The sequence below is a fragment of the Leptospira noumeaensis genome (assembly GCF_004770765.1).
In the GTDB taxonomy this organism is placed as follows: domain Bacteria; phylum Spirochaetota; class Leptospiria; order Leptospirales; family Leptospiraceae; genus Leptospira_A; species Leptospira_A noumeaensis.
In genome coordinates this window covers 1-115,343 of sequence record NZ_RQFK01000023.1, presented here as the reverse complement: position 1 = coordinate 115,343, position 115,343 = coordinate 1, and the positions used below count along the sequence as shown (strand labels likewise).

General features: G+C 38.6%; 111 protein-coding genes. 66 read left to right on the top strand and 45 right to left on the bottom strand.

Going from position 1 to position 115,343, the window contains the following annotated elements:
• Nucleotides 1-39 precede the first annotated feature (39 nt).
• From EHQ24_RS07310 to EHQ24_RS07300, 3 genes are all read right to left on the bottom strand, one after another.
• Nucleotides 40-486 carry a four-helix bundle copper-binding protein gene (locus tag EHQ24_RS07310; protein ID WP_135601020.1) on the bottom strand — a complete coding sequence of 149 codons (447 nt, stop codon included), beginning with the start codon at nt 484-486 and terminating at the stop codon, nt 40-42.
• A gap of 78 nt (nt 487-564) precedes the next feature.
• Nucleotides 565-936 carry a hypothetical protein gene (locus tag EHQ24_RS07305; RefSeq protein ID WP_135601019.1) on the bottom strand — a complete coding sequence of 124 codons (372 nt, stop codon included), beginning with the start codon at nt 934-936 and terminating at the stop codon, nt 565-567.
• 40 nt (nt 937-976) lie between these two features.
• Nucleotides 977-2,200 carry a TraB/GumN family protein gene (locus EHQ24_RS07300; RefSeq protein ID WP_135601018.1) on the bottom strand — a complete coding sequence of 408 codons (1,224 nt, stop codon included), beginning with the start codon at nt 2,198-2,200 and terminating at the stop codon, nt 977-979.
• A gap of 60 nt (nt 2,201-2,260) precedes the next feature.
• Here EHQ24_RS07300 and EHQ24_RS07295 point away from each other — a divergent pair, with 60 nt between their 5' ends.
• Genes EHQ24_RS07295 through EHQ24_RS07285 form a run of 3 tightly spaced genes read left to right on the top strand, consistent with a single transcriptional unit; the run spans nt 2,261 to nt 4,202 of the window.
• Nucleotides 2,261-2,764, top strand: a complete 504-nt coding sequence (locus EHQ24_RS07295; protein ID WP_135601017.1) for a chemotaxis protein CheD — start codon at nt 2,261-2,263, stop codon at nt 2,762-2,764.
• A gap of 6 nt (nt 2,765-2,770) precedes the next feature.
• Complete coding sequence (locus EHQ24_RS07290) at nt 2,771-3,625, top strand: HDOD domain-containing protein (protein ID WP_135601016.1); 855 nt, start codon at nt 2,771-2,773, stop codon at nt 3,623-3,625.
• A gap of 40 nt (nt 3,626-3,665) precedes the next feature.
• Nucleotides 3,666-4,202, top strand: coding sequence for a shikimate kinase (locus EHQ24_RS07285; RefSeq protein WP_135601015.1), 537 nt, complete (start codon nt 3,666-3,668; stop codon nt 4,200-4,202).
• Between the two features lie 66 nt (nt 4,203-4,268).
• Here EHQ24_RS07285 and EHQ24_RS07280 read toward each other — a convergent pair whose 3' ends face one another.
• Entirely contained in the window at nt 4,269-5,213 is a 945-nt protein-coding gene (locus EHQ24_RS07280) for a TPM domain-containing protein (protein WP_244310329.1), read from the bottom strand.
• A gap of 50 nt (nt 5,214-5,263) precedes the next feature.
• On the opposite strand from EHQ24_RS07280, the gene EHQ24_RS07275 reads away from it, so the two are divergent.
• From EHQ24_RS07275 to EHQ24_RS07215, 13 genes are all read left to right on the top strand, one after another.
• On the top strand, nt 5,264-6,436 hold the full coding sequence (locus EHQ24_RS07275; protein WP_135601013.1) for a hypothetical protein: 1,173 nt from the start codon (nt 5,264-5,266) through the stop codon (nt 6,434-6,436).
• A gap of 196 nt (nt 6,437-6,632) precedes the next feature.
• Entirely contained in the window at nt 6,633-11,210 is a 4,578-nt protein-coding gene (gltB, locus tag EHQ24_RS07270; protein ID WP_135601012.1) for a glutamate synthase large subunit, read from the top strand.
• Entirely contained in the window at nt 11,203-12,645 is a 1,443-nt protein-coding gene (locus EHQ24_RS07265; protein WP_135601011.1) for a glutamate synthase subunit beta, read from the top strand. The genes gltB and EHQ24_RS07265 overlap by 8 nt, the downstream gene beginning before the upstream one ends.
• A gap of 211 nt (nt 12,646-12,856) precedes the next feature.
• Nucleotides 12,857-13,828, top strand: coding sequence for an LA_0442/LA_0875 N-terminal domain-containing protein (locus EHQ24_RS07260; protein ID WP_135601010.1), 972 nt, complete (start codon nt 12,857-12,859; stop codon nt 13,826-13,828).
• Nucleotides 13,829-14,018: 190 nt separating this feature from the next.
• Nucleotides 14,019-15,449, top strand: a complete 1,431-nt coding sequence (gene ccoN / locus EHQ24_RS07255; RefSeq protein ID WP_135601009.1) for a cytochrome-c oxidase, cbb3-type subunit I — start codon at nt 14,019-14,021, stop codon at nt 15,447-15,449.
• Entirely contained in the window at nt 15,449-16,144 is a 696-nt protein-coding gene (gene ccoO / locus EHQ24_RS07250) for a cytochrome-c oxidase, cbb3-type subunit II (RefSeq protein WP_135601008.1), read from the top strand. The genes ccoN and ccoO overlap by 1 nt, the downstream gene beginning before the upstream one ends.
• Nucleotides 16,145-16,148: 4 nt before the next feature.
• Entirely contained in the window at nt 16,149-16,298 is a 150-nt protein-coding gene (locus EHQ24_RS07245; protein ID WP_002991638.1) for a hypothetical protein, read from the top strand.
• A gap of 5 nt (nt 16,299-16,303) precedes the next feature.
• On the top strand, nt 16,304-16,834 hold the full coding sequence (locus EHQ24_RS07240; protein WP_135601007.1) for a c-type cytochrome: 531 nt from the start codon (nt 16,304-16,306) through the stop codon (nt 16,832-16,834).
• Nucleotides 16,835-16,836: 2 nt separating this feature from the next.
• Nucleotides 16,837-18,156: a cytochrome c oxidase accessory protein CcoG gene (gene ccoG, locus EHQ24_RS07235; protein WP_135601006.1), complete on the top strand. Its 1,320-nt coding sequence runs from the start codon at nt 16,837-16,839 to the stop codon at nt 18,154-18,156.
• A 2-nt stretch (nt 18,157-18,158) separates the two neighbouring features.
• Nucleotides 18,159-18,653, top strand: a complete 495-nt coding sequence (locus EHQ24_RS07230) for a FixH family protein (RefSeq protein WP_135601005.1) — start codon at nt 18,159-18,161, stop codon at nt 18,651-18,653.
• Nucleotides 18,650-21,112 carry a heavy metal translocating P-type ATPase gene (locus EHQ24_RS07225; RefSeq protein WP_135601004.1) on the top strand — a complete coding sequence of 821 codons (2,463 nt, stop codon included), beginning with the start codon at nt 18,650-18,652 and terminating at the stop codon, nt 21,110-21,112. The genes EHQ24_RS07230 and EHQ24_RS07225 overlap by 4 nt, the downstream gene beginning before the upstream one ends.
• Nucleotides 21,094-21,294, top strand: a complete 201-nt coding sequence (locus EHQ24_RS07220; protein ID WP_135601003.1) for a cbb3-type cytochrome oxidase assembly protein — start codon at nt 21,094-21,096, stop codon at nt 21,292-21,294. Before EHQ24_RS07225 ends, EHQ24_RS07220 begins: the two co-directional genes overlap by 19 nt.
• The gene (locus EHQ24_RS07215) at nt 21,272-21,958 is read left to right on the top strand and encodes a sulfite exporter TauE/SafE family protein (RefSeq protein ID WP_135601002.1); all 687 of its coding nucleotides are present in this window, start codon (nt 21,272-21,274) and stop codon (nt 21,956-21,958) included. Before EHQ24_RS07220 ends, EHQ24_RS07215 begins: the two co-directional genes overlap by 23 nt.
• A 71-nt stretch (nt 21,959-22,029) precedes the next feature.
• Here EHQ24_RS07215 and EHQ24_RS07210 read toward each other — a convergent pair whose 3' ends face one another.
• The 7 genes from EHQ24_RS07210 to EHQ24_RS07180 all read right to left on the bottom strand — a co-directional run bounded on the left by EHQ24_RS07210 (nt 22,030) and on the right by EHQ24_RS07180 (nt 25,324).
• Nucleotides 22,030-22,317: a hypothetical protein gene (locus EHQ24_RS07210; RefSeq protein WP_135601157.1), complete on the bottom strand. Its 288-nt coding sequence runs from the start codon at nt 22,315-22,317 to the stop codon at nt 22,030-22,032.
• Between the two features lie 145 nt (nt 22,318-22,462).
• Nucleotides 22,463-22,726 (bottom strand): hypothetical protein, encoded by a 264-nt coding sequence (locus EHQ24_RS07205; protein ID WP_135601001.1) that lies wholly within the window; start codon nt 22,724-22,726, stop codon nt 22,463-22,465.
• Complete coding sequence (locus tag EHQ24_RS07200) at nt 22,707-23,231, bottom strand: RNA polymerase sigma factor (protein WP_135601000.1); 525 nt, start codon at nt 23,229-23,231, stop codon at nt 22,707-22,709. Before EHQ24_RS07200 ends, EHQ24_RS07205 begins: the two co-directional genes overlap by 20 nt.
• Nucleotides 23,232-23,234: 3 nt before the next feature.
• Nucleotides 23,235-23,687 carry a Spy/CpxP family protein refolding chaperone gene (locus EHQ24_RS07195; protein WP_135600999.1) on the bottom strand — a complete coding sequence of 151 codons (453 nt, stop codon included), beginning with the start codon at nt 23,685-23,687 and terminating at the stop codon, nt 23,235-23,237.
• 88 nt (nt 23,688-23,775) lie between these two features.
• Entirely contained in the window at nt 23,776-24,156 is a 381-nt protein-coding gene (locus EHQ24_RS07190; protein ID WP_135600998.1) for a TIGR04452 family lipoprotein, read from the bottom strand.
• A gap of 93 nt (nt 24,157-24,249) precedes the next feature.
• Nucleotides 24,250-24,930: an SH3 domain-containing protein gene (locus EHQ24_RS07185; RefSeq protein ID WP_135600997.1), complete on the bottom strand. Its 681-nt coding sequence runs from the start codon at nt 24,928-24,930 to the stop codon at nt 24,250-24,252.
• A 37-nt stretch (nt 24,931-24,967) separates the two neighbouring features.
• Complete coding sequence (locus EHQ24_RS07180; RefSeq protein WP_208725729.1) at nt 24,968-25,324, bottom strand: hypothetical protein; 357 nt, start codon at nt 25,322-25,324, stop codon at nt 24,968-24,970.
• Nucleotides 25,325-25,389: 65 nt separating this feature from the next.
• Here EHQ24_RS07180 and EHQ24_RS07175 point away from each other — a divergent pair, with 65 nt between their 5' ends.
• From EHQ24_RS07175 to EHQ24_RS07165, 3 genes are all read left to right on the top strand, one after another.
• Nucleotides 25,390-26,793 carry an aspartate ammonia-lyase gene (locus EHQ24_RS07175; RefSeq protein WP_135600995.1) on the top strand — a complete coding sequence of 468 codons (1,404 nt, stop codon included), beginning with the start codon at nt 25,390-25,392 and terminating at the stop codon, nt 26,791-26,793.
• Between the two features lie 80 nt (nt 26,794-26,873).
• The gene (locus EHQ24_RS07170; protein ID WP_244310328.1) at nt 26,874-27,242 is read left to right on the top strand and encodes a response regulator; all 369 of its coding nucleotides are present in this window, start codon (nt 26,874-26,876) and stop codon (nt 27,240-27,242) included.
• Between the two features lie 51 nt (nt 27,243-27,293).
• Nucleotides 27,294-27,929, top strand: a complete 636-nt coding sequence (locus EHQ24_RS07165) for a lytic transglycosylase domain-containing protein (protein WP_135600993.1) — start codon at nt 27,294-27,296, stop codon at nt 27,927-27,929.
• Nucleotides 27,930-27,935: 6 nt separating this feature from the next.
• Here the strand turns inward: EHQ24_RS07165 and EHQ24_RS07160 are convergent, their stop codons facing one another.
• Complete coding sequence (locus EHQ24_RS07160; RefSeq protein ID WP_135600992.1) at nt 27,936-29,267, bottom strand: hypothetical protein; 1,332 nt, start codon at nt 29,265-29,267, stop codon at nt 27,936-27,938.
• 101 nt (nt 29,268-29,368) lie between these two features.
• On the opposite strand from EHQ24_RS07160, the gene EHQ24_RS07155 reads away from it, so the two are divergent.
• Both EHQ24_RS07155 and EHQ24_RS07150 read left to right on the top strand, forming a co-directional pair.
• Nucleotides 29,369-31,387, top strand: coding sequence for a protein meaA (locus tag EHQ24_RS07155; RefSeq protein WP_135600991.1), 2,019 nt, complete (start codon nt 29,369-29,371; stop codon nt 31,385-31,387).
• 102 nt (nt 31,388-31,489) lie between these two features.
• Nucleotides 31,490-32,479 carry a P-loop NTPase family protein gene (locus EHQ24_RS07150; RefSeq protein ID WP_135600990.1) on the top strand — a complete coding sequence of 330 codons (990 nt, stop codon included), beginning with the start codon at nt 31,490-31,492 and terminating at the stop codon, nt 32,477-32,479.
• Here the strand turns inward: EHQ24_RS07150 and EHQ24_RS07145 are convergent.
• From EHQ24_RS07145 to EHQ24_RS07115, 7 genes are all read right to left on the bottom strand, one after another.
• Nucleotides 32,472-32,894: an acyl-CoA thioesterase gene (locus tag EHQ24_RS07145; RefSeq protein WP_135600989.1), complete on the bottom strand. Its 423-nt coding sequence runs from the start codon at nt 32,892-32,894 to the stop codon at nt 32,472-32,474. The genes EHQ24_RS07150 and EHQ24_RS07145 overlap by 8 nt on opposite strands.
• Nucleotides 32,894-34,534: a glycerol-3-phosphate dehydrogenase/oxidase gene (locus EHQ24_RS07140; protein ID WP_135600988.1), complete on the bottom strand. Its 1,641-nt coding sequence runs from the start codon at nt 34,532-34,534 to the stop codon at nt 32,894-32,896. The genes EHQ24_RS07145 and EHQ24_RS07140 overlap by 1 nt, the downstream gene beginning before the upstream one ends.
• Before the next feature lie 4 nt (nt 34,535-34,538).
• On the bottom strand, nt 34,539-35,465 hold the full coding sequence (locus tag EHQ24_RS07135) for a diacylglycerol/lipid kinase family protein (protein ID WP_135600987.1): 927 nt from the start codon (nt 35,463-35,465) through the stop codon (nt 34,539-34,541).
• Nucleotides 35,465-36,103: a TetR/AcrR family transcriptional regulator gene (locus tag EHQ24_RS07130; protein ID WP_135600986.1), complete on the bottom strand. Its 639-nt coding sequence runs from the start codon at nt 36,101-36,103 to the stop codon at nt 35,465-35,467. Before EHQ24_RS07130 ends, EHQ24_RS07135 begins: the two co-directional genes overlap by 1 nt.
• On the bottom strand, nt 36,103-37,719 hold the full coding sequence (locus EHQ24_RS07125) for an FAD-binding oxidoreductase (protein ID WP_135600985.1): 1,617 nt from the start codon (nt 37,717-37,719) through the stop codon (nt 36,103-36,105). The genes EHQ24_RS07130 and EHQ24_RS07125 overlap by 1 nt, the downstream gene beginning before the upstream one ends.
• 88 nt (nt 37,720-37,807) lie before the next feature.
• Nucleotides 37,808-38,260, bottom strand: a complete 453-nt coding sequence (locus EHQ24_RS07120; protein ID WP_135600984.1) for a VanZ family protein — start codon at nt 38,258-38,260, stop codon at nt 37,808-37,810.
• A gap of 41 nt (nt 38,261-38,301) precedes the next feature.
• Nucleotides 38,302-38,607, bottom strand: coding sequence for an HU family DNA-binding protein (locus EHQ24_RS07115; protein ID WP_002975595.1), 306 nt, complete (start codon nt 38,605-38,607; stop codon nt 38,302-38,304).
• A 177-nt stretch (nt 38,608-38,784) separates the two neighbouring features.
• Between EHQ24_RS07115 and EHQ24_RS07110 the strand changes: the two genes are divergently transcribed.
• Nucleotides 38,785-40,062 carry an STAS domain-containing protein gene (locus tag EHQ24_RS07110; protein ID WP_135600983.1) on the top strand — a complete coding sequence of 426 codons (1,278 nt, stop codon included), beginning with the start codon at nt 38,785-38,787 and terminating at the stop codon, nt 40,060-40,062.
• A complete protein-coding gene (locus EHQ24_RS07105; protein WP_135600982.1) occupies nt 40,063-40,611 on the top strand; it encodes a hypothetical protein in 549 nt (182 codons plus the stop codon).
• Here the strand turns inward: EHQ24_RS07105 and EHQ24_RS07100 are convergent.
• Nucleotides 40,520-41,047 carry a hypothetical protein gene (locus EHQ24_RS07100; RefSeq protein WP_135600981.1) on the bottom strand — a complete coding sequence of 176 codons (528 nt, stop codon included), beginning with the start codon at nt 41,045-41,047 and terminating at the stop codon, nt 40,520-40,522. The genes EHQ24_RS07105 and EHQ24_RS07100 overlap by 92 nt on opposite strands.
• 87 nt (nt 41,048-41,134) lie before the next feature.
• Between EHQ24_RS07100 and EHQ24_RS07095 the strand changes: the two genes are divergently transcribed.
• Both EHQ24_RS07095 and EHQ24_RS07090 read left to right on the top strand, forming a co-directional pair.
• Nucleotides 41,135-42,637, top strand: a complete 1,503-nt coding sequence (locus EHQ24_RS07095; RefSeq protein ID WP_135600980.1) for an HDOD domain-containing protein — start codon at nt 41,135-41,137, stop codon at nt 42,635-42,637.
• Between the two features lie 2 nt (nt 42,638-42,639).
• A complete protein-coding gene (locus tag EHQ24_RS07090; RefSeq protein WP_135600979.1) occupies nt 42,640-42,891 on the top strand; it encodes a hypothetical protein in 252 nt (83 codons plus the stop codon).
• Here EHQ24_RS07090 and EHQ24_RS07085 read toward each other — a convergent pair whose 3' ends face one another.
• On the bottom strand, nt 42,892-43,332 hold the full coding sequence (locus EHQ24_RS07085; RefSeq protein WP_004787909.1) for a Crp/Fnr family transcriptional regulator: 441 nt from the start codon (nt 43,330-43,332) through the stop codon (nt 42,892-42,894). It lies immediately after the preceding gene.
• A 94-nt stretch (nt 43,333-43,426) separates the two neighbouring features.
• Here EHQ24_RS07085 and EHQ24_RS07080 point away from each other — a divergent pair, with 94 nt between their 5' ends.
• A complete protein-coding gene (locus tag EHQ24_RS07080) occupies nt 43,427-44,521 on the top strand; it encodes an acyltransferase (protein WP_244310327.1) in 1,095 nt (364 codons plus the stop codon).
• Here EHQ24_RS07080 and EHQ24_RS07075 read toward each other — a convergent pair.
• From EHQ24_RS07075 to EHQ24_RS07060, 4 genes are read right to left on the bottom strand one after another with little or no spacing between them, the layout of a single operon-like run.
• The gene (locus EHQ24_RS07075) at nt 44,463-45,065 is read right to left on the bottom strand and encodes an NADPH-dependent FMN reductase (RefSeq protein ID WP_135600978.1); all 603 of its coding nucleotides are present in this window, start codon (nt 45,063-45,065) and stop codon (nt 44,463-44,465) included. The two genes, EHQ24_RS07080 and EHQ24_RS07075, sit on opposite strands and share 59 nt — an antisense overlap.
• The gene (locus EHQ24_RS07070) at nt 45,062-45,706 is read right to left on the bottom strand and encodes a DUF1569 domain-containing protein (protein WP_135600977.1); all 645 of its coding nucleotides are present in this window, start codon (nt 45,704-45,706) and stop codon (nt 45,062-45,064) included. The genes EHQ24_RS07075 and EHQ24_RS07070 overlap by 4 nt, the downstream gene beginning before the upstream one ends.
• A 7-nt stretch (nt 45,707-45,713) precedes the next feature.
• Entirely contained in the window at nt 45,714-46,424 is a 711-nt protein-coding gene (locus tag EHQ24_RS07065; protein ID WP_135600976.1) for a ParB/RepB/Spo0J family partition protein, read from the bottom strand.
• Nucleotides 46,408-47,334 (bottom strand): ParA family protein, encoded by a 927-nt coding sequence (locus tag EHQ24_RS07060; protein WP_135600975.1) that lies wholly within the window; start codon nt 47,332-47,334, stop codon nt 46,408-46,410. Before EHQ24_RS07060 ends, EHQ24_RS07065 begins: the two co-directional genes overlap by 17 nt.
• 181 nt (nt 47,335-47,515) lie before the next feature.
• Here EHQ24_RS07060 and EHQ24_RS07055 point away from each other — a divergent pair, with 181 nt between their 5' ends.
• Genes EHQ24_RS07055 through EHQ24_RS07040 form a run of 4 tightly spaced genes read left to right on the top strand, consistent with a single transcriptional unit; the run spans nt 47,516 to nt 51,010 of the window.
• A complete protein-coding gene (locus tag EHQ24_RS07055) occupies nt 47,516-48,565 on the top strand; it encodes a putative porin (protein ID WP_135600974.1) in 1,050 nt (349 codons plus the stop codon).
• 19 nt (nt 48,566-48,584) lie between these two features.
• Nucleotides 48,585-49,259 (top strand): M48 family metallopeptidase, encoded by a 675-nt coding sequence (locus EHQ24_RS07050; RefSeq protein WP_135600973.1) that lies wholly within the window; start codon nt 48,585-48,587, stop codon nt 49,257-49,259.
• Nucleotides 49,260-49,733, top strand: a complete 474-nt coding sequence (locus EHQ24_RS07045) for a low molecular weight protein-tyrosine-phosphatase (RefSeq protein ID WP_135600972.1) — start codon at nt 49,260-49,262, stop codon at nt 49,731-49,733.
• 5 nt (nt 49,734-49,738) lie between these two features.
• Entirely contained in the window at nt 49,739-51,010 is a 1,272-nt protein-coding gene (locus EHQ24_RS07040) for an NAD(P)/FAD-dependent oxidoreductase (RefSeq protein ID WP_135600971.1), read from the top strand.
• A 236-nt stretch (nt 51,011-51,246) separates the two neighbouring features.
• Here the strand turns inward: EHQ24_RS07040 and EHQ24_RS07030 are convergent, their stop codons facing one another.
• A complete protein-coding gene (locus tag EHQ24_RS07030) occupies nt 51,247-51,606 on the bottom strand; it encodes a hypothetical protein (protein ID WP_244310326.1) in 360 nt (119 codons plus the stop codon).
• A gap of 160 nt (nt 51,607-51,766) precedes the next feature.
• Here EHQ24_RS07030 and EHQ24_RS07025 point away from each other — a divergent pair, with 160 nt between their 5' ends.
• From EHQ24_RS07025 to EHQ24_RS06975, 11 genes are read left to right on the top strand one after another with little or no spacing between them, the layout of a single operon-like run.
• Nucleotides 51,767-52,606, top strand: a complete 840-nt coding sequence (locus tag EHQ24_RS07025; RefSeq protein ID WP_135600968.1) for an alpha/beta fold hydrolase — start codon at nt 51,767-51,769, stop codon at nt 52,604-52,606.
• A gap of 16 nt (nt 52,607-52,622) precedes the next feature.
• On the top strand, nt 52,623-53,165 hold the full coding sequence (locus EHQ24_RS07020; RefSeq protein WP_135600967.1) for a PaaI family thioesterase: 543 nt from the start codon (nt 52,623-52,625) through the stop codon (nt 53,163-53,165).
• On the top strand, nt 53,162-54,481 hold the full coding sequence (locus EHQ24_RS07015; protein WP_135600966.1) for an LIC20035 family adhesin: 1,320 nt from the start codon (nt 53,162-53,164) through the stop codon (nt 54,479-54,481). Before EHQ24_RS07020 ends, EHQ24_RS07015 begins: the two co-directional genes overlap by 4 nt.
• Entirely contained in the window at nt 54,472-55,452 is a 981-nt protein-coding gene (locus tag EHQ24_RS07010) for an AAA family ATPase (protein ID WP_135600965.1), read from the top strand. Before EHQ24_RS07015 ends, EHQ24_RS07010 begins: the two co-directional genes overlap by 10 nt.
• Nucleotides 55,453-56,271, top strand: coding sequence for a DUF58 domain-containing protein (locus EHQ24_RS07005; protein WP_135600964.1), 819 nt, complete (start codon nt 55,453-55,455; stop codon nt 56,269-56,271). It begins immediately after the preceding gene.
• On the top strand, nt 56,264-57,103 hold the full coding sequence (locus EHQ24_RS07000) for an LB_053 family protein (protein ID WP_135600963.1): 840 nt from the start codon (nt 56,264-56,266) through the stop codon (nt 57,101-57,103). Before EHQ24_RS07005 ends, EHQ24_RS07000 begins: the two co-directional genes overlap by 8 nt.
• A gap of 2 nt (nt 57,104-57,105) precedes the next feature.
• Nucleotides 57,106-58,059 (top strand): VWA domain-containing protein BatA, encoded by a 954-nt coding sequence (gene batA / locus EHQ24_RS06995; RefSeq protein WP_135600962.1) that lies wholly within the window; start codon nt 57,106-57,108, stop codon nt 58,057-58,059.
• Entirely contained in the window at nt 58,056-59,687 is a 1,632-nt protein-coding gene (gene batB / locus EHQ24_RS06990; protein ID WP_135600961.1) for a VWA domain-containing protein BatB, read from the top strand. Before batA ends, batB begins: the two co-directional genes overlap by 4 nt.
• Nucleotides 59,671-61,242 (top strand): BatD family protein, encoded by a 1,572-nt coding sequence (locus tag EHQ24_RS06985; protein ID WP_135600960.1) that lies wholly within the window; start codon nt 59,671-59,673, stop codon nt 61,240-61,242. The genes batB and EHQ24_RS06985 overlap by 17 nt, the downstream gene beginning before the upstream one ends.
• Before the next feature lie 3 nt (nt 61,243-61,245).
• The gene (htpG, locus tag EHQ24_RS06980) at nt 61,246-63,078 is read left to right on the top strand and encodes a molecular chaperone HtpG (RefSeq protein WP_135600959.1); all 1,833 of its coding nucleotides are present in this window, start codon (nt 61,246-61,248) and stop codon (nt 63,076-63,078) included.
• A 57-nt stretch (nt 63,079-63,135) separates the two neighbouring features.
• A complete protein-coding gene (locus tag EHQ24_RS06975; protein ID WP_135600958.1) occupies nt 63,136-65,460 on the top strand; it encodes a sensor histidine kinase in 2,325 nt (774 codons plus the stop codon).
• Here EHQ24_RS06975 and EHQ24_RS06970 read toward each other — a convergent pair.
• On the bottom strand, nt 65,450-66,253 hold the full coding sequence (locus EHQ24_RS06970) for a magnesium transporter (RefSeq protein ID WP_244310325.1): 804 nt from the start codon (nt 66,251-66,253) through the stop codon (nt 65,450-65,452). The genes EHQ24_RS06975 and EHQ24_RS06970 overlap by 11 nt on opposite strands.
• Nucleotides 66,254-66,329: 76 nt before the next feature.
• On the opposite strand from EHQ24_RS06970, the gene EHQ24_RS06965 reads away from it, so the two are divergent.
• Entirely contained in the window at nt 66,330-67,508 is a 1,179-nt protein-coding gene (locus EHQ24_RS06965; RefSeq protein WP_135600956.1) for an AZOBR_p60025 family cell surface glycopolymer formation protein, read from the top strand.
• Nucleotides 67,505-68,329 carry a 1,4-dihydroxy-6-naphtoate synthase gene (locus tag EHQ24_RS06960; RefSeq protein WP_135600955.1) on the top strand — a complete coding sequence of 275 codons (825 nt, stop codon included), beginning with the start codon at nt 67,505-67,507 and terminating at the stop codon, nt 68,327-68,329. Before EHQ24_RS06965 ends, EHQ24_RS06960 begins: the two co-directional genes overlap by 4 nt.
• Here the strand turns inward: EHQ24_RS06960 and EHQ24_RS06955 are convergent.
• The 4 genes from EHQ24_RS06955 to EHQ24_RS06940 form a co-directional block, all read right to left on the bottom strand.
• Entirely contained in the window at nt 68,315-70,825 is a 2,511-nt protein-coding gene (locus EHQ24_RS06955) for a discoidin domain-containing protein (protein WP_135600954.1), read from the bottom strand. The two genes, EHQ24_RS06960 and EHQ24_RS06955, sit on opposite strands and share 15 nt — an antisense overlap.
• Nucleotides 70,826-70,875: 50 nt before the next feature.
• Complete coding sequence (locus EHQ24_RS06950; protein WP_135601155.1) at nt 70,876-71,763, bottom strand: helix-turn-helix domain-containing protein; 888 nt, start codon at nt 71,761-71,763, stop codon at nt 70,876-70,878.
• A gap of 375 nt (nt 71,764-72,138) precedes the next feature.
• A complete protein-coding gene (locus tag EHQ24_RS06945) occupies nt 72,139-72,960 on the bottom strand; it encodes a ParB/RepB/Spo0J family partition protein (RefSeq protein ID WP_135600953.1) in 822 nt (273 codons plus the stop codon).
• The gene (locus tag EHQ24_RS06940; protein WP_135600952.1) at nt 72,944-73,696 is read right to left on the bottom strand and encodes a ParA family protein; all 753 of its coding nucleotides are present in this window, start codon (nt 73,694-73,696) and stop codon (nt 72,944-72,946) included. Before EHQ24_RS06940 ends, EHQ24_RS06945 begins: the two co-directional genes overlap by 17 nt.
• A 202-nt stretch (nt 73,697-73,898) precedes the next feature.
• Between EHQ24_RS06940 and EHQ24_RS06935 the strand changes: the two genes are divergently transcribed.
• The 10 genes from EHQ24_RS06935 (at nt 73,899) to omp85 (ending at nt 87,288) form a co-directional block, all read left to right on the top strand.
• Nucleotides 73,899-75,242 carry a helix-turn-helix domain-containing protein gene (locus tag EHQ24_RS06935; RefSeq protein ID WP_244310323.1) on the top strand — a complete coding sequence of 448 codons (1,344 nt, stop codon included), beginning with the start codon at nt 73,899-73,901 and terminating at the stop codon, nt 75,240-75,242.
• Nucleotides 75,243-75,244: 2 nt separating this feature from the next.
• Nucleotides 75,245-76,243, top strand: a complete 999-nt coding sequence (locus EHQ24_RS06930) for a hypothetical protein (protein WP_135600951.1) — start codon at nt 75,245-75,247, stop codon at nt 76,241-76,243.
• A 529-nt stretch (nt 76,244-76,772) separates the two neighbouring features.
• Nucleotides 76,773-77,195: a phosphatidylinositol phospholipase gene (locus EHQ24_RS19345; protein WP_135600950.1), complete on the top strand. Its 423-nt coding sequence runs from the start codon at nt 76,773-76,775 to the stop codon at nt 77,193-77,195.
• A gap of 879 nt (nt 77,196-78,074) precedes the next feature.
• Nucleotides 78,075-78,290, top strand: a complete 216-nt coding sequence (locus EHQ24_RS06920; protein WP_135600949.1) for a hypothetical protein — start codon at nt 78,075-78,077, stop codon at nt 78,288-78,290.
• A 286-nt stretch (nt 78,291-78,576) separates the two neighbouring features.
• Nucleotides 78,577-79,791: an MBOAT family O-acyltransferase gene (locus EHQ24_RS06915; protein ID WP_279633552.1), complete on the top strand. Its 1,215-nt coding sequence runs from the start codon at nt 78,577-78,579 to the stop codon at nt 79,789-79,791.
• Between the two features lie 8 nt (nt 79,792-79,799).
• Nucleotides 79,800-81,320: a hypothetical protein gene (locus tag EHQ24_RS06910; protein WP_135600947.1), complete on the top strand. Its 1,521-nt coding sequence runs from the start codon at nt 79,800-79,802 to the stop codon at nt 81,318-81,320.
• Between the two features lie 36 nt (nt 81,321-81,356).
• Nucleotides 81,357-82,406 carry an aspartate-semialdehyde dehydrogenase gene (gene asd / locus EHQ24_RS06905; RefSeq protein WP_135600946.1) on the top strand — a complete coding sequence of 350 codons (1,050 nt, stop codon included), beginning with the start codon at nt 81,357-81,359 and terminating at the stop codon, nt 82,404-82,406.
• A gap of 16 nt (nt 82,407-82,422) precedes the next feature.
• The gene (locus EHQ24_RS06900; protein WP_135600945.1) at nt 82,423-84,423 is read left to right on the top strand and encodes a hypothetical protein; all 2,001 of its coding nucleotides are present in this window, start codon (nt 82,423-82,425) and stop codon (nt 84,421-84,423) included.
• Between the two features lie 4 nt (nt 84,424-84,427).
• A complete protein-coding gene (gene pyk, locus EHQ24_RS06895; protein ID WP_135600944.1) occupies nt 84,428-85,861 on the top strand; it encodes a pyruvate kinase in 1,434 nt (477 codons plus the stop codon).
• Nucleotides 85,862-85,866: 5 nt separating this feature from the next.
• Nucleotides 85,867-87,288 carry an Omp85 family outer membrane protein gene (gene omp85 / locus EHQ24_RS06890; protein WP_135600943.1) on the top strand — a complete coding sequence of 474 codons (1,422 nt, stop codon included), beginning with the start codon at nt 85,867-85,869 and terminating at the stop codon, nt 87,286-87,288.
• A 16-nt stretch (nt 87,289-87,304) separates the two neighbouring features.
• Here omp85 and EHQ24_RS06885 read toward each other — a convergent pair whose 3' ends face one another.
• The 4 genes from EHQ24_RS06885 to EHQ24_RS06870 all read right to left on the bottom strand — a co-directional run bounded on the left by EHQ24_RS06885 (nt 87,305) and on the right by EHQ24_RS06870 (nt 90,209).
• Entirely contained in the window at nt 87,305-87,607 is a 303-nt protein-coding gene (locus EHQ24_RS06885; protein WP_135600942.1) for a P-II family nitrogen regulator, read from the bottom strand.
• Nucleotide 87,608: 1 nt separating this feature from the next.
• Nucleotides 87,609-88,586 carry a sodium-dependent bicarbonate transport family permease gene (locus tag EHQ24_RS06880; RefSeq protein WP_135600941.1) on the bottom strand — a complete coding sequence of 326 codons (978 nt, stop codon included), beginning with the start codon at nt 88,584-88,586 and terminating at the stop codon, nt 87,609-87,611.
• A gap of 8 nt (nt 88,587-88,594) precedes the next feature.
• Nucleotides 88,595-89,275, bottom strand: a complete 681-nt coding sequence (locus EHQ24_RS06875) for a carbonic anhydrase (RefSeq protein ID WP_135600940.1) — start codon at nt 89,273-89,275, stop codon at nt 88,595-88,597.
• Between the two features lie 196 nt (nt 89,276-89,471).
• Nucleotides 89,472-90,209, bottom strand: a complete 738-nt coding sequence (locus tag EHQ24_RS06870; RefSeq protein WP_135600939.1) for a pirin family protein — start codon at nt 90,207-90,209, stop codon at nt 89,472-89,474.
• Between the two features lie 107 nt (nt 90,210-90,316).
• Between EHQ24_RS06870 and EHQ24_RS06865 the strand changes: the two genes are divergently transcribed.
• From EHQ24_RS06865 to EHQ24_RS06840, 6 genes are read left to right on the top strand one after another with little or no spacing between them, the layout of a single operon-like run.
• The gene (locus EHQ24_RS06865; RefSeq protein WP_135600938.1) at nt 90,317-91,897 is read left to right on the top strand and encodes a methyl-accepting chemotaxis protein; all 1,581 of its coding nucleotides are present in this window, start codon (nt 90,317-90,319) and stop codon (nt 91,895-91,897) included.
• A gap of 7 nt (nt 91,898-91,904) precedes the next feature.
• Nucleotides 91,905-93,206, top strand: coding sequence for a caspase family protein (locus EHQ24_RS06860; protein WP_135600937.1), 1,302 nt, complete (start codon nt 91,905-91,907; stop codon nt 93,204-93,206).
• Nucleotides 93,190-94,710: a Kelch repeat-containing protein gene (locus tag EHQ24_RS06855; RefSeq protein ID WP_135600936.1), complete on the top strand. Its 1,521-nt coding sequence runs from the start codon at nt 93,190-93,192 to the stop codon at nt 94,708-94,710. Before EHQ24_RS06860 ends, EHQ24_RS06855 begins: the two co-directional genes overlap by 17 nt.
• Nucleotides 94,697-96,547 (top strand): Kelch repeat-containing protein, encoded by a 1,851-nt coding sequence (locus EHQ24_RS06850; RefSeq protein ID WP_135600935.1) that lies wholly within the window; start codon nt 94,697-94,699, stop codon nt 96,545-96,547. The genes EHQ24_RS06855 and EHQ24_RS06850 overlap by 14 nt, the downstream gene beginning before the upstream one ends.
• Nucleotides 96,548-96,584: 37 nt before the next feature.
• Entirely contained in the window at nt 96,585-98,294 is a 1,710-nt protein-coding gene (locus tag EHQ24_RS06845; protein WP_135601153.1) for a Kelch repeat-containing protein, read from the top strand.
• Between the two features lie 5 nt (nt 98,295-98,299).
• Nucleotides 98,300-99,022 (top strand): hypothetical protein, encoded by a 723-nt coding sequence (locus tag EHQ24_RS06840; protein ID WP_135600934.1) that lies wholly within the window; start codon nt 98,300-98,302, stop codon nt 99,020-99,022.
• Here EHQ24_RS06840 and EHQ24_RS06835 read toward each other — a convergent pair.
• From EHQ24_RS06835 to EHQ24_RS06805, 7 genes are read right to left on the bottom strand one after another with little or no spacing between them, the layout of a single operon-like run.
• A complete protein-coding gene (locus EHQ24_RS06835; RefSeq protein WP_135600933.1) occupies nt 99,012-99,350 on the bottom strand; it encodes a nucleotide pyrophosphohydrolase in 339 nt (112 codons plus the stop codon). The genes EHQ24_RS06840 and EHQ24_RS06835 overlap by 11 nt on opposite strands.
• Nucleotides 99,337-100,482 (bottom strand): hypothetical protein, encoded by a 1,146-nt coding sequence (locus EHQ24_RS06830; RefSeq protein ID WP_135600932.1) that lies wholly within the window; start codon nt 100,480-100,482, stop codon nt 99,337-99,339. Before EHQ24_RS06830 ends, EHQ24_RS06835 begins: the two co-directional genes overlap by 14 nt.
• A 2-nt stretch (nt 100,483-100,484) precedes the next feature.
• A complete protein-coding gene (locus EHQ24_RS06825) occupies nt 100,485-101,981 on the bottom strand; it encodes an MBOAT family O-acyltransferase (RefSeq protein WP_135600931.1) in 1,497 nt (498 codons plus the stop codon).
• Between the two features lie 11 nt (nt 101,982-101,992).
• Nucleotides 101,993-103,279: a hypothetical protein gene (locus EHQ24_RS06820; protein ID WP_135600930.1), complete on the bottom strand. Its 1,287-nt coding sequence runs from the start codon at nt 103,277-103,279 to the stop codon at nt 101,993-101,995.
• Between the two features lie 15 nt (nt 103,280-103,294).
• Entirely contained in the window at nt 103,295-103,882 is a 588-nt protein-coding gene (locus tag EHQ24_RS06815) for an LIMLP_18675 family protein (protein WP_135600929.1), read from the bottom strand.
• Nucleotides 103,879-104,922, bottom strand: a complete 1,044-nt coding sequence (locus EHQ24_RS06810; RefSeq protein ID WP_135601152.1) for a glycosyltransferase family 4 protein — start codon at nt 104,920-104,922, stop codon at nt 103,879-103,881. Before EHQ24_RS06810 ends, EHQ24_RS06815 begins: the two co-directional genes overlap by 4 nt.
• Before the next feature lie 22 nt (nt 104,923-104,944).
• Nucleotides 104,945-106,237: a glycosyltransferase family 87 protein gene (locus EHQ24_RS06805; RefSeq protein ID WP_135600928.1), complete on the bottom strand. Its 1,293-nt coding sequence runs from the start codon at nt 106,235-106,237 to the stop codon at nt 104,945-104,947.
• Nucleotides 106,238-106,300: 63 nt separating this feature from the next.
• On the opposite strand from EHQ24_RS06805, the gene queA reads away from it, so the two are divergent.
• The 7 genes from queA (at nt 106,301) to pnuC (ending at nt 113,838) form a co-directional block, all read left to right on the top strand.
• On the top strand, nt 106,301-107,341 hold the full coding sequence (gene queA / locus EHQ24_RS06800) for a tRNA preQ1(34) S-adenosylmethionine ribosyltransferase-isomerase QueA (RefSeq protein WP_135600927.1): 1,041 nt from the start codon (nt 106,301-106,303) through the stop codon (nt 107,339-107,341).
• 130 nt (nt 107,342-107,471) lie between these two features.
• Nucleotides 107,472-108,413: a hypothetical protein gene (locus EHQ24_RS06795; protein WP_244310321.1), complete on the top strand. Its 942-nt coding sequence runs from the start codon at nt 107,472-107,474 to the stop codon at nt 108,411-108,413.
• Nucleotides 108,373-108,903 (top strand): FlgO family outer membrane protein, encoded by a 531-nt coding sequence (locus EHQ24_RS06790; RefSeq protein ID WP_135600925.1) that lies wholly within the window; start codon nt 108,373-108,375, stop codon nt 108,901-108,903. The genes EHQ24_RS06795 and EHQ24_RS06790 overlap by 41 nt, the downstream gene beginning before the upstream one ends.
• Before the next feature lie 111 nt (nt 108,904-109,014).
• The gene (locus EHQ24_RS06785) at nt 109,015-111,270 is read left to right on the top strand and encodes an aconitate hydratase (protein WP_135600924.1); all 2,256 of its coding nucleotides are present in this window, start codon (nt 109,015-109,017) and stop codon (nt 111,268-111,270) included.
• A gap of 61 nt (nt 111,271-111,331) precedes the next feature.
• Entirely contained in the window at nt 111,332-112,486 is a 1,155-nt protein-coding gene (locus tag EHQ24_RS06780; RefSeq protein ID WP_135600923.1) for a hypothetical protein, read from the top strand.
• Nucleotides 112,486-113,163: a class I SAM-dependent methyltransferase gene (locus EHQ24_RS06775; protein WP_135600922.1), complete on the top strand. Its 678-nt coding sequence runs from the start codon at nt 112,486-112,488 to the stop codon at nt 113,161-113,163. The genes EHQ24_RS06780 and EHQ24_RS06775 overlap by 1 nt, the downstream gene beginning before the upstream one ends.
• A gap of 6 nt (nt 113,164-113,169) precedes the next feature.
• On the top strand, nt 113,170-113,838 hold the full coding sequence (gene pnuC / locus EHQ24_RS06770; RefSeq protein ID WP_135600921.1) for a nicotinamide riboside transporter PnuC: 669 nt from the start codon (nt 113,170-113,172) through the stop codon (nt 113,836-113,838).
• Between the two features lies 1 nt (nt 113,839).
• On the opposite strand, the gene EHQ24_RS06765 is transcribed toward pnuC, so the two are convergent.
• From EHQ24_RS06765 to EHQ24_RS06755, 3 genes are all read right to left on the bottom strand, one after another.
• Nucleotides 113,840-114,217: a DoxX family protein gene (locus tag EHQ24_RS06765; protein WP_135600920.1), complete on the bottom strand. Its 378-nt coding sequence runs from the start codon at nt 114,215-114,217 to the stop codon at nt 113,840-113,842.
• A 91-nt stretch (nt 114,218-114,308) separates the two neighbouring features.
• Nucleotides 114,309-114,776 (bottom strand): SRPBCC family protein, encoded by a 468-nt coding sequence (locus EHQ24_RS06760; RefSeq protein WP_135600919.1) that lies wholly within the window; start codon nt 114,774-114,776, stop codon nt 114,309-114,311.
• A gap of 23 nt (nt 114,777-114,799) precedes the next feature.
• Complete coding sequence (locus EHQ24_RS06755) at nt 114,800-115,129, bottom strand: ArsR/SmtB family transcription factor (protein ID WP_135600918.1); 330 nt, start codon at nt 115,127-115,129, stop codon at nt 114,800-114,802.
• Nucleotides 115,130-115,343: the final 214 nt, after the last annotated feature.

Here is a 115,343-nt window from a genome sequence, read left to right as displayed (position 1 = left end):
GACTTCAACTTTTCGAAAGTTTGTAGTGGGATTGGATCCTTAAATCTTCTTTAATTCTTTCACACAAGCAAGGCAACTATCGCGACACTCTTTACAAACAGTGTGGTGAGCTGCATGTTTTTCACATTCCTTCGCACAAGCCTCACAAACCTCAATACAAAGATTTGCTAACTTTTTAGTATAAGCCGAAGACTGGCTTGCGAGTTTTACAAAGGACTCACACAAACTAATGACTTCTCTCGTGCTTGTGGCACAAGCGGCGAGGGACTTATCCCCTTTCCCAAGTTCTGTGAGGCAATGGCTAAGGCAAACTTCAGCCGAAAGTTGGCAGTGCATAGCAGCCATCATCGCTTTGGAATACTTTGATTTTCCTGTCGTAGGCATTGTCATTGTGGAATGGTCATGGTCTTCTGCGGAAAGTGTAGATAAAATTCCGGAAACGGCAACTGCCATCCCTGCTTTTTGCAATAATTCTTTGCGATTCATATTGTATAACCTCTGTTAAATTTTAAAAATAAATTGAAATGGAAACGTGTTCACCTAAAACAAATAGGTGTGGCCATCTCAAATCAGAAGTCGGACCGTTTGGGTAGGAAAGTAGGGGGGAGAATGACGAAGTCCGGCAACCAGCCAATTGGTTGAAACACCAGAAAGAACCTTTGGTTTTAGAACGAAAAATCCATTCCAAACAGGAAGTTTGATCTGTTTCCAAACTGGGAAATCAGGGCCATTTGCCGATTGGAGTTCTTCATGGGTGATGGGGCATTCACAAGACTCGGCGGAGTTTTCTTTCGATTCAGAAGTTTGGTGGCAAGGCGGAACAGAAGACCGTTCCACAAATTTTTCTGCAGAAGTACAGAACCCAAATACAGATGATTTACACCCGAGATAGGTTAGAAAAATTAGAATGAATCCAATTGTGAACTTTCGTTTCATATACTTCTTGTGTAATGGTTAGACGAATCTATCCTACTTCTTAAAATAAATTCTTCAAGCCTTTTCCTGCAACAATAAAGGTTCCAATGGTAGATCCAAATTGAGGAAGGAAAAAAACAAGAAAGATATGAAGCACACGGTTTTTCCAAAATCCACCAAAGGATTCGGAATCATCTGCGATATGTTCGAAGTCTTCCACAAGGGGTTTCCGAAGATAAGATTCGGAAAGAGCACTCACCCAACCCGCTTTAAAGATAGGAACAAATGTTCCAATCGGAGCCGTGATAAAAGCAAGTAAAATCGAAATGGGATGGGCCCAAGCAATGAGAGCACCGAGGGCAGCAAGTCCACCTTTGATATAAATCAGTTTGGAAAACAAATCCATACCGGCTTCCCCACCTTGGCTCCAAGTAGTATAACCAATTAGACCCGCAAAAAATGTTGGATATAGAATGATACTAATATTGTCCCACCATTTGCGTTTGGGGACTTCGTCTAACACTGCCAAGTCGTTTACTTTTTGGATATTTTTTTCGATTCCTGCCAAGTGACCGGCACCCACAACAGCCAAAACAGTTTTGGCAGACTTCCCTTCGGCAGCCTGGCGGATTTTTTCTGCCAGATACACATCTCTTTCATCAATGATGACATGTTTGACAGATTCATATTTTTTTGGAATTTGCGAGAATAGATCTTTCAAAACATCATCCGACTTCATCTCTTCGATTTTATCATCGGATACATCTTCGCGAACAAGAAGTGATGCAAGTAAGGCACTGAAAAGATACATCTTTGAAAAAAAACCAACATTCCCCCAAGACCTTTTGAGGGTGGTTTGGATTTCTCGATCGACGGGCACCACTGGTTTTTTTAAGGATCGACCCATAGTGATTGCTTTACGCATTTCATCCCCAGGTTTGATCTCTTTATTACCGATTTTTTTCTGAAAAGAAGAAAGGATAAGGCTCGATAATAACAACCACATCTTTCTTTCTTTAAAAACTTTGAATATATCTAATTTTTTTAAATAGTCAGGATCTTCTACCGACTTCATTCGTGATTCACATAACTCAACACAAATGACATCTGGTTTTAATTTTTGGATCATTTTTTCAACTTCATCTACACTTTGTTTGGAAACATGTGCTGTTCCAAGTATGTGGACTTCCGTTTTTCCGATGGTTTGGAAGAGATAAGGTTCCGTTGTTTTGAAACCTTTTTTGGTAGATTTTCTGGCAGGAGCTGTTTTTTTGATTGAACGCATAAGGAAAGGTTACTATCTATAATACCTAAGTAACGGTTCCACTCTCTAGAAACAAGTAGAATGTCTATAAAATCCAAAATCATCAATGTGGGAATAGCCGACATCAAGGTCGGAAAAGATACGGACGTGCTCCGAACTACATTGGGTTCGTGCATAGGAATCGTTTTGTATGATCCGGATCAAAAAGTGGGTGCCATTTCCCACATCATGCTTGCCAAAGATCCAACAGGCAAGGATGCCTCCAAGTTCCCACATAAATATGGGGAAACAGCCCTACCCATCCTCATCGAGATGATGAAACAACAAGGTTCCAATATTGGCCAATATTCTTGTCGCATGTTTGGAGGAGCTTCCATGTTTAAGGGAATCAACTCCCATTTTTTGCAAAACATTGGGGAACAGAACATTGTCATTGTTAAAAAATTTATGGAAGAGAAGAAAATTCCCGTCATAGTAGAAGATGTGGCGGGAAATGAGGGACGAACCATCAGTCTTTATTGTGACGACGGGCGCGTGTTGTTAAAAAAAGCTGGTATGGAAAAATACCTTTATAAGGTGCGTTAGGCGAATATGCTAAAGTCAAAGGTTGATGAAGTATTACAAGACGTAAATAAACTGCCTGCCATTTCGTCGGTTGTGTCCAAGGTATTGGAGAAACTCCAAAAACCGGATGTCAATATTGCTGACCTTGCTCAGGAAATTTCGAAAGACCCTGCCATCACGGCAAATGTAATTAAACTTTCTAATTCTGCATACTATAGAGCTTCCAAACCCATTCGCACTGTCCAAGAAGCTCTGATGACTCTTGGAATCAAAACAGTCAAAGAAATTGTCCTTCTGACAGCAGCCAAAGGAATCCTTTCCCAAGATCTCAACAGTTACCAACTGGAAGCTGCTCAACTTTGGAGTTCTTCTTTGCTTGTGGCCGAACTTTCTAGTAAAATTGTTCAACACAAAAAACTAAAGATCGATAAGGATCTAGCCTTCACTTCTGGATTGTTATGCAGTGTGGGTAAAATCGTCCTCGCCCAGTTCTTTAGTCCGGTGATGATGCAAATTAAAACCGATCTCAAAGACAACCAAGAACCTTTCCCAATACTCGAGAAAAAATATTTCGGATACACCCATATGGAAGTGTCTGAGAATCTTTTGAAACGTTGGAATTTCCCCGAGGAACTTACTGACGTTGTGGCCAATTATTTAACACCTGAGAATTCTAAAACTAATCCCCTCTTAACTTCTGTTGTCCATATTGCCAGTATCCTAATTGTGGTGTCTGGAATTGGAATCGATATTGGTGGGGAATCTGTTCCTATTTCTCCATTTGCACTCAGCCAAACAGGTGTTACGGAAGCTGATATAGAAACCTATTTTGTTCATATCCCTGACTTACAAGCCGGTCTTGCCGATTTATTGAACGTATAGTTTCTAACTTTTTAATCTAAAGCCGTTACAGACAAATTTTATGAATATTATCTTTATTGGAGCAAGAGGTGCTGGAAAATCTAAAGTCTCTCGTTCCCTTTCAAAACAAACAAACTTCCCTGTAGTTTCTACAGATTCCATAGCTGTTTATGAAGCCGGTGGGGTTCCTATCCCTAATTTTGTGGAGACCTATGACTGGAAAAAATTCCGTGAATTAGAATTTTCCATTTTGCAAAAATTAGTCAATGCGGACGGGATCATCCTCGACTGTGGCGGTGGAATTTTATTTGATTTGGATGAATCGGGAAACGAAATTCCAAGCCAACGAAAATTAGACCTACTCCGAAAGATCGGAAGGATCGTTTATTTGGAACGAGGAATCGAAGAACTCATCGAAAAGGTAAAGGGGGATTCCACAAGACCCGATCTTTCCAAGGTGGCCTCATACCGTTCCATTTTAGAAAAAAGATTACCCGTTTACCAAGAGGCCGCTCACTTTAAGTTAAACCTATCCAAACTTTCCAAAGAAGAAGCCGCCGAACGGATCATAGACTGGTTAGGAATCAAATCCAATTAAAAAAATGTAATCCAAAATCTTAGACACAGTTTAGTATAACAAACATCAGGCTGTCACAAAAACAGTTTACCAACTTCCACTGGAGCCGCCCCCTCCAAAACTCCCTCCGCCACCGCTAAACCCACCAGAGGATCCGCCTCCTGAACTAAAACCTCCCCCCGAAGAACTGCCAGACGAATAAGAAACAGAATCGGAAATTTTGTCAGACAAAGCCTTTACCCAAGAAATCCGCTCTCTTGTAAGTCGAACAAAGATAAATCCAAATACATAAATGAAATTACAAAAGGCCCAACCATAGAACCCGTAAAAAATTGAAGGAACCCACTGAAAAAAAACGAGTAAAAAGAAAAATACCCATATACTGTTATCCTCTCTATGGAAGGCCAAGATGGTTGCAAAAAGAAAGATGATGCCTACAAAAATAATCCCGATCAAATAGAGATGCCAACCTTGCTCCGCACCGATCCCACGAAAGGATCGGAACTTTTGCCAAAGACTTGGTTCTTCGGGAGTCACTCCTGAATCTAATGTGGAAAGAATTTCTTTTAGGCCGGCGGAGATCCCTTCCACGTATTCCCCCGATTTAAAATAAGGAATCATTGTGTTTCGAATGACACGATTGCAATAGGCATCGGTGAGAATTCCTTCGAGGCCATAACCCACTTCAATTCTCACCTTTCTGTCTTCTATAGAAAGTAAAATGAGAACACCGTTGTCTTTATTTTTCTGACCTAACCTCCAGTGTTCAGCTACTTTCAAACTGTATTCTTCTAAAATCTCACCTTCTAACGAACGTACGACGAGAATGGCCACTTGGTTCGAAGTTTGTTTCTCATGTTCTTCTAAGATTTTTTCCCAAATTTCTGCTTCTTTTTCGGGAATGGTTCCCGCATCCCAAGTGACTCGTCTTTCTAAAACGGGAATCTCTTTGGCAAAAATTTCGACGGAGTTGATCCCTAATAAAAAAAGAAAGAAAATCCCGGTGCGGAAACTTGAAAATATAAATTTCATCGCCACAGGGTAGTTGACAAATGAGAAAAATCAAAGATTTTTTTTAAGCCGTGGAAACAACTTTTTTATCAGATTCTGTTTTGGTGGAAGTAGGAATCTATAACAATTATGTTATGATGTTTGGGATTGTTTTTTGGACTCTCTTGGCATTATCCGGAATATGGATTTGGAAACAAACCCATATTGGGAAATTAGGTTTTCTCTTTACTTTGGTGGCTTTTCTTCCTTTTAGTTATTTATGTTATCAGTCTTATGAAGAAAAAGATGGATTTCATTATCAGTTAACGATAGATAAAACCAAAGATCAAATTCGTTTCGGTGATTCAAAGGAACCTGATATTGAGTTCCCTATTGTTGAATTTATTTCCTACCAAGTCAAATCGGAATCTGAGTCAAAAAAAGATGGAACTCGGTATAAAGACACCATCTACTTACATCACAAATCCGGGTTGTTACTTCCCGTGGCAGTAGTTTCCGTAAAAAAATATAAAGATAACAAAGAAAGATTTAGTCGTTATTCCATGCTTTCCAGAGAATTTAAAAAATTCTTTCGAATCCTTCCTCTCCCCGTAGAAACAGAAACGGGAAAACCATTCAAAGAACTTCTCGTCAAACCAGAGTTACCGAATGAAAAAGAAAAAACACAAATTCACTCACCTAACGAAAACACTGTGCCTAAGTTTCCCATCGAATGGAAACACCAAATCATGAATGCAAATTGGTATTTTTCATTTTCTCTTTTGGCAATTGGGCATTTGGGTATGATGATGTTTTTTGCCAACATCCGAGAAGATAGGAATTACAATTGGTTTTGGGGAGTTTTCATCCTTCTATTTGGTTACCTTTCCTTTGGTGCGCAATATTACTTTTGGATTTTGCCAAAATCAAATACTAGTTACAAAATTGAATCCATAGGGAACGGATTTCGATTTTACTCAATCCACGGACAAGGAAATGAGCAGGCCATTGGATTGGAAGGCGAATGGATTCCCAACTCCGGAAAAATCGTATTTTTGGATTTACCGGAAAAAACCTTACACATCCAAACCAAACTAGCTTATGAAAAAACAATAGCCTTAGCAGAAACCTTTGAAAGTGGATCACCGGACTTTAGTGATGCTCTAAAACTAACAAAAGAGTTGTACAATGCCTCTGATTGGGTGCGTTGGGATTTAAGCGATCTTCCTATGGAAGTTGCAGTTCGCTTGTTTCTTGTACTCTAGCATTTTTTAGATAAAATATAGGTTTGTTCGCATTATGAACTAAACGATTATTTAATATGCCGATTGTACCCAATTTGAACATTTTTTGATGTTTGATTTTGCCTAAAAATAAATCATTTTGCTGAAAACAAAATAATTGGACAGTACACCCAAATTCAAAAACAAGGTACAGTAATTGCTTTAGAGTAGGGTACGTATGTCAAAATCTAACCAACCACCCATCCTTCCGCCGCTCGGCCCACAGGCCCAAGGTATGTATGATCCTGCCATGGACAAAGACTCCTGTGGTGTTGGTTTTATCGCAAATTTTAAAGGCAAACGTTCCCGTGACATCGTCGACAAAGGGATCCGCCTCATGTGTAACCTAGAACACAGGGGTGCCGAAGGGGCCGATCCAAAAACCGGTGACGGTGCAGGGATCATGATCAATATCCCCGATGCATTTTTTAGAAAGGTGCTCCCCTTCACGTTGCCAAAAGAGGGCGACTATGCAGTGGGATTTTTGTTCCTTCCACAAAACACTGAAGTTAGAACTGCCGTTGAAAACGTAATCGAAAAAATCATTGTAGATGAAGGGGAAGAGTTTCTCGGATTCCGCGATGTTCCCATTAACAAAGAATATGCGGGTGTAGTTGCATCCAAAACGATTCCTGTTTTCAAACAAGTATTCATTGGTAAAAAATCCAAAAAAAATAAAACTTCTGACGACTTCGAAAGAAAACTATTTCTCATCCGTCGCCTCATCGACAGACGAATCCGTGCAGAGATGAAACTGGATCGTTCCCAGTACTACGTACCAAGTTTTTCATCCCGTACGATTGTTTACAAAGGGATGTTACTTGGTGACCAAGTTAAAAAATTCTATGAAGATTTAAAGTCACCTGACTTAACTTCTGCGTTTTGTTTGACTCATACAAGATTTTCGACGAACACCTTCCCTACTTGGGATTTGGCTCACCCGTATCGTCAAATTGCACATAACGGAGAGATCAACACTCTGCGTGGAAACATGAACTGGATGGCGGCTCGCCAAATGGTAATGCAGTCTCCACTTTATGGTGATGAACTGCGCCGTATGCTTCCCATCGTGATGGAAGGCCAGTCTGATACTGCTACTTTTGATACAGTTCTTGAGTTACTTGTGATGGGAGGAAGGTCTCTTCCCCATTCCGTGATGATGATGATTCCCGAAGCATGGTCAAAAAACAAAGCTATGGATGCCGACAAACGCGCGTTCTACGAATACCATGCAACCTTTATGGAACCTTGGGATGGGCCTGCTGCCATTGCGTTTACTGATGGTAGAATCATTGGAGCAACTCTTGACCGTAACGGACTTCGTCCGGCTCGTTATATCGTCACAAAAGATGATGAAGTCATTATGTCATCGGAAGCTGGAGTTCTCAACCTTCCACCAGAAGAAGTTTTAATCCAAGACAGACTTCGTCCAGGTCGTATGCTTCTCATCGATATGGAGAAAGGACAAATCCTAGATGATGAAGAAATCAAAAAACAAATCGCTACCCAAAAACCTTATCGCAAATGGGTAGAAGACAATATGATTCGTCTCGGATCTTTACCAGATCCAGAGAACGTAAAACAACCGCAACACGAAACCATTCTAGAACGCCAAAGGGCATTTGGGTATACTCATGAAGATGTGTTTACCATCATCAAACCAATGGGAGTTTCTGGCGAAGAACCAATTGGTTCCATGGGTGTGGATTCTTCTCTTGCTGTTCTCAGTGAAAAACCACAACCCCTATTCCGTTATTTCAAACAAAACTTTGCACAAGTAACCAACCCACCGATTGATCCAATCCGGGAAGAACTTGTGATGGAACTCACAACCTATATTGGACCGGAAGGAAACCTTCTTTCGGAAGAACCGGAACACGCACATCGTTTGGAATTGGAACACCCAATTCTTACGAACGAAGATTTCGAAAAGATCAAACAAATCAGTGAAGGTCACTTCAAAGCGAAAACCTTTGCCATCCTTTTTGATCCTTCTAAAAAACATGATATGCGAAACTCTTTGGATCGTGTTTGCGCTGATGCAGCCAAAGCGATTCGGGAACAAGGTGTAACCCTCATCATCTTAACTGACCATGGAGTGGGTGAAAAAAAGGCAGCCATCCCTTCCCTTCTGGCAGTGGCGGGACTCCACCACTATCTGATCCGTGAAGGCCTCCGCACTCGCGCAGGAATCGTTTTAGAATCAGGGGAACCAAGAGAAGTGGCCCACTTTGCTTTGTTATGCGGTTATGGTGCTAACGCCATCAATCCATACCTTGCTTTTGAAACCATTGCCGATCTTTCGCAACAAGGTTTACTCCCAGAAGTTCCAAACTACAAGGACGCAAAAAAGAAATACATCAAATCTATTGGGAAGGGACTATTCAAAGTATTTTCAAAAATGGGAATCTCCACATTACAATCGTATTGCGGGGCTCAAATTTTTGAAGCAGTGGGACTTGATTCTGAATTAGTGAATACTTACTTTGCAGGGACTCAGTCTCGTATTGAAGGACTTTCTCTTGAGATGTTAGAAGAAGAAACAGTTCGTCGCCACAAAGCGGCTTACGATTCTACTTTTTTTCCGAATAACCTAGAACCAGGTGGAGTGCATTACTACCGTAAAAATGGGGATAGCCATCTTTACACTCCAATCACTGTTCACAAACTACAAAAAGCGACACAAGACAACGATTACAAAGTTTTCAAAGAGTTCTCTAGCCTAATCGACAACCAAAACGAAAAGGCCGTCACACTACGAAGTTTGTTCCAACTTGATTTTGAAGGATCCAAAGCGATCCCGATCGAAGAAGTGGAATCGGTAAAATCAATTCTCAAACGTTTCCAAACAGGAGCCATGAGCCATGGTTCCATTTCTTGGGAAGCACATACCACTCTTGCGATTGCAATGAACCGAATTGGTGCTAAATCCAACACAGGGGAAGGTGGAGAAGATCCAGTACGATTCAAAACCCTTCCGAATGGGGATAGCATGCGTTCGGCGATCAAACAGGTTGCCTCAGCACGTTTTGGTGTGACTATGGAATACCTCACGAATGCCGATGATATCCAAATCAAAATGGCTCAGGGCGCCAAACCAGGAGAAGGTGGACAGCTTCCAGGCCACAAGGTAGACAAATACATTGGATGGCTTCGTTATTCCACGCCTGGAGTCACACTGATCTCCCCTCCTCCTCACCATGACATCTATTCTATCGAAGATCTAAAACAATTGATCTTTGATTTAAAGAACTCCAATCCAAGAGCCCGTGTTTCCGTGAAACTCGTTTCTGAATCGGGTGTGGGAACAGTGGCCGCGGGTGTTGCCAAAGCACATGCGGATCATATCCTCATTGCAGGCCATGAAGGAGGAACAGGGGCAAGCCCCATCTCTTCCATCCACCATGCAGGAACTCCTTGGGAACTAGGACTTTCGGAAACCCACCAAACTCTTGTCGCTAACGGACTTCGTGACCGTGTCTATCTTGCTGTGGATGGAAAACTCCTCACTGGAAAAGATGTGGTTGTGGGAGCTCTCCTTGGGGCAGAAGAATTTGGATTCTCCACTTCAGCACTGGTTTCTGTGGGTTGTATCATGATGCGTAAATGCCATCTCAATACTTGCCCTGTGGGAGTTGCCACACAAGACGAATTCTTAAGAAGTAAATTTACCGGCAAACCAGAGTATGTTGTAAACTTTATGACCTTCGTTGCGGAAGAAGTTCGTGAGATCATGGCAAAACTTGGATTCAGAACTTTTGAAGAAATGATTGGCCAAGTAGAAAAAATCAAATTCAAACGCCCTCACCACCACTGGAAGGCACGTGGTCTTGACTTTACAAAAGTTCTTCATAGACCAACTCCTGTATTTCCTACAGGACTTTATCGTGCCAAAGAACAAAACCACCATTTGGATGAACAAATTGATAACGAACTGATTCGTAAATCACTGGGTGCCATTGACCACAAACAACCGGTCAAAATCCAAACATCAATTGTGAACCTAAACCGTTCTGTGGGAACCATGCTGAGTCATGAAGTGACCAAAAAATATGGTGTGGATGGTCTTTCCGAAGACACTATCGATATTGAGTTTACAGGAACCGCAGGACAGTCGTTTGGTGCCTTTGTAACCAAAGGAATGACACTTCGCCTCATTGGGGAAGGAAATGACTATGTAGGGAAAGGACTTTGTGGTGGAAAACTCATCTTCCAAACTCCGAAAAATGCTCCTTACAAAGCAGAAGAAAACATTGTCATTGGTAATACTTGTTTCATTGGGGCAACCAGTGGAAATGCTTATGTCAATGGAATTGCCGGCGAAAGATTCTGTGTCCGTAACTCAGGAGCTCATGTCATCGTAGAAGGAACTGGGGATCATGGTTGTGAATACATGACTGGTGGCCGAGTTATCATCCTTGGAGACATTGGACGTAACTTTGCTGCTGGAATGTCTGGCGGGATTGCCTACCTTTGGGATCCAAAGAAAAACAAAGAATCACTCATCAACAAAGAGATGGTCGACTTAGATCCGTTAACTGATGCATCAGAAATTGCAGAAGTGAAAAAGATGATAGAAGATCATAAAACTTATACTGGCTCCAAACGTGCAGAAGAAGTTTTAAACAACTGGGAAAAAGTTGTAAAAGAAATGATCAAAGTGATTCCGAGAGATTACAAAAAAGCATTAGAAAAAATGAATGAAGAAAACACTTCAGGAAAAACAAACAAAGAGGGGGTAACAGCTCGTGGGTAAACCAACAGGATTTTTAGAATTTAAAAAAGAATACCTTCAGAAGATTGAACCGAAGGAACGAGTTAAGAACTATAAAGAGTTCGAAAAACCCTTCCTTGAGACTGTTGCCAAAGACCAAGGCGCTCGTTGTATGGACTGCGGGATTCCTTTTTGTCATGGTGATACAGGATGTCCTGTTGATAACCTGATCCCTGAATTTAATGACTTTGTTTACCGAGGTCGTTGGAAAGAGGCTTGGGAAAATCTTTCGAAAACAAATAACTTTCCTGAGTTTACAGGAAGGTTATGCCCTGCTCCTTGTGAGTCGGCTTGTACTTTAGGAATTATTGAACCACCGGTATCAATCAAATCCATTGAAAGAACCATCATTGACCGTGCTTGGGAAGAAGGTTGGGTCATCCCACAACCTCCCACTTCCAAATCTGGGAAAAAAGTTGCCGTTGTTGGTTCAGGACCCGCTGGTCTTGCCGCAGGTCAACAGTTAGCTCGTGCCGGACACACTGTTACTATCTTTGAAAAAAATGACCGGATCGGTGGCCTACTCCGTTACGGAATTCCAGACTTCAAAATGGAAAAACGACATATTGACCGCCGTATGAAACAGATGGAAGCAGAAGGTGTTACCTTCAAAACCAATGTGAATGTGGGCATAGATATTACCGCAAAACAACTATTAGCAGATTTTGATTCAGTAGTTCTTGCTTGTGGATCAGAAGTTCCAAGAGACCTACCCGTTGAAGGAAGAAAAAGCAAAGGTGTTCACTTCGCCATGGACTTTTTGTCCAAAAACAACAAACATGTTGCCGGTGATGCCATTGAAATCATCAACGCTAAAGACAAACATGTCATCGTAATTGGTGGAGGGGATACAGGATCGGACTGTGTAGGAACTTCCAACAGACACGGGGCCAAGTCCGTCACTCAAATTGAACTTTTCCCAGAGCCACCTAAGGAAAGAGATTCCTCGACTCCTTGGCCACTCTATCCAAAAATGCTTCGCACTTCCACCTCACATGAAGAAGGTGTGAGTCGTAAATGGGCCGTTTCCACTATGGGTTTTAAATCCAATGACAAAGGGGAAGTGACTGCCATTTACGGATCCGAAGTGAAAGAAGAAAATGGAAAGTTTAATCCGATTCCTGGAACGGAATTTGAATGGCCTGCAGATTTAGTTTTTCTTGCGATGGGATTTGTAAACCCCATCAAAGAAGGACTCATCGCTGACCTTCAGAAAGAAGGAATGGAGTTAGATGGTCGGGGGAATGTAAAAGCTGATTTTGGAACAAAACCAGGATCATTCGCAACATCTTTACCAAAAGTGTACGCCTGCGGGGATGTAAGGCGAGGGCAATCCCTCATTGTTTGGGCCATTTCAGAAGGAAGAAAGTGTGCTGACCAAGTCCACCAGTATCTAACTTCAGACCAAGAAACGTAAAAAAACCTCTTATTTTAAGAACCGCATTTGGAACAAACCTTGTCGTAGCAGGGATAATTTCTTTCCAAATGCGGACTTACTTTCGAACCATCTTTGGCAAAAAAATTCTTGCCTAACTTCCAAATTGCCGAAATCATTGGAGAGATCAATTGAAACGTAGCTAGTAGCACTATAGAGATTGTTATATAATATTCCAACATTTGAGAAACCCTTGAAACTTACTATTACACAATATTTTAAAATCGCAACACTTTTGGTAGTGCTTACCACAAACCTAACCGCAGAGAACATCCTCCTCAAAAAAGGAGGAACTCTCCAAGGTAAGGTGGTGGAACAAGACCAGTATAAGCTAAAAATTCGCAAAGAAGACGGAACCGTTGTTGTTCTCAACAAGACAGATATTCTTAAAGTGGTTTACAAAGACCACCTAACAGCCGCAGAGGAAGACAAACTTCGTAAAGCAGAAGAAGACAAAGAAAGAATCAAAAGAGAAAAAGAAGAAGCAGCTAGACTTAAAAAAGAACAAGAGGATGCTGCAAAATTAGAAAAAGAATTAGCTGCTAAAAATGCAACAGCTGATGCAGAAGCCAAACGCAAACAAGAAGAAGATGCAAAACGTGCAGAAGCAGACCGCAAAAACCTAACAAGAGGTGGTGCGGCTTGGAGATCCGCAGTCCTTCCTGGTTGGGGACAATGGAAACAAGAGAGAAAGGTACAGGCCATCGTGTATCCAACCATCATTGCCGTTGGTTTATTTTTCACATACGACAAACACCGCATGTATTTAAATGCAAAACGTGATTATAATAATTTAGAAAATCCTTATACCACCAATGGTTTGTTTCGTGCTGCTGTTACTCCTCCGTCTGCAGCAACAGTTTCTCCAACAGAAGCAATAGTAGCAAGTCAACTTGGTCCTTTCAAAGGCCAAAGGGAATCTGTGGAACGGCATTACCGAGAAATGCAATACATTGGAGTGGCTACCCTACTCGTTTATTTTTGGAATATTTTTGATGCCTATTATTTCCATCCAACGGGTTCAGGACTCAGTTACGAAGACACTCGCAAAGAAAAATTCTTTATGCGTTCTTCGGTAGACCGGGTTGGATACCACCCCACTGCCATCGCAGGAGATCGCGGGATAGAACACCGCACACAACTCGGTTACGAATTTACTTTTTAACACGCATTAGGGGTTGAACCCCGAACTCTTACATTTTAGATTAATTCTAACTCTCAAATACGCCCTTGACAAATATCAAGGGGTCTAGATCGGAACCCCATCCTGTTTTTCTTTCTTTTCTTAGTCCTTTTCATACAAAGGAATTAGTTCTCTATATATACAGAACTGATAAAGATTAAGGAGAGAAACATTGGCTACGGAAAAAACTCAATATGATGATTTTATCGTAAAAGGGTTTATCATTTCAGCGTTAGTCTGGGGCGTCGCATCAATGACATTTGGTGTCATTATTGCCTTCCAACTTGTGTATCCACAGCTGAATTTTGAATTACCTTGGACGAGCTTCGGAAGGTTAAGACCTCTACATACCAATGCTGCCATATTTGGATTTGCATTGAGTGTTATCTTCGCCACAGCCTATCATACAGTACAACGATTGTGCCGAACTAGAATGTGGAACGACACTCTTTCCAAAATACATCTAGCACTGTATAACCTATCAATTGTCCTTGCAGCAATTACCTTACCACTTGGATACAGCCAATCAAAAGAATATGCCGAATTAGAATGGCCTATCGACTTATTGATTGTTGTATGGTATGTAATTTTCTTTGCAAACTACTTGATGACAGTAATCAAACGAAAAGAAGAACAAATGTATGTAGCCATTTGGTTTTACATTGCTTCTTTTGTTACGGTTCCACTTCTATTTATCGTAAACAACATCGTCATCCCAGCAGGATTCTTAAAATCCTACTCGGTTTATGCAGGTGTGTTTGATGCCAACATCCAATGGTGGTATGGACACAACGCAGTAGCCTTTGTTCTTACGACTCCGTTTTTGGGACTTATGTACTACTACCTCCCAAAACACATCAAACAACCCATTTACTCGCATAGACTTTCGATCATCCATTTCTGGTCGTTAATCTTTATTTATATTTGGGCCGGTCCTCACCATTTATTATACTCTCCAATTCCAGAATGGTTACAAACAACAGGGATGGTATTTTCCATCATGTTATGGATGCCTTCTTGGGGTGGAATGTTAAACGGATTCCTCACACTGACCCAAGCAAAGGATAAAATCAAAGTAGATGCTACCCTCAAAATGATGTTAGCTGCCGTTACCTTTTACGGTATGTCCACATTTGAAGGCCCTCTTCTTTCCATTCGTGCAGTTTCTGCTCTTGGACACAATACTGACTGGATCATTGGTCACGTTCACTCAGGAACTCTTGGATGGGTAGGATTTATGTCTGCGGCAGCACTCTACTACTTAGTGCCAAGACTTTGGAATTCAAATCTTTATAGTGAAAAACTTGCCAATGCACACTTCTGGCTTGGAACTCTCGGTATCCTACTCTACATCATCTCCATGTGGGTATCTGGTATTACTGAAGGATCTATGTGGCGAGCAGTTGGCGAAAACGGCGAACTCGTTTATAAAGACTGGGTCGAAATTGTTGAGTTCTTAAAACCATTCCGACTATTCCGCGCGATCGGTGGAACACTCTACCTAACAGGAATTATACTAATGGTATACAACTTTATCAAAACCATCCAAAACAAAGATAGTGGTTTTGTAGAACAAGACTTACGTATAGGAGTGAAATCATAATGTTAGGATTTAACAAATTCTTAGATTGGTTTTCCGAAATTGCGGATCATTGGGACACAAAAGGTGTTAAGTTTACACTTTATACAACCATTGCCGTTGTGATTGGAGGACTTTTTGAACTCATCCCACCGTTCTTTTTAACAAAAACGGTGACTCCCATTTCTACGGTAAAACCTTACTCTGCTTTGGAACTTGCAGGTCGTGACACTTACCAAAAAGAAGGATGTATCGGATGCCATACACAAATGGTTCGACCATTCAAATGGGAAGTCGATCGATTTGATCCAACTAAGGCATATGGACGAACAGGATATTCAAAAGGTGGAGAGTATGTTTATGACCATCCATTCCTTTGGGGTTCCAAAAGAACTGGTCCAGACTTAGCACATGAATCTCAAATGCTTCGTTCTGACGAATGGCATAAAAACCATTTGATCAATCCAAGAACTGTGGGTGGTGTACCCAACTCCATCATGCCAGCTTACCCATGGTTATTTGAAGAATCACATAAAGTTGATGTAGAACAAGTTGTATCCAACATGAAAGCCCTAAAAGCCATCGGAGTTCCTTACACAGAAGAAGACTTTGCCAATGCACCATCACTTCTCAAGGATAAAACCGAAGGAGACGCGCTGGTTGCTTACCTACAAAAACTGGGTAAAGATTCAGCAGAGTTACAAAAAGGGATGAAGTAAAATCATGAACGATGCAGACATTCTACTCGTTTATAAAAGTTTGAGATTGCCGATCCTCGTGATCGCAATTTCCTACATCACCTACTACGTTTATAAAAAACGTACGAAAGATGAAATGGAGAAACCCAAGTATAGAATGCTTGAGGAGGATTAATACGAATGAAAGAACCAAAAGAAGTAGACGGAATCTTCCAAGCCGATAATCCCATGCCCACTTGGTGGAAATTGGTTTGGCTCATCAGTATCATCGTTTCCATCGGTTACGTTGCATACTTTCACTGGTATTCTGAATGGCCACAAGAAGTAGCCTTTGAGAAAGAAGTTGCAGAACATGAAGCACAATTCCCTGCAAAACAAGCAGTGGTTGCAAATACAGAAGATGGATCAAATCCATACCGTGACGATGCAGTTGCGATCAAAGAAGGTGAAGGAACTTACAAACAAATTTGTTCCGCTTGCCATGGCCCAACGGCAGAAGGTGCTGTAGGACCAAGTCTTGTGGACAAAGATTGGATTCATGGCAACACGGATCAAGAAGTGTTTAACAACATCATGAAAGGTATTGGACCTGAAAGGCAAAAACTGAACCGAGGGGGAATGCCAGCTTGGGAAGGTTTAGGTGCTGAAAAAGTTTATGCTGTAATGGCATGGATTGCCACTAAAAATAGTAGTTTGGTAAAGGCTAAGTAAAGATGATCATATCAAGACCACAAACTGGTAAAGTTAGAACACGAAGAAACTTCGTTATGAGTTTTCTCGTTGGTTTATTCTTGGTTGCTCCATGGGTGGTGTTACCAGACGGTTCACCCCTCATTCGACTGGACATTCCGCAAAGAATGTTTCACCTGTTTGGTGGTCTTTTTATCCCTCAAGAAGGACTCATCTTATGGTTTTTTCTTCTTACCATGGGACTCTCACTTTTCTTTTTCACCTCTGTCATTGGCCGTGTTTGGTGCGGATGGGGGTGTCCTCAAACAATTTACACCGATCTTTTCGATAGAATTGGTCGGTTTGTTTTAGATTCAAAATACGGAAAAAAAGATGCCTCTATTTTAGGTAAGTATATTGTTTATTTTCTCTGGATTGTTGTTTCTTTTATCGCTTCTTTTCATTGGATCGCTTACTTTGTTAGCCCCTATGAAATGATGGCCGACTATATTAACTTAGCGGCTTTCAAGCAAACCCACTTTTATTTTACATTATTTTTTACAGCAGCAATGTTTATCGATATCGGATTCATCCGTGAACAGTTCTGTCGTTATGCTTGCCCTTATGCCAGATTCCAAACTCTCCTGATGGACGAACATTCTTGGAATGTAACTTATGATTTCAAACGTGGAGAACCTCGCCGGGATGGAAAAACCAAAATCGGAGACTGCATTGCATGTAATATGTGTGTGGTGGTCTGCCCTACTGGGATCGATATCCGCGATGGACTTCAAGTCGGTTGTGTGGCTTGCGGAAAATGTGTGGATGCCTGCACTTCCATCATGGCAAAAGAAAACAAAAAAACTTTGATTGGATATTTTTCGCTAAAACAAATTGAAACTGGCGCAAAAATCAAATGGATCAGACCAAGAACTGTCATTTATGCAATTTTACTTACTGTAGTCATCACAGGTGCCATCATCCAACTTGTCACGAGAACTCCTATGTCAATGATTGCGGCATCAAATAAATCCATGCCTCCCATTTTAATTCCAGATAATAAAATTAGAGCCTTTGTTGCTCTACGCATTCAAAACATTGCGCCGGTCGAAAAAGAATTCCAACTTTCGGCCTTTGATACAAGACATGGAAAAGAAATCCTAATTCGTTCCGGTGAAGAAAATAACAAGTTCAAATTGGGATCAGGTGAAATCAAAAGTATATCAGTGGTTTTGGAAACTCAATCTCTGACAGAGAAAGAGTTAAATGAAGGTTACCTACCCGGTTCCATTGTGTTAAACAATGCAGAGGATCCAGGCGAACGATTGGAGAAAAAACTCTCCTTAACATTACCAAGGAGGTAATGATGTTTAAAGAATTACACCCAAGTTTAAGAACGGCCATGTATGTGGTTCTATTTAGTTTTACAGCTCTTGTGGCTGCCACTTTTTACACCATTCGCCTAACATACAAAAATTTTGAGCCAGTAATGGATAAAAACTATTACGAAGTTGGCCTAAACTATGAAAAAGCTATCGAAAACCAAAGAGAACTTTTGAAACAAGGTTATTCCATTAAAACAAATTGGGACAACCAACCCCTTCTCCCAATTGGTGAATCAGAGATTTTAGTCAAATTAGAAAAAGATGGATCGGTAACAAATCTTAGTGCAAAATCGATGACCGTGTATTTGGAACGAAATGCAACAACCAAAAACACTGCGCATTATGATCTAAAACCAACAGCAAGTGGATTTGTTGGCAAGATTTCACTATTAGAAAAAGGAACTTGGAACTTACGACTCGTTTCAAACATTGGTGGGAAGTCTTTCGAAAGAGATGGAAAAATCTCAGTTCAATGAACGAAACAGTTTCTGATCTAACAAAAACAGAATGTGACCATTGTGGCAATCCGATCCGCTTGGTGAGGATTGAAGCAAAACTCGGAAACGACACAAAGGTTTTTTGTTGTGAAGGATGCGAAACAGTTTACTCCATCATCAACTCACTCGGTGGAAATTATTATTACAACTTAAAGGGCAACACTAAACTCGATCCAGTTCGTATCGAAGATTCAGATGCAGATATTGAAAACGAACTCGTATATGAAAAATTCGTTCGTAAATCAGGTGATTTTTCAGAAGTTTCAATCCAAATTACAAATATCCATTGTTCCGCTTGTGTTTGGATCAACGAAAAAGTTTTAAACGAAGAAGAAGGAATCCTCTCTGCGCAAATTAATTTTGCATCTGGTCGGGCACGAATTCGCTTTGACCAATCCAAAATCAAAATCTCAAAGATTCTATCTCTCATCCGTAGCATCGGTTATAAACCTTTACTTTTTTCTCCTACAGAAGGCACTTTAGAAAAAACCAAACAATTAAAGACCCTACTCCTTCGTATTGGTGTGGCTGGATTTTGTTTTGGGAATATTATGATTTTAAGTGTAGCCTTATATTCCGGATATTTTACTGGAATTGATTTGGACATCAAACGTCTATTTCATTATGCTTCATGGGTATTTGCAACGCCTGCCTATTTATATTCAGGATACCCGTTTATGTCTGGATTCTTAACAAGCATCAGGCGAAGAACGCTTTCCATGGACTTCCTATTATTTCTCGGAATTTCTATGGCCTACTTTTATTCAGTTTATGTAACACTCACTGACATCGGAGAAGTGTATTTTGATTCAGTGGCAATGATTTACTTCTTTATTTTGATTGGGAAATATTTCGAAGAAAAAGCCAGAGTGTTTGCTTCTGACAAATTAGAATCCATCCTTTGCAAACTTCCTGAAACCTCAGTTCGTGTCAATGATGCTGGTGAAGATACCATCCCAAGTTCCGAAATCAAAATTGGAGATACAATTCGAGTGGCACCAGGGAAACGTATCCCCGTGGATGCCATTCTTGTATCCGAACAAACTTATGTAGATGAGTCTTTTTTAACTGGTGAGTCTTTACCCATTCGAAAGAGAAAAGGAGACTCGATCCTTGCAGGTTCACTTGCTATGGACAATCCTGCTTTGATTGTAGCTGGTTCCGACTACCATGCCTCTACTCTTTCTTCTCTCAAACTGAGGTTAGAAGAAGCCTTACACCTCAAACCAAAATTACAAATCCTCACAGAGAGAATCGCATCTTACTTTATCTCTGTTGTTTTTGGACTGGCCTTCCTTTGTTTTTTTGTTTGGTATTATGTATCTGGTGGGAACTTAGAACAAAGTCTTGTCACTACTATTTCTGTTTTGATTGTTGCGTGCCCTTGTGCACTTGGAATTTCTGTTCCCACAGCCCTTGTCACCAATCATATTCTCAATGCAGACAAGGGAGTTCTCTTAAAAAATCCTTCTGTCGTTGAGGCACTCGCAAAAGCAAATACCATATTTTTAGACAAAACGGGCACACTCACGGAAGGAAAATTTTTAGTGCGACAAGTTTCCGTAGCAAATGAGCACCTACCACTTGTTTATCGAATTGAAAAAGAAGTGAACCATCCTTTAGCAAAATCACTCGTAAAATATTTAGAACCTTTGAATTCCGTAAAAGATAGAGCAAAACAAATTCAATTAACCAATTTGGAGAACATACCTGGTCGCGGTGTCAAAGCTGAATTAGAAATCGATACAAATAAACTTTCTGTTCTCATTGGAAACCAATCTTTGTTAGAATCAGAAAATATTCCTATGGGAAAATTTCCAGAAGGAGAAGGTTCTTTGATTTTACTTGCTGTAGGAGGAACTTACTTAGGAAGTTTTTTACTCGCAGATGAAATTAGAACTGGAGCCCAGTCTTTTGTTTCCCTACTCAAACATTTTGTTCCGAATATTTCTATCCTCTCTGGAGATAGATACAAATCCGTAAAATACATCGCTGAGTCCCTAGGGATCGAAAGGTATTCTTCTGACCTCTCTCCAGAAGACAAACGAAACCTGATCAGCGCTGCACAAAGTAAAGGGAATGTAGTCATCATGGTAGGTGACGGAATCAATGATAGTTTGTCTTTGGCACAGGCCAATGTCTCTATTTCTCATACAGAAGCGGAAGATCTCTCACTCGAAAAATCAGATGTAGTTTTGACATCTGGAAATTTGAACGGACTCGTACATTCTTTACTTTCTGCAAAAAAAACAAGAGAGGTGATTTTGCAAAATATCATTATCTCTTTTTGTTACAACTCTATCATGTTACCACTTGCCATGTTTGGACTGATGTTGCCAGTGATCTGCGCGGTGTTTATGGCATGTTCTAGCTTGACAGTACTTTTAAATTCTCTTTCTATTAGATATAGGATCCCCCAATGGAAGCCCTCTACTTAACCATCCCCATGGCAATGTGTATTGCCGCCTTTTTTCTCTATGTTTTTATCACTGCCTTTCGCAAAGGACAATTCGAAGACATAGAATCTCCCAAATATAGAATGTTCTTTGAAGAAGAGTATCCTACTGAAAGTAAACAATCCAAAACAAATTCATCTGATGAACCAACTAGCAAATCTTAGTTTTTTTAGTTCCATCTTTATTTATGGATTTATCAGTAGTTTCCATTGCCTGGTGATGTGTGGCCCTTTTGTTTCTCTCTTACAAACGGATAAAGGAAAAAACTTACCTATTTTTCTCTACCACTTAGGAAGAGTGATTTCCTATACCTTTCTAGGTATGGTACTTGGATTTCTTGGAAAAGGTGCCAATGCTTTGGGGGAATTAAGTGCCGTTAGAGGTGTGGCAGGAGTCCTCACCTTTTTGTTGCTTATTGTCTTTTTAATCCGCACTTATTCTATCAAATCAACATCCTCTTTTGGTTCTTTACCACAAGGAATTCGGAAGTTTTTGGAAACCATACGTTCTCGGTTTAGCAAAAATGGACTTGGGTTTGGAATTGGAATGGTGAGTGCCCTACTCCCTTGTGGAGTTCTGTATCCAGCATATGCGGCATCTTTTGCAACAGGTACACTGTTAAGTGGTGGTCTTGTGATGTTTTTCTTTTATTTAGGAACGGTTCCCGCGCTCACTGGACTTGGATGGGTTGTTTCCAAATGGAAACACCGTATCCCTACAAAATGGATCCCTGCTTTTGGAACGATTGTGATTTTAACTTCTCTTAGTTTTTTGCTCTACCGATTGTTTTTTCATACACATGGAGAGGCTTGCGACCATCTTTTGTAACTACAATGTTTTCTTTTTTTTAGATAAACTTTCCTTAGGTGGCCGTGAACTCATAAATCCACCCTTTACAGTTAAAAACCTCTCCCTCGAAAGTATTTTTCTTTAAAATGGCTTACTAGATCTTGGTTGATTTTAGTTTCGGCATTGTTTCCAATCACAGCAATGAGTTTTTTGGCTAAGTTCCGATCGTGACTCATCAACCATTTTCTATATTCTGTATTTAAATCAGATTCTCCCACTAAAATGAATTCGTTAGGTGACTGTAGAGTGTTTGTGATGTCTTCAAAGTCCCAGACATCCGACTCAATTGGTTTTTCCCAGGTTTTGGATCTCATTTGATCTGATTCAAATTTGATCATTTCAATTCTTTTTTTGTTTAGATAGAGAATGCAGGCATTCATACTTTTACTTCCAGTCTTTAGTATGACTACAAGAGAAGTAAAATCACTCGCTTTTTACATAAATCTACAACTCAGAACTCTTGACATTTATCATTGATAAATGTCAATCCATACTCAAACTGACAATTGATTCTGAACTTAGTTCGTCCACCAAGTAATGAACATTAGTTGTAAGTTCACTAGGTTCGATGATAAATTCATTTACGAAAAGTAGAGAAAAAACCAAAACGGAGGCGGCCAAACCGGCATAAACTCTTCGTTTTGTTTTTTCAGTCTGAATTCTTCTTTTGGTAGTTCGCACCAAACGTAATTCAAAATCAGAATCATTCAAAAGTTGTTCCCATTTTTTAGGATTCTTGGAATTCATTTTTTCCTCCTGGTATATGTTTGCGGATCCACTCTTTGGTTCGGAACAAACGTGACTTTACCGTACCTTCCCTAACAGAAAGTTCTTTTGCTATTTCTTCCATAGTGTTACCTGCCAAATACAAACGTAAAGTTTGGCGATAAACTTCAGGGATACGACAAAGCATGGACTCAATCCATTCTTCTTTTTCGAAAGACGCTTCGTCTCGCACGCCCGAAAGTTGAATCTTGTTTTTTACTAAATACCTTTTTGCTTTTTCTTCTTCTCGCAATCGTTTTTCATTCATACGAAGGGCTTCGTTACGAGCAATGGTATAAATCCAAGTGGAAATTTTGGATCTCCCATCAAACCCCCCCTTCTCTAAAGATTTAAAAGCCCGGAAGTATACTTCCTGAACCACATCTTCTGTTGCATCATCAAAACGGTCGATGAGTGTATCACCGACCGTTTTTAAAACCAAGTATTTGGTTTCTTTGACTACTGTTTCGAAGTCAAACTCAGGCATTGTTTACTCTTCCGGTGGTTGGTGGCGGCTTGCGAAACGTTCCACTAAGTCGGCAAACTTTTCCCTTTGTTCTGGTTTTAGTACCGCATGGAATTCAACGAGTTTGGATTGAAAAAACTTGCGCATTTCTAAGTGGCGTGCTTCTCTTTCGTTACTCATTTTATCCAGTTGTTTGGTATCAATTTTTTCTGCACGAATTTGGGTCGCCATCTCTTTCGCCCAGGATTCATGTTTTGGTTTTGATTCCTTGTGTTTAGCGATGAGTTCTGCTTTGATGGTTTCCAATTTTGCTTTTTGGGCATCATCTAAATCTAATTTAGATGTAAGTTTAGAAGCCACCCATTCGATTCTTTTTTCAAAGTCTTTGTGTCCTCGACAATTCCCGAATGCAAATGCCATCACCGATACTAGACCGACGGTTGTTGTAATTTTTAAAACTTGTTTGAGAGAGATCATAAAACCTTCCTTGTTTGTTTGGTGAATATGACCCAAAAGAGGGAAGGAGAGTTCCCTACCTCAGAAAAAAAGTAGGGAAGTAAAAAAATTAGAAACTTGGAAGTGGGTCTCCAGTGATGTAACCATCTGTTTTCAAATCTTGGCAAGAGATGATATTCGCGACTGTTGGGCCAAGAACCACACCTTTGAAACCTTGGATGTCAGAAACACACTGGTCTACATCGGATTTAACATAGTATTTATCAGATTCAATCTTTGCAATGTCTGCTGCCACTAAACTCAACAAAGTAATATCAGGTCGACCCACAAGAACGATAGCTCTCACTAAATCCGCTTGGATGGCGGCATCTGTAATTCGTGAAGCAGCTTCCGAACCTTTTTCACGATCGATTGTTGCACCGACTGGATTTAGAATTACGCAGTTTGTTAGCGAAATCGCTAAAGCAACAAAAAGTATTTTTTTTAACATAAATGTTTCCTTGGATGATGGTTTCACCAAATCTAAAGCATCCTGATTTGTGGTTCAAGAAAAAACTAAATCAAAATTCTTATTTAACTAGAATCAATCACCTACGATAAAGATAGTGAGATACCAATTGTTTTTCTTTTTTTCAAAAAAAGCCCTGTAGTCAAGAGGACTACGCAAAAACCGATCACATACATATCCATGTTTTCCTTGCGGTGTACAAATCTTTTTCCAATTACAATTACTTTCTTTTTCGAGCCTTCTTCCATCCAGATCATCTGCTTCCGATCTTACAATTTGGTAACTTAGTTGTGTGATGGACTTAGATTCTTTGGATGCATCTTCTCTTACATTTACATTTTTTCCGATCACAAGGTAATGTGTGAATGGATCATAATCACCAGGGAAGGTTTCAAAAAAATAGGGAGCAACCATCTGTCCTTCTTTGTTCTGACGAAATCCTAATTTAACAACTTCGTCCATTAATTCCCAAAAATTAGAAGTAGATGGTTTTTCTGTTAGTTGGAATGATTTTAAAAAATCCTTTTTACCTTCCCCACCACCGATGGAAAAATAAATATCTTTGTCGATCACCTCTTCTAAGGCTTTTCGGTCTTTAGTTTTCAGTATCTTTAAAAACTTGGTTTTGAATTCGCTAAAACTTTTGTCTTTCGCCGAATGGTCGATAGGTGCTAAGGTCTTTGGTGAAAAAGGTTCGCAAGGCAAAAGAACTGCTGGCAAAAAAAAGGAAACAAAAACAATCGTGTATTTCGGCATAAAACTTGCCAAAATCTTAATCGAAACCGATCAGGAATCAATTCTTTTTCGATACATTGACAGCAATCACGCACTGTTTTGTGATGCCTAAATTTTCTCGAATTTCATCTAAGGAAAGTTTTTTCCGTTTGAGTTCACAAACTTTTAAAAATAGGTCAGCATACTCTTTGTCCAATTTTTCGCCATCTTCGTCTTCTTCTGTCAAAACCAGTTTGGCAATATCAATACAAGACCTTTCTGATTCTGGTAATAACTGGAAGATGGTTTTTACGGTTTCTTCCTTTTGTTTGCAGGAAACCGCATTTGGTTGTTTTTCCTTTCCCAAAATTGGGGAAAGAAAAATGAGAGAAATAAAAACGAAAACTGAAAATCTAATTTTAGACATCGACAACATAAATCTTCTTCCCATTTGGATTTGGTCGAGTATCTTTCGTCCTATCCCGAGAGAAAATAAAACTTATGAACCAAACCACGCGCCGAGAACACGACCTTTTGGGGGAACGAGATCTCCCCGCGGATGTTTATTGGGGGATCCATACTCTCAGAGCCTTGGAAAACTATCCCATAACAGGAAAAACCATTGGAACCTATGCTGACCTCGTCCGTGCCCTCGCCTATATCAAAAGGGCTTCCGCCAAAGCCAATTTACAGTTAGGATTACTCTCTAAAGAAAAAACAAAGATGATCACGAATGCTTGCGACCGTATTCTTGCAGGTGAGTTTCATTCCGAGTTTGTGGTGGATGTGATCCAAGGTGGGGCCGGAACTTCCACCAATATGAATGCCAATGAAGTGATCACAAACATTGCTTTAGAAATGTCAGGTTTTACAAAGGGGGATTATGACCACCTGCATCCGTTAAATGATGTAAACATGTCCCAAAGTACAAATGATGTGTATCCAACTTCACTCAAAGTTGCCGCTGTTTTTGCCATTAAAGGATTACTCACAGCAATGGAAGACCTCCAACTTGCCTTTCGTAAAAAATCAGAAGAGTTTCATGATATTTTAAAAATTGGTAGAACCCAATTACAAGATGCTGTGCCAATGACTTTGGGACAGGAATTTTCGACTTACGACGTAATGTTAGGTGAAGACATCAGCCGATTAAAAGAAGCAACCTCATTAATTGGTGAAATCAATTTAGGAGCCACGGCCATAGGCACAGGGATCAATACAGACATCCGTTATTCACAAATTGTAACCAACATTTTAGCAAACGACACTGGCCTAAGTCTCGAAGCGGCTCCAAACCTTATCGAAGCCACACAAGACACAGGCGCCTTCGTCCAGTTATCTGGTGTTCTCAAACGAATTGCCACAAAACTATCAAAAGTATGTAATGATTTAAGACTTTTATCTAGTGGGCCACAAGGTGGGTTTAACGAAATCAATCTTCCTGCAAAAGCCGCCGGCTCTTCCATTATGCCTGGGAAAGTCAATCCCATCATTCCAGAAGTTGTGAACCAAATTGCTTATGAAGTGATTGGAAACGATATCACCATCACCATGGCATCAGAAGCGGGACAATTACAGCTCAATGCTTTTGAACCCATCATTGCACACAGTCTTTTCAAAAGTATCGAACACCTAACAGCCGGTTGTAAAACTCTTAGAATCAATTGTATTGAAGGAATTACTGCCAATCGGGAACTACTGGAATCACGGGTCAAAACATCCGCAGGTCTTGCCACCGCACTCAATCCTTACATTGGTTATGAAAATGCAACCCTTGTTGCAAAGAAGGCACTTTCGGAAAACCGATCCGTAGAATCCATTGTTTTGGAACTTGGATTGTTAGAAGAAAAAAAATTAAAGGAAATCCTAAGTCCCAATATTCTCACCTCCCCCCATACACTTTGAGGCATGATTATTTCTTGATTTCTTTTCTTTCCGAATGAAAATACGCTCGGATCAATTCGCAAATTATGAAACAATTAAGTATGGTATACCTAGTTGAAGATGACATGATCACAACTTTTCTCATCAAAACATTGATGGAAAAATTTTCATTTGCTGATGAAATTCATGGATTCCACAATGGAGAAGAGGCCTGGAATGCACTCCTAGCTGGTTCTGCCGATCCCGATATGGTCTTTTTGGACTTAAATATGCCTGTTATGGACGGTTGGGAATTTTTAAGAGCCATAAGCAAACACCCGAAATATGCCAATCTCCCTATCTACATCCTCACTTCTTCCATTGATCCAACAGACAAAGCCCGGTCAGAAGAGTTCCAAAATGTGAAAGGGTATTTGGTAAAACCGCTTTCCCTCAAGGATTTGCAGTCCATCAACCCGGCAATGGGCTAATGAGACATATTTTTTTCTTTAGTTTTCCCAAACTCAGTCGATCTTTATTTTGTGAGACTAACGGACATCCCTTCTGTATCTTCTGTTTTGAACCGGATGGAATCCCTATCCAAATTATCAGAAAATCCTAAATCACTGGTTTCCTTTCCGGATGTTTTAGAGAAGGAATGGAACCGCTCGAAATCACAAGAAATCCTTCCCACAACGATCTCGAATGCCAAAACAGAAGGAATTTCTCTCCCCTTCCCCGAAGGAGTGGGATCCAAAATCCCTGTTTCTTTTCCAACAGATTCAAAATCCAAACCCAATGACATTCTAGGAACCATTGAATCCATTGCCAAATCCCAAGGAATGGATCCTAACCTTGTGAAGGCGATGGTCAAAGCAGAATCCGGTTTCAAACCAAATGCAGTCTCTCCGAAAGGAGCTATGGGCCTTATGCAACTGATGCCGGAAACCGCAGAATCTTTAGGAGTGAATGATCCCTTCAATCCAGAAGAAAATATTGGTGGTGGGGTGAAATTTCTAAAGGGGCTTATGAAGGAATTCAAAGATCCGGAAAAAGCAATTGCTGCATACAATGCAGGCCCTGGGGCAGTGAAACGTTACAAAGGCATTCCTCCTTACGAAGAAACACAAAAGTACGTAAACAAGGTCAAACGTTACTATAAAGATTTTAGTTCTTAAAAATTCTTAATAGAAAGTTAAATAACCAAACTTTTTTTGTAATCCAGCAGTATAAAGATCAAACGGACGTTTGGTGGGAACTTCAGACCAAGCATCATCTACTTTTTTTACAATAAAATTCAAACTTTTTTCGTTTCTAATTTTTTCTGTAGTGGCCCTTTGGATGAGAACATCATCTTCGCTAATTGGCACAATGGCAAATGCTCTTTGGCTTCGTCGAAAGAGTCCTGATTTTTGAACCAATTGGATGTCCTGGTTCCAAATTCCATCTACATACAAAAAGGATTTATCAGTTACCGTTTCCTCACGCATATATTTTGTTTTAGTTCCTGTTTGGAAATAAAAGGCAAAAGAAAATTCTTTTGGTAAATAAATGGGATCCGATTTTAAAATGAGGGCCTGACCGAAGGCTTTGGTTAGATTTTTGGATTGGAGTTCCCAAGGTTCCTTTTCCGATGCATTTAAATTTTTGAATATAAAATAAATGGAAACTGCGATGGATAGAACCACCACTACCGATGCGGTGATCGTGTTGAGTTCTTTTTCTGTTTTTAATAATATATGCCCTATCCCAAGAACCACAAGTGGCAAAAGGATGAGAAGAGCAGAATTGTACCAAGTTTTGAATAAAAACCCAATGGAGTTTGGTCCAAAAAAATCTGAATAGGAAAAGTAAATGAGAGAAAGGATAAAAAATCCAAGGTAACCTATTAAAAACAAAAACGGTATATTTTTCTTTTTGTAAAATACAGAAGTCTTTTGAGCAGCTTTCCTAGATCCACGGATTCCCGTAAAAATCACAAAGAAAGTAAATCCTAAATAGAACATAATGAAACTAGAAAAGAAGGCAAGAGCTGTAAAGGTTGGAAAAACAAGTAGGTCTGTCATCTTTTCCAATCGGAATGTCAAAAAAACTAAAAGTAAAAATACAAGGCAGAGTGTTTCCGTAAAATAGGAAGTAGGAAATCCGTAGGAAAATGGTAAAAAGGCAGCTAAGTAAACCAAAAGGTAATGGTTTCTCTTCCACTCTTCTGACCGAAGGAGTAACATAAACAAGTGGAGGAAGAGACTGTAAAAAAGTCCGGCTAACACAAGAAAGGATGGAATGTAATTCATCCCAAAGAGTTTTTTCCATGCCACGACAAACCAAATGGCAAGAGGTTCCCGAGTGGAAACAAGTCCCCCCTCTTCTGTGGCCGACTTAATATTGGCCAAAAACTCCCATTCTGTTTCTGTTGTAGGGAAAGGTCTAAAATAAGAGAACAGCGCAAAGCCCAAACTTAAGAGTAAGATGCTAAAAAAGAAAGGAAGTGGTGAAAAAGGTTTTGGGTCTCGCATCTTGGAAAAGGCTCAAATTGCCTAGTCCTGTATAAATTTTTAGGTGAAAATATTCCAGAAGATTTTCAATTATACATAGAATTTATAAAACGAGGCAAATAATGTCCGCCGAAAAAAAAGAATACCTTCTCGTGGACGAGAATGGACAGGGAAAACCTGACAAACCGTGGATTTTTAGGACCTATGCTGGGCATACCAATGCAAAAGCCTCCAATGAGTTGTACAGAAAGAACCTTTCTAAAGGCCAAACAGGGCTTTCCATTGCATTTGATCTCCCAACTCAGTGTGGTTATAGTTCCGACCACGAGGTATCACGCCCAGAAATAGGAAAGGTGGGAGTTCCCATCAATTCACTCGAAGACTTTCGCATTTTATTCGACCAAATCCCGATCGAAGAGATGAACACTTCCATGACCATCAATGGGACATCCATGTGGTTACTTTCGCTATATGTAGCCCTTGCGGAAGAACGTGGAGTTCCTTTAGAAAAACTAAATGGAACCACTCAAAACGATCTTATCAAAGAATATCTAGCACGAGGGACTTACATTTATCCTCCGAAAGAATCCATGAAAATCATTGTGGATATGTATGAGTATTCCTTACATAACATTCCAAAGTGGAATCCATCTAACATTTGTTCTTACCATTTACAAGAAGCTGGTGCCACACCGGTTCAAGAACTATCCTTTGCTCTTGCCACAGCTATTGCTGTGTTAGATGCCATCAAAGAAAGAAATTGTTTTTCTGATGATGAATTTGAGCAGTGTGTGGGTCGAATTTCCTTCTTTGTAAACGCAGGGATTCGTTTTGTGGAAGAGATGTGCAAAATGCGCGCCTTCACAGAAATGTGGGAAGAAATCACGACAGAACGTTACAAAGTAAAAACTGCCAAATACCGAGTGTTCCGTTATGGAGTACAAGTCAACTCTCTTGGACTTACGGAAGAACAGCCGGAGAACAACGCATGGAGGATTCTTATCGAGTCTCTGGGTGTGACACTTTCTAGAAATGCAAGATGTCGTGCCCTCCAACTTCCTGCTTGGAACGAAGCATTATCATTACCAAGACCTTGGGACCAACAATGGTCACTCCGTTTGCAACAAGTCCTTGCTTATGAAACAGACCTTTTGGAATACCCAGACATCTTCGAAGGATCCAAAGTCATTGAATCTAAAGTGAAAGCTCTCAAAGAAGAAGCCAAACTTGAAATTCAAAAAATCATCGATATGGGCGGAGCTCTCGTTGCCATTGAAAATGGTTATATGAAATCTCAGCTTGTGAAATCACAAACAGAGAGGCTTTCTAAAATCAATTCCAATGAACTTGTGATTGTTGGTAAAAACAAATGGACTGATGGAATCAAATCTCCACTGATGACCGACTCCGATGGTGGTATTTTCAAAGTTGATCCAAAATCCGCAGAACAAACATTAAACGTTCTTGGAGAAGCAAAATCTCGTCGTAATGCCGATCTTGCTAAAAAATCTTTAGAAGAATTAAAACAAGCAGCTAAAGACGGAAAAAATCTAATGCCTTACTCGATTGCTTGTGCCAAAGCACTCGTCACCACAGGGGAATGGGCAGACGCACTTCGCGAAGTGTATGGGGAATACAACCCACCTACAGGTGTCGATGGCCAAAAACTCTTTTTGTCGGACGATAAAGTTTCTACCGTTCGTGGGAAAGTAGAAGCCTTTACTAAGGCAAATGGACATAGACCAAAAATCGTTGTGGGAAAACCAGGACTTGATGGTCATTCCAATGGTGCAGAGATGATTGCAGTTTCTGCAAAACACAGTGGTTTTGATGTGATTTATTCAGGGATTCGACTTTCTCCTGAAGAAATCGTACAGTCTGCTGTGGAAGAAAATGCCAATGTAATTGGGCTTTCTATTCTTTCCGGTTCGCATAAAGAAATCGTAAAACAGTTGTTTGATGAACTAACACATTACAAAGCAAAAATCCCTGTTGTGATTGGTGGAATCATTCCTGAATCCGATTTTGAGGAACTGAAAAAAATGGGAATTCGAGAAATCTTCACTCCAAAAGACTATGATCTTATGTCGATTATGGAAAAAATCATCGACATCGTTTCTGAAGAACCCGCTCTCGTTTAAGAACCAAAAGCCGGTTTTAAAATTATCTTCCATTGTGGATTTTTAAAAATCTGCAATGGAAGATCCACTACCCTAATTTATCTTTTTTAATGGCAACCACTCTTGATTGATACCAAAGAATCTTTATCCCAACTGGTTTCGGAGGCACTTCTTGGTGAAAAGTATCCGATTGCTAAAATCATTTCAAAAATTGAAACAGAAAACAATTTAGAATTTCGAGAGTTTTTATTCCAAGAACTAATCCGTCAAAATCCAAATTCAAAAGAAGGACTCACCATCGGTATCACAGGAACACCAGGTGCCGGCAAATCCTCGTTACTCGGTGAGTTATGCAAACTTTTCCTAGATTTTGCTCCCGATAAAAAAATGGCCATTGTTGCCATAGATCCTTCTTCCAATCTCAGTGGAGGATCCATCCTAGGTGATCGAACAAGAGTCACTCTTCCGAGAAGAGATACTCGTATTTATTTTAGATCCCAACCATCCCAATTAGAACTGGGTGGACTCAATCCTTATACGTATCATGTCATTCGTTTCTTGAGACGAATTTTTGATTATGTATTTGTAGAAACTGTTGGAATTGGCCAAAACGAAATCTCAGTATCTCTAATATCCGATTTATCCTTTCTTGTGATGCAACCACTCGGTGGAGACCAAGTACAATTTATGAAGTCAGGGATTATGGAAGTTCCCGAAGCCTTTATCATCAACAAATGTGATGAAGAATCTTTGGCTAATTCCAGTTATTATATGTTAGAATCCACTTTGGAATTCATCAAAGATATCCTTCCTGACCAGTCTCTTCCACCTATTTTCAAAACATCAGTCACCAAACGAAAAGGAATCGAAGAACTATTAAACTACATTTTAAATTATCAAAAACGAAAGGATAAAAATACAGAAACTCTCACCCAACTCACACAATGGATTCGCAATGAATATGGAAGATGGGGAATCTCCATTTGGGAAGAATTGGAATCATCGAAATGGAACCAAGCAGTGAAACGAAACCCACTGGGTGGGATTCATAAATTAAAGTATGAAGAAGAGGAACGTAAAATCGTTTCCATAATCCAAACAAAAATCAAATAAGGACTTTCAAAAAAACATCGGGGATGGCGCAGGGTTTTCTTTCCGCGTAATCAAAGAAAACGATCGCAGTTTTAGCACGAGCAATTTCTTTTCCCCCATTTTTATGGGTAATCACATACACCATTTCCAATGATTTTTGGGACACATTGTCCACATAAAGCTGCATGACTAGGTCATCAGGGAAAAATGCTTCCGATTTATAAACAATAGCAACATCAGAAACCACTATCCCCTTCCCTTCTACATTGATTTCTGTCCATCCATGAGAATGAAAAAACCGAGCCCGACATTCATGAGTTAAGGTTAATATGGCATCATGCGCTAAATGCCCAGCAAAATTAATATCTGAGATTCGAACACTTAAGTCGGTAGAATAAATTTGTTTTTCTGGAATATCGATAGAGATCCTAGCCACTAGTCAACATACCATTTGTATCTTTCATCAACTAACTTTGTTTCTTCTTTCAACCTGTCTGCATTCCAACCAAGAATTTTTGCAATTTTTTTGTCTAATTTGGATCGTTCTGATGGATCGAGAGTTCCGACAGTACCTACCCCAGACCTTCTAAAATAAAAATCCGTTAAATGAAGAATGTCTTCATGGGTAACCATGTATTCGACTTCTTCTTCATAATAGATCTCTCCATTGGGAATTCGATACGAATCCTTACCTTCCAAATTAAGAATTTTCCAAGTCGTGCTTCCGTAACGACGTGCTAATGTTTCTAACTTTGCACCCAATATTTTAGGATACTTAAATTGTAATTCATTTACAAGTTCCTTTAAACTTTGGTATCTTCCGCCAAGAAGTGGCGTAAATTTAGTAACACAAAGGGATTCACTTCCTTTAGAATAAAGATCAATTGAATTGACTAAATTTTCTGCAACAGCACGACTAGTTGTATACTTTCCACCTAACGCCGAGAAAAAACCAGGAAATCCTTCTTTTTCATAATGAAAAATTTCAGATTTTCTAGAAGCAGAATATGTTCCCTCTGTGCTCCCTGGATCTTCCACTAAAGGACGTAATCCACCATAATAATAATCCACATCTTTTAAAGTGAGTTTAGCAAACCCAAAACTAAAGTTTACTTCATCGAGTAAATCCACTAGTTCCGATTGTTTGACTTTAAAAGCATTTGGATCATCTTCATAAGCCGTATCTGTTGTTCCAACTATGGTTTTCCCACGCCAAGGGATCACAAACAGGTGTGATCCGTCTCTTTTGGATAACACAGCACATTCATTCCCACAAATATTGCGAACTACCGCATGGATTCCTTTAGAACGTACGAGTTTTTTTTCCGCTGTAACTCCAGTCATGGATTCAATCACATCGGCCCAAGGTCCCGCCGAGTTCACAACAACCTTAGTAGAAACCAATACCTTTTTCCCTGTAATGGAATCGGTAAGCCCAACCGTATAACCACCGCTATTTTGTTTTTTTAACGTGGTAACTGCGAGGTAGTTGAATGCATGTGCACCCTTCTCTTTAGCAGACAATATAAATTCAGTAGTATGTTTTTCTGGGTTTGGATTGGCATAGTCGTAGTATTGGAAACTCCCTTTCAGAGATTTCCGATCCAATCCCAAAACTTTATAAATGGTTTCTCCTAAAGAATTCCATCGGTATCTAGGCAATCGAACATCTGCATCAATTTCTTCATTCCGATCAAATGAAAGTGCGTTGTATAGTTCCATCCCTAAAAACAATTGAACACGTTGGAACCAGGAACGAATTGGGATGATAAATCCCATAGGCCTCACTGCATGGGGAGAAATTTTTGCAAGGTATCTTCTTTCAGAAAGTGATTCTCGAACTAACCCAAACTCAAGATTCTTTAAATACCTAAGTCCACCATGAATGAGTTTAGAGGTCGCTTGGCTTGTTCCAGAAGCATAATCATTTTTTTCTACGAGTAAACAATTGTATCCGCGAAGAGTAGCATCCCAAAGCACATTGGCACCGGTGATCCCTCCGCCAATGATGATGATATCATATTCTTCCTTTAGATTTTTAAGCCGAGAACTTTCATGTTTTGTAATTTGTTTCATTGTATTAACATTTGATTGGTAGGGCTTTCGGTAAAACTTTGAAGTGAGCTGGTAGTTGGCCCATGTTTTCACCATCTACATCAATAAAAACATCTTCTTCTGATTCAGCGGTTAACTCAGTGATTTGTTTAGAGATTACTTTTGAATCATCTGACAATTTCCCCCGATACAAATAACCAAACTTACGAAGGGTTTCCATAACAGTTACGTCTTGAATTGCAAGAAAATCCATTTTACCATCGTCTAACTTTGCTTTGGGTGCAAACCACATCCCACCACCAGCATATTCTCCATTGGCACAAACAATGAGCCTACACTTGTTAGTAATTTTTTCAAATTTAGAAAGTGTAAGAGATATCTTTTTGTTCGTGTAAGTAAATAAACAGAGAAAAGAATATAATAAAAACACTCCCTTTCCACCGATGATGGATGCAAGTTTTGACCTATTCACTTTGTAAACCACTTCACCACCCATTCCAACATCCGCCAAATTCAAACATAGATAATTACCCTTTGTTTTGTCCGACTTGGTGTAAGTAACGGCGATTAAATCGATGACCCTTTCTTTACCTTCCAAAATTTGTTCCAGTGCTTTGATTGGATTTTTAGGAACTTTTACAGTTTTAATAAAATCATTTCCTCGACCCGCAGGGATGGGACTAAAGATAATATTTTTATTGATTAACTTTCCATTTTCAAAAAGTCCATTGATGATATTAGAAAATGTTCCATCACCACCAATCCCAACTATCCAATGGAACCCTTGTTTTACGGATTCTCTTGCAATGTCCCGAGCTGCTTTCTCTTTCGTTGTGGCTTCAAATTCATAAGGGATTCCTTTTTTCTGTAACTCGGGTTCCACTCGTTTCCAAACTTTTGCAGAGAGTCCTCCGCCAGATACAGGATTTAAAATTACTTTTATCTTTCTCATCAAGTCTCTCCTTTGTTACCGGAAAACAGCCCATAAAATAATACATGTTCAATTGTTTCTAAATAGGCCTTTTCACTTTTGATTTCATTTTGGAAATGTCCCTCCAAAATAACTTCAACGGCACCACGAATCATACCCCAAGCGACAGCTACATTTGGGTAAGTTCCTCTAGAATTGATTAAGTTTTCTTGTTTTGCTTGTTTATAGATTTTTTCTAATAGTGTTAGGCGATTGGTTCGTTCTTCCGTCAATTGTTCACGCAAATCTTCAGAAACATTATTAATATTTAAGTTCGTTCCGCACTGTCTGGCAACCACATACATGTGACGATCACCCAAACAATGATCGATATAAGCTCTGATTGCCTTTCTAGACATTTCGATCGCCGATGGTTCATCAAAGGCTTTTTCCAATCGAGTGCGAAGACGTACATAATCTTCATACTGAATCCTTGCCATTAAATCATCTTTACTTTTGAAATGGAGATAGATCGTACCCCGCCCTATCTCCAATTGTTTTGCAATATCATCCATCTTAACAAGTGATGGATGTTTGGTTCTAAATAGTTCAATTGCACAATTAAGAATATCAGATTCTCTTTGTGCAAACTCACGTTTTTTCCTTTCAGAAACGCCCATTATTTAAGTCCTAAGAGTCCACCTGGATTCATAATTCCTTTCGGATCAAAAGTTTTTTTGATTGAGGATAAAACACGAAGGCCTTCTTTCCCCACTTCACTTTCCATCCATGGAGATAACATACGCCCAATCCCATGGTGGTGTGATAGTGATCCGCCATGTTTGTGAATACTGTCGATAATCCCTTTGTGAAATTTTACAAAGTCGGTAATTTCATTTTTCCCATTGATTGGACTTAAGAATATAAAGTACAAATTGGCACCATTCTCATAAGCATGGGATATATGAACCATACATGATGTATTTTCGTGACTTTTAATGTACGCTCTAGTTTTTTCCCACAATCCATGTAAATTTGACCAACTAACGGCTGTCTCAAGGGTATCAATCCTGATTCCTTCATCCATAAGATAATCTCTTAGGTAAGCGCTGGAATACCTTTGGTGTAACCACTTGTTGACTGGTGACTCTCCTGTCGAAAACCCACCATTCCGTTTTGCAATTTTTTTAATCTTTCTTAAAACTTCTTTAGCATAAGCCGGATCACCATCTATGATGATATGCATCAGTGATCTTTCCATTGGTTTGTAACCAATGAATCTAAGAAAATAATCTTCTTTACCACCATGAAGCCCACTCATATGGAAGGAAATGTCTGTTTCTTCCGGATCTTGAATACGAAAGAAATGTGGTTTCCCAAACCCGGCTTGCATCACATCTCGCATTGTCTCCACAGCTTTTTCAAAGTTTTTAAATATAAAAGATCCTTTGGCCGAATTTTCAGGATGGAATTTACGAATTTTTAAAGTAGCTTTTGTAATGACTCCAAAACTTCCTTCTGTTCCTAAAAACAAACGGAATAAGTCAGGACCAATAGATGCAGCTGGATAGGCTTTCGATTCAAACTTCCCCGAAGGTGTAATTGCTGTTAAACTAAGAAGAATATCTTCAATTTTCCCATAACCAGTGGAGGCCTGGCCCGCACCTTTGGCAGCAATCCAACCGCCTACAGTAGAAAATTCAAAAGATTGAGGGAAGTGACCACAAGTATAACCACGTTCGTTCAAATGTTTTTCTAAAACTGGGCCATACACCCCTGCTTCCACAGTTACGGTAGAATCAATGGCATTGAATTCGATGATACGATTTAATCTAGATAAATCTAAAGAGATTCCTCCTTTCGGAGCTTGTAAGGCTTTTGTAACTGTAGATCCTGCACCATAGGGAATTACAGGGATTTTACCTGCATTCGCTAAAGCGATAATTTCGATTACTTCTTGTTCATTTTTAGGTGATACAACAACATCCACAACATCTGTGACTTCACCGAATCTTGCTTTATAAATTTCTGTATAAAATTTCCCAATCGAATGTCTGGCACGAGAAACATCATCTAATGAAACATAGTCTTTTCCAACAATTTGTTTTAACTTAGTCAGAGTGGTTGTAGTAATTTTAGATTTTTTTAACGGGGAAAGAGGAAGTTCTCCTTTTGGGAATGAAGCCTTAAACTCTTTATCTACGGGAAATTGCCCTTCCAAAAATTTTAATGTATGTTCCGGTAGTTTTTCTTCTACATCGGGAGATCCCCATTTATAAATATTCCGAGTTTGCATATTGATATCCAAAAGTTCTTATTTGTTCCAAAATTTGAACCAAGTTCAATATTTGACAACAAAAATACCTTCACCCAATCAAAAATCTTTAACCGCGAAATTCCTTAATGTATTCAGCTCTCACTTGGTCGACAAAATCATTTGTTAGATTGGTTCCAAATAATGCGGATAAGGTTTCTACTAATACATCATCCAAATCAAATCCTGTAAGGATCCATTCCATCAGTTCAAATGTGATATCAAGTGCCGGAATTGGATTTAACTCTGACTTTCCTCTTGCAATCTGTAACAAGAGGTTGGTGATGTTCCTAGGTTCACCTTTTTCTATGTAGGAACGAATTTCCGTCGGATAAGATACCATTAACTTTTGTTTGATGGCATTGGGTGTAAAAATGATCTGGTCTTCTGTAAGATCCAGAGCTTTTAGTAAATTGTCTTTTAGATTTTTTTCTGAATGATTGCTTTCTTGCCAAACAAGAAGAATTTTTTCTCCTACGAGAGAATCTTCAAATGGCAAAAAAGGATAAGGTTTTTTATCCATAAAATGCCCAGGGGGACACCCTCCTGGGTTCACAAACTAAATTATTTTTTTGGAGGCACAACTGCATCTTTGCAAGTTTTAGATAAAGTGAATTTAACAACAGTTTTAGCAGGAATTACGATGGCTTCACCAGTTGCAGGGTTTCTTCCTTTGCGTTTTGGACGATTGCGTTTAACAAGTTTTCCTAAACCTGGAATGATGAATGCTCCGTTTTTCTTGGTTTCTTTATAAGCGAGATCAACAAAGGAGTCTAGGAACGCTGCTACGTTCTTTTTGGTCATACCAGTTATTTCAGCAAGTTCGCTGAGCATTTCGGACTTCTTCATTGGGGTAGGAGTTGTTGCCATACTTTGATTTTCCTCTAAACCATTTAACGGTTACACATTATTTATAAAACTACATGATTTGGTACAAGACTAAATTGATTTTGGATACAATTTTTCTCGAAATTTATTAAGAAAAACGAAGTTTTTTCAAAAAAACCTTTATTTCCCTAAGGAAAATGGGAATTTCTTCCAAAACTCATGACTTCAACCAAGTATAAAAAGGTCGTAGTGGTATTCAAACGTACCAAATACGAATTGGATTTGGAAACTTATGGCTCCATTCAAGCCTACAAAGAAGTCGCACGTCAAAATCCAGAAGTCTTCGAAAGGACTTTTGAATCACACGAAAGGCAATTACAGTCACGTGACTTTCTGAAATCCCAAGTATTTCCTAATGCCGAGTTTGTATTTCGAGAAAATTTTGATCCCGAAGTTGGCACCAAATACGATTTGATCGTCGCTCATGGCGGTGATAACCATTTCACTTATGTGGCCCATTTGGCTGGGAATACTCATTTAATCGGTTGTAATTCCGATCCTGATTCCTCCGTGGGAGCATTACTCGGTTTTACCGCGGAAGAATTAAAAAAGGCAGTGGGTAACAATTTCAGGCAAACAAAATTGGAATCCTGGTCACTACTTGATACAGAAATTCAATATCCCAACGGCACCAAACTGAAAACTGTACCAGCCATTTGCGAACTTTCTGTACGAAATAGTAGCCCAGACCTTACATCTCGCTTTTGGATTTCTTACCAAGGAAAGAAAGAAGAACAAAAATGTTCAGGCCTGTTAGTTTATACGGGAGCGGGTTCCACCGGATGGATTACTTCCTGTTTTCCTAAAAAATTCCCACCTTTTTCAAAACATGAGCCGTTTTTCCATGTTTATTCTCGAGAAATCCGAGTGAAGTCCCCAGAAACAGAGTTTTCCTTGGCAGATTTCCGGGCTTTAGATCAAGTGGAAGTTATTTCTGAAATGAATGGTGGTTTGGCTGTCGATTCCCTTACGGAAAGACATTATCCTTTTCCACCTTATGCCAAGGCGACAATTCGGTTATCGCCCGAGAAATTATTTGTAATTGTTCCGCTAAAGAGAGGGGAATCCATGCAAGACTTACCATACGAAATAGAACAAAAACGCATCAATGGAACCGTCATCGTCCAAATCAAAGGTCGTATGGAATCGGGTCCACTGGATCGAATCACACAAACGATCTTAGATGAAATGGTCGGAACCGATAGAAAACATCTCATTTTGGATTTTTCAGAACTCCGATACATATCTAGTTTAGGAATCCGAATGATTTTAGATGTGAAAATGAACTTACAAAAAAGAAATAAAGAGATGGCACTGGTCGGAGTGACTAGTTCTATCTTACAAGTATTTCATTTGTTAGGACTTTCCAGTGCTTTTCAATTTTATAGTGACCGTGAAGAAGCGTTGAAGTCATTTGAGGAGCCATCTAAGTCCTAGATGTCTCCAAAAATCTCGGTTTGGATCTCCAATTCGGTTTTTATTTCCTTTATTGTTATTTCCCTATTCTATTCGCTTGTTCATTTTGAAAATAGTTACTTAAAATCAGAAACGCAAACTCTAACAACAGAGAAAAACAGAAGTTTTGCGATCGTCCAAGAACTCTCACGAGTCAAAAACCAATTCCCTATTGCTTACCAATGCCACTACAGTTTTGGCCTGAGTAATGGTTCTCTTTTTGAAATTACAGAACGGATACCCTATTCTATCTACAAAAGACTTAGGTTAGGTGATACAATTGAAGTTTATAAAAAAGAAATTAGAATTTTCGGAAAACAAACAGCCATTTCGCAAATTAGAGGGAATGAGGAACCACTCCCCCTTTTGGAAAACTTAGAAAGATATTTTTTATATGGATTTATCTATTTACTCGTACTCGCCGGTGTTTCCTTACCAATTAGGGTTTTGGGATTACTATCTCGAACTTATCCTTCGCAGCAAAAACCAGTTGAGACTGGCGAGACTGTTGTAAATAAAGTTCAGGATTAACATCAAAACTCACAAAACACATATATTTATCATGTTTCACAATGTACATATATTCTAAATAGTTTAGATGGGTGTTTTGAGTCATAAAACCACGAAGCCATTTACTTTCTCTATACACTCTTTCGTATTGAACATTTGTAGCATCGATTTTTTTGATAGCTTCTACCGATTCTTTAGAATAGTCGCGACTCATGATCTCTTTTTTGAGCGTCTTAATCAAGTTATATTCTAGTTTCGCTTTATTAGGTGGTAAATTTTCTGGGCGGGTTTTATAGTAGTATTCGAATAACTCTTTATCCTGTCCCTCTTTTGCATCGTGATTCTCTTGATTCACATCGGTAGAAGTAACTTGTGGTTTGGTGTCCTGTGCAGAAATAGAGGCAACTGCTACAAATAACACAAGGGCAATAGGAAGGGATTTTTTTAAGAGTTCCATAGTCTTTATTATCGGAATCCTGACAGAAATTTCAAAATAAAATTTTCGGTTTTCAAAAAGAGAAACAAGGTTCAAAACAGGTTTATCATGTCGATTCCCCCGCTCATCACCTTCCAGGAGGACTTTCTTTCGGGAAAACTAATTTCCAAAGAATATGTCCACTTTTCGGAAATCGACTGCCCGGAACTCGATGTCTGGATTGGTAGGATCGTCAGGAGTATCTCTCTAGAATTCTTACATGAAATTCTATTTACAATCCTAAGTGAACTACTAGTAAACGGATGTAAGGCTAACGGGAAACGTGTTTTTTTTCAGGAACAAGGTTTGAATCTTTGGGATCAAAAAGACTATGGTCGAGGGATCCCTCTTTACAAAGACGAATTCGGACACAACCGCAAACGTGTTTTTTTGGCCCTAGAGGATTCCCCCTATAAAATAACTTTAAGCACAATTTTCAAAGAAGACTATATTGAATTCAAGGTTCGTAATAACGCTAAGATCCTCCCTGAAGAAAAAAACAGAATTCTAAAACGAGTACAAGCATCCGCGAAATACAAAAACATAAACGATGCTTACCGTGAGTCCATTGACAACGAAGAAAGTTCTGGTCTTGGAATTGTACTCATTCACATCTTACTCAGAAATTCAGGAATCTCAAACCAATTCTTTCAACTAATGACAACAGATGATTATACTGAAGTCATCATTCGAATTCCGAAACAACTCATCCCAAAAGAAAACCAAATCAATATAAAAAATCTTCTGGTCAGGGAAGTGAATAATCTCCCTCCCCTACCACCACAGATTCAAAAACTCATAGTGATTGCTAAAAAAAAGGATGTCGATTGGCACGAAATTTCTGGCCAAGTAGAAAAAGATCCAGCAATTACAGCCGAAATACTGAAAATAGCAAACTCACCATTATTTGGAGCCCATACACCAATTATCTCCGTATTAGAAGGTGTAAAAAGAATCGGACTTAAAAATCTAGAATCTATCTTTTTGACATTGGGAGCAAAAAGAATACTTAACACTCGCTATGCGAAACAAGTTCTAGTTTGGACACATTCTTTCAAAACCTCGATGTATGCGAGGTTTCTCATTGAAGATAGCAAAAAACATTTAAAGTTATTGGAACCAGCCATCATTTGTGGATTACTTCACGATTTAGGCAGGATGGTTCTATTATCGCTTGATTTAAGCCAAGTCAATCAAATTCGAGTTCTAAGAAGTGATGACAGTAATGAAATTTCAGAATGGGTTGAAGAATATACACTAGGGACAACACATTCCGAAATTGGTTATTTGATGTCAGAAAAATGGAAGTTCCCTGAAGAAATTCTAGATGTCATTCGTTACCATCACAAACCTTGGCAATGCAGAACCAGAAACAATATCCTTTGCCAAATTATTTATTTAGCAGATATTTTAGCCAATATTGGTCGAGGCAAAGGGAACTATTTTACTGTGGAACCCGAAGTATTGGAATATTTCGAAATTAAATCTGAAAAGGAATTTCGCGATATGCAAGATAGGTTTAAATTACAATTTGAGGAACATAGAGAAGAATACCAAAATCTCTTATTTTAAATATGAACTGGAAAGATTTACTTAGCTTAGAAGATAATCAACTCGAAGATCCAAAACTCGCTGATGAATTCAATTTAGTTGGGCACCCAGAATATCCGAGTATTTCTTCACTTCCACCAGAAGAAACTTTAGAAATCTTAAAAGAGTTTTTGATGGCGGAAGGACAAGTTGTAAATATAAAAAATCTTTTAAGTTATGCTCCCATTTTAGAAATTACATTAATCAAAAAAAACTTACCTACTATTTACGGATAATCACTCCACATCCTGGACATCACTAATTCCTATTTGATGTTCTTTACCAACGTCATTACTAAATTCAATTTTCTTAGCCACGGATTTTTCCATACTACTAATGAGTAACTCATTTGTACGCGCAAGCCTGTCGGCCATAATAGAAACCATCTTTGCTGCAAACTTTGGATTTTTAACAAGAAAGTTTTCTAACTGTTGTTTACTTTCAATGACTGCTACTTCGCAGTTTGTTATGGTTCTTGCAGTGGCGCTTCTTGGATTGGAACTAAACAAAGCCATCTCACCAAAAAAATCACCGGGTTTCATCAGTGCCAATCGAGTTTGGCTATTATTGACTGTAAAAAAAATCTCAACGTTTCCTTGAAGGATGATGTACATCGCATTATTCAGTTCCCCTTCTTTGAAGATCCTCTGATTCGGCGGAATGTTGAGTTTGCTCATTGGTTCGTGGCTCCTGTATCTATTTTTGGCTATTTTGCCTAAAATCTGAATTCATTTTCCTTTCCCCCAGGAAATCTGAAAAGAAAATGCCTTAATGGAGAAGACAATTATGGAATGGGAATTACTAGGGATCATACTAGCAGGCTTCGGGGCTTTGTATCTTTGGGCCTTTCGAATCCCCTACTCACTTCCACACCCTATAGCCACTCCCGTTGGAAGAGAAAATCGATTCGATATTCTTCGTGGATTTGCCATGATTGGGATTGTCATCATCCACATTCATTCTTACTTTCAATTTTTCCATCCGGCAGACACCTCAGTGATCCGGACTACATTGTTTCTTTCCAATTTGTCACGTTTTTCGGTTCCCCTATTTATCATTACTTCTGCAATTTTCTTACGAAAAAAAGAAGGATATTGGACTTCAAAATTTAAGAACCTTTTGATTCCGTATACGATCGCGTCGGTTGTCGGATATTTCATCAAATACAATCATTATACAGTTTTGGAATTTTTACAATTTTACCTATTAGGAAAGGTATTTGCTCCCTTTTATTTTGTCCCACTACTAATTCAGTTTTATATCTTCTACTATATTTTTGAAAGAATCTTAATGAACTCTAAGTATTCAAATTCATTACTTTTGATCTCATTTTTAATCAACCTTAGTTCGAATTTAGGTTTTTTTGACAATTTAATTGCTAAGGACTATCATTCGATTTCTATTTTGAATTACATTTTTTTCTTTCTATTGGGAATCCGAATTGGCCTTTCAAAAGAAGAAAAGAACAAACCTGCAGCGAATATCTTTGTTCTTTTGGGAACTTTTAGTTTAATTATTTTATTTCTATTAATCTGTTTCAGTGGAATCTATGGGGTTGATTTTAAAAATCACCACTTAGTATACCCCATTTTTTTCTTTCTCTTCATTTGGGAGATTCTGCCAAAATTAAGCCAAAAAGTATCCAATTGGATCTGTTTTATTGGAACCAATAGTCTTTTTATTTTCCTTTTACATCCATTTGTGATTCATATGATGCATAGTTTTGACCCCTATTCCTTCGGCGGCCCAATTCTAGGTTACATAGTGACTTTGATTTTGAATGTTGGAATACCTACTGCGATCGCAGTTATAGTCCAAAAGGGTAAGTCTTTATATCAATCACACCACTTTCCCGAACAGCAGTGAAAGCCTTTGCGTATTCAATTAATACGTTCAGAACATAACTAAGTCTTGTACGAATGTATTCGTCATCTTTACCTTCGGGGGTTTCTGAATTTAATACAGATTCCACATGACGAACAATTACATGATCAGGAAGGTAAACAATCCTAGTATTTTTGTAACTAGACATACGAAGTTCTGCATTTGGATAACTTCCACCCATTCCACTCGAAACAGTAACAATCACACCTGGTTTGTGAGAAATATCTCCGCCAGATAAATAAAGAAAAAAGTTTTTTAATGCGGGACTTGCCATTCCTGCATACTCAGGAGAAAGAAAGATATAAGCATCCGCGCTGGCAAATCCCTTGCTATATTCTAACCAAAACTTTTTGATTTCAGAATCCTTTTCCCACATTGTGGGCTCCCAAAGTGGAAGCGGATTTCCACCCAAATCGAAAACTAAAACTTCGATTCCTTTTGTTTCTAATATTTTTGCTAAAAATTTTGCGACTTTTAATGATTGAGAATTTTTTCTGTGGCTACCTGCTACTAAACACACTTTCATTTAGCCCCTCCACCTTGATTTTTATTGCCCTTGTGATGGGTTTTCTTTTTATTTTTCCATTTTCTGTTATTATGACCGCTTGGTTTTGTATCTCGATCATCTTTTTTCTTCTGTGGATGATGATTGTGTTTTTTATCTGTAAAAGTTTTTTCTTTTTTTTGTTCTCTTTCTTTAGCAAACCTTAACTTTTCATCACCATACAATTGAATATATCCAAACAAAAACATCGAGAGAATTCCATGAATTCTTTCCCATTGTTTTTTATCTAATTCTCCAAATACGGAATGTTCCGCAAAGGGCCCCGAATGTAACTTAAATGCGGTTAGTGATGTTTTTAATCGAAGTAGAGCGGATTCGGAATCACCCAAGTCTTTTGGTGGGAACCCAGGAATTTGATTTGCTTTTGTATAATTCCCTTTGGATATAAGTTTTGCGAATTTATACTTACCCAATAATTTATTGATTGTATTACGTTTATTGGTTGATCCAATTCTTTGGATCGATAACTCTATCGATTCTGCCAAAAAATCGTAAACTTGCGTTAAACTAACATCACCTTTTTGTTTTTTTTCACAAGCAATAATGATGGACAACTCTCTTTCGATATCTTCCATCGTTTTAAGTTTTAAATTTGATTTCATTTTTCCTCTATTCGTTGATCCCGTACTTCTTTTTGAGCAAACCCAATTCTTTTAAAAAGTTATCCCTGACTTTTCCACTCAGTTTACCAAAATTAATGCTAATACGACTTGTTCCAGACCCAACTCGGGGTGAAATGGTTTCACCCCCCCTATTCTCTTTTCGTTTTAATAATTCCTCAAGGTTCTTAACTGAAAGTGGTTTCCCGCTAATCATTAGTTCCATAACTGATTTTTGATCCAGTCTAGCAATACTACTAAGTTGTTTTACATATCGACCGCTGTAACCCAACAATTCGGACACTTCTTCGGCTGTTTTTCTTTTTTCCTTTCTAAGGAATTGAATCGCCTTCCCCACTTCCCACGGATTCAAGTTTTTCCTTTTTTCATTTTCCGCAAGAGACATCTCATAACAAACGTCTTCATTTGCATCCGTAATGATAGCGGGAATTTCTTTCCAACCTAATTTAATGGCTGCTCTGTAACGACGTTCCCCGGCAACAATTAGATATTTTCCTTTGTCTTTTCTAACAAGGATAGGTTCAATTAACCCCAACCTTTCCATCGAAGGTAACAAGTCCGTTGTATCTTCACGTCCAATCAACCGTGGTTGCGTCGGGTTTGGGAAAATCTGACTCAACTCCAAATGTGAAGGGTTCTTTTTCTTTTCAGAGTATGCGGAGATTAAATCTAAAGCCTGGAATTCAGTTTTTTTGGACATCGATTTTGTTTTTAACCTCTGTAGCAAGATCTCTAAAATTCTTCATTGTTGTTAAATCTATTTTTGCAAGAAAAGACATCTTTGCCTGTGCTTGTGGAATGGCTTCACGTCGCTGAATGACAGTTTCGAAAACAGGGAAATATTTTTTTACACCTTCAGCCAAACCGGCAAGTGCCTTTTGTCCTTCGTATTGATTCAACACAGCTCCAAGAAGTTTCAATCGTTGGTTTGCTTTTTTTTGAATTTTTTGGAAGGTTTCGTACAAGTCTCTGATTCCTTGCAAACTAAATGCCCTTGTTTGTATAGGAACTAAAATATAGTCTGCGCAAATAAGAGCATTCTCTAAAATTAATCCAAGAGATGGCGGGCAATCAATGATAATATATTCATACCTAGAACGAAGCGGAAGGATTGCTTCATTTAATAGTTCAAAATCATCTCTTTCGTAAGGTGTTGTAAGATTAGCAAGCTCCAAAGTGGACGGCAGTAAATCAAAATTCTCAGCAATAGTTCTAACCGCAGGTGTAATATCCTTAGATTTTTTCCCGCGATACCCTAAGTAATCCATAACAGAGGGTACATCGTCTTTTAAAAAAAGTTGGGTTGCATTAGCTTGTGGATCCCAATCAATCAATAATACTTTATGATTTTCCGAGAGTGCTTCTGCGAGGTAAAGACTGATAGTTGTTTTCCCCTCCCCTCCCTTTTGGTTTGATATCGCAATCACGTGACTATCCAAACCATCATCTTTGCTAGGCTCAAAATATTTAACCAAAACTGACTGTTTGAATTCACCTGTTTTCCAACCAGGAATTTTCAGGTTAGTTGCCTTGGTAGAAAACTCACCTGTTTTCAAACCAACGAATTTAGCTGCTTCTTCTTCAGTTAGTGTAGTTTCTGTTTTGCCCATAACTTCCCCAAATGATGCGTAAATCCACCCAGACTGTCAATTTAATTATGTCTCCTAGGGGTGAAATCATTTCACCCCCAAATAAGACAAAGTCAGAAGAAAAATACTTAGGAAACATCACTTCACCTTTCTTTCTTTTTAAATTAGGAATTTACAACTTTTAGGTAAGGAAGAACCTTCGCTGGTGCCCAAAATATCCAAATTTCCTTTTTTATTTTTAATTCTAAGTCTTAACACAATTTCCGCAGAAGTAATCTGGGGCCCAACTGTCGAAAGGTCTGGCGGTGAATATATTTTTGAAACCGGAAATAAATACCCAAACTTATCAGGGATTCGCGGCGGATCCCGAATCTCTTTTCCCAGAACCTTTTCGTTATTTGGAATCCAAGGAATCTTTACAAAAGATAGACTCGAAATCAGTGGAGCACTAAAAACAACAGGTTGGTACCAAAAATCGGGAGAGGCTCGTGATGAAGATTTTTTCCTAGGGTCAGTATCTACCGAGAACACAACAAACATCGCAACACGGGAATGGAGCTATCGTGACTCTGCGACAATATATTCCGGCAGTCGTAACTTTGCCGATGGGAAAGGAAAATCGACTGTCTTTGAAAATCGAGCCGAAATATACGGCAGATATTATTTCCAAACAGGGAATCCTAATTACTGGATTGATGGCTCCGGATTTTTTCTTTCTATGGGAGCCAGATATTCTTATTTTAAATACATTTTCTACGACGTAAATCAGTATATAGAATCTACTCCAGTGTTTTATGGACCTATTGGAATGGGACTTACATTTTCAAACGATTTATGGGAATTTTTTACAGGTGGTGGATACCGTTATTCGTCAGGAGATTTTTATGCGGACTTTAGTTTTATGCCATCATTCGGGAGAATCAAAACCAGAGATTTCCATGTACAAAGATCCATTAACTTTTTTTCCGAAAACTACGGATTTGGTTGGGCATCAAAAGCGGAAGTTGGGTACAAAATGGGGCCAAGTTGGCTTAGTTATATTCGGGTCAATCACAGAAGATTTTTTTCCGAAGGTAGCTTTACCTCCCATGGTGGATTAACAAGGGACGACTTAACTTCCAATTTAGTAAGTGGATTCAAATCGCATATCAACATTAAAGATTATTCCATTGAAATCGGTGCTCTGAATAAACTAGATTGGTCACCTGGTGAGTCAGAAAATTCTGAAAAAGTAGTACCTAATATAGAGTAATAAAACTATCTAATACATAATGGTAGATTTTGAAATAGAAAGAAAAACTACAAAAGGAAGAAACATTTCTCTTGTAGTTTACCAAAACGGAAAAGTAGTCTTAAAACATCCTGCCCGAATTCCCCAAAAACAACTGGAAGAATTTATAGCCGAAAAAAAAGGTTGGGTTCTTTCAAAACTAAAAAGTCTCCCAAAAGATATCCCACAAAAACTAAAATTCCAAGAAGGAGAAAAAACTCATATCTTTGGAGAAACGAAAACTTTCCTTATCAGTTCAAATCAAAAATTTGGCCTAGAAGGTAATACCTTAAAAATCCCCAAAACAAAAAGCGAACAAGCTAACGTCCGAAAAGGAAAACTCATCTTAAAAGAAATTCTTTTAGAAAAAATAAAACCTATTATTGAATCTACGTCCACTGCCTTAAATACAAAAGTTACGAAGTTATCAATCAAACCAATGCGTTCACTCTGGGGAAGTTGTAATTCAAAAAATCAAATATCCTTGAACTTAAGTTTAGTTCATTGTCCGGAAACAATCATTGAATATATTGTCCTACATGAAATTGCACATACCATTGAACACAATCATTCAAATAGGTTCTGGAAAATTGTTGAGTCACAAAATCCCAACTACAAATTTGCAGAGAAGTGGTTAAAAGAAGTCGGGAAAAAATACATCTATTACCTTAATTAAATGAAAGAAAAAACAAAAGTTCTATTTATCTGCCTGGGAAACATTTGCCGTTCACCCGCTGCCGAAGGTGCATTAAAAAATTTAGTCCATCAAAAAAAATTAACCCATTCATTTGAAATCGACTCTTGCGGGACTTCAGGATATCATGATGGTGATTTACCTGATCCAAGAACTAGAAAAGCAGCAGAAAAAAGAGGAATCCATTTAACCCACAAATCAAGAAAACTTACTACAAACGATCTAAATTATTTTGATTATTTATTAGTTATGGATGAGAACAATTTCAAAGATGTAATGAGTCTAACAAGAGACACAAAAATTCAGGAAAAAATATTTCTCTTTGGCCAATTTCGGAGCGATAAAGGAGAACCAATTGTCCCAGATCCGTATTACAAAACCGAACCGGCATTTGATAAAGTTCAGGATCTTGTAGAGGACTGTTCCCGTGGTTTTCTAAATTTTTTAGGAGTATAAGTTACATGACCCAAATAAAGAAAAAAGTATTAATTGTTGGAGCCGGTTTTGGTGGGTTACAAGTAATCAAAACTCTGGCTAACCATAAATCCTTTGAAATTACTGTAGTTGATAAAAAAAATCACCATCTTTTCCAACCTCTATTATACCAAGTTGCTACCGCTGTGTTATCACCTGCAGACATTGCGATTCCCTCTAGGTCTATCACAACCAAATACAAAAACGTAAAAATTTTACTCGGTGATGTCACTGAAATAGATTTCAAAAATCGACAAGTAAAGTTTCAAAATAATACAGAAACCTATGATTACTTAATCCTCGCAACAGGTGCACGCACTAGTTTTTTTGGAAATCACTCTTGGAAAGAAAAAACCTTAGGTTTAAAAAATCTAAAGGACGCACTTGCTATCAGAAGGAGAATCCTTCTTTCTTTCGAACAAGCGGAACTCATTGGTAACTACGAAAAAGCCAAAAGTTTTATGCACTATGTGATTATCGGCGGAGGACCAACTGGGGTAGAACTCGCAGGTTCCATCGCAGAACTTTCCCATAATATTATCAGAAAAGATTTTAGAAATATAGACTCTGGAATGACAAAGGTGACTCTGATCGAAGCTGGTCCAAGACTACTCACTGCGTTCAGCGAAAAATCAAGTACCTTTACTAAAGAAAAATTAGAGAGTAGGGGAGTGGAAGTTCTCACAAATTCCCCAGTTTTAGATATTACAGACTCTGGTGTCGTATTAAAAGACAGAACCATAGAATCAAAAACAGTAATATGGGCTGCCGGAGTGGAGGGATCAGAATTAGCAAAAAATATACCAATTAACAAGGACAAGGCGAATCGAATCATAGTAGATGAATTTTGTAGGACAATTGAATATCCAGAAGTATTTGTGATTGGAGATGCAGCAAACTATAGCAAAGGTCTCAGTAGACCACTACCAGGAGTTTCTCCTGTGGCTATGCAACAAGGTAGATATGTTGCCAAAATCATCGATTCCATCGAAAAGAAAAAAACACTATCTCCATTTCACTATTTTGATAAAGGGAATATGGCAACCATAGGTAGAACTGACGCGGTTGCAGAGTTTGGTAAATTTCGACTAAAAGGAATTTTAGGATGGCTTGGTTGGCTTTTTATACATCTTGTGTATCAAGTTGGATTCAAAAATAAAGTAAGTACACTTCTCAGTTGGGTATGGAGTTATTTGACTTTCAGGGCAGGATCTAGGCTCATTCAAGAAGAGATGGATGAACTTTCAATTAGACCTTAAATTGTAACGGTTTTTCTCAGACTCTGAAATGCATTTTTTATATGCCAATTCAGTATTTGTGATCCAAACTGTAGAGTTAAGTTCAGTGTTACCATTCGTTGTATGTCTTTCAAGGATTGGTAACATAAAAATGTAACTGTTGTTTCTTGTGTTTTCACATTCTTCTCGGATTTGGCCCTCACGAGAAAATTGCGAACACTGAATCAAAAAGAAAACTAAACTAAAAAAAATACGAATCATCTGGATTGGCCTAAAAGAGTTTTTAATTTTAGAAGTTCTGAATAGTTTTCTTTAGAAAGAAAACTTTGGTTTGTATCTATAAATTGTATATCTTCTTCGGCTTTATGTAGCTGCGATTGCTTATATTCTGGTTTATGAGTCACTTTCAGAATAACATCACCTTTATATCCGGTTTCTCCGTTTGCTTCTAGAATCGTAGACTTAACTCGCTTCAAATACACTGGAAGTAAGTTCTGTACAGGAACATCTTTCCCATACTCAGTAATCCCAAAGGTAAGTAAGGTAATTTTTTTTCTATGGATTTCTGTCGCATCTGCCTTTTTTTCACAGTCTTCTAAACTTGCACATATAACCATTGGTTTAGACTCCGAGAAAAGTGGGATTACCTGGAGAACCAGCAATACACTCAAAAGTAAATGTTTCATGAAGAAATTACATAAAAATGCAAAAAAGAATCAAGCCTAAATCGAAAAGATAAATGTTTACAATGAGAAGGAATTCAAAAGGCTTAGGTATATGTTACCGATTTCTGTTCGCACAAAATTCCACTCGATTGAGGGAGTAGAGTGGGGGAATCCACAAGGAACACCAATCCTTGCCTTCCATGGTTGGTTGGATAATGCCAATAGTTTTGCACCTATCGCCAAATATTTTCCAGAGTACAGATTTATATCAATGGATTTCCCAGGCCATGGAAAATCGAGTCACAAACCAGAAAATACCGTTTATTATTTTGCAGAGTATGCATTGGAAATTGTTTCCATCGCTCAGGCTTTAGGACTAGAAAATTTTATTCTTATGGCACACTCAATGGGTGCCGCAATATCAACGTTAGTTGCAGGAACCAATCTTTTAAAAATCAAAAAACTTGTTCTTATTGAATCACTTGGACCTCTCACAAATTTATCCGAATCTGCGCCAGAAATTTTAACTGAGGCAATCAAACAAGTTCTGCACCCAAGGGGCAAAAAAGAAACGTATTTTCCAAATATGGAATCAGCGGTTGCCATTAGGATGCGAGCAGGTGACATGAAGTTAGAATCAGCAGAAATCCTAATGGAACGTGGGATTGAAAAAACTCCAAAAGGATTAAAACCCAGAAGAGACTTAAGACTTCACTACAATTCATTTTTTCGATACACAGAAGAACAAATAGAATCTTTTTGTAATCGGATCGATTGCCCAACATTACTCATATTAGGTGACAAATCAAGCTTCCCCATTGCCGAAAAATACGAAAACAGAATCAATGCAGTAAACAACCTAAAAAAAGTTACCCTAGATGGAGGACACCACTTACATATGGATTCTCCCAAAGAAGTAGCTTCTGTCATTTTAGAATTTTTAGAAAATTAAATAATAAGGACAAAGAATGAACCAACCTATAGAAAATCCTTCTAAACATGGTTACGAAATCCATCACGATACTTGTTTCGGCTGTGGGAAAGAAAATCCACTCGGACTCGTTGCAGATTTTACTTTTCATGATGAAACAGGTGAGGTTAACTTTACTTATAGTTTTAAAAGAATGTACAACGGAGCTCCAGGATTTGTTCACGGAGGGATTCTCTCCACTGTTTTGGATGAAGCTATGGGCGGTTTATGTTTTCACCTAGGTTATATAGTAATGACCGACACTATGAGTTTCAAATTCCATAAGGCAACCCCAGTTGAAAAAGAGCTGCAGATTCGCGCATGGCCAATCAAAAAAGCAAAACGCAAAGTATTACTTGAATGTGAACTCACATCTCTAGATAAAGAAATTTTATATGTTAAAGGAGAGGGTGCCTTCCATATCCTTCCTCCTCGTTTTTTCTCCGATAAATTGACCGGAGGAAAAATAGCGATTGCGAATGAATTGCTATCGGTAAATAAATTGAAACGCGCACATCTCTTCGACAGGATAGAAACATGAAAAACAAACTTCTCTACTTAATCATTTTAACACTGACAATTCAATGTTCAGGTGGCTCCATAAAAGACGGGTCAGGCGATCAGGAATTTGAACTGAAGTATTCTAAAGGGAAATGGATCCGCACGGAACGTTTCAAAAACTCAGGCGGAATTCGTGCAGTGGGAGAAGTAAAAGCAGAATGTGGCGGGGCCAAATGTACAGAAGACCAAGTTGCTAAGTTTGCAGCTCCAAAAATTAAATCTCTACCCAAACATGGTTCTTGGGAAGAATACATTCAATTCGAACAACCAGGTTCCACGGCTGAAAATCCAAAATACAAATCTACTCTTGACCAAGTAGGGGAATATAATGACGGTAAAAAAGTTGGACTCTGGAAAAAACCAGACCCTGAAAACCCACAAAAATTCATTGTCGAAACTCCTTGGGTTGATGGGAAAAAAGAAGGAATCGCAAAAACTTTCGACAAACAAGGAATCGTAACTTCAGAAACAAGTTATGCGGATGATAAAAAAAATGGCCCCTACTACCGAAAGAATAACAAAGGTGAGTGGGTAGAAAAGGGATCTTTTAAAGATAACGAAGAAGACGGAGAGTGGATCTATTATTTCGTAGGTGCTGATGGAAATGGAATCAAAACCAAAGTCTCTTTCAGTAATGGATTAAAAAACGGCCAAGAAATTAACTATTACAAAGACGGAGTCGTTGAATCACAAGGTTCATATTCCTCTGACATTCGCAGCGGGTTATGGAAAATGTTTGGGTCTAAAGGAAATTTACTAGCAGAAGGGAACTATTCTAAAAAAGAAAATTCCGAAAACCTAGATATTAAGTATGAAAGAACAGGAACCTGGAAAGAATATTATGCCGACGGAAAAATTTTTGGAACAGGGCCAAGAAAACATACAAGAACCGGCGAATGGAAGTTTTACTATAAAAACGGACAAATTGGATACCAAGGCAATATGGCTAACGAAAGTATGTTAGAATCTGCTAAAGTGTATGACAATACTGGCAAAATCCTTGGCGAAGGCAAAATGTTCTTTTCTCTTGTAAAAATTGATGAAGAAACACAAGATTTAAAATTAAACTACAAACCGAGCATTCCTTATACATACTTTTATCCTTCTGGTAAAAAAAGAATGGTGATTCGTTCCACAGAAGATGCTACTGAATACTCAGAAGATGGTAGAGAGTTAGGAAAAGGACCTGTAGAACCTCAAGGTAGAAAAATGGGATGTTGGACCATTGGAGGCAAAACAGAATACTATATGATCGATAAACCAATGCCAAAAATGACTCCATCACAATGCAAATAGACAAAGAACAAATCACAGAAATCTCCGACCAAGTAAAATTACTTCGGTCGGAACTATCAGAATCCATTTCCGGCATGGACAATGTCATCCAATCCTTGTTTGTAGGTTTGGTCGCCGGAGGACACGTGTTACTCGAAGGAATGCCCGGTCTTGCAAAAACATTAGTGGCAAAAAATTTAGCGGCTATCCTTGATGCTAAATTTTCAAGAGTTCAGTTTACTCCCGACTTATTACCGGCAGACTTAACGGGAACCAATATTTTTAATCCAAAAACTTCATCGTTTGAAATCCGGAAAGGCCCAATATTCACAAATATTTTGTTAGCTGACGAAATCAATAGAGCTCCGGCAAAAGTACAATCGGCTTTATTACAATGTATGGAAGAAAGACAAGTTTCAATCGCTGATGAAACCTTCGATCTAGAACCTCCATTTTTTGTCATTGCAACACAAAACCCAATTGACCAAGAGGGAACCTATCCACTTCCAGAGGCACAACTTGACCGTTTTTTATTTAAGGTAGCTGTTACTTATCCTTCCTTTGAAGATGAAGTGGCCATCTTACACCAACATGGAAATTTAGATTTTTCCAGAAAGAAGGCTAAAAAAGTAATCAAACCAAAGGAAATCCACAAGATCTCCGAAATCTCAAACAAAGTTTTTGTGGAGCCTAAACTACAAAACTATATTGTCAACTTAACAAGAAATACAAGGCCCGAAACGACAAGTGATAATGAATTAAAAAATTTCATTCAACATGGAGTGAGCCCACGGGCTAGTCTTGCTATGCTTAAAGTAAGTAGGATCAACGCCCTCTTAGAAGGAAGAGATTTTGTAATCCCTGAAGATATCCAACGTTTTTTCTCAGAAATCGTAAAACATAGACTTCACTTATCGATTGAAGCAATTAGCGAGGATATCAGCACCGATTCTATCATCAAACGAATCCTATCTGTTACGGAAGTCCCATAGATGTTATTGCCAGAGTTAAAACGACTCCTTCAAGTTTTACAATGGGAAACTAAGAAAAAATTTTCATCCACCAAACAAGGCCTTCTTACTATGTCTGAACGGGGAAGGGGCCTTGACTTTAAAGAAGTAAGAAATTATCATTACGGCGATGATATGCGCTATATTGATTGGAACGTTACATCTCGCACAGGAGAACTTTATACAAAAGAATATTACGAGGAACGAGATGCCTCTATTATTATCTTTTATGATACAAGCATTTCTCTTAGCGGCTCGAAAAGAACTACTGCTTTTCAAATTTCCCTTTTTTTATCTTTATTCCATATCAAAATGGGGAATCGAGTGTTACTCGTTCCATTTTCTGATCACCAATTGTCACCAAGCAAATGGATTCGCACAGAATCCGAAATTTTGCTGGCATTTTCAAAACTCGCAAAACAAACATTAAGCGAAGGTACCAACTACTCGAATGCTTACCAATTCGCCTTCAAACTTTATCCAAAATATGCAGTATCTTATTGGATTTCTGATTTTAATGATTTTTCTAGTTATATAAAAACAAATAAACTACCAAAAATCTGGGAATCCGTAGGAATTTGGGTTCAAGATGAGATAGATACTTTAAAATTTCCTTTCTGGCTTCGATTGTTCCAAAAAATTTCAGAAGAGAACCCAAACATTCGTAGCAACGAAACAATGTATAATGATGATCTAAAAGCAGCCAAATCATTTTTCGGAGTACAATTTGTACAAATAGACCCCAATACAAAACTTTCCAATCAAATCCTTCCTCTATTTAGAATCAAACGCAATGGCTAAATACATCATTTTATTTTTAGTAATTTCTATTCCAATATTTGGCACTCCAAAAGAGACTGTCTTAGAAACAGATATCTATGTGGGAGATACAGTTCATTACCAAATCGAGTTATCAGAATCTACAGAAGTAGATTTAAATATTGAGGAAGGTGAAATTTACGAAGATGATACAATGCCTTCCTATAAAATTTCCAATGTGATTAAAAAAGAATCCAAATTAGAAGCTACCGTTATTTTTTTTAAACCAGGTAGTTTCGTTTTACCTGTTTCTTGGATACAAAATAATATAAACCAAAGATCATCACTTTCTATTAAAGTGAAGTCACAACTACTCGGTTCAGAAACCGATATCGAAGATATTGAGCCACCACTTGTTTTTTCAGGGCCCTATTTTTTTCGTTTATTGATCATCCTAATCATCACGGCTATCAATCTATATTTACTCTATGCATTATATTTATACTGGAGATCCAAACCAAAAGTTGTAGATGCATTCTGGGAAAAAAGGCCCGTCTTCGAAGAAACTACCAAACGTTTACACCTTATTGAGACCTATCTAGAATCCGAAGTTATCTTCGAAAAAGAGTTGGCATTTAAAATTAGCGAATACCTCAAAGAAGTTTATTCCAAAAAATTAGAAACCAACTTCCTTGGGAAAACTGATTCCGAATTCTTAGTAGATTTATCCAACAGAACACATATAGAAAATTCAACCTTAAGAGACTTACGAATCTATTTTAGAAAAACCAAATATGATGAAAACCATACGGTACTCGACAAACAATCGGGGCGGTCTATTTGGGAAAAAATCAAAAAGGAATTCGAAATATAACTATGGATCAATTCCAAAGGCCATACCTCTTATTTTTAATCATCCCTCTATTGTTACTTGGGATTTACCAATGGAGAAAAAAACCCTTCGGATCCGTCCTACTCATCCAATCGGATCGGTTCAAAAAATCCGAATCTTTCATTCCCATCAACTTTCGCGCGTTAGTATCAAAATTAACCGAATTAATATTTTACATAGCGGGAATTTTTTTAATTATAGCTTCTGCAGGACCTGGAGAAAAATTCAAATTAACACCTGACATTACAAATGGAATCGATATCATGATCGCACTCGATATTTCAGGTTCCATGGTCAACTCCTACGACTTTTTACCAAAAAATCGGTTAGTGGTTTCCAAAGATTTGCTGAAGGCATTCATCCAAAAACGTTTGTATGATAGAATCGGGATTGTAGTGTTTGCGGGAGCCGCATACTTACAATCCCCTCTATCAAATGATAGGTACGCGTTAGATGAACTTATCTCAGAAACGTCGGACGAAGATATCAGCGAACAAGGGACAGCTATCGGCGATGCTTTGGTTCTGTCTACATACAGACTAAAAGACTCCAGTGCAAAATCTAAAATTATCATTCTACTCACAGATGGAGTGTCAAACACCGGCAAATTAGATCCAGAAACTGCATCCTACGCAGCAAAAACCTTTGGAATTAGAGTTTATTGTATTGGAATCGGAAAAGAAGAAAGTCAATACGAAGTAAACTACGAATCCTTAGAAAAAATTTCAGAAAGCACAAATGGAAAATTTTTCCGCGCGGAATCCCCGGAAATTTTAGGGGAGGTGCTAAACGAAATCAACGGATTAGAAACAGTGGAACTTCCGTCTAAACCTATGGAAATTCACGAAACACATTTCCCAAAATTTTTATTCGTTTTCTTTATATTGTTAGGAGTGGTGGGTTTCCTTATGGTATACCCGTTCACGGAAAAACTATGATTACATTAAGTTCCATTGCAACGACAGCAATCCTTGTAATCTCAATTTGGATTTTAGTATTTTCTGGAAAATTATATTTAAATATAAAAGCAAATTCCTTTCGAATCCAAAACCCAAATTTAAGAAATCGAATCTTTACAGCGAATACCAAAATTTACATAATTCGAATTGTCTGTTTATTACTTTCTCTCTCCTTCGCGTTTTATTCCTTATTCAAAATCAAATCAACGGAAGTGGAATCCGTGAAAGAGTTTGAATCGGCAGATATCCTATTTGTAGTCGATGTCAGTTTGTCAATGAATACCACTGACGTAAGTCCCAATCGATTAAAACGGTTTCAAGATTTAGCTTTAAGAATCTTACCTAACTTAAAAGGAAATCGATTAGGAATTATTGTTTTTGCGGGCCAATCCTTTTCTTTTTGCCCACTAACAACGGATATAGCGGCAGTTTCCGATTATATTCAAGCTTTAGGTGTAGAAATGGTCGGATCCAAGGGAACAAACCTTTCTTTGGCCTTGGAAAGGTTAAACAAAATTAGAAAAAAAAACAATCACGTTACTTCACAAATAACCGTCGTGGTTTCCGATGGAGAGGATCATGAAAACCAAACCTTACCACCTATCGAAGGAGAGGTGATTGTTTGGGGAATTGGAACAGAAGAAGGTGGATTCATAGAATATCGTGACCCAGGAACCGGACGAGGGGGTTATGTTACAAAGGATGCAGGGATTTCGAATTCACAAACAGACTCTAATCTAGTCATTTCTAAAATGAATGTAGAACGATTGGAATCGATCGCCAATCAAAACCATGGAACCTATTATGATGTTTCTCTGTATGCAGATGGAGCATATGCACTTTTGGATATTGTACAAACAGCAAAAAAGAAAAAAATACAATCCATTGAAAGGTTTAAAAATGAAGACGGAGCCCATCCATTTCTAATTGCCTCTATCATTTTTTTATTTTTAGAAAGAATCTCAAACCTATTTCTGCAAAAACTTCCGAAAGGAATTTATAAAATTCTATTTATACTTTTACTTCTTAGAGTCAGTCATTTAGAAGCATGGGAATTGGATCCGGGTGGAAATTCCATTGAACGAGGTGCGAAGGCCTACGAGCAAAAAAAATATACAGAAAGCCAAAAGGAATTCGAAAAAGCAAAAGAATACATCCCTGATGACCCAAGGCTATTTTACAATGAATCGGCAACCGCTTACCAAGAAGGTAGGTACAAAGAGGCAATCGGTATCGCTGAAAAAATTCTAACCCATCCCAAATCAGGCAATGATTTAAAGGCCAAAACTCATTTTAGCCTAGGAAATATCTATTCCAAATTAGGTGACAAAAAAAACGCATTAAAATCATATTCTAAAACTTTAGAAATAGACCCAAACCACCTATCTGCTAAAAAAAACATTGAACACTTAACAAAAAAAAGGGAATCAAGCCAAAGTCAAAATCCAAACAACACCGAGCCAAAACCAAACAAACCTCAGGAAGAACAAAACAAGAATCGGAAGGAAGAAAAATCAGATGCAGAAAGAATTTTAGATCCTTTTTCGCAAGATTCCATTCTAAAAAATAAAAAGGGAGGATATTCAGATAATGAAAAATTTTGGTAACAAAATTTCTTTTTTCTTCCTAATTTCTCTTTTCCCATTGAACTCCATTTTCTCTTCGGATGTGGAATTCCATTTGTTCCCAAATGAATTTTCACTCGGGGAACATGCAAAACTAGAAATCAAAGCACGCGGTGATAAACCTTTTCGCCCACTTCAAACCAACGTAAAAAAAAATGGGGTTCGGATTCGTTACTCAGGCAGTGGGACAGAAACACAAATCATCAATTTCAAAGTTTCCAAAGCACAAATACTCAATTTCTATGTGGATACGGAGTCGGAAGGAACATTCCAACTACCTGAAATCTCTGTCGAATATGATAACAAAACTTATACTGCACCTCCATTCCAATTTAAAGTTAGTAAAAAAAGTAAACACCCTCAAAATCAATTTTTTAACCCATTCCAAGTAGATGACTTTGAATCTCCTTCGGAGGAGTCGCCTGAAGTGGCCTTCCATACAAACAAAATTGTTTTTTATAAGGGGGAACCCATCGTCGGTTATTTTGTCCTTTATTACAATGGCTATAGGCAACCTTTTCTCGAAAGAGATCCAAATCAGTCCATATCCTTTCCCTATTTTTTATCAGAAACCTTAAGACAAGTATCCGTACAAATTGAACCGGAAGTACAAAGAAAAAATAGTATTAAAAAAACGTTGGTTTATGACAAAGAAATTTATGGTTTGACACCCATCAAATCAGGAAGGTTTCAAATTGGAAAAACAAAATTTATCTCAGGGGATAGCTTAAGATTCAACTCTTTACAAGAAACGGTAACCACAACACCAGCAACAGTTACTGTTCTGGAACTACCATCTAACAAACCAAAGGGGTTCACAGGAGCCATTGGGAACTTTAAACTAAACCTTACCAAATTTCCGAAAACGATCCACCGAGGAGAAACTTTATACTTTGAAATTTCAATCGAAGGGGAGGGTGGTTATGAAGGGATTAGTCCAACTCTCATATCCAATCCGGATATCCAATTGATTTCACAAAACAAAACCAAAACATTTCGTAAATTAGATTCGGGTGAATATGGATTTTATTCCGTAGTTCAATTCCAATACGGGTATCAAGTTCCTAAATCTGGAAATTTACAATTGGAACCATATACATTCAATTTCTTTTCATTAAATGAGAACCAATACAAAACTCTGTCAATTCAGTATCCGGAAATTTCCATCCTCCCAACACAAGGAAAACAAACAAAACCTCAGATCCAAAATCAAAACACAATAAAACCGCCCTCCATTTTTATTTTGGTTTTTGTTGCCATCTTAGGGATTCTTTCTTATTTAGGATTAGTCAGGTACACTCAACACAAACAGAAAATAGAATTTGTAGAACTTGTTTCCAGTTTTGGAAAAAAAAGAAATACTTTCCTATTCGACTATCTGACTAAACTCGGATTACCAGAAGAAGATTCTGAGTTTTTAGTATCCCTTATCGGTGAAGGGCATAAAGAAACGCTCGAAAAAACATTCCAAAGTTTAAACAAAAAAGAAAAATTCAAACTCATACAATTAACAAAACAATTAAAACAAAAGGATTAACATATGTCAGCTGAAGAAACAGGCAAAATAAGTGTAGAAACAGAAAACATCTTCCCTATCATCAAAAAGTGGTTGTACTCTGAAAAAGATATTTTTCTCCGAGAATTAGTATCTAATGCAAGTGATGCCATTACTAAACTAAAAAAGATTGCTTTGTCAGAAGAATTTGAAGGTGGCAATGACTATAAAATTGACCTAAATTTTGATGTAGACCAAAGAATCCTCACGATTGAGGACAATGGAATCGGGATGACTTCCGAGGAAGTTAAAAAATACATCAATCAAATCGCTTTCTCAGGGGCAACAGACTTTGCAAAACAATACCAAAATGCAGAAAACAAAGCTGAAATCATTGGTCATTTTGGATTAGGTTTTTACTCCTCTTTTATGGTATCGAAAAAAGTAACTATAGAAACAAAATCTTACAAAAAAGGGGAAACGGCTGTTATATGGTCAAGTGAATCAGGAACTGACTTTACAATTTCGCCAATCGAAAAAGAGTCAAGAGGAACAAAAATATCACTTTATTTGGATGGAGAGTCCGGCGAATACCTAGACAAATGGAAACTAAAGGAGTTAATCAAAAAATACTGCGACTTTTTACCAGTTGGGATTTTTGTCCAAGGCGAAAAAGCAAACCGCGAGAAACCTTTATGGTCAGAAGAACCTGCTAAAATCAAAGAAGAAGAGTATAAAGACTTTCATTCTTACCTCTTTCCATTTTCAGGAGAATCTCTCTTTCATATCCATTTGAACGTGGACTATCCTTTCCGATTACAAGGAATTCTTTATTTTCCAAAACTCACTCATGAATTAGAAGCTTCCAAAAATGGAATCAAACTTTTTTGTAACCATGTTTTTGTCAGCGACAACGCGAGCGAACTCATCCCGCAGTTTTTAACAATTTTAAAAGGAACCATTGACATTCCCGATCTTCCATTGAATGTTTCAAGATCCTATTTGCAAAATGATCCACTCGTAAAAAAAATATCAAACCATATCATCAAAAAAGTGGCGGATCGTTTGATTGATGATTTCAAAAAAAATAGAACTAAATACGAAGAAAATTGGAGTGATATCTCTTTATTTGTAAAATATGGAGTTTTGACGGATGAAAAATTTTATGATTCCATGAAAGATCATTTGATTTTTAAAAACTCAGAAGGTGGATACTCAACCATTTCAGAATATCAGGAAAAAAATAAAGAGAAGAACCAAAACAAAATTTTTTATGCCAATGAAACAGAGATGGGCTCCGTATATATGGAGTTATTAAAATCACAAGGATTAGAAGCAATCCTTGTCGATTCCAAAATCGATTCCCATCTCATCCAACATTTAGAAATGAAAAACCCTGATTGGAAGTTTCAAAGAGTGGATTCAGAAATTGCGGACCAAGTTCTCGATAAGGAAACGCCGGATCAGTTAGTCAACGAAGACAATAAAACTGAGTCGGATAGAATTCAAAATTTATTCCAGTCTTCCTTGCCAACTGAAGGAGTGGAAGTAAAGGTAGAAGCATTAAAATCCATAGAAGTTCCAGGAGTCATTCTTTTGCCAGAATTTATGAGAAGGATGTCAGAGATGAACTCAATGTTGAACCGAGAAGACACAAAGAACATTCTAAAATCACACACCCTTATGGTAAATTCGAAGTCACCCTTAGTTAAATCCGCCTTACAGGCGTTTGAAGGTGTAAATCCAGAGAAAGGAAAAAAATTGGCACGGGCCATTTATGACCTTTCCTTACTCTCTGCCAAAGTGATGGACGAAAAAGATGTTTCAGAATATACCAAAAGAACAACAGAATTTCTCCAGGAGATTTTTTCTACTTAAAGGCAAAACCATCTAGAAAGATTTGGCAACGATCCCTGTTTTTGGGATTGTTGCTCTGTGATCCAGATTTGTATAACAAGTCGACTTAGTTCCTTACCAGTTGTTGTAGCCTATAAAAAGGGATATTTTGAAGAATTTGGCGTGAAGGTCACACTACACGTCAATACTCACCACAAAGCAATTATGCCATTACTTGACGCCGGTCGAGTGGAAGCGGGTGAAGTTCCGACCATTGCATATTTACAAGATAGTTTCTTAAAAAAATCAAAACTCAAACGAATTTATAAAGGAATTTATCTCTATCAATCTCCACTTTCTTTTTATTCCAGGTTCCAATTCAAACCAGAAGATCTCACAAGAAACAAAGCATACATCCTTCCGGTTCCTCACCAGTACTCAGTAGAAAGACTCTTTGCAGAAAAATTTTTAGAAGAGTATGCGCCAAAAAACCCAGTTAAAGTGCGTTACGTTGATACTCCCGGGTTTTTAGAAGAAAAAGAATTTTTAAAACCTTCTTGCTTAGGTTTAGTTTCTGATCCGTTTTCTAGTCCCTTCCTTCGGAACTTTCAAGACTTTGCAAACACACTCGAGTTACCCATTTTAGAAGCAAAATCCTTTTACCCTTCCACCTTACTTGCATTTAGTGGTGATGCCATATTGAAAACTGGGAGAGAAGTTTCCGGCGTATTACTCGCTGTCAAAAAAGCCATTGATTTTTTGCAAAACACAAACCAATTAAACACGGGAAACCTTTGGGATGATTTACAACTCTCCCATTTTTATCCGCACTTAAGAGTAGGGGAAACCAAAAACCTATTAAACGCACACCCTCTCATCCAAAAGGGAGTTTTTTCCTACCAAGGTGACTCCACTACACTTTTCCCTCTCTTAAAAGATGTTTATTTCCGACTCATTAGAAGGGTCATACAACCAGAAGCTGTCAAATCAGCTCTCGACTTTGACGAAATTCTAGCAGCACTGGAACCCAAAAAAGTTTTTGATGTACGAAAACTAAATAGTTTCCAAGAACCCGCAGAATCAAAACTCCACGCACCATCACAAATCAATTACAGAAAACTCAATGCCGTTAGACACCTGATTGTCGATGTAAACTCAGTGGTTTTAGACATTTTACAAGGTAACTATAACTCGCGTATCAACGCTGACGAAACATTACAACTTGACAATCGGGTCAAAGTCCTCGTTAACTCCATGTTAGATTCATTTAATGCCAAAATGGAACTACAAAGAGAAGAAATCACAGAGTTAGAAAACCTAATTTCAATTTTAGAAATCAAACTAGATAGATCTGCTGTTGATTTACAATATTCCGAAGAAAAGTATAGATATTTATTTGAATTTTCTAGAGAAGCCATCGCCCTCGTGGATGCGGATACAGGAAGTATCCTCGAAGCAAACAACCAGTTCCGTTCGTTAACTAGTTATACTAGAGGAGACATCACAAAATTAAATATCGAAGACATCATTTTAGGAAACCAAGTCTCAAACCAACTCCGATTTGGTTCGGACCTTTCTTCTGATACCATGTTATCTCTTCCCGATGTCGAAATCCTTGTTAAGGATGGAAGCAAACTAGAAGTCGATATTAGTTTTACATCCATCCTTCTTTCACCAAAAAAAAGATACCAAGTCCAGTTCCGACCCAACTCTGAAAGAAAGGAACAGGAAAGGTTACAACACGAATTTATCTCCAACGTAAGCCATGAACTCCGAAGCCCAATGACAAATATCAGAGGATATCTAGAGTTTTTTAAGTCCGACACATCATTACCATTTAACACCGAACATAAAAATATGTTAGAGGTAATTGATAAAAACGCAAAAAGACTCAGTTTTTTAATCGAAAACTTATTAAAACTAACTACATCCAGAGAAAAAGATAAAGAAGCAGAAGTGGTAGAAATTTTTGATCCGGTCCCAGTCATCGAAGATGTAATCCACATGAACTCACACCTAGCAAAAGGAAAACCCATTGAATGGGATTTATCTCTCAAAAAAGGATATTTTTTACGCGGAATCAAATTCGAGTTTTCACAAATCATTACAAACCTTTATGTAAACGCACTCAAATACACAGCGAAAGGCAAAATCGGAATCTCCATTTTAGAGACCAATGGGAAAATAGAAATCACAGTCGAAGACACAGGACTTGGAATTGATCCAAATTACAAAAACCAAATCTTCGATCGTTTTTTTAGAATCCCCTCTTCAGATAATAAAAAAATCGGTGGAACTGGACTTGGATTATCGATTGTTAAGTCGCTTGTGGACAAAATGTCCGGAGAAATCTTTGTCGAAAGTACAATGGGGCTAGGAAGTAAGTTTACCATTTACTTCCCAAAAGTAAACGTCACCGTTTAGAAGTTTTTTTCTTTTTTGCGATTTGTTTTTTCTTAGGTGCCGGTTTCGATTTGTTTTTCGAATTCAATTCATTTGGTTTGGGTAGGCGAAGCGCTGGAATATTTTTTTCTTCTAGTGGCATCTTTGACAACAAAAGAGACAATTCTAACATCTCACGGGTTCCTAACAAATGCATCATCTCTAAGGCTTGGTTCATACCCAGTTTTCTAAAAATTGCCAAAGCATTGGCCACACCAAAAAAATGAATCAAAACAGGAAGTTCTTCTAAACCCCTTTGTTTGATCCATTTTTTACAATCGGCAACAGAAAGTTCGCTCACAAGTTGGATCACAGAGCCCACTTCCATTTCATTTACCAACCAGAGAAAATCTTTCATCGGAATTTCTTTGAGTAGGGCAATGGATTTTTCAATTCCTAATGTTTTAAGAATCTCTACACTCGTTTCCTTACCTAATGTTTTTGCAAGTAATCCAACATCATGAGGAGGAATACTTCTAGAAACTAAAGCCAAATCAGACATCGGAAGAGAATGGATAAAGTATACTAAGTCATCATCCTCATTTTCTTTAATCATTTCCACAAGGATCTTCTCGGGAATTTGTTTTACTAGTTCCACAACTGTATCTTCACTCAATTTTTGTGTGAGAACGATGAGCCTTTCTTTAGGAACCTTTCCCGTCAGCGAAAGTAACTTTTCATAACCAAGATTTTTTAAAATCTGGAAGGACTTTTTGGGGCCAAGTTTTTCTAAATACTGATAAACACTTTGGATTGTAACGAGAACTTCTTTCATTTGCCCCAACTTTGGATACAAACTGTCAGAATCTTCGTAAAATTCCAGAGAAATTCCTTTTCGAATCTGTTAAATTTTGCAAAATGGAAGAGTGAAGCTGCGCCAACTTTGGGTTCTCATCTTTTTGTTCGTTTTAGGAGTCGGAGGGCTTATCTACTTCAAAACCGCTCCCTATGGACATTCCCTTTCTGCCCTCATTGGGATTTGGGAGGGATTCTATGAAATCAATCCGAACCTTGTTGATTCCCATTTTGTGATCTACAAATCAGGTGGATACGATGGACAGTTCTTTTATTTTCTCGCAAAAGATCTGTTTGATTCTGGAGATTGGGACTTAATCGTTGATTCTTATCATTTTAGGTTCCATCGGATTGGTCTTTCCTTGTTTACCGGTTTATTCTCCCATTTGTTTGGGTTTACCTATTACCCGGCAATCACCCTTTGTTTTTTATTCCTCGTGTTTTTTCTTTCTGTATTTTGTTTGTATTCCCTTCTTCCAGAAAAATCAAAATGGTTTGTTATCTTTTATTTGTTTTCCCCTTTTTCACTCAATGCAAATTTACTTTTAGTTGCCGATTCTTTGTTTGTTAGTTTTGGGATCATTGCCTTTTACTTTTTCAAAAACAAAAAGGATATTTTGTCTATTTTTTTCTTTCTCCTCATGGTGTTAACAAGGGAACTCGGAGTCTTATTCCTTTTGCCAATTGTTCTAAAAAAACTCACCGAAAAAAAATGGGGCGAGATGATTCTGTACTCAATCCCAGGATTCGCATTTCTTTGTTTGGTGGGATACGGATGGATCCAACCACCGAACCATTTAGGAACAAACCCTCTCGGATTTAGAGATATGACAGACCTACCTCTATTCGGATTTTTTAAAAGTTTTCAAGATGGAACCACTCTCCAGTTCAAACTCAAAGAATTTCCAAAAATTTTCTTTTTTATCTCATTTCTTGTTTTGTCTGTCGTTTGTATCCAGTCGCTAAAACAATCATTTTCTGCAGACATCAATTTGCTCGTGCCAATTGTTGGAAGTTTGTTTGTGATACTCATCGCAGAAGAAGGGTATTGGCGTTCTTTTGACAATCTCAGTCGGATGTTCACTCTTATTTTGCCTTTTTCTTTACTCTTAGACGGTGTTTTAAAAAGGCCTTTACTTCGTCTGTTCCTAGGTATCTCCACCACCTTATTTGTATTTTTAATCATTCGAATTGTCTGGATCACACCCACAAAGGAGTTTTTCTTTACCCCATGATATCCTTAGCTTATTCCCCTTGCCCAAACGATACCTTTCTCTTCTACCATTTGATTCGAAATTCTAGTTATCCTGTCAAAGAAGAACTTTACGATGTAGAAAACTTAAACGAATTTGCTTTCCAAGGAAAATTTCCTGTCACAAAACTTTCGTTTGCTGCCTATTTCCATATCATAGAAAAATACATCTTATTGGAAACTGGTTCTGCATTGGGAAGGGGTTGCGGACCCATTGTTATCCGAAAAAAAAATACAAAAACAGATCTAAGCAGTTACGAGAATTTATACATCCCAGGACTTTTGACCACAGCAAATCTTCTCCTTTCTCTTCATACCAATGGAAAACAGAAACCAACTCCCATTCGTTATGATGAAATCATTCCCAAAGTAATGAGTGAGGAGAATAGTCTAGGTGTCATCATTCACGAAGAAAGATTTACTTACGAAGCAAGAGGAATGGAAAAAGTTGTGGATCTTGGAGAATGGTGGGAAAGTTCTACAGGTTATCCCATCCCACTAGGTGCCATCGCAATCCGTAGAGACATCCCACGAGAGGAAGCACTCAAGTTTCAGGCAAATCTTCGGGAAAGTTTGAAATCTGCCTATTTAGAACCTAAAGAGATGATGGATTATATCAGAACTAATTCGCAAAACAAAGATGATGCGGTGATCAAATCTCATATTAATTTGTATGTGAATGATTATACAAAAAACCTAGGAACGGAAGGTCACGGTGCAGTAGAGTATCTTCTCAAACGTGCGGTCGAGGCGGGTTTCATTCAAAAACCCACCTCACTTCCTTTGTTTTTAGGAGAAAGTTAACATACAAAGGATATTCCCTTTGTCTCTTTTGCAAGCTTCCACTGCTTTTGCCACAAGCATTCCCGGTTTCAACTTGGATGGGTCTGCTTTTACTGCATGGCCAGAAGAAAGTCCTGATACCAAAAGATCTCCTGGATAAATAGGAACTTGTGTTGCATCCACATGGATTTTGGTGATCCCAAGTAAAGCCACAAGCACATACTCCACAGCCTTCTCTTGTTTTCCAAAAACCAGATGGGCACTGGCCACACAAACTCCAATCACGTTTGTGGAGTAGGGGTGTTTGGATCTTCCAAGAACTCCAGGTTCTTCCGTTGCTACAAGAAGGTCTCCCGCAGTCACAACATCTTTCCCATCCAATCGGAAATAACGAGCGATACATTCTTCGCCGCCATCTTTTGTGATCCGTAGATTTCCTTCAAACAAAGACTCACCACTAGCATAAATGGCTTTTCCTGAACCAGAAAGTTCTAACTCAGGAATCCCTTTTCCATCCACAACTAGTGCAAAATCACTTTGAGATAAAAACCTTCCACCAGGCGCCGTAGTTCCGGCACCTAAAATTCCAGCAGATTGTTTGGGTTCCCTTCCTTTAGAAATTCCATAGACACCAACGGAATCCCCAAAACCGGAAACTCCTATGTGTGTAGAAACACCAGAGACCCCAGTACCTTGTTTGGTATTTTTTCCGTAAATGATGGCATCTTTTCCTTGTGGAGGAACAAATCCCTTAATAAAACCTTCAGCCTCTCCCGTAATTTTTAAGAGCCCTGTGTGGGAATTAAAATCATGTTCTTTTTCCGCATAAGGATGTGTGTGTGGTTTAGGATCTCTTTTGTCAGACAACCTTGGATCATCAGAGAGCACCACCTTACCAGGAATAGACTCTCCATGGTTTGCAAGTAATACAATCCCTGCTTCCTCAAATCCAGCTTTTGCCAATCGTTTGTCATTACCTTGGACAACAACACCTGGTTTGTTTTCGCCGGAGTGGCCGAGTTGTACGATTCCATGTAATTCAGTGCTTGCATGGCGCAGTCGTTTGTCATTACCTTGAACGACTGTATTCGGTTCTTCTCCTCCATTCGGCGCAAGTTGTACAATTCCTTTGGCAGTGTTTGTGGCATCACGAAGCCTTGGATCATCTCCAGTAACCACCTTATCAATGGCAACTTCACCAGATTCAGCAAGTTGTACAAGACCAATTGTTTTTTTTGTGGCTACTCGCAATCGAGAGTCATTCCCTTGAACGGCGACACCTGGACGAGTTTCCCCATCTAACGCAAGCTCAACGATCCCTGGGTGTTCGGTAGATGCACTTCGTAAACGTTCATCGTCTGATTGCACAACAAGTCCGGGTCTTGATTCTCCACTTCTAGCCAACCTAACTAGACCATGAGTAAGTTCAGTGGCGATTTTTAGGCGTTTATCATTTCCTTGAACCGCAACCCCCGGTTTTTCTTCTCCGTCCGATGCTAACTCAACAATTCCGCGGTATTCAGTAGTGGCATCCCGAAGGCGCCTGTCGTTGGCTTGCACCACAACACCTTCTTTCACCTCACCATCCACGGCCAATCGAATGATCCCCGAACGAAGCACTGAAGCATAGGGGAGAGGTTCTCTCGTAGGTCCGCCGTAATCTTTTTTATCAGGACTAGAATACAATTCGAGTTCTATGACTTCGGTGATGTAATCTTTTTTATTTGGTTGTTTCTCTTGAAAAAAAACCAATTTCAGAAATCGTAAATTGACTGCAGAAAATCTCCATTTATACCAAGTCCCAGGTTCCGATAAAAAGAAATTCTCCTCGTGTAACTGGTGCCAAGTCAGATCATCTTCGCTATAATAAGTAACAAACCTTTCCGGAAAATTTGTTGTAGGATCATTTTTTGTGAGCATTCGCATCTCTTCAATGCGGTTCACAGATCCCATATCCAAAATCAAATACTCTTCTTCTGGTTCTTCTTTCTTTTTAGATGACCAACCGTAGTCAGGCCTTGTATCAAAAAGATTTTCTTTTACATACAATCTGTCCAGTTCTGAACTTGCTTGGATGGATTGGATTCCCGTGATGAGAATTTTTAACTGACCAAAACTAATCCGATTTTTACCGTTACTTGCTTTTCTTGATATTTTAGAAACAAACTTCACATAACGAGCGCTAGTAAGAGAAAATAGCCATTTTGCGGAAGTTTTGAATGATTTCCTGAAAGAGGATTCTTGTAAAATGGGTTCCCAATACTTTCCATCATGGGACAATTCAAATCGGAAAGAATCAGGAAAAAAATCCAAACCATCTTTTCCGGGAAGAAGTTCGATCCCATTAAAATAAACAACATCATCAAACTTAAAGATGATAGAAGAAAGTGAGGACTGCTCCTTTTCTTCAAAAAAGGATAAAAATTCTTCGTTTTTGACTTCGTAAGTTCCTGAAGTAGAAACAGATTTGATAGGTAAAGAGTAGGGGTGGCTTGTGCGGATTAAATGATCTTTCATTGCGCTTTGTATGCTAATTCCTTCCAAAAAATACCGTTTTTCTATCCAGTCTATCGAATTTCACTGAGGCGTGATCCCTCTTCTTTCTCTGAAAATACAACGAGAACTGCTGGTTTCACTTTTTCCGTAAAATACATCTGCACAATTTGACGCAAATGCCCTAACAGAGAAGAAGTGACTATAATCACGTTCCCGTCGGTTTCTACCTGCATTCTTTCGAGCTGGTTCCACGAGGATTGAGTCAGTTCTTTGCTCGCCCAAGATAAAAATCCTGCCCAAGATGCCGGATGAGAGAAAACATCTGCTTCTGGATTTTTCTGCTCAGTTTTAAGCACTTCCTTCCGTTGAGAGGATACGAGCTCCCTACAAAGTGTCTGAAGGTAAGAGGAGTTCGATTCCATATGTAAGGATACTGCTTTCTGATAAGCTTCTAAAGCAATTTCAGGTCCGAAGAGATCCACCAAATTTTCGAATGCTTTTTTCTTTTCCCTTTCCTTACTCATCTCCGAAGGTGCCGGCACCGCCGGTACATTGTTTGTATTAGATATAGTTATATTAATATGGTTAGGGGTTCCATCTGCACCCCCCTTGCTCGCCAGTTTCGACCCCCCAGAGAGGCCCATTTCGAGATCCCTGGGAGGTAAATTCGTATCCCCCAGAGGGGTAATCCTGGAACCCTCATAATGGAAAGAGAAATGGTATCTGGTCGAGGTCCTTCCGCTGCCCGGGACTTGGTAGAGTAGGCCCGCTTGCGTGAGTTCCTTTTTGGCTGATACAATCGACTTTTTAGTTTTGAATCCTGTTAGCCTCATCAATGTTTCTGTATTGGGCCAAACAGGTTTGAAATTGTAATCGCTGAACTTCAAAAGCACTGGGTAGAGTGTTTTGGCCGCATGGGATAGCTCTGCCCAAACACCTGAATCTATGATGTCGGTCATCAGACGGATATAGGGATGCCGCTGGTCGCTCACAAAAGCTCCTCCGCTTTTCTGCAAAAATTAAACCAAATTTAAGCAAATTTTACGAAGGAGTTGACATTATCTGACATAATGTTAATTATGTCTCATCCAACAACATTCCTTCGGGAAACCCCGACCCCCTGGATCACCAGGGGAATTTTTTTATGTTTCGGGTTGGGATACTAAAGATCCCACGTCTCTTGGGTCTCAAGAAACGTTTGCTCAAACTCAAATCACTTTAATTATGTCACATTATTGTCGGAATCCGACAGGTGTCAAGTTCGTACAGTAATTTTCCCGGGAAGTACTAAAAATTTTTTTCCTAAGTACTTGACTGCTTAGTACTTGATAAGGTTATGCCGAATCCCCGTATTTTTTCACCAACTCTTTGCGGATGAATTTATAAATATCACCTAGGAGGATTTCATCATCCGACAAAATTTGGATCCCAGCTCCCGTTCTACGGATTTTGTATCCGGAAAGGGTTTGTGATTTTCCAATGTTTGGTTCCCCGGATTTTGTTTGTTTGTTAAAATCTTTTGCATCCCTAACGGTTTTTAGGGCCCCTTTGTGGAAAAGGGTTAAAAATTCATCTAGACTTCCTTTTTTGGCAGCCTGAGCCGCTTGCACCAAAAGGTTTTTATTGTAGATCTCATTTTTTTTGCATTTCTCCAGATCCTCTTTCGACATTGAAGTGATGGAAAGAACCTCTGTCATATAACTCCGACTTTTCCCAAAAAGATCACCCAATTCTTGGTCAGTGTAACTATGGGAGTTTTTTAGGAAGAGAAGGGCATCCACCTCTTCATAGGGAGACAGGTTTTCTCTTTGGAGGTTTTCTATGACTGCTAATTTATAAATTTCTTTGTCGGGTCGATTGAGAATTTTACATTCGATTTCGGACCAACCTAAGGATTTGGCTGCATGGTATCTCCGTTCCCCGGCGATGATTTTATAGCTGCCTTCTCTCTCTCCTTTGGAGACAATGATGGGTTGCAAAAGGCCATCCACTTTTAAGGTCTGAGCAAGTTCCTCAATTCCTTTTTTTCTTTCTTGTCTTGGTTGGTGTTCTGAAGGTTGGATTTTGTCCATCCGAATGGTTCGAATGGTCCCATCTAAATTTTCAGCTTGGTAGATGTCAGCAAGAGTTCCGAGGCGTTTACTTTTTGAGCTCATTTAAAACCTCTTCAATAAAACCTTCATATTCTTGGGACTGTCTAGAAGTCCGGTTGTAATCATAGACCGATTTTTTTGCCAGGTGACTTTCGCCGATCGCTACTCCGTCTGAAATTGTATGTTCGAAGATACGGAAGTATTTTGTCAAAACGGGAAGGATGGTTTTTGTGAGTAGGGTCTGGGGTTTGAGTTGGGTGATGAGTGCACCTAAAATTTCCAGCTCAGGGTTGATCCTTTTTTTGATCGAGGAGATGGTTTGTTGTAAACCCATGATTCCGTCCATGGAGAACTTTTCTGCTTGGAGGGGAATGAGGACGTAATTGGCGGCTACCAAACTGTTCACTGTGAAAATGGAAAGAGAAGGGGGGCAGTCAATGATAACAAATTCAAAATCTTTGATTCCTGAAAGTGAGTCCCTTAAAATATACGGAGCCTCTACAGAGTTCACAGAAACTGTTTCCATTTCCGCCAAGCGCATGCTAGATGGCGCTACCCACAAATGTTCGTTATATGCAGGCGCAATGATATCTTTTAGGCTAGTGGAGTTTTGGAAGAGATGAGCTAGGTCTTTTTCCACCGTCTCTGGGTTTAAAAATATTCCCGTGGAATTTGCCTGCGGATCCATATCAATGAGTAAGGTCTTATGATTCCGACGGGCGAGACCCATGGCAAGATTCAAAGAAGTAGTGGTCTTTCCTTCTCCGCCTTTTTGGTTTGCAACTGCAATCGTGATCATCTGTCTCTTTTTCCCTTCCCAAATGGTATGCTTTCTTGCCGAAAATTTGGGATCAATTGTATTTTTAGAAAGGCGCAAAAAAAGGATTTTTCGGCCCCTTCTCTCTCCATTGTCGGACATCCGACATACTGAAAATTAGCAAAAACTATCTCCTCTGTTTACGTCGGACATCCGACATTCAAATAGGTACGTACTTGACAAAGTGATTAAATTTAAACAGTTTCATAACATGCCTTCTCAAGCCATTTCCCTACTTGCCTCTGAAAAAACGGGCAAGGATTGGATGGATTCTGTCCTTCCGATTTTGTGGGAAGGGTTATGTACGGAACTTGGATTCTCTGCTGGAGTTGTAGTTTTGAAAGCAGAGGGCGAAGATTCTTTTTATGAATCTGCCAGTTTCGGATACGGAGAAGATGGGTTTTATTATTCGTTTCTAAACCGAGGTTCTGATCATTGGGAAGAACTAATGCACTCACCAGAGCCCGTAGTTTTTTCCGGAAAGGAATTTGAATTATTCGGAAAAAATACAAACGCCTGCGCCATTCGGATCTCATCCAAAAAAACCGAGATTGGTTTTTTATTAGCGGAAATGGAGGAGGCAAGCCACCTTCCTTTTGCAATTTTTCTAAGCCTTTTTGCCGACAAGATCGGAACCGAATGGGCGAAATCCAAACCCAGTTTGGAAGTTTCAGATTCAATGCGAGAAGGGAATTCGCATTCCTTATACCGGAAAGAAATTCCTAATTTGGATTTAGCCAGAAGGGAGTTTGCGAGTCAAAAAGTTCTGACCATTCTTGGCCAAGCCGGCTCTGGTAAAAAAACATTAGCAAAGTGGATCCACCAATCCCATCTCCCCGGCGCTCCCTTTTTGGTTGTGGAATCATTACCAGAGCATTTTGGAAAACTGGAAAAAGCCCTGTCTCATTGGGGGGCAGAGTCCAGGCAGGGGAGTTTGGTTCTTGTAGGAATCCAGGCTCTCAGTTTAGGCCAACAACAAATCCTCTCCGACTGGTGGACCAAGTCTGGGTATACCGGCTCACTATTTTTACTTGGGTCCGAAGAATCGGGCCAAGAATTATTGCCAGAGTTTGAAAGATTTCTTCGAAAAAATTCGTTGGTACTACCATCGCTTAGGTTCCTTCCCAAAACGAAATTGCAGTCTTTGGTCCAGGCCATATTTGAAGAATTATGTGATTCTCAGAACCGATCTGGTTTGCAATTGGGCGATCGAAGTTTGCAAGAATTGGTTTCCAGAGGGTATGCGGAAAATTTCACAGACCTTCGAAACGCCATTTTGACCGGGATTCTCACCTGTCGTACGAACCAGGTAGAACCTGCAGATTTAGAACCAGGAAAATCCAAAATGGATTTGGAGATTCCCGATGCCGAAGATTTAGACTTGCGGCGTGGAACCGAGGCCTTAGAAAGGCAGAAGATTCTTCTGGCTATGCGGATCTTTTCGGGGAATCAAATCCGGATGGCAAAGGCCTTGGGTATTTCGAGGGGATCCCTCCAATATAAAATGAAACAGCTTGGTTTAATGTAAAGATGGATGATACTGTATACGAAGAACGGAAAACCCCCGCTGGTTTTTTAGTTAAAGTTCGACTCTCCAAGCTAACCTACGTCGTTTTTACTGATTCTGGACCGGAAGTCCCCAAAGGTGCCCGGAACAATTCCATTGTTGTCAATGTCCCAAGGGTTGGGTTTTTTGGAGACGATTTTGACGTTTCCCACTTCCATCTGGGGGAACTTTCCTTTGTGAATGTCAAAGCAGGAAAACTTGTCATTCCCTACCAACATGGCTTTTCTAATGAAATCAAAACCATCTATCTTGGAACGGGAAGCCTAAGCGATGTCCTCCCTGTCGTCATCTACCACTATAAAAACAAAGAAGAATTAATGGCAGCTTGGGAGAGAGGGGAGCAGGCCCAATTTTTGGTTGTGGATGAAGAAATCCCACGTTCCGACATGGTTTCCTTTAAAATCAGATACCCGAGTATGAATATCCTTGTGATCAAAAAACGGATCAATACTTCGGCGGAATCCCAAACACCGAAAACGGATGAGTCCAAGGACAAGGGTGTGGTGGATTATGACAAGGTGCGAGCCACTGACGTTGCCAAAAACCAAAACCTAAATACTTACAGCGAGAACCCTGTCTTTTTAGCAAGGATCCACCTTCGGGCTATGGAGCTTGATAAGGTAAAACAACTCCTCCTTGACTTTCATCTTTCCTCAGACGATGTAATGTTCATCCGAACCTTCCTGGATGTGATGATCAAAAATGAATTAAAAAAACCAGAATTAGATGTGGTGAAAAACCAACTCATTGCCATGAACGAAGCATTTCGTTTGGCAGTTCTTATTTTGGAATTTCGTGTAGAAGATTTTGAGAAGGAATTGGACGCCGGTTTTTCCAAAGAGATCTCTCATATGATCTACGCCCTCCTGGCAAAAGAACAAGAGACGGCCCAAGACCTAGAACATGAAATTGTCCTCTGGGAATGGAAGCTCCGAGTGCGCTCTCAGATTCTAAAAAAATAACCAAAATCACCTAAAAAAAGCTTTATTTTTGTAAGAATTCGGTGAAAACTGAGGATAATCCTATGATTTTCCTTGAAAAAATAAAAAAACTGGCACAAAAGTTGCAAATGAGCGCCCTTTTGGTTTTGCTCACAGTGATTTTTATTTTTCCTGTTTCTGGCCTTATGGCTGAAGAAGTAGACCTTCCAGTCATTATCCCAAACGATGAACTTCTCACGCCAATAGAGCTAAAAGACGGATTGGTTATTGAAGTGGTAGTTCCTAAAACAACAGAACTAGCTACTGCAGAAAATTCCTTCTCTCCTAACAACACCAAACTTACATCCAGCACCTCTAAATTTACTAATTTGGAATCTGCAAATTTTAAGACTCTATTTTGTTTGGAAGAAGTATCTGTTAGAAATTTTACGAATCCATCTGAAACCCGCATAGGACAAACGGGTGTAGGGGCTTCTGCTTTTGAGGCCAACCCTGAGGATTCCTTTGTAAAATCGATTGCCAGCCCAGGACTTTTTGGTTTTCTGGGGATATGTCTCAGCCGAAGCGAGTTGCCTTCCAAAAATTTCTCAATGCCATGCGAAAACTCTCTACAGAAGTCAATGACTCAGAGATCTGCAAACGATTGGAAATTCTTATGGCAACCAGTAAGGATGACCTCCCTCTGGCGCATGTCAACCAGCTCCTCCAAGATCCAAAAAACTTTGATCCTAAGACCATTCCGGAACCATACACACAGTATGTCCGACATTTCATCTACATGGTCAAACGGAATGGAAGAGTTCCTAGTGACCTTTTATCCGGGGACGAGGAACGATCAGGAGCGGATCGAAGCAGCGCTAAATCTGCCAAAAAAACAACCCCTGTCTCAAAATCCAAAGGCAGTAGCAGTAAACCAACAAGTCCTGTAAAGAAGGGGAAGTCTTCCCCTAAACCTAGCTCCAAAAATTCGTAAAAACCTCCCAATTCGATCTTATCAGAACCCTCCTGTGCTGCGCACAGGCCAGGATTGCTATTTTCTTCTTAAAGGGACATAGCCCTAGATTCCTCCCAAATCCTCTAAAAATGACCATTTTTAAGCATTTAAGTCAGATTCTATACCGGGCTAGTCAGTCATTCGTCTGAGTAGCCACTAGAATTGAAAAAACTGCCAAATTTTAGGCATTTACTGCCTATGCAATGCCTCAGGGTTATTTGACCAAAATCGGCCACCAAGCATTGGTTCGGCGATTCGCTAGTGTTTGGGTATGGGCATCTACTGTTCCTCCTGCGGCGGCCTGTGACCGGCATGTCCTGGAAGGGGCAGACGAAGAGTGGGCGATTGTTTGGTGCGCCCAAACTAGGTCAGAAAAGTGGCTCTATCCCTTTCGGCTCATCTTCTGGGCTCTTTCGAAAAGAAGAGCACAAAACTTTTGAAGGGAATAGTGGCCTTACTCGAGAGTGGCAGGAATTGGGCATTTCTAATTTTGGGGTGTTTTCGCCTATTGGAGGTTAGAGAGTGGGCTTGTTGGAGAAATCCTGCAAAATACGGCCAATCCGAGCGAATGGGAGCTGTAGGCGGCACAGGAAGGTTTTAACAGCAAATTCAAATCAAAAACATTAACCAGGCAACCAGAAGTGACCATAATCAGGCGGATATCCGAATTTCCCTAGTCCATCTAGGCCTTTGGCCAGGTTTCGGGGATTTCTGCGGGAACCGAATCAAATCGAGCAAAAACAGGAGTAAAAGCTGCCAAAAAGTCATGTGTAGCAGGAATACACCCTCATGTAAATCTGGCAGTGATTTGAATAGTGGTTGCCAGGGTGCTCCTCCCAACTCACCGTTCTTTTTTATATGGCGGAAACGATACGACTTAGGGTAAAATGCCACGCCTGCTCCAATTTGATTGAAGGGACGGCAAAATACGGGTCTGGGCACTTTGTTCCAGAGGGAATTGTCTTTGAATTTGTGGCTGTCGGCAAGGTGGAAGGGGCTCAAGGGCGGAGGGTCAAGGCGGAAGTGACCTGCACATGCCCCAATTGTGGCGTGAAATGCAAATACAATGTCTAATTGATTATTTTTAGTCATAAACATGCTTTTTAATTCCGCAATTTTCGGGATATTCTTTGTTGGTTCCTTGCTGGGGTGGTATATTTTACGCATACTATTGCTTAAATATAGTCTTAAATATGTCTATAATAATGCATGCAGTGCATCAATATTGACCATTTATTTGATTATTATCAGTGCGATTTTTTATTGTTTTTGGAACCCGCTTTACTTTCTATTATTACTATGGGTGGCCTTTGTCGATTTTTGGTTGGCTAGGACGCTAGATTTTTTGGACTCCGCGGTTTTGCGAAAGTCAATTTTGGGGATTTCTCTCGCAAATAGCCTTGGAATTTTGATATTCTTTAAATATGGTCATTTTATTGATCAAAATTGGGCGTATTTTGCTGGTGTCTCATTATTTCCCCCGGGTTTTTGGTCATCTGTCCTCCTGCCGGTAGGGATTTCTTTTTACACCTTTCAGTCCATTTCCTATTTAGTGGATGTTTACCGGAAGGAATTGAAGCCTGAGAGACGGTTTTTCTCGTATTTACTATTTCTTTCCTTTTTTCCGCAGTTGGTGGCAGGCCCGATTGTCACCGCTAAGTCCTTTTTGCCTCAAATTCGTAGGCCACTCTTCTTTTCGAGAATCCCGGTGCTTTTTGCAGTGTTTCTCATTTTGCTTGGTTTATTTAAAAAAATGGTGTTGGCTGACCATTTGGCCGAAACCTCCGACTTTGTTTTTTTGCACACGGCAGAGGTTTCGACGAAAGCTTTGTGGTTGGGTATGTTTTCCTATTCTTTTCAGATTTATTGTGACTTTTCAGGTTACACAGACATTGCCCAGGGCGCGGCACTTCTCTTTGGGTTTCGGCTGCCTGAAAATTTTAAGATGCCTTACTTGTCGGCTGGATTTTCGGAATTTTGGACACGTTGGCATATTTCCCTATCCCAATGGCTTAAGAAATATATATACATTAGCCTTGGAGGGAATCGGAAAAGTGTTTTGTACACTTACCGGAACTTGTTTCTTGTGATGGCCATTGGTGGAATTTGGCATGGGGCTTCCTGGAACTTTTTAGTATGGGGCATGTGTCATGGGATTTTACTTATTTTAGAAAGACTGGTTTTCCAGAGGTTTCGGTTTTGGGCTTTGGAATGGATGCGATGGTTTCGTATCCTTTTCACATTTATTTCTGTAAGTTTACTCTGGGTTTTCTTTCGAAGTAGTGATTTTGGTAGTTCTCTGTGCTACCTACAGGGCCTTTTTTCCAAAAAAGAAGGTTTTTCTCTGCCATATACCTTTGAAATGACCTTTGTTTATTGTTTGGTTTTCTTGCTTTTCGGACATATCTTTGGAAGTTTTTATTTTCGAGACAACAGACAATTGTTAGCTGGATTTAAAAAATGGGAAATTTCCTTAGGAAAAACGGCTATTTTCGGTGTTTTGGCGTCTCTATCTCTCATTTTGATCGTTTTGTTTTCGGCAGATAGCAAACCATTCGTGTATTTTGTCTTTTAGAGGGTGGTATGAAGCAGAGGTTATTATTTATATCTTTTTTTCTTTTTTCCCTATTCGCGATTGATTATTTGTTTTTTAGAAAACTTCAGTTTTTATTGCCGAATGAATCACCCTGGAACACCAATCATTTCTTTAATTTTTTATATGAGTATGAGAGGATTCGAAACCTTCCTAAAACCAAAAAAAGAATCATCATTGTGGGAAGTTCGGTTGCTTATTATTCGATTGATGCAAAAAAACTAAGTGAGTCCTTACTTGGTGATTTTGGTTTGGACGTGGACGTTTTTTATTTAGCGTATGCGGGGAATAGTCCGCTTTATGTATATTTATTACTGAATTGGTTGGATCCTTTAGAGCCGGACCTAGTCGTTTATCCTGTAAATTTTATAGATTATAGGCTTCACAGAACTTATGTTATGTTCCCTGAAGGTAGAAATGATTCCGTAGATGAATCTGTAGTTGTGAGAGACGCGCTCACTTTCGAAGAAGCTCCTCAGTCTTTATGGTTATTTCCATGGGAAACATTAAAAGAAGTTGGCACTTCCATGGACTGGGAAACCCGATCTAGGTATTTACTGTCCTCAGCATTTTCTTTTTATCGTTATAAAGATATTTATCTACAAAACTTACAGAACTTAATCCAACACCGATTTGGTCGAAATACAAGTTACCATGCTTATGCGGGGGTTCTGATTCCAGAAGGAATTAATGGTCTTGGATGGACGGGGCAGAGTTTTAGTTTTTTCCCCACTGAGAAAATTAAAAACAAGGGGTTCTGGGTGGAGGTGACTTCATTTCTTTTGGCTGGGAAACCTTGTCGGATGGAAATTTCGAATGGAACCACACGCGAGGAAATTATCCTCACCCGTGAAGGTTGGGTCAAACTCCACTTAGATCCAAAATTCTTCCAAGAAAAAAAGTTAGTCACTGTAAAACTAGAAAGGGTGTGGTTTGCAAACGAGGCAACGGGTGCGTATTTGGACTACCATTCGGATCCTATGGGAGTGCGACTCGAACAAACGTTTGGACTGGAAGAAGCAAAGTCTGGAATCCAATACCAAAGGGAGCCTAGAACCGAGGACTTTCGTTACTTAGGAATGAAAGACGAAGAATATCGGAAGTATTTCCATTACCGACTTTTAGAGGGACTTGAGAAACGACCTGGAATTGGTTACCTCGTCGCCTTAAAATTGGCAAAAGAAAGGATTCGTACGGAAACCTTTCGGCCTTATTTCCACTTTCGGTATCTTAAAAAAATCGCAGATCATTTCCGGGAGAGAAATGTTCGTTTTTTGCTCATCAATAATCCAGAGAGTCCCATTTCCCTCGATTGGTATGAAGACTCACCTTGGTATCAGAACCATCTGGCTTACCTGGAATCTTTGGCAGGAGGGTCAGTCTATTATTGGGACATACACCGAAGCCTACCCATGCAGGGTTTTTCCGACTTCCACCACTTTACTTATGTGGGAATGGAACAAATGAATCCGATTTATGCCAAAAGAATTGGAAATCTCTTTCCGAAATAGGATGTTTTTCAATCCTTACATTAGATAAGGAATTTTATGGAAAAAATCAAAGTTGGAGTCCTGGGAGCAACAGGTTCCGTCGGTCAAAGATTCATTCAACTTTTGGAGAATCACCCTTATTTTACGGTGACTCATTTGGCAGCTTCAGAAAAAAGTGCCGGCCAAACTTATGGTGAGGTAATGAAATCTCGTTGGAAGATTTCATCCGATATCCCTGCTTACGCAAAAGACATTATCATTACCTTACCCAATCCTGAAGTTACGAAGGGCGTGCAACTCGTGTTCAGCGGTCTTGATGCATCGATTGCTGGAGAAGTGGAAACTGCTTATGCGGAAGCAGGAGTGATGGTTCTTTCTAATTCGAAAAACCATAGAATGGATGCGAACGTTCCGATCCTCTCTGCAGAAGTGAATGCACATCATTTGGATGTTTTACAATTCCAAAAGACCAAAGGAAAAATCATCACCAATTCCAATTGTACGATTATGGGTGTTACCATTTCCTTAAAACCTTTAATGGATGCTTTTGGTTTAAAGTCTGTTATGTTATTTTCCATGCAGGCCATTTCTGGTGCAGGTTATCCGGGAGTTCCGACTATGGACATTCTTGGTAATGTGGTTCCTTACATCGGTGGTGAAGAAGACAAAGCGGAAATCGAACCACAAAAATGTTTGGGAACTGTAAAAGATGGAATCATCCAATCGGCCGATTTTAAAATTTCGGCTCATTGCAATCGAGTTCCCGTTTTTGACGGACATACGGTTTGTGTTTCTGTTTCTTTTGATAAAAAGCCAAAAAAAGAGGAGATTCTTAAGGTTTGGGCCGATTTTCAAGGCGAACCGCAGAAATTGGGATTGCCGTTTGCACCAAACCCGGCTATCCTCTACCGCGAAGAAAATGATAGGCCTCAACCTCGTCTGGATTTAGAGACGGGAAGAGGAATGACAACAGTTGTCGGAAGGTTGAGAGAAGATCCAATTTTGGATTGGAAATGGGTAGTCCTTTCGCATAACACGATTCGAGGTGCAGCGGGCGCTGCCATTTTGAATGCAGAGTTACTGTATAAAAAAGGATTTTTTAACTAAGGAAAGTTTTAGGTAAATGTTAGATCCCAACCTCCCGGAATTAAAAGTTATGGATTACACGGCCTGTCTCCAAAAGGTACAGGCTATGGATTCACGGGGGGACTTTTCCTATAAAGGGATCTATAAAGTTTTGCTGGTGATCTTCGAGTGGACAGATAAGTTTTTACAAAACAAAGTTTTGCCAAACGTTGAACAAATTGAACGTGATAGTTCGATTGATCGAGATCGTACAGAAAACTATGTGATCGATCTAAGTTATAAACAAAATCCTGCCATCATCAGAAAATTGAATGTGCTTGAGTTTCACCCCAATGAACCTGGTGATCCTGAAAATCCAAAAACCTTTATCAAACACAATACTGTATTTGCAAGACCCACAACATCCGATGGGGGAACTGCTTTTCGATATGCACTAGGTTTGAACGAACTCTCTACTGCCGCCATCAAAGGATGGTTTAACGAAAAAAGAAAATACGTTGGAAAAGAGAAAATGCGAAAAGTCATCAAAGCCGCGGTTGATTCTAACCGTCTGTTTGATACTTATGCATCTACGGAAATTGGAAACTTGTTCCAGTGCCCTTATGACAAAACAAAAGTACAAAAGGATGCAACCATCATCATCCATTTGAAACCAATTTTGAAACAATTGGTGGATGATAAAATTCTGTTTTTTTTCCGGAATGATTCAGCCTCAAGACCTGCAAATAAAAGTGTGTTTTTATACAATCGGCCATCCGAAATTGCTGATCGTTATGATGGTTATATAGATTATACAAAAAATACAATTTACCCTGCCTTAAAAAATTTAGGAGTTATGGGAGAGATCACCGAGGATTCTTGGAGTTCTCCGCGTAATCTATTAACAGAAATTAAAGGTTACATGAATGATTCTTATGGAGACCAAAAAACTTTAATCGAAGAGTGTTTGGTTCTTAATGAGATTATCGAAAAAGATAAAGAAAGAGAAGAAAAACAAAAACGAAAACAACAAATTGACGATCTTATGGCTTTCCTTGCGGAAGCAGGCCGGATTGTTGAGGTTAACTTACTTCGTGTGAGTGGGGAACCTTTGACAGATGAGTTCCGCGCCTCTCTTCTTGCACAACCGGAACTATTATATACGGAATATGCTGATAACAAAGTTTATAACGAATTTATCCTACATAAATCCTGTATTCCTCAAGCAATTGAATCGGCTAAAAGAACTTTCCAAATCAAACATTCTGATTTAGAAATCCGAGTATTAAATCAAATGAATGTGACCCTTCATATGAATGATGAAAGTCCCAAACGTTTGTTGGAAGAAATTGAAGCCCAAAGTTTATTTCAGTTTCTCCCATTTTTTACAAGGATTTGGCGAATGATTATGGGTAGTATGACTGTCCATAAGTTTGAAATTCCGCCAATTAAAGCGCGGCTGCAACAGCAGTTAAACAGGGATTTGGCGAGCCAAAAAGCTAAAAAAATATCTCAAGAAAGGGATCGCCTTGTTAAAGCTCGTCTGAAAGAGAGAGAAGAGACCGAAAAAGAAGCAGAAAAAAAGTCAAAACAGACACACCAAGCGGAAGCCTCTACCGCTGGATTTAATGGTGGGGAAGAAGATTCCGAACCAGTAAAACAAGGTAGCCCCGAAGAAGAAAAAAAATGGAAAGAATCCATTGAATCTATCATCCGAATTTTGGATGAGGCTTGGGAATTTGGAGTGTATCCTGACCGTGAGTATGTACTTTCTAAATTAAATGGAAAGTTTACGGAAGAGAATTTGATCTTTTTCTTAAAAAAATTTGGCGGAAAAGAAATCTATAGTTTTCCTATAAGAAACCAAAGAGAAAAATTTCCCTGGCCGATCCTTGTTTCCACAGGATATCTAAAACGATATGGCAAAAAACTTTTTGATAAAGTGAAAGCTGAAAGCGACCGCCAACGAAGCGAAAAATTCCCGAACCAAGAGAAATTTGACATTGCGGAATCGCAATTAGACTTTCTGAATAGAATCTTACCCCGGTTAAAACCTTAAAACTATGCCTGCTATTGAACAACTAAGAGCTCGAAAAACAAAAATCGTTTGCACCATTGGTCCTGCGACCGCTTCCAAAGAAATGATCCGAAGCCTGGCTTTGGCCGGGATGAACATTGCAAGGATCAATATGAGTCATGGAGATCATGAGTTTCATAGAAAGATCATTCGTATCATCAAATCACTCAATAAAGATGAATTACACAAACAACCAATCTCCATCCTTCTCGATACACAAGGACCGGAAATTCGAACTGGGGATGTCCAAAATGACCTCCACTTAAAAGTGGGTGAAACTTTTACTTTCCATATCATTCCAGGGATGGAAGCCGAAGCCCAAAGTGTTTTTGTGAATTATCGTGATATTGTAAAAGACCTAAAGGTTGGTGATAAAGTTACTGTCGATAACGGACTCATCAACCTCGCTGTGCAAGAGATTCGAGAAAATGAGCTCGTTTGTACTGTGTTAGATGGTGGTAAGCTTGGATCTAGAAAACATATCAACCTACCTGGGATTCGAGTTAATTTACCTTCGATTACTCCAAAAGATTTAAAGGACATTATATTTGGTTTAGAAGAAGATATTGATTTTGTAGCTTTGTCTTTTGTTCGTACACCGGAAGACGTGATCCAACTACGGGGAATCATTGATGAAAAAAATCATCATGCACAAATCATCGCAAAAATCGAAGACCAAGAAGGTTTAAAAAACCTAGATGCCATCATTCGCGAGTCCGATGGGATTATGGTGGCCCGAGGGGATTTGGGAGTAGAAATCGAAATCGAAGAACTACCCATTGTCCAAAGAAGGATCATCAAACGTTGCCAAGAAGAAGGGAAACGTGTGATTGTGGCCACCCACTTATTAGAATCGATGATTCAAAATGCTTCTCCTACAAGAGCTGAGGTAACCGATGTTGCCAATGCCGTGTATGAAGAAGCTGATGCCATTATGTTGTCCGGTGAAACCGCTATGGGAAAATTTCCTGTAAGATGTGTGGAGATGTTGGATAAAATTGCACGTCGTATGGAGATGTCGATCAACCTCGGTCTTGCGGCTCAACGGAAACCAAAGGATCAAAAAGAGGAGATGGCAAGGTCTGCGGCAAACTTAGCCGATTCCATGCAAGCCCATGCTATCATTGCGATCACTCGTCGTGGAATTACTGCTAACAACCTAGCATCGTTTCATCCAAAATATCCAATTGTTCACGCCTTTACAAATATGACATCTGTTAGGCGCAAGCTCTGGATGACAAGAGGAGTCATTCCTTACCGAGTTGATTTTTCTTCTGACCCGGAAAAAACAATCAAACTAGCCATCCAAACTCTTGTGAATAATGGTTATCTGCAAATGGGTGAAAAAGTAGTCATCCTTTCCGATATCATTGCTGGTGAAGAACGAGTTGAAACCATCCAAGTACGTGAAGTAAAATAACCCCCATGTTTTTTCGGAATCTGATTTCTGCGTTGGTAGTGATATCAACATGGATTTCTGTTCCGATTTATGCCGAAGAAAGAAGTTCTCATGTACCAGAATGGATTGGTGAGTTTAAAAAATTAGACGAGAACGAACTTTCTAAAAAAAAAGAAGGTTGGTATGCGACAGGACTTCCGCTTTTCGGAAATGATGCGGTTAATGGATCTGGCCTTGGAATCCTTGCCAATATTTTTTATAACGGAACCAAATCCGACTCTTCTTTCAAATACACTCCCTACGAACATTTGTTCAATATAGGAATTTATAGAACCAATCGTGGAACTCAAAACAATTATTTAGCATGGGATGCACCCTATTTTGCTGATACTGCTTATCGATTGCGTGTTTACGTGGGCCATGATGCCAGTTTATATAATCAGTACTTTGGTGTTGGTTCAGAGAGTTTGCAACCACTCTATTATAAAGATAGAAATGTAGATGGTAGTCGTATCACTCGTAATGCCACATATTCAGATTTTGAAAATGCTAATTCCTATGTACGAAATCTAGGGCCGGGGCGTGAATTAAGTTCCAATCAACATTACCATGATTATCAATTTGATACGACTTATGGACAATTTGCAGCGGACAAAACGATATTCCAAGTTTTCAGAGTTTGGGCTGGAGTTGAATTTTCAAAAAATACGGTTAGGCGGTATGATGGAACATCAGCAGAAGGTAGAGAACCATTAACAAATTTAAAAGTTCCTGCCATTGAAGGGAACTCAAAACTTACAGAAGATGCCAGTGCCGGTAAAATCATTGGAGTGAACGGTGGAAATTTAAACTATGTTCGTGGTGGGATTGCCTATGATACACGGGATTATGAACCAGATCCGGATCGTGGTTGGCTCATTGAATACAATATCAATAAAGCGGAAAGAACCATTGGATCTGATTTTAATTACCTTCGACATTTTGCACAAGCGAAGAATTTTTACCAACCCTTTCCCAAACTCTTTGAAGAGTTTGTCATCGCACAACGAGTGGCACTCACAAAAATTGAAGGGGAGGTTCCGTTTTTTGAATACCGATATCTTTTTTCCATTGATGGTCCGTTTGGTGCGCTTGGTGGACAGAACACCCTTCGTGGTTATAGACAAGAACGTTTTTTTGGGCCAGTCATTGGTTTTTATAATATTGAGTTACGATATCGGGTGGGAAGTTTTTCTCTATGGGATCAATTTTTTCAATTAAGCATCGTTCCGTTTTATGATTTGGGTAGGGTTTGGGACAAACTCCGTGATGTAAACACAATCGGTTACAAACATGCGCGTGGTTTGGGATTACGGCTGATTTGGGACCAAGCAACCGTAATCCTCTTTGACTATGCTTATTCAAGAGAAGACCAATTGTATTATTTAGATATTGGCCATACCTTTTAAGTAGTATTCAAAGAATTTAGTTAAACCTATCTTTACGGATTACTTCGACATCACTCATAAAAATCACCATAGGGTATTTATCTAAGTATTTTTCTGCAATGATTTCAAAGATCTTGTTTGCTTTTGCTTCAGATACCAAAGATTCCAATCGAATGTTTTTTCCTTCCCAAGACGTGAGATGTTTTTGATTGATACCTTCACCGATTGCATCGCTTATCGTATAACCTTTAACAGCTGCCGATTTTAGTTCCTGAACTAATCTATCCTGAATGGCTTCATCGGCTATAATGGTAATTAATTTTGCTTTTTCTAATTTCATTTTATACTCCATACAGATATTGAGAAACGGAAAGATAAAGTGGTAACCCAATGGAAAGATTGAATGGGAAGGTAATTGCAAGTGAAGATGTTAAATACAATGCTGGGCTTGCTTCGGGAATTGCAATCCGAATGGCCGCCGGTGCTGCAATATAAGATGCACTCGCACTTAAGGTAGCAAGGATGGTGGCACCACCCATAGACAAACCTATGTATTTGCCAAGAATCAAACCAATCATTGCATTAAAAACAGGAAAGAGGATTCCAAAACCGATTAAAAAAACTCCTGCCTGTTTTAAGTCAGCCAGACGACGTCCAGTGACAATTCCAACTTCCAATAAGAATAGAATCAACATCCCTCTAAATGGTACCTCAAACAAGGGGGCAAACTGCTCGTGTCCTTTTTTTCCAGAGAGGATTCCAATCAATAAGCCACCAATCAAAAGTAATGTCCCTTTTCCAGTAAATAGTTCATGGTTTACTTTTTTCCAGGATAAGTTTTCTTTCTCTTGAGTGGAGTTTACTTTGAGAAGGAAAAGAGCAATGATAATTGCCGGAATTTCCATGATGGCCAACATACTCGGCATATAACCTTCGTAAGGAATGTGTAAAGATTCCAAAAATGCAAGGGCTTCACTAAAAGTTACAGCAGATACCGATCCATAATGTGCAGCCAAAGCAGCTGCATTTTCTTTAGTGTATTTTCCTAACTTTGTTAATATAAAATAGGCTATGATTGGAATTGATATACAAAGGATCAACGCAACCATCGCTGGTTTGTAAAATTCTTGGATCGTTGTGTTATTTAATTTTACTCCCCCTTTTAAGCCAATGGCAAAGAGTAAATAAATTGTAAGCCCTGTATACATTCCATCTGGGAATTTTAGATCACTTTTAACTAAAGTGGCAATAATCCCAAGTAAAAAAGCCAGAAACATTGGTGTTTGGAGATTCGCAAGTAGAGAGCTGAGTATATCCATATGATTTCCTATTTCGAAATTGAAACTATATATTCTTCATCAAGAAAAGTTACTTTCCCTGTTTCCAAATCATAAATTGCACCAACAATTTGGATTTCTCCATTGTTGTATCGTTTGGAAAGAATCGGATCTAACTTTCTAAGAGAAGTAACTTGTAAGGCAACGTTTGCTTTTACGGCGTGTTCTAACCAATCACCTTCGAGGTGTTTGGTTTTTTCTGCTGCTGGTTTGATTGCATTTGTGAGTGTAATGATATGTCCAGGTACATCATTGGATTTACAAGCAGCATTCACCGCACCGCAGTTTGAATGTCCTAAAACTACAACTAAGTTTACACCGAGGACAGCTACAGAAAATTCAATGGAGCCCCAAGACGCATAAGTCGAAACTTGGCCTGCTGTCCTTAGGATAAACAAGTCACCTAATCCTTGGTCGAAAATAATTTCGTTGGGGACTCGAGAATCGGAACATCCGACAATCGTTGCAAACGGGGATTGTTTTTTTGAGACTTCTTGAATCCTTTCCAAGGACTGGTTGGGTCTTGTGGATTTTCCTTTTGTGAATCGAAGGTTTCCCTCTATTAATTTTTGTAAGGCTTCCTGTGGTGGAACGCCGGACTTACTTTCAGCAAAAAGATTGCATGAAAGCGTAAAAAGAAGAAAACTCAAAATCCATTGGTAACTTTTCATTTATGATTCTCCTTTGATTTCCTATTTGGATCAGGAAATCTCCTATTGCCAGTTTAGACCTATATGAAGAAATATTCACGAAAAAAAATTCGTATAAATGAAAAAAATTTCACAATGGAGGAGGGGAAATTTACAAAAGAATCGGATGGGAACGAGAAAGAGGAACCAATGGATGTTTGATTCCTCTTTAAAAAATTTACTTCATCGGAACTTCTATGACAAGTATTTCCGATTTTACCTCGGCTTGGAAATGATACTCATCCTTTCCAGAATACCCAACGGCGTCGCGGCGTTCGAGAACCGTATCTTCCACTTTTAACTTACCACTGATCAGGAAAGTAAACACACCTTGTCCTTTTGTATGAACTGAGTAAGAAAGTTCTTTTCCGGGATCGAGAGTAGCCAAGGAAAAGTAAGCATCTTGGTTGATCCAAACTGCCTCTTCATCGATGGGTGATACAACGGTTTGGAACCGATTGACTCTTCCTGCTTCCGAAAAAGTTTTCTGTGCATACCTTGGCTCGATTCCTCCAACTTTCGGAAGGATCCAGACTTGCAAAAAATTGACCTTTTTTTCGCTGCTATGGTTGAACTCCGAGTGTTGGATGCCCGAACCTGCAGACATAATTTGTACATCGCCTGTGCGAATGATACCATTCGTTCCGGTACTATCTTTATGAGCCAGTTCACCAAAAAGAGGGATAGAAATTATTTCCATATTCTGGTGTGGGTGGGTACCAAAACCCATACTTGGTTCCACGATGTCGTCATTCAAGACGCGAAGGGCTCCGAAGTTTGTTTTTTCGGGATGGTACCAATGCCCAAAACTAAAGGAATGGTGACTGTCCAACCATCCGAAATTGACATGTCCACGTTCGGATGCTGGGTGGAATTTTTTTTCTACTGGATTGTTGTTGGTCTTTAATGTTTCCATATTGAATAGTTTAATATTAAACTATAATTTGTCAACAGAGTTTTGTTTTCAGGAAGTAAAAAAAGAAAATAACTTTCCATTCGCTTTCACTCACCAATCATCATCCTATGTCGAAGGTCACTAGTTTAGAATCAGTAAAAACAAAGAAAAACTGGGTAGAGTTGGGGCCTGTGTATGTCAACCGAGTCAGGTTTCTACTCGCAGGATTTTACGTCATCGCAACCTTAGGTTCTTACCAAACATCAACCACATTACAAACTATGAGTTATCTCGTTGGCATTACTTGTATGTTTTTATATGGAGGTCTTCAGGCTTATTTATTCAAAAAAGAAAAGTTGGGATCATTTTTTCCTAAGGTTCTGATCCTCATGGACATCACAGTCCTTTTTGCTGTCACTGCATCTGGCCTTATGGGTGGAAGTGGAGTTGCCGCCGACTTAATTAAGTCACCAACTCTTTATGTATTGTATTATTTTTATGTAGTGTATTCTGCGTTTTTATTTTCTAAACGAACTCTGCTGATGAGCACATACTATTCGGCTTTTTGTTTGGTAATGATTTCGGTAATTGGTTATGGCCAAGGAGTCGAGTTTAAAGAAGTAGAAGGTTTCCAAAGCCAAAAAAGTACGGTTGGTATTTCAAATGAAGTATTTAAAATTTTATTTTTAATTTGTTTTGGATATTTAACTTCTGCTGTACTGAATCTATTAAACGAAATTAAAAATGAATCCGAAGAAAGACAAAAGGTTGCTGAGACAGAAAGAACAACAGCGAACAATTTAAACCAAAATTTGCTGAGTGTAGGTTCAGAACTCGTCAAAACATTAAAATCCATTCGCGAAATCACAACAGACTTTAACATTCAGATTGAATCCCAAGATCAGTCCATTCATGAATTAACGGAATTTGTTTCTTCTTTTTCTGAAAGTATCCAAACTTCAGTAAACAATATTGGAAAACAACACAACCAAATCAGTTTACTCAATCATAAATCGGACACACTCAAACTGAGTATTTCTGAAATTGGATCCTCTGTTGAAGAATTAAATACAAATATGGAAGATTTTCAAGCTAGAAGTAATGTCCTTTCTGAAACTGTAAAAAATTTAGAAGAAAGACTGAGATCTGTCAATGAATCTCAAAAAGAAGTGAGTGAAGTAAACGATATCATGGCAGAAATTGCCGATCGAACAAATTTACTTGCACTCAATGCTTCTATTGAAGCGGCTAGGGCTGGAGAACATGGGCGAGGGTTTGCAGTGGTTGCGCAAGAAGTGGCAAAACTTGCAGAAAATTCCAATGAAAACGCCACTAAAATCAAAAAAATCATCACAACTTCGAATCGGTTCATTCAAGAAGGGACAGAACTTGCTTCCACTTCACTCAAACAAACCGAAGCCCTTCAAACTAAGTACGAACTTCTGAGTGCAGTCATTAAAACGGCCACGAACAAAATCAATTCCCAAAAGAATGTTAACAATGAAGTATTGGAAGCATTGGATTTGATTGAATCCATTTCTCGGGAATTGGATCAGGAATCAAAACTTTTAAACCAAGACAAAGACCAAATGGTTGCCGTTGTACAAAAAATGGATGAAATCAATAGGGAAGTAGTTATTAATGCTAGGAAAGTAGGAGAGAATACTTTAAGTTTGGAAAAACAAGCAGCAAACTTAGCATCAGAATAAAATATCAATGAAATCTAAAATCCTAATATTCTTATTTTTTGCTACACCAAGTTTTTTGGTAGCCGACTCCAATCCGAAACGGTTTGGGTTTATCGTTGGTGTCAGTGAATATAAAGAGTTGGCTCTTGGCGATTTAAAAACTGCCAAAAGTGATGCCCTTGGGATGACAAAAATTTTGTTTAGTTACGGATCATACAACCGAATCCAGACATTAGTTCGAGAGGGTTCGGTCAATTCAACCCCGACAAAATATAATATTCTTTCTCATTTTGAAGCCTTATTAGAAGAAACAAATCCAGACGATTTATTTGTTTTTTATTTCTCTGGGCACGGTGTTGTCGATTACAATGACCGAGTTTATTTACTTCCAGAAGATGCAAACCCGCAAAAACCATTTGAGACAGGTATTGCCGTAGAACAACTCCTTGAGATGACAAAAAAATACAAATTAAAACGAGTTGTATTTTTTATTGATGCCTGTCGAAACCCGGATGATGGGAAAGGAGAAGAAGGCAGGAAGTATTTGGAAGGATCTAGTTTTAGAGATTCGGAAATTGTCTCTGTATTCTATTCTACTAAAGTCGGATATTCCAGTTATGAGGATCCCAAGTCTGGTTATGGAGTTTTTACTAAGTTCTTGATTTATGGATTGGAAGGCAGGGCAGATTCCAACTATAACGGAGAAGTATCTTATTCAGAACTTTCCAATTATGTGATTTCCTCTTTGCGAGAGTGGTCCAAAACCAATCAAAAATTACAAAAGCCTTATACCAAAGAATATGCGGAGAAGTCCGAAGATACGGTCCTCACTTACGCTGTGAATCCAGAGACCTCACTGGCTGATGCACCCTTGTTCAATCCTTACAATCCAACGTACGCCTTTCGTTCGTTTCTTTTTCCTGGATGGGGACAATATGCACGCGGACAAGAAGAAAAAGGAAAAATCATTATGTCTATCTTTGCTTTGGGTGTCCTGTATGCAGGGTATCAGTACAATACCTATAGAAATGATAAAGCCGCATATGAATCTGCAGTAGGCATTCCACCAAACTCTCGTGTTGTTGAAACGGTTGCTTTGAATTACTATTTGATAGAGCCGTATCGGCAAAGAATGGAAACTTCCAGAACCAATCTATCACAAGCCTTAACCGCACTTCTTGTACTTTGGTCGGCAAATGTGTTTGATTTTTATCTATTAGGGCCCAACCCTAAAGAAAAGTCGGGTGTTTGGCTCGAGTTTCACTGGGAAAACCAAGGTTATATGGGAATGGATCGAATCGGGAAGTTAGGTTATGCGATGCAGTTTTAGTTTATTCATAACTTTCTTATTCTTCCAATGTACGATTCAAGACAAAACGAAGAATCCTTTTGATCCTTCCACATTAGCAGGAGGATCTGTTGCTATTTTAGTATCTCTTACTTTTCAAAATGAAATTCAAATCACTTCGAGATACCAACCGAATGATTATCCATCGTTTGTAAAAACAGAAATTTTAGATTTGAATTTAAGTGAACCAGTTGCTTCGTATTTCACAAAATCCAACTTTAGAATCTCTGAGAACTATAAAGACGATTTGGTGATCAGAGATGTATTTCCTCTTTCCGATACAAAAGTTCGAGTTTTATTTTCTGTTTCCTCCCGATCCGAATGGAGGGAACCTATTTCTTTATTCATCCAAAGGCCTGAGTCGTTTGGACACTATGCATTTTCAGGGAAACAATTTGAATTTAAGTTTCCTTATCCTCGTTATATAGGTTTTATCTCTGAACCGAAAGGCCAAATCAAAACAGCGTTATTACCAGATGGAAGGATTTTACTTGTAGGTGGCGTTTCTATTTCTGGGAATACTGTATCCACAGTAGAAATTTTAAATCCTGAAACAGGGATATCCACAACTCTTCCTCCATTAAGTCAATGTTTAACGGGAATGGCCATCTGTACAAATCCTGATGGGATTGTCTATGTATCAGGAGGTAAAACCGTTTCGGGTAATGTTTCTTCTAGTTCACAGATCAGCAACCGAATCTACCGAATCGATAGCCAAAATCAAACAGTCCAGGAACTTCCCATCCAACTCCAAAGAAGACGAAATGGCCATACAATGGTTTGTTTGGATGATGGCAACTTGCTTGTGTCAGGTGGACAGTTTCAAGTTGGTAACGATTTTACTGCTATTACAAATGAACACGAACTCATTTCCATCCAATCAGAAACTTCGACAATTTTAAATACGACTGCCAACTTTACGATGAATACGCTTTTTCACTTTGCTGAATATGTTGGAAGCGAACATAGAGTTTTATTTTTTGGGGGGAGGGATCGGATCGATACTTTTGCAGTTTATTCGAATGTGGTTCGGCGTTTGGATTTGAATTCTCAGGTGATGGATGTAGTTGGGGATCCATTACCAACTTCAAGATCAAATGTAACAACTATCCCTGTTCCTGGTGGCGATCGATTGGTATTAGGTGGAGTTTTGGGTGGGCCTATTGCAGTGGGTTCTCGGAGCATTGAATCTTTAAGTGAACCCAGTTGGGTAAGTAAAACCCATGGATTCACTACTAGAGCTAAAAATGCTAGTTCAATTGTTCCTTATTCAGGTTCTCAGGTTCTATATACTGGTGGAGTAGATACTTATTATAAATCAGGAATTTTAGAATTATACGATCATACAGAAACAAAAAATTTTGTCGTGGATACGATGATGAATGCACGTTCGGAGCATAGTGCCGTACAAACGAGTCGAGGGATTGTCATCTTCGGTGATTCAGCATTAAACGATAGAAGGGTGGAGTTATATGGAAAAGATTAAATCTACCATTCTCCTTTTTTTCTTGGTTTCATGCAAAATCACGCCTGGTAACAATTTATTTGATCCGAACTCACCTACTAGTCTTGGTTTACTTCTTCTGAGTGCTGATCCTGTGGTAACCATGGAATTTTCTACTAATCGTGTGCAACCAGGTGGTGTCATTTATGTTTCAACTAATCATGATTTTACGGCAAAATCAGAAGGTTTAAGGTTGCCAGTTTCTGGGTCAGGAGTTAGCCCTATCTCACAGGTCATTCCTCGAAGTCGTTTTTTGTATGAAGTTCGTATGAAACCAACCATCACTAGTGGCAAGTTTAGTATCGATCTCAAGGATTATTATTTAAATGAATCGCTTTTGGTAAATCCAGAGAACTTTGAATTCGAAATCGATTCCCAACCACCGGTTTTGGAAGTTCGCACAGGAAACGGAATCGATATTTCGGAATTACAATCAGGTTTTTTAGATATAATTTCAAATGAGGACATTGTTTGGGAAGGAAAACTCTCTCAAGTCACCTTGTCTGGAACTGCTAAAAATAGTTTGGTTGTTTCAGATATGATTGTCTCTTCTCGCAACATACGTTTGTTATTTGCAGGGAATCCGAACTCAAATGGCGGGATTCTCACCGTTTCATTTTCCGGTGTAAAGGATAGGGCATCGAATTCGCAAGGAATTGTGATGGTTCCGGTAAAAGTTTTTGCTTTTAAAAGTGGGCCTAACATGAATGTGGCGAGAAGATCTTGTGTTGGAATTGAGTTAGATGACGGAAGGCGACTTGTTCTTGGTGGGAAAGCAAAAAAAGAGATTTTGATTAATGGGAATGGTACTTTAAGTCATAGCGAGTTCTACAATTCTGCTTTAAAACAATTCGTCCAAGGTCCGGATATGGTGTATCGCCGGCAAGAGTTTGACGCAGTAAAACTTCTTGATGGAAGAATTTTTGCAGTTGGTGGAATCGGCGGTAAAATTGGTGCAGTAAACGATGGATTAACTTCGACAGAAGTTTACGACCCTATTGCAAATACTTGGGTAGAGGGACCTCAGTTGTCAATACCTCGTTTGTTTCATAAAATGACTGTTCTTCCCAATGGCGATGTTCTCGTAGTTGGAGGTATGAGCCCTTATAAGCCAATTCAATCAGTTGGTGCTGTTGAATTGGTTCATATCACAAATAATCCTGCTACAATGACTGCCGAGGTCGTAGGAAATCTCGATGATCCTCGAGGGAAACATGTTCAGATCTTTTCTCAGGCGACCGGAAAGGTCATTATCATTGGTGGGGAACGTTCAGATGCATTTGGCCCACTTAGCAATGATTTTACGCCGAAAGCCTTGGATTCTATTGAAGTATATGATATCAATACGAAAACTCTCTCAAAATCAACAGCAAAATTATACAAAAGATTTAATCACTTTGTTCACGGATTAGAAAATGGTGAGATACTTATTTTCGGTGGAATGAACTCTCGTTTTGATGACGCGCAGCCTGTGTTACGAGCTCAAATTTATAATCCAACAACAGACACTATTAGAGATCATAAAAATTTACTTTTTGGAAGAGAGTGGGGTTCTTCTTTTGTATTTTCTTATGGGAAGGATCAACTGATTGTCGCAGGTGGTTTAGAGTATCGTACAGGGAATGGTTCTTCATTTGATTCGATTCATGATACGGAGTCCTGGTCGGAGTCAATCAATCGATTTTATATGACAAGTCGTTCTTTAAATGCTCGCTGGGATGGTTGTGATATTCGTTATTCATCGACTGGTGGTGGGATGATTTTGGGTGGTAGGATTGGTGATATCCTTGGAAACACGGAGGAATACAGCTTTGAATAAATGTATTCCTTTATTCTTTTCCTTTTTGGTTGGATGTATGTTCCCTTCGGAATACGGAAATGCATTTGATCAAAAATCAACACAAGGATTATTCTTAAGTACCTTTTTAAATTCAAGTCAGTTTGCCTGTTCAACGGATTCAAACGGGAAATCTTTTGGTAACGTAGATCAAATTTTATTACAGTGCAATAGAGAACTTGCAAACCTAGATTCTGAATATTTAGCAACGGCAAATTTGGATGTATTTTCAAACATTCATTTTGAGAAAATTGATTCTGACCGACTTTTAGTTTCTTTCGATCCACTAATCAATGATGGTCGATATGAACTTATTCTATCTGGTGTTGTATCTTATGTGGGAGAAACTTTATCAGAAGATAAAATTCCCATTGTTATAGATACCCAAGTCCCAACCGCAGCACTTGTTGGATATATTCCCATTACTGATTATACTTTTTTTTCTACTAGGTATTGGGACTTTACGGTCTCGGAGCCTTTAGAAAATTTTGGCCCGCCAATTCTAAGTGGATCTTTAGCTTCTTCCGTTGTGTTACGGTCTGTACAAAAAGTAAGTGAAAACTTATACCGAGTTTATTTCGAAACAAATTTTTCTACCAATGGACCAGGAACTCTTACATTAGCATTTTCTAATTCTAAAGACAATGCCTCTAACGTGGTTTCGAATACTTTAACAGTTCAGTTAATCGGCCTAGTTCCTGGACCACCTTTACTGCAAGGAAGATCGGAATTTGAAGCCTTTCTCAATGACAATGGGGATGTTATTGCCATTTACGGATCAAAATCTAGTGCAGAAGTTTTGAGGAACGGTGCCTCTAGTTTTGTATTAACAAATCCTAGTTTACCTCAGATTGCTCGGGGAGAACGAGGAGTGATGATAGATGGAAAAAACATCCTCATTACTGGCGGTATCCTTCCAGCCTCCAACATTGCCTTAACATCCAGCTACATTTTTGATTCCGAAACCACTACATTCACACCTACTGGAAATATGAATAGCCCAAGGCACTTACACAATGCAGTCAAACTCCAAGATGGAAAAGTGATTGTTTTGGGTGGAATTCGCGATTATACACCGGTAACACTTGCTTATTTTACGTCTTTAAACACTGCTGAGATTTATGATCCAACCACTGGCACATTTACTGAAATAACAAATCGGATGAGATCTCCAAGATCCTTTTCTTGTTCGGTGCTACTCGGAGATGGTCGTGTGTTTATCATTGGCGGAACTGATGGGATCTATGCGCCAAAAGATACAACAGAGTTCTATAATCCAACCACACAAACTTTCTCCTGGGGTCCGACATTGCCAGTTCCTGTAGGTGCTTTAAAATGTAAAACTTTAGTGGATGGGAATGTTTTGATATATGGGGCTCAGTTATCTAATTTGAACAATTCTACTATGTTATTCGATGTCACACGAAATCAAATTTTTGCAATTGCCAATTCAAAGTTTAGAAGGGAATGGAGTGTTGCATCGGAACTTCCGGACGGTGGAATCCTTTTCCATGGTGGAGCCTATCGTTATGATACAAGTGAACCAAGTCGAACCATGGAAAAACTAGATTATGGAAAAAGTAATAATTTCTTTGATATGGGATTGTCGAAATATAGCGTAGCAAAACATAGTGGAGTCAAATTTTCTGATGGTACCTTATTTTTTCTTGGTGGTGAAATCGGTGGATTACATCATTTGGAAACAGAATACTACGGACTTCCTCATTAAATTTTATGCCTCATGATAATGGCCGTATTTACGGTTCCTTTAAAAAAATTTGTATTCCAGAACCAGATTTAAAATTAGAAACAGAGTTTATCCTCCCTAATTTAATTTCTTTAAAATCGGATTGGGAAACTGGGCAAATCACAGGCAGCCAACTGGCATTCCAACTTGTACTTTTATACTTAGAACGAAGGGTGAAAAAACATCCTTTCCTGCGAATGGGAAAACCATTACCAAATCGGAACGAATCTAAAGAATTTTTAGAAGTGGTTCGATTTTATGGAATGCCTGATACCGTACGTTTTGCACTTTGGAAATGGCATATTGGTGAGTGGGATATCCGACTGATAAATTACAACCCCAGTTCTTTGGAAATGTTGGAATCACAAAGTTTAGGATATCGGTATTCTACCATTAGCTGGGAACATGCGATGGAAGGTAGTTTAGTAGAGGACAAACGAGATGCCTTTGAACATCTGCTTCATGATTTGGCCCATGCTTATATGTTTTTTCGCGAAGATTATGATTACCAAGGCCAGAAACAGTTTTTTAAAGATATGTTGTTGGATTATCCTAAGTATGAATCGGAATTAAATACAAATCCAATCTTTCGGGAAAAGTTCGATTATTGTATTTCGGATATGAATTCGCATCCTGCACATTTGACTTCTTATTGGAATGCGATTCGCAGGGAAGCCGGAATTCCAATTGATTCCACTCTTAGAGTTTAGGATTATTTTTGTGTCGGTTAAAATCACGTTTGGTATTTTTTTTGATGGTGGACTGGATGGCATCTTGAAGTGAAATCCCCATTTGGTTTGCCAAACAAGTAAGAACAAAAAGAATATCACCAATTTCACTTGGGATTTTATCCGCAGATTCATCAGCTTTGAAAGATTGGTCACCATAATTTCTCGCCATTAACCTGGAAAGTTCACCCACTTCTTCCATAAGGATTGCTAAATTGGTGAGTTCCGAAAAATACCTAACGCCAATCGTCTGAATCCAATCGTCTACCTCAGACTGTAACCCATTGAGAGTGATTTCACTTGGTTCCAAGTTTTTTCTCCAATTGTGTTCCGAGAATGTTAGTAAACTCTTTCATACCTGCTTCGTTTAAATGAATCAAATCAAAACAATACTGGCCGTTAGTGACTCCCAGAGAGTCTTGAAGGTCCATTGAATCGAGAGGTTGTTTAGAAGATAATGCTTCTGTGAGTCCGTCCAACCAAACTTTCATTCGGCCTTCGTTATTTACTTTTCTGATTACATCGGAATAAGGGGCGAACACATTGATGATATGAATCTTTTTATCGCCTATAAAATCATACATCTTCTTTAATCTTCGGAAATAACGTTTTGTATCTTCCGTAGCATGAGATTCTTGTGGAACTACACTTGCGACACCACAAGTTTCATACAACATCCTTCTATGGTCTGGGTTGGATGCTTTTGGAATATCAATTGGTAAATCCAAAGCCAATCTATGCAAACAATCATCAACACTTGTTAATTTGTAGTCTTCAATTGATTCTGGATGGTCGTTTTCATAATCCCATGGGTTTGTATTTGGATTTTTGTTAGTTCTTAAAATAGTTTTGAGTCTTTCATTGAAGTTAATGATGAGATCGGAAAGATCTTTTCGATAAGCAACCGATTTGAAACTTAGGAATAAATAGTTCGAGAAATCTAAATCATATTCAAATTCATGAGCAGAGGGTATTGCCTTAAAGTTTCCTAATTCAGATAACATGGCCATTGTGGGTTCGACCATATTTTTCCTATCAACCCAAGGCATACCAGGTTCCATAACGTGTAAGATAATCTTAACATTTGGGAAAGCCTGCAAATATTCTTCTAAGATACGGTGTTGTACGATCAGTTCAGAACCACGAACGGCAATTGATTGTGTTTTCCATCCGGATTTTTGTAATCTTTCATTCAACATCCGCACACTAATCCCTTCAAAGGCAACAGAAGTTCCAACAATTAGAATGTCTGGATTTAAAACATCTCTTTTGGATACTACATGTTCGGTCACACGATTGATATTAGAAGCATAGGAATTCTTTTTCAAATAAGGTTTATAAAGACCAAACTGAAGGAGAATCTCAAAAGTTAGTAAAAATGTAATGGCTACTACTAACTTTTTATCAGTGAGAAATGCGATTGTTTCTTTAAGTAAATTCATATTTAAAATTGAAAGTAGAGGAAGTTTTGACTTTCAGTGACTCCAAAAAGTAATAATAACAATACATTGACAATGACGAAGGTAGTGTATTTGAGCCAACTACCAGTAAGTAGGGTTGGGATTTGACGTTTGGAAAAAACATAACTTGCCGTAAAACAAATCACTAATAAAATTCCAAATCGGTAGTTGGTCCAACGTAGGATTGGTGCTGCTGAATCATTGATAAAAACAAGAGCTTTCATCATGGGAATTGCTTTTTCCATTGTTTCTGCCCGGAACATGATAAATCCAAATGCCAAACAAAACATTGTAAAAATTCGGGAAAAAAGGTCGTAGGAAATTCCACCTTTTCCGTTTAGATATTTAGCTAATTTTGTATCTCCATAAAACTTATGAGATAATAACATAGTCCCCTGCCAAATTCCCCAACCTACGTAGTGATAGGCGGCACCATGCCATAAACCGGCAAATAACCAAGTGATCATAATGTTACGAATGTACATAATGACACTCACTCTAGATCCACCAAGTGGTATGTAGATATAATCTCTAATCCAAGTGGAAAAGGAAATATGCCATCTCGACCAATGATCGGCAATGTTTTTACAAGACATTGGAAAGTTAAAGTTTGGATTGAATTGAAATCCAAACAATCGGGCAACACCAATCGCAATATCAGTGTATCCAGCAAAATCAAAATAAATTTGCCATCCGAAGGCAAGAGCACCTGTCCAGATTTCGATAGAGTTTAAGTTTTGGTAGTCGGCGAAAGTAGAATCTACAACTCGTGCTAGGTTATCAGCAAAAACGATTTTTCTTGTAAAACCAATGAGTATCAATGCAAAAGCGGCATCGATATGTTCTTTGTAAACACTAAGACGAAAATCTAAATCTCGAAAAAAAGTTTCGGCCCGAACGATGGGGCCTGCAACGAGTTGTGGGAAAAAAGCAACATACAATGCAAAATCCAAAAATGATTTTCTCGCTTCAATTTTCCGGTTGTACACGTCAATGGTATAACTCATCGACTGAAATGTATAAAAAGAAATACCTACTGGTAGTATGATATTTTGTTTCGGGATTTGGTAGGCACCCAAAAGATGAATGTCGTTGATCACGCCAAGTAGGAAGTCGGTGTATTTGAAAAATCCTAAGGTTCCAAGGTTGACAACAAGGGAAAGCACAAGCAACCAGCTTCTTGACTTATCACCATCTTCTTTTTTTTCGATTAAAGTCGCTGCAAAATAGTCGATGATTGTTGAAAATATTAGAATAAAAACATATGGATTGATTTTAAAATCACAGTATAGTCTATCTGTATAAAATTTGAATCCACTTTCTGCCATCGCCGAACAGGAGATAGAGGAAGGTTGCCAGGCCATATAAAAATAATAACTAGTGAGTAGAAAAAAGAGTTTTTGCCAGCGGTTTTTTAGGACGTTCCCTACGATGATGGTAAAAAAGAAAAATACTAAAAATTCAAAAGAGTTAAATAACATTTGTTTGGTTCCTAACGGTAAATTGATTCTTCGGCTAACTTTTCAACAGGCCCCTGAATTCCTTCGGTATATCCAAACCTAGGGCCAATGGATCTGGGAAGAGTCGAAAATGTAAAATTAGTGCTGAAGTAAAAAAGAAATAAAATCAGATAAATTGTGTGGAGAAGGGCTCTAGAAAATTTCGGTAACATGGGAATGGAGAAAGATTGTAGAGCGTATGAATTCAAAATCCATAATCCAATCGTTGTTCCCACCCAAAATTCAAAAAAATAACCTTCCCACCATGTATAAAAACCAATGGAAGGGATGAGCCAAAACACCATCACGAGTAGTTCTTGTTTGTATCGGGCCCACATAGTACGGAAATTCAAAATTCCCAGACTCAAACTAAAAATCCAGAATAAAAGATTCAAATTGTAGGGAAGGTGTTTTGGGTTTTGGAAGTCAAATAGGTTGACTCGGAATTTAGGAATGACGTTCTGGAACACTAGGAATGCGTCGCCAATCCCTCGATAAAAGTACAATATGTAATTTTTTTCTTCTCCGAGACTTGTTCCCCACCTATTGATGGCGGCATATAAAAACATCCAAAAAGAAAAATGTTTTTCATCTAAAGGCCCGAGTCCACGTTTTAAAATGATAAAACCTACAAATAAATAAGAAAGGATAGTGGCAAATCCCAGGCAGGTTAAATAAATAAAAATGATTCTAAGTTTTTTTCCCAAACTTCTGTTAGGAGATAAAAATATGGCCATAGGCACCATTCCGAAATGGATTACGTTCGATTGGTGGAAGTAGATACTAAAAAGTTGGATGATCCATAAAACCAAAAGATGTTTTCCTAATAATCCTTTCCTTAAAAAATAAATTGTAAATAAAAACAGAAGTGCCATTAGGCAAGAATGGATTAAGGGAGTGTCATTGTGTAAACTATAGAACCAAAATGCTTGGCTTACTTGAATGACAAGTGCAAGAACTACTCCAAGGAATAGGTCTTTGTATAATTTATAATAGATCCAAATAAATAATCCTAAAAAAAATAAGGAGAAACTGAGAATCCTAAGTCGGAGGAAAAACATAATGTCTGTAGTTGGATAAATAGAACGAATCATTTTCCAATACAGTAGTCCAGAAGATTCAAATCCTAGATGGTGAGGGTTAAAAAAAGCGGATTCGATTCTATCTTTTTGGATATTGAGTGCATAAACACAAGAGTCCCAATCAAAGGCCCGCGAAAGGTATCTTAGATGGAATAAAAAAAGGAAAACTAAAAATAGAAAAATGAATAACTTCTTCAAAAGATAAATCCAAACTTAACGTTTTAAAATTCGATTGATTATAGTTTTATTCTTTTTGTATGGGAAAAAGTAAGGAGTTGAAAATTTTGGTTCTCCATTTTTTTCCCAAACTAGGCGGTTACATCCCAAATAGTCGGACAACCCACCATGTTCCAGCCCGAGTTGTAAACCTTCAGCATTTATTTCGAATTTGATGAGTTTTTTCCCAAAACCAAATCTTTGTATTTGCCATAATTCATTTTTTACAAAAACAGTTCTGCGATTCCACTTATTTAGCAAGCGACTAACATCAATTAATAAAGAAGCTGATATATAAAAGTAAACAAAAGCGGATAGATAGTGGTAATATCTTAGTTCATCTAAAAATGGAATTTTTAAAACTTTAGTAATTTCAAGAACTCCTACAAACCAATAGAAAAATTTACCTAGATAGAAAGCATAAGGCAAACTATAGATAAAAAATAGAATTGTACCAAGTATGAGTAAAATTGAGGGAAGGGGATTTGTCGTTAACTCATCATACAGAGTTGTGCCAAAGTAAGCGGCTTCTTTTTTACTTTTAAATTCTTTCCATTTGGAAATCCATTTTTGAACTAATTTCATTGAAAGAGTACCTCTTCTATTTTTTTCGCTGTTTCTTCCCAGGACCATTGTTTGGTGGGAAATTTTGGAGATCTGGGTTTTTTCACACCCGACATCAATTCGAAACTATGAGTCCAATCCTTTGTTTCTTTAGGAGAAACATAAAGATCACATTTTTCAGATAAAATCTCTTTAAATACGGGAATGTCGGAAGCAACACAACGTTTGTCTTCTAACATTGCCTCCAGAAGGGGAAGTCCAAAACCTTCATGGAGTGAGGGGAAAAAGAACGCCTTACACTGTTTAAATGCTTCGGCCAAAGTCCCGTCATCCGGTTTTTCAATGAACTTTACGCCTAAATTTTGGATTTTAGGATCTCCAAGTTTCTGGTATAAAAACTCACCTTCTTCGCCCCAACCCTTTCTACCCATAATCAAAAGGGAATGTTTGTCTTTTGGGTGTTTGGATTTGAAATCCAAAAATGCATCCACGAGTCTATTGATATTTTTTCGAGGTTCCAAGGTTCCCACCGTGAGGAAAAAATCTTTTGGGAATTTGGTTTTTACTTTGATTGGTTTTGGTTTGGAAACCCCAGGATACACAACGAGACATTTATCTTCAAATTTTGGATTAAACTTTATAATTTCAACCTTTGTGTTTTTGGATAAACAAAAGATTTTATCAGCATTTTTCATTGTGATGGGAGACAAAAGTTTGTGTTGGAAGTAGTTCCATTTTGCCATTGTTTCTGGTGCGGAAACAAAATTTAAATCGTGGTAATTTACATAACTGGGGATGGGAAGTTTTCGGAAAGGTAACATCTGTATGGTGCCCCAAAACACTTCCATTCCATCTCTTTTTAAACGTCTAGGTAATATAAAATTTAAATAAATTGGACCTGGAATGTTTTTTGGTTCTAAAACTACTTTTGTATTTTTACCGATTAAATCAGAGAAAATAGGATGGATTGGTTTATTGGTATAAAGAAAAAATTCCTTATCTTTGTGTTTGGGTAGAATGATTCGTAGAACTTCTGCTAAATAGCGTGAATTCCCAGTCATCCCATAAGCAAGTGGCCGGGCATCAATTCCTATTTTCTGTTTCACGTAATGCAAACCTTACAATGTAAAAGTACAATAAACTAGTTGTGTAAAATAGAATGGAAAACATAGAAAGTGTCGCTTCTATTTTTGAACCAACAAAAGTTCGGTGTGTTAGAATGGGTAAACTCAAAATAAACACTAGGGCATATAATTTTTTTGGGTCATTGGGTATGTCTATGATTTGATTCAAGATAAAATAAATGGGAACGAGGCAGATGATAAAACTATGAATCCAACTGATTCCACTGAATAGGGCAGAGATTAAAAAAAGTAAGGAAATGATTTCCCATTTTTTGTTTTCTTTTCTCCAAAGGAGAAGGAGGGGAATTCCAAACATAATCACAAATACTAATTGGATGATCTTCAAACTAAATAGGGAAAGTTGAAAGAAAGGCATTCCATATGTTGGTTGGTTGATCATATCAGCACCAGATACAAAATACTTGGCAAGTGTGGAACTTAATGACTGATTGTTTTTCCAAGACCGAAGCAGGGGATTACTAAAAGCATTCCCTAAAATTTCAGTCAGCCATTCATTTGTCATTTGAATGGTATAATCCCAGTTGTAAAGGAGTGGAAGTGCATTCCAAAGAACCATCCCTAATACAAACCAAAGGATTCTTATGTATTTTTTTTCATAAACAAAAACAAATAAAAACACTAAGGGAGTAATTTTGATACTCACAGCGAGGGCAAGTAAGATCCCACTGAGTAAATGAGATCTTACTAACAGAGAAACTAACACAAGTAAAATGAGAAGTAGGCCTACTTGGTTGTTTTGGACATGGCTTTCTAAAAATCGGAAATTAAAAACCAAACTAAGAATAAGAATCGAATAAGGAAACTTGGGTTTTGATTTTGTGATTTCTTTGTTTTGAAAAATCAAATAAAGGATCAGAACAAGAGAGAAAATACTCAAAATTTCAAATACCAGTGCCGCACCGTTTTCTGATAAGTAAGTAAACGGGATGAGTAAAAAAGAAAAAAGAGGAGGGTAGATATATGTTGCTGTTTCGTTTTGTAAGGCAGTGAGAAGGTGGAGGTTCTCCGGTTGGAAGAGGTCTTCTACAGTTTTGATTTTTGTTTGGAGTTCAAGGGCTACATCAAAACGATAAAGATTTTCTCCTGTTCCCCAACGTTCTGCTGCATGGTAATAATCCAAAAAGTCCGATTTTTGTTTGGATCTAGAGATCGAAAGGGCCAAAAGAATCAAAACCATTGCCGTTAAGACCCATTTCCCTGATTTCTCTAAACTTTCTAAAAATTTCCACATAGTTCTCCTACCATTCCCAATATTTCTGGTTAATTGACAAGGTTTTCCCAAGGCTATACAAAGATGGATTTTTTGCAGGATTACGATTTTCACCTTCCCGAGGAGCAGATTGCCAAATTCCCATTGGAAAACCGGGACGAGTCACGGCTTCTAGTAGTAGACAAAACCGAATCCAAATTTTCGGAAGCACCACTCTTTAAGGACATTACCCGTTTTGTGCTACCAGGTGATATTTTTGTATATAATCAGACAAAAGTATCTTATCGACGTGTGTATTTGCAAGTGGAATCAGGTCGAATCCACGAATCCATTTTTTTGGAAGCGGAAGATGAATCCTGCCAGGTATGGTTATGTATCTTAAAAAATAGAGCCAAATTAAAGTTAGGTGACAAACTTTCTCCAGTGGGGTTTCAGGAATTTGAATTTTTCTACCGAGGGGCAAAAGAAGAACTTTCTATTTTACATTCCGAGAGATCCATTTCAGAACCTGACTTTGAAGTTTTTGGAAACATTCCCATCCCACCCTATTTAAAACGAAATGTCACCGAAGAAGACAAAATCCGGTACCAAACAATTTTTGCCAGTCGTTCTGGATCCGTTGCTGCTCCGACGGCTGGACTTCACTTTACAGAATCACTCAAAGAAAATTTGAGATCCTTGGGAGTCGAATTCCTTCCTGTGGAATTACAAATTGGTTATGGGACATTTCGTCCTTTGACCGCCGAACAATGGCAGACTAAAACGCTACATAGGGAGAACTACTCAGTCTCTGCATTCACAGCAACAAAGTTAAACGATGCTAGAAAAGAAGGTAGCAGGATCATTGCAGTGGGAACCACTACACTCCGTGTGTTAGAAACTGTATTTGATTCTCAATTGAAGACATATAAGGTAGGAGTGGGTCAAACTGACATCTTTTTGTCGCCGGGTGACAATATACAATCCGTACAAGGTCTGATTACAAACTTCCATTTACCAAAATCGAGCCTCTTACTTCTCGTCAGTGCCTTTGCCAATGCTCGACTTGTGATGAGTTCTTATCACTATGCTTTGAAGAACGGGTTTCGTTTTTATTCATATGGAGATTCGATGTTCTTATTTTAAAAATAGATTTACATTCCTTTGAAATTAGGAAATATGTTTCTACAGTTTCTTTATGTATTCCCCGAAATCTTCGGTATTCATTTCTCTATTCTCTGGTTTAGGTTTACTAGGGGTGGTTTATTTCGCCCCGTTGCAAGAACCAACCGTAAAAGAACTAGAAACACCCACCTTTATCGAGTTTGGTGAAGAATATGTATATCCACAACCAATCAAATTAAAACTACGAGAGCAAAATTCTCGAAGTTTAGAATATGCAGATACTCTAAAGTCTTTTTCTTTAGGTATGTTCGGTGGTAACAAGGCCGAAAAATCAAATTCCCGAAAATGGAATCCTTCTAATAATTTTGGATCAAAATTTGACTATGAAAAGTCGCCACAATCGGCATTCATTTGGGACGCCAAACAAACTGGGGAAATTTCTTTATCACAACCCATTCTTTCTACGCCTGTGCATCCTTCGGCAACACTCATTTTTCGTCAAATGGATACCAATAGACGTTTGTTAGTGGATCCAAAGCAACTTTATGAATACCAAGATAGTTTTTCTCCTTCTAAGTTCTTGAAGGTTCAAACTTCTGTATACAACGTAAAATCGGAAAATCCGGTTACAGCATACGGAGCAGAGGGTGGTAAGTTTTCTTTTTTTTTCGGCAGCGGTAAAGTCCAACTCAACGTAAAATATAATTATGTAAACACAAGGCCAGGTTCAGGGCATGGGGGCCAATTGGGATTTGCGCCGGCCCAAGACATTGCTTCTCTGGGATTTATTGTATTTCTTGGCCCATCGAAAAACTATTCCCTCTACGTTGGAAACCAGATATTTAATATTTTTAACGATCCTTTATTGCAGGTCAAAGACCAAAATGGTAGATCTCCTGAAACATTTTCCGCTTCTTTTCGTGGCAAACACCCAGGACGTTTAAAAACTACTTTTTTTTTGAATTTTCAGAATCAATTTTATAAAGACGGTATGCTGATTGGGGTTCCCGGTGGATTTATGTATGGGAATGGCTTTAATGGAAAATCGTTTTATGAACAAGTCACCTCTCTCGGGATGGAACTTGCCTTTTAAGATCTTAAGTTTATTTGTTTTTTTATTTAGCGTTAGCGCCTGTTATTTGGGAGAGGAAAGAGAATCCAAACCTAAAAAACTTACAGTTCCCCCATTGGAACAATTGGCAACTTCCCTTTCTGAAAGTGGTTTATACTTCCAACCGCAAAGACTAGTTGTTTTGACATTTTTAGACCACGAAGGCAAAAAAAGCCCCTATGGTGAAATCTTAGCCGAAAAACTGACAACAGAACTCGTAAAAAAAAATCGGTTTCAGATTTTAGACCGGCTGGCCAACCAGAAAGTTTTAAATGAGGCAGGGCTTGGGCTCGATATTCCCACAGACACAGCCACCTTGCGGAAAATAGGCGATGTTTTGAAACTAGATGTCATCATTACCGGAATTGTGACTCCATACCAAGACGGAGTTTTTGTCAATACTCGACTGATTGAAATCAAATCCGGCCTTATTCTCAAAGCGGATGAAGTTTATGTCCGGATTGACGGTTAGAAAAGATACTGGTTCTCACTAAAGACCCAATTTTACTGATTTTACGATTCGTAGTTTAATTTTCGATTGATTCCCTTTTTTCCTACGATCTGATAGGTTTAAGAGGTTCAGATGGCATTTGATATAGAAATGATTGCGGCACGTTATTCCAAAATGGAAGCGGCCATCGCACAAGCCAGGAAGGTAGTGGGTCGACCCCTCACACTTACAGAAAAGATTTTATACAACCACCTTTGGGACGGAAACCCTTCCAAAAGTTTTGGTCGCGGTGCTGACTATGTAGACTTTGCACCAGACCGCGTGGCCATGCAAGATGCAACAGCGCAGATGGCGCTTCTCCAATTTATGCAAGCTGGTCGTAAAAAAGTAGCGGTTCCTTCCACCGTTCACTGTGACCACTTAATCACAGCAAAAGACGAATCTGGTGTGGATCTTGGGATTGCTGTTAAAGAAAACAAAGAAGTTTATGATTTTTTATCCTCCGTTTCTAATAAATATGGAATCGGCTTTTGGAAACCAGGTGCTGGTATCATCCACCAAGTGGTTTTGGAAAACTATGCTTTTCCTGGTGGGATGATGATCGGAACCGACTCTCATACAGTGAATGCTGGTGGACTTGGAATGGTTGCGATTGGTGTTGGTGGAGCTGACGCTTGTGATGTGATGGCTGGCCTCCCTTGGGAACTCAAATGGCCAAAAGCCATCGGTGTCAAACTCACTGGGAAACTCAATGGTTGGACATCTGCCAAAGACGTAATTTTAAAAGTAGCTGGTATCCTCACTGTAAAAGGTGGAACAGGTGCGATTGTAGAATACTTTGGCCCAGGAGCCGAAGCGCTTTCTTGTACGGGAAAAGGTACAATTTGTAACATGGGAGCAGAAATTGGTGCTACCACTTCTACTTTCGGTTATGACGAATCCATGGAAAGATATTTAAGATCCACTAACAGAAGTGATGTGGCTGATCTTGCAAACAAATATAAAGCACATCTCACTGCTGACCCTGAAGTGTACGCGGATCCTGCTAAATACTTTGACCAAGTGATAGAAATTGATCTCAACACTTTAGAGCCGTATGTAAATGGCCCATTCACACCAGACCTTGCAACTCCTATTTCTAAAATGAAAGAAGAGGCAGCAAAAAATGGTTGGCCACTCAAAGTGGAAGTGGGTCTTATCGGATCTTGCACTAACTCTTCTTACGAAGATATTTCGAGAGCGGCTTCCCTTGCAAAACAAGTGGCTGCAAAAGGTTTAAAAACCAAAGCAGAGTTTACCATCACTCCTGGTTCGGAACTAGTTCGTTATACGATCCAAAGAGACGGGTTCATTGATTCTTTCCATAAAATTGGCGCCAAAGTATTTTCTAATGCTTGTGGGCCTTGTATTGGAATGTGGTCACGTGTAGGTGCTGATAAAAAAGAAAAGAACACCATTGTTCACTCGTTCAATCGTAACTTCCAAGCACGCCAAGATGGAAACCCTAATACTTACGCTTTTGTGGCTTCACCAGAAATCACCACAGCCCTTGCGATTGCTGGGGACTTAGGATTCAATCCACTCACCGACACTTTAACCAACGAAAAAGGGGAAAAGGTAAAACTCGATCCACCTACTGGAGAAGAGTTACCTCAAAAAGGTTTTGCGGTAGAGGATGCTGGTTTCATCGCTCCCGCAGCAGATGGATCTGGGGTGCAAGTGATTGTGGATCCTGCATCCACTAGACTCCAGCTCCTTGCTCCTTTTAAACCTTGGGAAGGAACTGACATCAAAGGTCTGAAACTCCTTATCAAAGCCAAAGGAAAATGTACGACAGATCATATTTCCATGGCAGGACCTTGGCTTAAGTTCCGTGGTCACTTGGATAATATTTCCAACAACTTACTCATTGGTGCCACAAACAACTTCAATGGAAAAATCAATGAAGTAAAAAACCAACTAACCGGAAACTACGAACCAGTTCCACAAACCCAAAGAGCTTACAAAGCACAAGGGATTGGATCAATTGTAGTGGGTGATGAAAACTACGGTGAGGGATCTTCTCGTGAACACGCAGCGATGGAACCAAGGCATTTAGGTGTGAGAGCCGTTCTTGTAAAATCCTTTGCTAGGATTCACGAAACAAACTTGAAAAAACAAGGAATGTTAGCATTAACTTTTGCAAACAAAGATGACTACGAAAAAATCCAAGAAGATGATGCGATTGATATTGTAGGTCTCACAAGTTTTGCCGAAGGAAAACCACTCACTCTTGTGTTAAATCATAAGGATGGTAAAAAAGATGAAATTTCTGTAAACCATACTTACAATACACAACAGATCGAATGGTTCAAAGCAGGTGCTGCTTTGAATTTGATGAAAGCATAAACTAGTTAAAGACTTTACGATTCGCCAGATGGAAGATTCCCACTGGCGAATATCTCCTTCCATGCCAAAACAAAAATCCAAACCCACTACAGCCAAAACAGAAGAAACTTTGATTTGGACGGGATCTTCTTCGAACCAAACCAAAGCACAAAAAGAGTTTAATGATGCTCTTCGCAAACATAAAGAAATTTTAGAACATTCAAAAGAAATAGAACCTTTGTTTCAAATGGTCAACGAAACCTATTTAAAAGAGGTTCTTCCTGAAATAGAAAAACAAAAAAATTTAGAAAAAAAACGTTTTGAAATCATGTGCGAAATTTTACTCGAAGAAAAACTTTCTTTTGGGAAAATGCAAAGAGAATTCCTTCGAAGATACCTTTTAGATATCTGCACCGATTCTATTTTAGAAGCTCCGAATTTTTATGGGAAATATCGCGACCAATTAGAAACGAAGTTTGAACGAATGGAAAGACTCCGGTATAAAAACCAAATGGAGTCCAAAATTAAAAATACTTTTGGGATTGAAATTGATTTAGATGATTTGAATCGAACGGCATTTGATTCTGAAGAAGAAAGAGAACTACACGAAGAGAAGTATAGAGAATTTCGTGAAAAGTATGAAGAATACAGGTCGGATTACTTTAAACGGAGAGGTTCCAAATCAAACGAAAGAAAAAAATCAAAATCCCAAACGGAAAAAGAAAAAAAAATTTTAGAATCAGAACGTTTGCTCAGCACAGACATCAATACTCTATTTAAAAATTTAGCAAAACTCATCCACCCTGATAAAGAACAAGACCCAATTTTACGGGAACGTAAATCCAAACTTATGACCAAACTTTCAGGTGCGAGAGACAATATGAATATCGCAGAAATTTTAGAAATCAAAATGCAAGTAGATGAACTTCTTCCCAACCAACAAACAGATGTTTCTTTTCATGACACATCGATCAAACGATTTGTTGGGATCATCAAAACAAAAATCCGAGAGTTGGAAGACTCCATTAGACAAAGATTTTTCTCTCATCCTCTCATGGCAGATTTTTCAGAAAGAAAAATTACAAAAGAAACTCTCACATCTTATTTGAAACGAGTGAAAAAAGATAACTTAAATGTAACGGAAGCTTATGAAAAGGAAGTTGAACAACTATCAAAAGATCCAAAGTACATCAAAGAAATGTTGAAAGAATTGCAAAGCCTTGGAGTTCAATTTTAGTGAAAGGATTCTTAAATAAAAAAAACTTCGGTCTCGGTAAAAATGGCAAAGAGTTTGATGGTTCCTATTGGACGGATATCTATGGGAATGGTTTGGACGTAGATGGATCTTATAATGCCAAACAACATGCCGAATACTTAAAGGCACTTTTCCAATTGATGGAAATCCCTGTTTACAAAATGGCAGATTTTGGATTTGGAAAGGCCATTTTACTTCGTGAGATGGTAAAAACTTTTTCTCCTGTAAAAGTATACGCTGTCGATGCCTCCAAAGAAGCCTTTGAGGATCTGAAAAAAAAGGACTGGGTCAAACGTTCTGACAAATTTCATCTTTATCATGAATCCTTAGAAACTTTCAAACTTCCCAAATTAGAAAAAGAACCAGTGGAGCTTGGGATTTGTAATTCAGTCATCCAATACCTTCCTGATTCTATGATACCCGGAGTATTGGAGAAAATAGCAAAATATTGTAATTATTTATATTTTACAGTGCCAACAAATGAAGATTATGCGGTAATGAAGGAGGAGATGAGTTTCTCCGATCCATATGCCTTTAGTAGATCCAAAAAAAAATACCAAAAGTGGATTTCTCGTGATTTCGAAATTGTCGGATACAATCTTTTACAAAGCAAGTGGTTAGGGGAAAAAGGATTTAAAGAAGATTTCTTTAGGATTTAGTTGTTAATGACAGATATTTTTTCCTATTTTTCGATTGAGTTTCCGCTTCTGTCTGTCTTTGGTTATCCATTCAGTTTGATTGAATTTCTCGGTACAAGTTCTGGTCTTTTCTGTGTTTATCTTGCTTCGAGAAATCATATCCTCACTTGGCCGATTGGGATTTTTAACTCTATCTGTTTTTTCTTTTTATTCTTCCAAATCCAACTCTATTCGGATATGTTATTACAGATTTATTTTTTTGGATCGAGTATTTATGGTTGGTATGTTTGGAGAAAAAGAACCGGTGCTTATATAAAGATTCAATCTTTAGGCAGAACCAAAAATACGATCCTTCTTTTCACAATACTACTAGGGACTTATGTTTTGGGAGAAATGACGAGCCGGTTGCCGTTATGGTTTCCTCAGATTTTTATAAAACCACCTGAGTTTTTATATTGGGATGCGTTTACAACTGTGGCAAGTATCATTGCTAATTTTTTACTCGCGCAAAGAAAGTTGGAATCCTGGTTCTTATGGGTATTTGTGGATGTGGTTTGTATTCTTATCTATTCCTTAAAAGGGATCCCTTTTGTAACAATGGAATACATTGTATTTTTGCTGATTGCATTTTATGGATGTTACCATTGGTATAGAGAATACAAACTCCATTCCAATGGTAACCAGTTATCGAATTAACTTAAACTTTAGTTCTACGATTTTCGGGACGTAAATACCAAGAGATTGTTGTGAGTATAAGAAGTAGGACGGAAGGAAAAATTTCGCCGAACCCGTGACCACAAACTATATGAGAAATAGCAGCTCCAGACATGGCAAAGAAAAAACCAGCATAGGCCCATTCTTTGAGTAAAACAAATTTCGGTGCTAAAACGGCTACAACCCCGAGTAATTTCCAAACACCGAGAAGCGTAAGAAAATAAGTAGGATAACCCAACTGGTTGATCTTTTCTACTTCTTCTGGTAGTTTGATTAATTGCACAATTGCAGTGGATACCATTCCAAGCGACAACCAAAGTGTGAAGAACCAATAAGCTATTTTTTTTGTTTTTTCTGACATCTAATTTCTCCTAAATTAAAATATAATCCTTGTTTGTTGGCCTCATGTCCAAAGACTCCAATGCAACAGATAACTACTTAAAAAAATCAAATCAATCTTTCTCGCGAATGACATCTTCCAAGCGGTTATGAGCCATATTGATTCCTTGTGCAAAAGGCATCTTTAAAATTTGGTCTCTTTGTTCGACAGACTTATATATAATATGCATGACGAGTTTTGAATTGGTTTCTGAAATTTTTTGGAATTCAAAAAACTCTAGTTGGACTGGAAACCCTGTGTTTTCCATTTCAAAGGTGCGAACAAAACTTTGATTTTCGATGATATTGAGTAAAACTCCATTGGCACGAAATAAGACAACACCTTCAGGATTTTTAGTTTCAAAGATCCAACTGCCATGGTTTTTTGCTTCGAATTTGAGTACTTTGTTGCCCATCCATTGTTCGATAAGTTCCGGTTCGGTATGTGCTTTAAATACTAAGGAAGCAGGTAAATCAAACTTTCTTTCAATTGTTAACTCTTGTTTGCCGTTTTCTGCAATTACTTTTGTTTTTAATTCCATCAATATTTCCTATTGGTTTGTTATCAGGATTTAGATTTTTTTTGGTAATTTTTCATTACCGATTCCAATTTGTTAAACCGGTCATCCCAAAGTTTTTGGAAGGGTTCAATGAAGTTTGCAATCTCTTTCATTTTATTTGGGTTTAGATGGTAGTACATCTGGCGACCGTTAGGTTCCTTTTTTAACAATTCACATTCGGTTAAAATTTGTAAATGTTTGGAAACGGTGGGTCGTTTGGTATCAAACTGCGAGGCGATGGCTCCTGCGGTCATAGACTGGGTAGCCACTAGTAGGAGAATCGCCCGCCTAGTGGGATCTGCAATTGCCTGAAAAACATCTCTTCTTAAATCCATTGTGTAGCCATTTGACTAATCAATGATATGTAGTCATTTGGCAACACAATTTTTGAATTGGTTTGGTTTTTTAATCAGCCAGAAAATAGTCGATATCGACTAAAAACTAGTTTTTGATAACGTTTCGTAATCCAAGCCTGCGCCAGGGCATACGGAGGGCTTGGTCAGAGGAGGCTTTTGCCTCCGAGGACGGGAGCCGAAGGCGCACCCCGAA

What these genes read in the sequence shown, in the direction of transcription:
- EHQ24_RS06760 (WP_135600919.1), bottom strand. Translation starts at nt 114,776, where the DNA reads ATGGAATTAAAAACAAAAGTAATTGCAGAAAACGGCAAACAAGAGTTA.
- htpG (WP_135600959.1), top strand. Translation starts at nt 61,246, where the DNA reads ATGTCAGCTGAAGAAACAGGCAAAATAAGTGTAGAAACAGAAAACATC.
- EHQ24_RS07090 (WP_135600979.1), top strand. Translation starts at nt 42,640, where the DNA reads ATGAACTGGAAAGATTTACTTAGCTTAGAAGATAATCAACTCGAAGAT.
- EHQ24_RS07095 (WP_135600980.1), top strand. Translation starts at nt 41,135, where the DNA reads ATGTCGATTCCCCCGCTCATCACCTTCCAGGAGGACTTTCTTTCGGGA.
- EHQ24_RS07140 (WP_135600988.1), bottom strand. Translation starts at nt 34,534, where the DNA reads ATGAAACAAATTACAAAACATGAAAGTTCTCGGCTTAAAAATCTAAAG.
- EHQ24_RS07045 (WP_135600972.1), top strand. Translation starts at nt 49,260, where the DNA reads ATGAAAGAAAAAACAAAAGTTCTATTTATCTGCCTGGGAAACATTTGC.
- EHQ24_RS06950 (WP_135601155.1), bottom strand. Translation starts at nt 71,763, where the DNA reads ATGACCGACATCATAGATTCAGGTGTTTGGGCAGAGCTATCCCATGCG.
- EHQ24_RS07115 (WP_002975595.1), bottom strand. Translation starts at nt 38,607, where the DNA reads ATGGCAACAACTCCTACCCCAATGAAGAAGTCCGAAATGCTCAGCGAA.
- queA (WP_135600927.1), top strand. Translation starts at nt 106,301, where the DNA reads ATGGATTTTTTGCAGGATTACGATTTTCACCTTCCCGAGGAGCAGATT.
- EHQ24_RS06860 (WP_135600937.1), top strand. Translation starts at nt 91,905, where the DNA reads ATGAAATCTAAAATCCTAATATTCTTATTTTTTGCTACACCAAGTTTT.
- EHQ24_RS07110 (WP_135600983.1), top strand. Translation starts at nt 38,785, where the DNA reads ATGACTTCAACCAAGTATAAAAAGGTCGTAGTGGTATTCAAACGTACC.
- EHQ24_RS06840 (WP_135600934.1), top strand. Translation starts at nt 98,300, where the DNA reads ATGCCTCATGATAATGGCCGTATTTACGGTTCCTTTAAAAAAATTTGT.
- EHQ24_RS07130 (WP_135600986.1), bottom strand. Translation starts at nt 36,103, where the DNA reads ATGGGCGTTTCTGAAAGGAAAAAACGTGAGTTTGCACAAAGAGAATCT.
- EHQ24_RS07065 (WP_135600976.1), bottom strand. Translation starts at nt 46,424, where the DNA reads ATGTCCAAAAAAACTGAATTCCAGGCTTTAGATTTAATCTCCGCATAC.
- EHQ24_RS19345 (WP_135600950.1), top strand. Translation starts at nt 76,773, where the DNA reads ATGTCTCAGCCGAAGCGAGTTGCCTTCCAAAAATTTCTCAATGCCATG.
- EHQ24_RS07225 (WP_135601004.1), top strand. Translation starts at nt 18,650, where the DNA reads ATGAACGAAACAGTTTCTGATCTAACAAAAACAGAATGTGACCATTGT.
- EHQ24_RS07205 (WP_135601001.1), bottom strand. Translation starts at nt 22,726, where the DNA reads ATGAATTCCAAGAATCCTAAAAAATGGGAACAACTTTTGAATGATTCT.
- gltB (WP_135601012.1), top strand. Translation starts at nt 6,633, where the DNA reads ATGTCAAAATCTAACCAACCACCCATCCTTCCGCCGCTCGGCCCACAG.
- EHQ24_RS06880 (WP_135600941.1), bottom strand. Translation starts at nt 88,586, where the DNA reads ATGGATATACTCAGCTCTCTACTTGCGAATCTCCAAACACCAATGTTT.
- EHQ24_RS07240 (WP_135601007.1), top strand. Translation starts at nt 16,304, where the DNA reads ATGAAAGAACCAAAAGAAGTAGACGGAATCTTCCAAGCCGATAATCCC.
- EHQ24_RS06945 (WP_135600953.1), bottom strand. Translation starts at nt 72,960, where the DNA reads ATGAGCTCAAAAAGTAAACGCCTCGGAACTCTTGCTGACATCTACCAA.
- EHQ24_RS06805 (WP_135600928.1), bottom strand. Translation starts at nt 106,237, where the DNA reads ATGTGGAAATTTTTAGAAAGTTTAGAGAAATCAGGGAAATGGGTCTTA.
- EHQ24_RS06810 (WP_135601152.1), bottom strand. Translation starts at nt 104,922, where the DNA reads ATGACTGGGAATTCACGCTATTTAGCAGAAGTTCTACGAATCATTCTA.
- EHQ24_RS06960 (WP_135600955.1), top strand. Translation starts at nt 67,505, where the DNA reads ATGATATCCTTAGCTTATTCCCCTTGCCCAAACGATACCTTTCTCTTC.
- EHQ24_RS07050 (WP_135600973.1), top strand. Translation starts at nt 48,585, where the DNA reads ATGGTAGATTTTGAAATAGAAAGAAAAACTACAAAAGGAAGAAACATT.
- EHQ24_RS06815 (WP_135600929.1), bottom strand. Translation starts at nt 103,882, where the DNA reads ATGAAATTAGTTCAAAAATGGATTTCCAAATGGAAAGAATTTAAAAGT.
- EHQ24_RS07020 (WP_135600967.1), top strand. Translation starts at nt 52,623, where the DNA reads ATGAACCAACCTATAGAAAATCCTTCTAAACATGGTTACGAAATCCAT.
- pyk (WP_135600944.1), top strand. Translation starts at nt 84,428, where the DNA reads ATGCCTGCTATTGAACAACTAAGAGCTCGAAAAACAAAAATCGTTTGC.
- EHQ24_RS07075 (WP_135600978.1), bottom strand. Translation starts at nt 45,065, where the DNA reads ATGAAAGTGTGTTTAGTAGCAGGTAGCCACAGAAAAAATTCTCAATCA.
- EHQ24_RS07105 (WP_135600982.1), top strand. Translation starts at nt 40,063, where the DNA reads ATGTCTCCAAAAATCTCGGTTTGGATCTCCAATTCGGTTTTTATTTCC.
- EHQ24_RS07285 (WP_135601015.1), top strand. Translation starts at nt 3,666, where the DNA reads ATGAATATTATCTTTATTGGAGCAAGAGGTGCTGGAAAATCTAAAGTC.
- EHQ24_RS07015 (WP_135600966.1), top strand. Translation starts at nt 53,162, where the DNA reads ATGAAAAACAAACTTCTCTACTTAATCATTTTAACACTGACAATTCAA.
- EHQ24_RS06865 (WP_135600938.1), top strand. Translation starts at nt 90,317, where the DNA reads ATGTCGAAGGTCACTAGTTTAGAATCAGTAAAAACAAAGAAAAACTGG.
- EHQ24_RS07190 (WP_135600998.1), bottom strand. Translation starts at nt 24,156, where the DNA reads ATGTTAAAAAAAATACTTTTTGTTGCTTTAGCGATTTCGCTAACAAAC.
- EHQ24_RS06940 (WP_135600952.1), bottom strand. Translation starts at nt 73,696, where the DNA reads ATGATCACGATTGCAGTTGCAAACCAAAAAGGCGGAGAAGGAAAGACC.
- batB (WP_135600961.1), top strand. Translation starts at nt 58,056, where the DNA reads ATGATTACATTAAGTTCCATTGCAACGACAGCAATCCTTGTAATCTCA.
- asd (WP_135600946.1), top strand. Translation starts at nt 81,357, where the DNA reads ATGGAAAAAATCAAAGTTGGAGTCCTGGGAGCAACAGGTTCCGTCGGT.
- EHQ24_RS07185 (WP_135600997.1), bottom strand. Translation starts at nt 24,930, where the DNA reads ATGCCGAAATACACGATTGTTTTTGTTTCCTTTTTTTTGCCAGCAGTT.
- EHQ24_RS06780 (WP_135600923.1), top strand. Translation starts at nt 111,332, where the DNA reads ATGCCAAAACAAAAATCCAAACCCACTACAGCCAAAACAGAAGAAACT.
- EHQ24_RS06825 (WP_135600931.1), bottom strand. Translation starts at nt 101,981, where the DNA reads ATGTTATTTAACTCTTTTGAATTTTTAGTATTTTTCTTTTTTACCATC.
- EHQ24_RS07310 (WP_135601020.1), bottom strand. Translation starts at nt 486, where the DNA reads ATGAATCGCAAAGAATTATTGCAAAAAGCAGGGATGGCAGTTGCCGTT.
- EHQ24_RS06955 (WP_135600954.1), bottom strand. Translation starts at nt 70,825, where the DNA reads ATGAAAGATCATTTAATCCGCACAAGCCACCCCTACTCTTTACCTATC.
- EHQ24_RS07070 (WP_135600977.1), bottom strand. Translation starts at nt 45,706, where the DNA reads ATGAAATCAAATTTAAAACTTAAAACGATGGAAGATATCGAAAGAGAG.
- EHQ24_RS07025 (WP_135600968.1), top strand. Translation starts at nt 51,767, where the DNA reads ATGTTACCGATTTCTGTTCGCACAAAATTCCACTCGATTGAGGGAGTA.
- EHQ24_RS06855 (WP_135600936.1), top strand. Translation starts at nt 93,190, where the DNA reads ATGCGATGCAGTTTTAGTTTATTCATAACTTTCTTATTCTTCCAATGT.
- EHQ24_RS07100 (WP_135600981.1), bottom strand. Translation starts at nt 41,047, where the DNA reads ATGGAACTCTTAAAAAAATCCCTTCCTATTGCCCTTGTGTTATTTGTA.
- EHQ24_RS07215 (WP_135601002.1), top strand. Translation starts at nt 21,272, where the DNA reads ATGAACCAACTAGCAAATCTTAGTTTTTTTAGTTCCATCTTTATTTAT.
- EHQ24_RS06910 (WP_135600947.1), top strand. Translation starts at nt 79,800, where the DNA reads ATGAAGCAGAGGTTATTATTTATATCTTTTTTTCTTTTTTCCCTATTC.
- EHQ24_RS07170 (WP_244310328.1), top strand. Translation starts at nt 26,874, where the DNA reads ATGGTATACCTAGTTGAAGATGACATGATCACAACTTTTCTCATCAAA.
- ccoO (WP_135601008.1), top strand. Translation starts at nt 15,449, where the DNA reads ATGTTAGGATTTAACAAATTCTTAGATTGGTTTTCCGAAATTGCGGAT.
- EHQ24_RS07125 (WP_135600985.1), bottom strand. Translation starts at nt 37,719, where the DNA reads ATGCAAACTCGGAATATTTATAAATGGGGATCTCCCGATGTAGAAGAA.
- EHQ24_RS06845 (WP_135601153.1), top strand. Translation starts at nt 96,585, where the DNA reads ATGTTCCCTTCGGAATACGGAAATGCATTTGATCAAAAATCAACACAA.
- EHQ24_RS07230 (WP_135601005.1), top strand. Translation starts at nt 18,159, where the DNA reads ATGTTTAAAGAATTACACCCAAGTTTAAGAACGGCCATGTATGTGGTT.
- EHQ24_RS07060 (WP_135600975.1), bottom strand. Translation starts at nt 47,334, where the DNA reads ATGGGCAAAACAGAAACTACACTAACTGAAGAAGAAGCAGCTAAATTC.
- EHQ24_RS07030 (WP_244310326.1), bottom strand. Translation starts at nt 51,606, where the DNA reads ATGGTTATATGTGCAAGTTTAGAAGACTGTGAAAAAAAGGCAGATGCG.
- EHQ24_RS06930 (WP_135600951.1), top strand. Translation starts at nt 75,245, where the DNA reads ATGGATGATACTGTATACGAAGAACGGAAAACCCCCGCTGGTTTTTTA.
- EHQ24_RS06755 (WP_135600918.1), bottom strand. Translation starts at nt 115,129, where the DNA reads ATGGATTTAAGAAGAGATGTTTTTCAGGCAATTGCAGATCCCACTAGG.
- EHQ24_RS07220 (WP_135601003.1), top strand. Translation starts at nt 21,094, where the DNA reads ATGGAAGCCCTCTACTTAACCATCCCCATGGCAATGTGTATTGCCGCC.
- EHQ24_RS07300 (WP_135601018.1), bottom strand. Translation starts at nt 2,200, where the DNA reads ATGCGTTCAATCAAAAAAACAGCTCCTGCCAGAAAATCTACCAAAAAA.
- EHQ24_RS06765 (WP_135600920.1), bottom strand. Translation starts at nt 114,217, where the DNA reads ATGTCAGAAAAAACAAAAAAAATAGCTTATTGGTTCTTCACACTTTGG.
- EHQ24_RS06870 (WP_135600939.1), bottom strand. Translation starts at nt 90,209, where the DNA reads ATGGAAACATTAAAGACCAACAACAATCCAGTAGAAAAAAAATTCCAC.
- EHQ24_RS06900 (WP_135600945.1), top strand. Translation starts at nt 82,423, where the DNA reads ATGTTAGATCCCAACCTCCCGGAATTAAAAGTTATGGATTACACGGCC.
- EHQ24_RS06850 (WP_135600935.1), top strand. Translation starts at nt 94,697, where the DNA reads ATGGAAAAGATTAAATCTACCATTCTCCTTTTTTTCTTGGTTTCATGC.
- EHQ24_RS07210 (WP_135601157.1), bottom strand. Translation starts at nt 22,317, where the DNA reads ATGATCAAATTTGAATCAGATCAAATGAGATCCAAAACCTGGGAAAAA.
- EHQ24_RS07305 (WP_135601019.1), bottom strand. Translation starts at nt 936, where the DNA reads ATGAAACGAAAGTTCACAATTGGATTCATTCTAATTTTTCTAACCTAT.
- EHQ24_RS06885 (WP_135600942.1), bottom strand. Translation starts at nt 87,607, where the DNA reads ATGAAATTAGAAAAAGCAAAATTAATTACCATTATAGCCGATGAAGCC.
- pnuC (WP_135600921.1), top strand. Translation starts at nt 113,170, where the DNA reads ATGACAGATATTTTTTCCTATTTTTCGATTGAGTTTCCGCTTCTGTCT.
- EHQ24_RS06985 (WP_135600960.1), top strand. Translation starts at nt 59,671, where the DNA reads ATGAAAAATTTTGGTAACAAAATTTCTTTTTTCTTCCTAATTTCTCTT.
- EHQ24_RS07155 (WP_135600991.1), top strand. Translation starts at nt 29,369, where the DNA reads ATGTCCGCCGAAAAAAAAGAATACCTTCTCGTGGACGAGAATGGACAG.
- EHQ24_RS07280 (WP_244310329.1), bottom strand. Translation starts at nt 5,213, where the DNA reads ATGAAATTTATATTTTCAAGTTTCCGCACCGGGATTTTCTTTCTTTTT.
- EHQ24_RS07085 (WP_004787909.1), bottom strand. Translation starts at nt 43,332, where the DNA reads ATGAGCAAACTCAACATTCCGCCGAATCAGAGGATCTTCAAAGAAGGG.
- EHQ24_RS07295 (WP_135601017.1), top strand. Translation starts at nt 2,261, where the DNA reads ATGTCTATAAAATCCAAAATCATCAATGTGGGAATAGCCGACATCAAG.
- EHQ24_RS07000 (WP_135600963.1), top strand. Translation starts at nt 56,264, where the DNA reads ATGGCTAAATACATCATTTTATTTTTAGTAATTTCTATTCCAATATTT.
- EHQ24_RS07010 (WP_135600965.1), top strand. Translation starts at nt 54,472, where the DNA reads ATGCAAATAGACAAAGAACAAATCACAGAAATCTCCGACCAAGTAAAA.
- EHQ24_RS06790 (WP_135600925.1), top strand. Translation starts at nt 108,373, where the DNA reads ATGAACAAGTCACCTCTCTCGGGATGGAACTTGCCTTTTAAGATCTTA.
- EHQ24_RS07080 (WP_244310327.1), top strand. Translation starts at nt 43,427, where the DNA reads ATGGAGAAGACAATTATGGAATGGGAATTACTAGGGATCATACTAGCA.
- EHQ24_RS07040 (WP_135600971.1), top strand. Translation starts at nt 49,739, where the DNA reads ATGACCCAAATAAAGAAAAAAGTATTAATTGTTGGAGCCGGTTTTGGT.
- EHQ24_RS07245 (WP_002991638.1), top strand. Translation starts at nt 16,149, where the DNA reads ATGAACGATGCAGACATTCTACTCGTTTATAAAAGTTTGAGATTGCCG.
- EHQ24_RS06970 (WP_244310325.1), bottom strand. Translation starts at nt 66,253, where the DNA reads ATGAAAGAAGTTCTCGTTACAATCCAAAGTGTTTATCAGTATTTAGAA.
- omp85 (WP_135600943.1), top strand. Translation starts at nt 85,867, where the DNA reads ATGTTTTTTCGGAATCTGATTTCTGCGTTGGTAGTGATATCAACATGG.
- EHQ24_RS06785 (WP_135600924.1), top strand. Translation starts at nt 109,015, where the DNA reads ATGGCATTTGATATAGAAATGATTGCGGCACGTTATTCCAAAATGGAA.
- EHQ24_RS06920 (WP_135600949.1), top strand. Translation starts at nt 78,075, where the DNA reads ATGGCGGAAACGATACGACTTAGGGTAAAATGCCACGCCTGCTCCAAT.
- ccoG (WP_135601006.1), top strand. Translation starts at nt 16,837, where the DNA reads ATGATCATATCAAGACCACAAACTGGTAAAGTTAGAACACGAAGAAAC.
- EHQ24_RS07160 (WP_135600992.1), bottom strand. Translation starts at nt 29,267, where the DNA reads ATGCGAGACCCAAAACCTTTTTCACCACTTCCTTTCTTTTTTAGCATC.
- EHQ24_RS07195 (WP_135600999.1), bottom strand. Translation starts at nt 23,687, where the DNA reads ATGATCTCTCTCAAACAAGTTTTAAAAATTACAACAACCGTCGGTCTA.
- EHQ24_RS07175 (WP_135600995.1), top strand. Translation starts at nt 25,390, where the DNA reads ATGAACCAAACCACGCGCCGAGAACACGACCTTTTGGGGGAACGAGAT.
- EHQ24_RS07290 (WP_135601016.1), top strand. Translation starts at nt 2,771, where the DNA reads ATGCTAAAGTCAAAGGTTGATGAAGTATTACAAGACGTAAATAAACTG.
- EHQ24_RS07200 (WP_135601000.1), bottom strand. Translation starts at nt 23,231, where the DNA reads ATGCCTGAGTTTGACTTCGAAACAGTAGTCAAAGAAACCAAATACTTG.
- EHQ24_RS07135 (WP_135600987.1), bottom strand. Translation starts at nt 35,465, where the DNA reads ATGAGAAAGATAAAAGTAATTTTAAATCCTGTATCTGGCGGAGGACTC.
- EHQ24_RS07120 (WP_135600984.1), bottom strand. Translation starts at nt 38,260, where the DNA reads ATGGATAAAAAACCTTATCCTTTTTTGCCATTTGAAGATTCTCTCGTA.
- EHQ24_RS06875 (WP_135600940.1), bottom strand. Translation starts at nt 89,275, where the DNA reads ATGAAAAGTTACCAATGGATTTTGAGTTTTCTTCTTTTTACGCTTTCA.
- EHQ24_RS06830 (WP_135600932.1), bottom strand. Translation starts at nt 100,482, where the DNA reads ATGAATTTACTTAAAGAAACAATCGCATTTCTCACTGATAAAAAGTTA.
- EHQ24_RS07005 (WP_135600964.1), top strand. Translation starts at nt 55,453, where the DNA reads ATGTTATTGCCAGAGTTAAAACGACTCCTTCAAGTTTTACAATGGGAA.
- batA (WP_135600962.1), top strand. Translation starts at nt 57,106, where the DNA reads ATGGATCAATTCCAAAGGCCATACCTCTTATTTTTAATCATCCCTCTA.
- EHQ24_RS07180 (WP_208725729.1), bottom strand. Translation starts at nt 25,324, where the DNA reads ATGTTGTCGATGTCTAAAATTAGATTTTCAGTTTTCGTTTTTATTTCT.